Raw genomic sequence first — 89,040 nt, 5'->3', positions numbered from 1 at the left:
ACAGAGTTCAGGGAGTCGTTGTTCAAAAGGGCGGGCATTTTAACAGGCTGGTGAGATTCTGCTGCCTTGGATCGACGGTGTGACGTACCACTCGATCTAAATTTGCCGCTTTTGCTACTTTGCCGCAGGATGTGGGGGTATTTGCGACTTTTGTGCGTACTGCTCGTATTTGATAACTTTTATCATTTGTGAATGCTCGACCTGACGTCATAATACTTGCCGCCAACGAAATCTTGCAGAGTCTAGGGAGCTAGCTTGTCCACGCCTGTCGAACCCTTGCGTTTGCTGCTACTGGCCGATACGCCTGAGTGGGCAGCATTGTTGCGCGAGTGCCTGGTGCCGATGGGCGACGGGGCTGTGCTGATCAGCGCGCCCAACTGGGACTCGGTGAGTCGTCTGTTCGATGACGACCACAGCGCCGTGCTGTTGACCACGCCCAACCTGCAACCCGGCCCGGGCCGTTGCAGCTTGCCGTGCGTGTTGTTGCTGGAACAGGAGCCGTTGGTGGCGCCCCTGGGAGTCAGTGACTGGCTGATCCGTCTTGCCATGGACGCCGACACCCTGCGCCGCTGCCTGCGCCATGTGCGCGAACGTGGCGTGCTGGAAAACACCTTGCAGCGCCTGGCCGAACAAGACCCGCTGACCGGTATCGCCAACCGCCAGGGCTTCCAGACCCTGTTGGCCGCACGCCTGGCAGACAACGAAGGGCGCGGCCTGGCCCTGGGCCACCTGGACCTCGACAACTTCCGTCACGCCAACGATGCCCTCGGCCACCAGGCCGGCGACCGGCTGATCCTGCAAGTGGTTTCGCGGCTCAAGAGCCAGCTCGAAGCCGGCGACCAACTGGCGCGCCTGGGCAGCGATGAGTTTGCCTTGCTGATCGACACCCGCCGCGCGCCCCAGCGTGCCGAATGGATGGCCGAGCGCATCACCGAAGCCATGGCCGAACCGTATTGGGTGGATGGCGAGAGCCTGCTGATCGGTTGCAGCCTGGGCGTCGCGCATGCCCGCGCGCGTGCCGGCGCCGACCCGTTGATGTGGCATGCCCATATCGCCATGCAGCAAGCCAAAAGCACCCAGGGCTGCACCTTTCATATCTTCAACGAACGTATCAACCGCAACGCCCGCAGCCTGGCCGACCTGGAAAGCGAATTGCGCCGCGCGCTGCGTCGCGACGAACTGGAACTGCACTACCAGCCGCGCCTCGACCTGGACGACGGCCATATCGTCGGCCTCGAAGCCCTGGTGCGCTGGCGCCATGGCGAGCGCGGCCTGTTGCCGCCCAGCGAATTCGTGCCGCTGGCCGAACAGAGTGGGTTGATCGTACCGCTGGGTTACTGGGTGATCTCCCGGGCCCTGCGCGACATGCAGGACCTGCGCGAACGCGGCCTGCCGCCGCTGCATATGGCGGTCAACCTGTCGTTCCGCCAGTTCCAGGACAGCCAACTGCTCTCAACCCTCAGCCGGCTGATTGTCGAGCGCGGGGTGGATGCGCAATGGCTGGAATTCGAGCTGACCGAAACCGCCGTGATGCGCCGCAGTGACCTGGTCAAGCAGACCATGGACGCCCTCGGTCGCCTCGGTGTGCGCTTTTCCCTCGACGACTTCGGCACCGGCTTCTCATCGTTCGTCCACCTCAACAGCCTGCCGATTGCCTTGTTGAAGATCGACAAGAGTTTCGTCGGCGGCATGGAAGAGCGTGAAGAAAACCGCAAGCTGGTCCACGCCATGATCAACCTGGCCCACAACCTCAACCTGGAAGTGGTGGCCGAAGGCGTGGAAACCGCGGAACAACTGGCGCTGTTACGTTTGTTCGGTTGCGACCAGGCCCAGGGTTACCTGATCAGCAAACCGCTGCCATTGCCGGAGTTGGTGGACTACCTGACGTTCGGCAAGGACCAGCAGGCTTTGTTGGGCTAGCTCATCCTTTTCTTGCCAACCCGCCCCCACATTTCAACCGCGCAAGACTTCTAGTCGGTCTGCGCGGCATGGAATGAGCGTTGAGCGTCTGGCTCCTGCCGAATCATGCGCTTCATCTTCGCCTCGAACGCACAGGTCAGGCTGATCGCCGCACAGGCCAGGCCCAGCGCCAGGCCCCACCACACGCCGGTCGGCCCCCAGCCCAGGGTGAAGGCCATCCACCAGGCCGCTGGCGCACCGATCAGCCAATAGCAACCCAGGCCCACCAGGAAGGTGGTCTTGGCGTCCTTGAGCCCACGGATGCAGCCCATGGCGATGGTCTGCACGCCGTCGAACAGCTCGAACCAGGCCGCCACGGCCAGCAGGCTGACGGCGAGCACGATCACCTCGTGGAATGCTGGGTCGTTATGGTCGAGGAACAGCCCGACCAGCGGATCGGAATACAGCCACAGCACCGCGGCAAATCCCAACATCACCGCCGCGCCAAAGCCGATGCCGACACGCCCCGCCATGCGCGCCTGCAGCAGTTGCCCGGCGCCATAGTGCTGGCCGATACGCATGGTCACCGCGTAGGACATTCCCGCCGGCACCATGAACGCCACCGAGACGATTTGCAGCGCGATCTGATGCGCCGCCAATTGCGTACTGCCCATGGTGCCCATGCACAGCGCGGCGAAGGCAAACAACCCGACTTCCACCGCGTAGGTGCCGCCAATCGGCAGGCCCAGCCGCCACAGCTCGCGCAAGTAGTGGGTGTTCAGACGCAACAGGCCTGCGCTCAGCGGGTAGGCTGAGTACGCGCGGTTGCTGCGGATGTACGCCATCAGTGCCAGCGCCATGCCATTGGCGACGATGGCCGTGACCAGGCCGATGCCCATCAAGCCGAGTTTCGGCAGGCCGAACATGCCCTCGATCAACGCGTGGTTGAGCAGGTAGTTGACCACTGTGCCGCCGAGACTGATCACCATCACCGGTGTGGCTTTGCCGATCGCGCTGGTGAAGCCGCGCAGGGCCATGAAACTCAGGTAGCCGGGCAGGGCGAACGGCAGGATCGTAAGGAATTGCCCCGCCGCGTCCACGTTGGTCTCGGTCTGGCCGAACATCAGCAGCACCGGCTTGAGGTTCCACAGCAGCAGCGCCGCCGCCAAGGCCATCAGCCAGGCGAGCCACAGCCCGGCCTGGGTCAGGCGGGTGGCGCCGTCGATATCGCCCGCGCCGTGGCGGATGGCGACCAGGGTGCCCACGGCAGCAATCACGCCGATGCAGAAAATCGCCACGAACGAGTAGCTCGCCGCGCCCAGGCCACCGCCGGCCAGGGCCTCGGGGCTCAGGCGGGCCATCATCAGGGTGTCGGTCAGCACCATCAGCATGTGCGCCAACTGTGAGGCAATCAACGGCCCTGACAGCCGCAGAATGGCCCAGAGTTCGGTACGTGCCGGATGTTGCATGATCATCACGCTCAAATTTTCGGAGGAGGGGGAGAACGTCGATTCTCGGCGCTCTCAGCTCATTGCACAAAGGGATAAAAGCGATTGGTCGCATGATTAAAACTCATGCCTGATTGATTCTGGTAGGGTTTCAGCATCGTGCTGTCGGAGCTTTCCTTATGTCTCGTCGTCTTCCTCCGCTTTATGCGCTACGGGCTTTTGAGGCCGCCTCCCGACACAATTCCTTCACCCGCGCGGCGCAGGAGCTGTCCATCACCCAAAGTGCGGTGAGCCGGCATATCCGCACCCTCGAAGAGCATTTCGCCTGCCGCCTGTTCCTGCGCAGCGGGCGCAACCTGCAGCTCACCGAGGCCGCACGCTTGTTGCTGCCCGGGGTGCGCGAGGGCTTTGCCGCGCTGGAACGGGCCTGTCATACCTTGAACGCCGAAGATGACATCTTGCGCATGAAGGCACCCTCGACCCTGACCATGCGCTGGCTGTTGGCGCGGCTCAGCCGTTTCCGGCATTTGCAGCCGGGCAACGAAGTGCAGCTCACCAGCGCGTGGATGAGCGTGGATGAAGTCGACTTCAACCAGGAGCCTTTTGACTGCGCGGTGTTGTTGAGCGACGGGCACTTTCCGGCGGATTGGGAAGCCAGTTACCTGTTCCCGGAACTGTTGATTCCAGTCGGCGCACCCAATTTGTTGAGCGACGGCCCATGGGACGTCAATCGCCTGGGCAGCGCCGAGTTGCTGCACCCCACCCCCGACCGCCGCGACTGGCGTAACTGGTTGGAGCGCATGGGGCTGTCCGCCCAGGTGTCGCTCAAGGGCGGGCAGGTGTTCGATACCCTGGAGCTGGGCATGATCGCCGCCGCCCGGGGTTACGGCGTGTCCATGGGCGATCTGCTGATGGTCGCCGAAGACGTGGCCCAGGGGCGCTTGAGCCTGCCGTGGCCGACCGCCGTCGCCAGTGGGGAAAATTATTACCTGGTGTGGCCGAAAACCCGCCCGGGCGGCGAGCGTCTGCGCCGGCTGGCGGAGTTTCTGCAGGGCGAAGTGCAGGCCATGGTGTTGCCTGTCGTCGAGCGTCTCGATTGAATCGCTTCAGCGTGAGAGAGCAATCGTTTGCGTGATACCCCTGCACTTCGCTCAAGTATTGCCCGGCGCCGCCGAAGTAGGGGTGTTGGAACTATCGTGCACCAACGAATCTCACTAGATAATTTGCCGAGCAACGCTATGAGATCAGGATGATCCAGGCCTCGGCCAGGAGCTGTCATGTCTCAACCTCGTGCTCGGATCGCCTCCCAGCTAGGCCTCGCGTTAGCCGTGATTCTGGCTGTCGTCATCAGCGGCAGTACGGTTTTTGCCTTGCGTTCCCTCGACTCCGCCAACCTCGATACCCGGGAAGAACATCTGGCCAGCGAGGCGCGGCTGCTTGCCGATCAACTCAGTACCTTCCACGGCACCTTGCGCGAGAGCACCCAGCGCTTGAGCGGGCTGTTTGAAAAACGCTTCGGCGCCGGCTTGAGCGTGCAGGCGGATCAGCCGGTCGCCGTGGCCGGCGTGCAGACCCCGAGCCTGTACCTGGGCAAGGCGCTGCTGAACAACAACTTCGGTGACGTCGACGAGTTCAAGCAGATATCCGGCGGCGTGGCCACGGTGTTCGTGCGCAGCGGCGACGACTTTATCCGCATCAGCACGTCCTTGACCAAGCAGGACGGCAGCCGTGCCATCGGCACAGTGCTGGATCGCCAGGGGCCGGCCTACTCGCGGGTGGTCGGTGGGCAGACGTACATCGGCCGCGCCGTGCTGTTCGATCGCTCCTACATGACCCAGTACAGCCCGGTGCGCGACGCCAGCGGCAAAGTCATCGCGGTGCTGTTCATCGGCTTCGACTACACCGATGAGCAGAATGCCCAGTTCGACAACCTCAAGCGCTTCCGCATCGGCCAGACCGGTTCGCTGGCGCTGCTGGATGAACAGAAACACTGGCTGGTACCACCGGCCGGGGTGCAGGCGCCGGACCAGGCTGTGCCGGTGATGCTGGACCTGGCCAAGGCGCCCGGCAAGGGCCGCTTCTGGAGCGACAAGCAGGAAGATTTCTACAGCGTCTCGGTGCCGTTTGCCGGCGGCCCCTGGTCGGTGGTGGCGAGCATGCCGAAAGCCGAGATCCGCGCGGTCACGTGGTCGGTGGGCATTCGCCTGGTGATCGGCAGCATGCTGGCGATGCTGCTGGCGGTGGGCGCAACAGTGTGGTTGTTGCGCAGCAAACTGGCGCCGTTGAGCGACTTGGTACGCCAGGCCGAAGCCTTGGGCGGCGGTGATTTGAGCGCGCGCCTGAACGTGTCGAGCCATGACGAGATCGGCCAACTGGCGCGCAGCTTCAACCAGATGGGGGAAGCGCTGTCGACCATGGTGTCGCACATCCGCAGGGCCGCCGAAGAGGTCAACGGCCGGGCGCAGGCGTTGTCCGGTTTGTCCGGCGGTGCCTATGAAGGCATGGAGCAGCAGTCCGGCGAAATCACCAGCATGGCCGGCGCGGTGGAGGAATTCAGCGCCACTTCGCTGAACATCGCCGACAACATGGGCAACACCGAACGCCTGGCCCAGGAAAACGCCCAGCAGACCCGCATCGGCCGCAACTCGATGCAGGAGGCGTCGTCGTCCCTGGAACACATCGCCACCGCCCTGAACAGCACGGCCACGGTGATCAACACCTTGGGCCAGCGTTCCCAGGAAATCGGCGGCATCGTCGGCGTGATCACTTCGATCGCCGAACAGACCAACCTGCTGGCGCTCAATGCCGCCATCGAAGCCGCCCGCGCTGGTGAGCAGGGCCGTGGGTTTGCGGTGGTCGCCGACGAAGTGCGCAACCTGGCCTCGCGCACTCGCCAGGCCACCGATGAGATTTCCGGGATGATCCAAAGCATCCAGCAGGAAACCGGTAACGCCATCAGCACCATGGAACAGGGCAATGCGCTGATGCAGGAAGGCCTGTCACGCAACGCCGACGTGGCGTCGGCCCTGGCACGCATCGATGAGCAGAGCCGCTCGGCCGGGCAGCAATTCGCCGCGATCACCACCGCCACCCAGGAGCAGAGCAGCACGGCGACGTTGCTGAGCAGCAACCTGCAGAGCATTGCGCTGGCCAACAGCGAGCAACGCGAAGTGGTGTCGAACCTGGCGATTACCGCCAAGGAGCTGGAGACGCTGGCGGCAGGCTTGCGCCAAGAGGTCGATCGGTTTCGTTGAAGGCGCGCCTGGAGCGGCTAGCGCGTCTTGAGCGCGTTAGCCAGGCGCTGCATGGCGGTTTCGATTTCATGGGCGGTCAAGGACGAGTAGCCCAATAACCATCCCTGTTGCGTGGCCGCACCGGCATACAACCGGCTGAGGCCGGACAGTTGCACTCCCGCGCTGGCGGCCTGGCGGATGGTTTTTTCTTCCGACCACCCCTCATGCAGCACGCAAGGGATTTGCAGCCCGCCCTGGGGCCGGCATGCCGTGACCACATCGCCGAGGTACTTGCCGATGGCGTCGAGCATGATGGTTTGGCGCCCGGCGTAGAGTTTGCGCATTGCCCGGACATGGGCGTTGTAATGCCCGTCCTCCATGAAGCGCGCCAGCGTCAGTTGCAGGATTTGCGGGGTGTGGCCGTCCATCATGCTGCGCGCATAGGTGAAGGCCTTGACCAGTTCAGGGGGCAGCACCATGTAGCCCATGCGCAGGCCGGGGAACAGGGTCTTGCTGAAGGTGCCGAGGTACAGCGTGCGCTGGTACTTGTCCAGGCCCTGCACGCAGGCCGTGGGTTTGCCTTCGTAGTGGAACTCGCTGTCGTAGTCATCTTCGATGACCCATTTGCCTTTTTCCGCGGCCCAGTTGATCAACTCCAGACGCCGCTCCAGGGTCAGCGTGGCGCCGGTCGGGTATTGATGAGACGGCGTGACATACACGCAATGGGCGCCGCTGCGGTCGGCGTGCAGCAGGTCGGTGCGGATGCCCGCCGCATCGACATCGATGGGCACGACCTTGGCCTCGGCGGTTTCGAAGGCCTTCCTGGCGCCGTAGTAGCCCGGGTTTTCCAGCAGGATCGGTTTGCCGACGTCCACCAGCAGTTGCGCACACAGAAACAGCGCCTGGCGCGTACTGCTCAGCACCAGGACCTGGTCGGGCGAGCACTTCGCCCCACGCTCAAGGTTCAAGTACGTCGCGATGGCTTTGCGTAACGACTCGGCTCCTTGCGGGTCACCGTGCAACAGCACGCTGCTGCGATAGTCCTTCATCACCTGGCGCTGCAGGCGCTCCCACACATCGGTCGGGAACGAGCGGGTTTCGGGCAGGCCCGTGGCGAATGCCTTGATCACCTGTTGATCGTTCACGCCGCCGCTGTCGAGGATCATCCGCCCGCGCAGGCTCAAGCCGGCGCCCGGTGCGGCCTGGCTGGTTTTGACGGCCTGCGCCTTGATGCGGCGGCGCGAGGCACCGCGCAATTCGGTGCCGATGGCCTCGCACACGTAACTGCCGGAGCCCTCGCGCCGCACGATAAAACCATCGCGGTGCAACTGCACGTAGGCGTTCTCCACCGTGTCGCGCGCGACCCCCAACGACGTGGCCAACACCCGCGTCGCCGGCAGCTTCAGGCCCGGCGAGAGTGCGCCGTCGAGGATCAAGGCGCGCAGCGCGCGTTGAATGCGCTGGTGCAGGCCCAACCGCTGGAATTGCGCGTCGTTGAGGCGCATCTGCAGGGTTTCCAGCTCGAAGGATTTCGCCATGCGGTCTGCCTCGTCCTGAAGAATTGGCCGGTAATAGCAGGCCAGTCTATCCGTAGACTTTCACCTGTGCCACTGCCTTCACGCCGGCCAATGACCCATCACGCGAGGCTCAACCCCTCGTCTGGCAAGGAGCAAAGTCCCTATGTCTTCGTCAATATCGCCGTCGCCGCTGCGCCCGCGCGACCTGTTGCACCCCATCGTGGCCGGGCTGATTTCAGTCATCGTCAATTATGGCGGTACGTTCATTCTGGTGTTCCAGGCGGCCAAGGTGGCCGGGCTCAGCCCCGAGCTGACGGCTTCGTGGGTCTGGTCGGTATCGATCGGCGTGGGGGTGACCGGGCTGTTTCTCAGCTGGGTGAGCCGTGAGCCGATCATCACCGCCTGGTCGACCCCTGCTGCGGCGTTTCTGGTGGTCGCGCTGTCTGTCACGCCTTACGCCGAGGCGGTCGGCGCGTACATGGTTTCAGCCGTGGCGTTTGTGCTGCTGGGGCTGTCCGGCTGTTTCGAAAAAGTCATCCGGCTGATTCCGCCGGGCATCGCGGCGGCCATGCTGGCGGGGATTCTGCTGCAGTTCGGCATCGGCGCGTTTGGTGGCATGAGCCTCGACCCGGTGCTGGTCGGCGTGTTGATCGCCGCTTACGTCGGGCTCAAGCGCTTTACTGCGCGCTACGCGGTCGTCGGCATTCTGCTGCTGGGCTTGGGATTCCTGCTGGTGCAGGGGCGGGTGGACTTGTCGGGCCTGTCCCTGCAACTGGCGGCGCCGGTATTCACCCGGCCCGAGTTTTCGCTCAATGCGTTGCTCAGTGTGGCGCTGCCGCTGTTTCTGATCACCCTCACGGGCCAGTACATGCCGGGCATGCTGGTGTTGCGCAACGATGGTTTCAAGACCAGCGCCAACCCGATCCTGACGGTGACCGGGTTGGGGTCGCTGCTGATGGCGCCGTTCGGCTCGCACGCGTTCAACGTCGCGGCCATCACGGCGGCCATCTGCACGGGCAAGGAAGCCTCGGAGGACGCGTCCAAGCGCTGGGTCGCCGGGGTTGCCGCTGGGGTGTTCTACATCCTCGTCGGGGTGTTCGGGGTAACGCTGGCCGCCGTATTCATGGCGTTCCCGCCGGCATTCATCACCACGCTGGCCGGCTTGGCCCTGCTGGGCACCATCGGCGCCAGCCTGGCCAGCGCGATGGCGGACGTCAGGTCGCGTGAAGCCGCGCTGATCACCTTTCTGGCGTGCGCCGCCAACATCAACCTGCTCGGGATCGGCGGCGCGTTTTGGGGGTTGTTGATCGGGTTGGCGGCGTATGCGTTGCTCAACGGCCGCTTGCCACGTCGCCGTGCGCCGGCTTCCGAGGCGGTGGCGGCGGCCAAGGGAGCGGCCCAATGATGCGCGCCGAACCGCCAGCCAGCGCCACCCTGCATGCGCGTCACGGGCGTTACCCGCAGGCCACCAGCGTGGAGGACTTCCGGCGCAATCTGGCGGCCGTACAGCAACGTATCGCCAGTGCCTGTGGGCGGGTCGGACGCGACCCGGCGAGCGTGCGCTTGTTGCCGGTCAGCAAAACCTTTGACGAGGCGCACCTGCGCCTGGCGTATGCGGCGGGCTGTCGGCTGCTGGGTGAGAACAAGGTGCAGGAAGCCCAGCGCAAATGGCAGGCCATGAGCGATCTGGCCGATCTGCAGTGGTCGGTGATTGGCCACCTGCAAACCAACAAAGCCAAGCAGGTCGCGCGCTTTGCCAGTGAGTTCCAGTCGCTGGACAGCCTGCGAGTGGCCGAGGCGCTGGATCGTCGCCTGCAGATCGAAGGGCGCCAACTGGATGTGTTCGTGCAGGTGAATACCTCCGGGGAAGCCAGCAAATACGGCCTGGAGCCGCACGCCGTCGCGGGTTTTCTGCAGGCCCTGCCAGCGTTCCCGGCCTTGCGCGTTCGCGGGCTGATGACGCTGGCGCTGTTTTCGGCCGATGTGGCCCGCGTGCGCCCGTGCTTTGTGCGGCTGCGCGAACTGCGCGAGCGCCTGCGCGATCACGCCCCGGCGGGCGTCAGCCTGGAGGAATTGTCGATGGGCATGTCCGGGGATTTCGAGATTGCCATCGAGGAAGGCGCGACCGTTGTCCGCGTCGGCCAGGCCATCTTCGGCGCCCGCGCCATGCCGGATGACTACTACTGGCCGAGCGCCGATCAACCGTCAACGACCTGACTTTTTCAGCAAGGACCTGTTCATCATGTACGACTCAACATTGACACTTGAAAGCTTCGACCCGCAGCTGTGTGAGGCGATTCATAACGAGGAGCGCCGTCAGGAAGACCATGTCGAGCTGATCGCTTCCGAAAACTACGCCAGCCCGCTGGTCATGAGCCTCCAGAGCACGGTACTGACCAACAAATACGCCGAGGGCTACCCCGGCAAGCGCTACTACAGCGGCTGCGAATACGTCGATGTGGCCGAGCGCCTGGCCATCGAACGGGTCAAGGCTCTGTTCGACTGCGATTACGCCAACGTGCAGCCCCATGCGGGCGCCCAGGCAAACGCCGCGGTGTTCCTGGCCTTGATCAACCCCGGCGATACGGTGATGGGCATGAACCTGGCCCAGGGTGGGCACCTGACCCACGGCAATCCCTCCAACTTCTCGGGCCGGCATTACCACATCGTGCCTTACGGGCTCGACCCGCAGACGGGCTTGCTCGACTACGACGAGATGGAGCGCATCGCTGTGGAAACGCGGCCGAAGATGCTGATCGGCGGGTTTTCGGCCTACTCGCGGTACAAAGACTGGGCGCGCATGCGGGCGATTGCCGACAAGGTCGGTGCGATTTTCTGGGTCGACATGGCTCACGTCGCCGGCTTGGTCGCCGCTGGCGAGTACCCGGACCCGTTGCCGCACGCTCACGTGGTCACCAGCACCACGCACAAGACCTTGCGTGGCCCGCGAGGCGGGTTGATTTTGTCCAAGGGCCAGGACGCAGCGTTTTACAAAAAACTCGATTCGGCGGTGTTCCCGGGTGTTCAGGGTGGGCCGTTGATGCATCAGATTGCCGCCAAGGCGGTGGCCTTCAAGGAAGCCTTGAGGCCCGAGTTCAAAACCTACCAGGCCCAGGTCGTGGTCAATGCCCGGGCCATGGCGGCCGTGTTGCAGCGGCGCGGTTACAGGATTGTCTCGGGTGGCACCGATAACCACATGATGTTGATCGACCTGTCCGACCGGCCTTACACCGGCAAAGACGCCGATGCGGCCTTGAGCAACGCCGGCATCACCGCCAACAAGAATTCGGTGCCCAACGATCCGCGCTCCCCCTTTGTCACCTCGGGGCTGCGCATCGGCACGCCGGCCGTCACCACCCGCGGTTTCGGCGTGTTCGAGTGCGAGCAACTGGCCGCTTGGCTGTGCGATGTCCTGGACGCCCTGCAACGCGGGGAGAGCGATAGCGTTGCGCTGCAGGTGCGTGAACAGGTGATTGCGCTGTGCCGCCGACACCCGGTTTATCGCTGACTTTTCCCTTCTAAACGTTGGCGCTGTCGACCTGACTGGAGGCTGAGGGGCGGTATTGCAGGGCTTCGGCGATGTGGCTGCGGCGGATGCTGTCTGTGTGTTCCAGATCCGCCAGCGTGCGGGCGACCTTGAGCAGGCGGTGGGCCGCGCGAAGGGACAGGGTCAGGCGCTCGCAGGCGCTTTCCAGCCAGGCTTCATCCGGCCTCGACAGCGCGCAATGCTGGCGCAACCCCGGTAGGTCGAGGAACGCATTGGCGCAGCCCTGGCGCTGTTGCTGGCGGTCCCGGGCCTGGGCTACCAGTGCCGAGGCGGTGGACGTGTTGTCGCCGGGCTGCGGGGCCGGGTTCAGCGCGGTGATTTCGCGAGCGACGGTCAGGTGCAGGTCGATCCGGTCCAGCAACGGCCCGGAGAGTTTGTTGCGATAGCGCTGGACCTGCTCCGGCGTACAGCGACAGCGCGCGCTGGGGTCGCCCATGTAACCGCAAGGGCAGGGGTTCATTGCGGCGACCAGTTGAAAGCGCGCCGGGAAACTCACGCGGTCGCGGGCGCGGGAGATCACGATATGCCCCGACTCCAGTGGCTCGCGCAAAACCTCGAGCACCTTGCGATCAAACTCCGGCAGCTCATCCAGGAACAGCACCCCATGGTGGGCCAAGGTGATTTCCCCCGGTTGCGGCTTTGACCCTCCACCCACCAGCGCCGGGCCGGAGGCCGAATGGTGCGGCTGGCGAAACGGCCGATGGGGCCAATGACTCAGGGGCGCCAGGCTGACCACTGATTGAATCGCTGCCACTTCCAGCGCTTCGTGCTCACTCAGCGGCGGCAGCAAACCCGGCAGGCGGCTGGCGAGCAAGGTCTTGCCGGTGCCGGGCGGGCCGCTGAACAACAGGTTATGCGCGCCTGCCGCAGCGATCAGCAATGCGCGTTTGGCGGTGAGTTGGCCCTGGACTTCGCTGAGGTCCGGGTAAGGTTTGTTCAAGTACAGCAAACCGTCAGACTTGAAGGGCTCGATCGGCACATGCCCATTCAGGTGCGCCACCACCTGTAGCAGGTGGTCCACCGCAATCACCTTCAACCCCGATGCCAGGCAGGCCTCTTCGGCATTCGCCCGGGGCACGATCACGCTGCGCCCGGCCTTGCGCGCCGCGAGCGCTGCCGGCAACACACCTTTCACTGCGCGTACCTCGCCCGATAGCGCCAATTCCCCCAGGCATTCCACGTCGTCGAGCATCTGCGTCGGCACCTGCACGCTCGCCGCGAGAATCCCGAGGGCTATCGCCAGGTCAAAACGCCCGCCGTCCTTGGGCAGGTCGGCGGGCGCGAGGTTGAGGGTGATGCGGCGGGACGGGTATTGCAGCGCGGAGTTGAGGATGGCACTGCGCACGCGGTCCTTGCTTTCCTTGACGGCGGTTTCCGGCAAGCCCACCAGGGTGAGCGATGGCAGACCATTGGCCATGTGTACTTCGACGCTGACGGCAGGGGCTTCGACGCCGATCTGGGCGCGACTGTGGACGATGGCGAGGGACATGCTCATTCCTTGAAAGGGCGGGCCGCTTCCTGCGGTTTTTCAAGGGTAGACGAGGTGGGGTGGAGCGGGACGCGGGAGGTTTTACAGAACGTATCCGCAGAGTGACGCAGAACAGGTGGGGGCGCTGGTTTGCGTGCGATAGGGGCGGTCAGGCGTATCAGAGGGACCGAGGTGATTCCATCGCAGGCAAGCCAGCTCCTACATTGGTCGGGGGTTATTCAGAGGCTGCCGGGGTCAACCGTGCTTCCAGCTCCGCCACTTTCGCCTCCAGGCTTTCCAGGCGTGCTCGGGTGCGGGCCAGCACCACCATTTGGCTGTCGAACTCTTCCCGGCTGACCAGGTCGAGCTTGCTGAAGCCGCTTTGCAGCAAGGCCTTGAACTGGCTTTCGATTTCATTGCGGGGCAGCGGGGTCTCGCCGCTGAACAGGCGGGAGGCATGGCCGCTCAGGGCGTCGAGGAGGTCTTTGGGCGCGAGCATGGGAAATATTCCGGAAAACTGTTGGCGGGCAGTGTATCACGCAGCGTCTATAGTCATTTCCACGACCTCGGGCGCACGCTTTTCGCGCAGGGTGTCGGGCGGTAGCGCACCGTTTTCGTGCGCAATCACCCCGCCAAAAAGCCCCGCAGGTGGGCATAAGTGGGCAAGGGACTGATTTCAGTGGTTTTTACGGAGCTGGCAAGGTTTCTGCTTAGACGAACATGACCCATGCACTGATGCAGTCGCTGTGACGAATGCAGTGCGCCGACGGATCAGCGGTACAGGTTTCGTCACCAGTGGTTCGCTGGCGTCGCAATGGCAACTGCTCTTGCGACGACGCGTTACAAAGCCAGGCGCTGCGCTTAGACTTGAGACGGGTTTGTTTTCCTGGGGCAAGTCCACCAATTCGGGAGAGAGTTTTCATGAAGCTAGTCACTGCCATCATCAAGCCGTTCAAGTTGGACGATGTACGCGAGTCGTTGTCCGAAATCGGCGTGCAGGGCATTACCGTTACTGAGGTCAAAGGCTTCGGGCGGCAGAAGGGTCACACCGAGCTGTATCGCGGCGCGGAATACGTGGTTGATTTCCTGCCGAAGGTGAAGATTGATGTCGCCATTGACGACAAGGATCTTGATCGGGTTATCGAGGCGATAACCAAGGCCGCCAACACCGGCAAGATCGGTGACGGCAAGATCTTTGTGGTCAATCTGGAACAGGCTATTCGCATCCGTACCGGCGAAACCGATACCGACGCAATCTAAGCCGCCAAACCCAACGCCCCAGGAGAAAACAATATGACTCTGCGTAAATTCGCAGGGCTCGGAGCCCTGTTGTCCATCGTAATGCCAAGCCTGGCCATGGCGGCAGACGAAGTGGCTGCTCCAGTCCTCAATTCCGGCGACACCGCGTGGATGCTTACATCCACCGCGCTGGTGCTGTTTATGACCATTCCCGGCCTGGCGCTGTTCTACGGCGGTATGGTTCGCTCCAAAAACATTCTGTCGGTGATGATGCAGTGCTTCGCCATCACCGGCTTGATCACCATCCTGTGGTTCGTCTACGGCTACAGCATGGCGTTCGATACCACCGGCATGGAAGCGGGTGTGGTCAACTTCAACTCCTTCGTGGGCGGCTTGTCCAAGCTGTTCCTGTCGGGTGTGACCCCGGCCAGCATTACCGGCCCTGCGGCGCTGTTCCCTGAGGCGGTGTTCGTCACCTACCAGATGACCTTCGCCATCATCACCCCGGCGCTGATTGTCGGTGCTTTCGCCGAGCGTATGAAATTCTCCGCGATGCTGATCTTCATGGGCGTCTGGTTCACCCTGGTCTACGCGCCGATTGCCCACATGGTGTGGGGCGGTCCGGGTTCGTTGCTGGGTGACTGGGGCGTGCTGGACTTCGCCGGCGGTACCGTGGTGCATATCAACGCCGGTGTGGCTGGCCTGGTAGCGTGCCTGGTCCTCGGCAAGCGTAAAGGCTTCCCGACCACGCCAATGGCGCCTCACAACCTGGGTTACACCCTGGTGGGTGCAGCCATGCTGTGGGTCGGCTGGTTCGGCTTCAACGCCGGTTCCGCTGCCGCGGCCAACGGCACTGCCGGTATGGCGATGCTGGTGACCCAGGTCGCTACCGCCGCTGCCGCCCTGGGCTGGATGTTCGCCGAGTGGCTCACCCACGGCAAGCCAAGTGCCCTGGGCATCGCCTCGGGTGTGGTAGCGGGCCTTGTGGCCATTACGCCGGCTGCCGGTACCGTGGGCCCGATGGGCGCGCTGATCATCGGCCTGGCGGCGGGTGTGGTGTGCTTCTTCTGCGCCACGACCCTGAAACGCAAACTGGGCTATGACGACTCCCTGGACGCCTTCGGTGTCCACGGTATCGGCGGTATCCTCGGCGCAATCCTGACCGGTGTGTTTGCAGCACCGGCCCTGGGTGGCTTCGGCACCGTGACTGACGTGGCGGCCCAAGTCTGGATTCAGTGCAAAGGCGTCGGCTTCACTGTGATCTACACCGCCATCGTGACCTTCATCATCCTCAAGGTGCTGGATATGGTCATGGGCCTGCGGGTTACCGACGAAGAAGAGGCTGTCGGCCTCGACCTGGCACAACACAACGAACGCGGCTACAACTTGTAAGTAGGCGAAAAAAACATGCCCGGCTTGCCGGGCATTTTTTTGTCTGGTGTTTGCCCGTCATGACACGGGGGGCCGGTTTTTTGCGTCGCGTGTGTGATGGCGCGCGCACGGCGCTTTTCCGGGTGCGAATGTCTTACAGGCATGTAGGCGTATTCGGCACTTTGTTTTTTCCCTGAGCGCGCTAGAATGCGCGCCGATGGGCGGAGAACTGTATGTGGCAACAGACCCTGATTACCCTGCGGGCCAAGCCCCGGGGCTTTCACCTGGTAACCGACGAGTTGCTTGCCGGCTTGCCTGAATTGAAGGCGTGTCGCGTGGGCCTGTTGCATCTGTGGTTGCAGCATACCTCGGCCTCGTTGACCATCAACGAGAATGCCGATCCGGCGGTTCGTCGTGACTTCGAGCGTTTTTTCAACTCGCTGGTGCCGCAAGGCCGAGCCGGGTTCGAACACAACGACGAAGGCCCGGACGATCTGCCGGCGCACTTCAAGGCCAGTCTCCTGGGTTGCCAGCTGAGTTTGCCGGTCAAGGCCGGCCGCTTGGCGATGGGGACCTGGCAAGGTGTTTATCTGGGCGAGCACCGTGATCATGGCGGTGCTCGTAAAGTCCTCGCCACTTTGCACGGTGATGGGGCATAAGCCACTGGTTATCCGGTGGATGTTGATTTTTTTCCGGCGACCTTCGACAGATGGTGAAGCTGGGCTATAACTAATCTGCTTTTCGCAAGTCATGAGGTAGAACATGAGCGACGATGATCTGGAAAACGACGAACTGGAAGTAGGCGACGAAGACGACACCGAAGAAGGTCTTGAGGCGGCAGCGGAAGACGTTGCTGACGACGACGGTGGCGATGACGTTCCTGTTCCGGCTGCCAAAGGCAAAGCCAAGGCCGCTGTTTCGGTCGATGAGCTGCCAAGTGTTGAAGCCAAGAACAAAGAGCGCGACGCGCTGGCCCGTGCGATGGAGGAATTCCTCGCTAAAGGCGGCAAAGTGCAGGAAGTCGAGGCCAACGTGGTGGCAGATCCACCCAAGAAGCCGGATAACAAGTACGGCAGCCGACCTATCTGAGGTCTGCTTCTGGCTTGCTGGAAAAGCCCGCCGTCGCTGCGGGCTTTTTCATGCCTGAAACAAATTCCTACGGCTCACCGCCTGCCAATATAGGGGAAGCAAGCCCCCTCCCACTTACTGCCAGCTTTTGAGCAGCGGAGGCAGTTCCGTCAGGCTGCGAATCTGCGCATCCGGGAGTTTATCCCCTTCCCAGACCTTGCCTGCCGGGTTGAACCACACGGCACGCAGCCCCGCCTGTTGCGCTCCGGCGATGTCGTCACCGGGGTGATCGCCGATATGCACCGCCGCGCTGGCGTCCACCCCGCCCCGTTGCAGCGCTTCCTGAAACAACCGTGCATCCGGCTTGGCGATGCCGATGTCTTCGGCGCGCAACGCGAAGTGGAAGTAGTCCGCCAACCCGACGCGCTGTACGTCAGCGTTACCGTTGGTGATCACGCCCAGCAGGAAGTGTTTGCGCAGCGCTTGCAGCATCGGCTCGGCTTCGGGGAATACGGTGAGCTGGTGGCGCGCATGAATGAACGCTTCAAAGCACACATCGGCCATTTCCGTCGCTTCAGGTTGTGGATAACCGGCCTCTTCAAACGCGTGCATCAGTACGCGGTGGCGCAGCATGCTGATGCGGTGCTTGAGTTCGGGATGGCGTTCCAGCACCTGCTGGCGAAGGTTGGCGAAATGCTCCAGGGGCAGTTCGCCGACCTTGGCGGCATGGGTGGCCAGCCATTCGCGCATCGACGCTTCGGCGCTGATGATGACGGGGACGTTGTCCCAGAGGGTGTCGTCGAGGTCGAAGGTGATCAGCTTGATACTCATGAGTCGCCGCCCTTGATGCGTTTGGCCCGTGGATGGGCGCTGTCGTACACCGTTGCCAGGTGTTGGAAGTCCAGGTGGGTGTAGATCTGTGTCGTCTTGATATCAGAGTGGCCGAGCAGTTCCTGCACCGCGCGCAGGTCTTGGGACGACTCCAGCAAATGGCTGGCAAACGAGTGCCGCAGCATGTGCGGATGCAGGTTCTGCCCCAGCTCGCGCTCGCCGGCCGCCTTGACCCGCAGTTGAATCGCCCGCGGCCCCAGGCGCCGGCCCTGCTGGCTGACGAATACGGCGTCGTCCGCCGGGTTGGTCAGTGCGCGCAGGGGCAGCCACAGTTGCAGCGCTTCCCGGGCCTTCCTGCCCACCGGCAGCACGCGGGTCTTGCTGCCTTTGCCGAGCACTTGCACCAGGCCGTCGGCGAGGTCGAGCTGATCGAGGTTCAGTCCGGTCAGTTCCGACAGGCGCAGGCCCGAAGAATAGAACAGCTCCAGGATCGCCTGGTCGCGATGGGCCAGGAAGTCGTCCTCGACGGCGCCATCGAGCAATTGCAGGGCGCGGTCGGTGTCGAGGGTCTTGGGCAGCCGCCGCTCGCCCTTGGGCGGGGCCAGCCCATTGGCCGGGTCGTGGTCGCACAGGCCTTCGCGGTTGAGGTAGTGATACAGGCCGCGCACCGCCGACAGCAGGCGCGCCAGGCTGCGCGAGGATTGGCCCTGCTGGTGCAGGCGCGCGATCAGGCTGCGCAGGCCCTGGATGTCCAAGGCCTTCCAGCTGGGGATCTGCTGCTTTTCGCAGTAGGCCAGGACCTTGTTCAAGTCCCGTCGGTAGGCTTCCAGGGTGTGGGGCGACACCTGGCGCTCGCTGCGCAGGTGTGCGCAGTAAGCGTCCAGTTGCCGTTCCATGGTCAGCGCACCGCGCGCAGGGCGGTGGTGAAGCGCGGTAATACGCGGCCCAGCACTTCGGCGATGTAGGTCAGGAACAACGTGCCCACCGAACTTTTGTAGTGCGTAGGATCACGGCTGGCGATGGCCAGTACCCCATGCAGGCCTTGATGGCTGAGGGCGACCACGGCGGTCGAACCGATCTGCTTGCGCTGCTCGGCGCCAAACAAAAAGTCCAGTTCATGCTCGCGCAAGGTGCCGCTGATGGTCTTGCCTTCGGAAAGCAGGCCGCCGATCGCCGTTTGCGCTTCGCCGCCGCTGACCCAGCGCCCGACCGGCATCGGGTTGTCGCTGAACAGGATCAGGCTGACGAAGGGCACCTGGAAGTCCTGGCGCAGGCTGTCTTCCACGGCGATCACCGTTTCTTCCAGGCTGGTGGCGTCCATCAGCGTCAGAATCAGGCGACGGGTCTTGTCGAACAGGCGGTCGTTATCGCGGGCGACGTCCATCAAGTGCGAGAGCCGATGGCGCATTTCGATGTTGCGCTCGCGCAGGATCTTCATCTGCCGCTCCACCAGCGACACGGTGTCGCCACGCTGGTGGGGGATGCGCAGGGCCGGCAGCAGTTCTTCGTGTTCGACGAAGAAGTCCGGGTTAGCCTCAAGGTACGCCGCGACGGCAGCGGCCTCCAGACTTTCGCTCGGGGATGCTTGTGCGGGTACTTGAGGCTTATCGGTCATTTGCTTGGCTCACTCATAGACGGACCTGTCCTTCGTATACGCGCGTGGCCGGCCCGGTCATCATCACCGGGTGGCCGGGGCCTGCCCATTCGATGGACAAACGTCCGCCGGGCAGGTCGATCAGCAGCGGCGAATCCATCCACCCCTGGCTGATCGCGGCCACGGCAGCGGCGCAAGCACCGGTGCCGCAGGCCTGGGTTTCGCCGGCGCCGCGTTCCCATACGCGCAATTGCGCGCGGGAGCGGTCGATCACCTGCAGGAAGCCCACATTGACCCGTGCCGGAAAGCGCGGGTGATGTTCGATCTTCGGCCCCAGCTCGTGCACCGGCGCATTATTGATGTCGTCGACCCGCAGCACCGCATGGGGGTTGCCCATGGACACCGCCGCCAGTTCGACAGCCTGGCCGTCGACATCGACGGTGTAGTGGGTGGCCTGCTCGGTGGCCTGGAACGGAATATCCGTCGGCACCAGACGTGGCGCGCCCATGTTGACGCTGATCTGGCCGTCGCTGCGGACATCCAGCTCGATCACGCCGCTCTTGGTCTCGACGCGAATCTGCCGCTTGGCGGTCAGGCGCTTGTCCAGCACAAAGCGGGCGAAGCAGCGCGCACCGTTGCCGCACTGTTCCACTTCGGAACCGTCGGAGTTGAAGATCCGGTAACGGAAATCCACCTCCGGGTTGCTCGGCGCCTCAACGATCAGCAACTGGTCGAAGCCGATGCCGGTATGACGGTCGCCCCACTGTTTGGCGTGCTTGGGCAGGATGTGCGCGTGCTGGCTGACCAGGTCAAGGACCATGAAGTCATTGCCCAGCCCGTGCATCTTGGTAAAACGCAGCAGCATGGCTTACTCCGGCAGCAGGCTTTCGCCAGCATACAACTCGGCTACCGTCTCGCGGCGACGCACTTCAAACGCTTGATCACCGTCCACCAGCACCTCGGCGGCACGCCCGCGGGTGTTGTAGTTGGAACTCATGACAAACCCGTAGGCACCGGCCGAATGAATGGCCAGCAGGTCGCCTTCTTCCAGGGCCAACTGACGATCCTTGGCCAGGAAGTCGCCGGTTTCGCAGATCGGGCCGACGACGTCATAGGCGCGCGCTGCGCTGTCGCGAGGCGTTACGGCGGTGACATTCATCCAGGCCTGGTACAGCGCCGGGCGGATCAGGTCGTTCATCGCCGCATCGACGATGGCGAAATCCTTGTATTCGGTGTGCTTGAGGTACTCGACCTGGGTCAGCAGCACGCCGGCATTGGCGACGATGTAGCGGCCCGGCTCGAACATCAGCGTCAGGTCGCGGCCTTCCAGGCGTTCGCGCACGGCCTTGATGTAGTCGCCGATCAGCGGTGGCTCTTCATCGCGGTACTGCACGCCCACGCCGCCACCGAGGTCGATGTGCTGCAGGTAGATGCCGCACTCGCCGAGGCGGTCGGTCAGCGCCAGCAGACGGTCGAGGGCATCCAGGAACGGCGGCAGGGTGGTCAGTTGCGAGCCGATATGGCAGTCGACACCCAGCACTTCCAGGTTCGGCAATTGGGCGGCGCGGATGTACACGTCCTCGGCGTCGGCGATGGCGATGCCGAACTTGTTCTCTTTCAGACCGGTGGAAATGTACGGGTGGGTGCCAGCGTCGACGTCCGGGTTGACGCGCAGGGAAATCGGCGCGCGAACGCCCATCTCGGCGGCGACCACTTGCAGGCGCTCCAGCTCGTCGGTGGATTCGACGTTGAAGCAATGCACGCCGACTTCCAGGGCACGGCGCATGTCTTCGCGGCTCTTGCCGACGCCGGAGAAGACGATCTTGTCAGCCTGGCCGCCAGCCGCCAGGACACGTTCCAGCTCGCCGCGGGAGACGATGTCGAAACCGGCGCCCAGACGCGCCAGGACATTGAGCACGCCCAGGTTGGAGTTGGCCTTGACCGCGTAGCACACCAGGTGCGGCACGCCGTTCAACGGGTCGGTGAAAGAGCGATATTGGGCTTCGATATGCGCGCGCGAGTACACATAGGTCGGGGTGCCAAAGCGCTCGGCAATTGCGGACAGCGCCACGCCTTCCGCGAACAGCTCGCCGTTCCGGTAGTTAAAAGCGTCCATGGGGTTCCCTTAGTAAGTGTCGTGCTTATGCGCTTTGGCAGGCTTTTGCGACGATTGCGCCTGTTCATTCGGGTCTTTGCTGTCATCGGGCAGATACAGCGGGCCTTTTTGACCACAGGCACTAACGAGGCAAGCGACCGCGACGAGCGCAGCAAGGGAAGAGATCAGGCGCTTCATGGCGAAATCCTTGAATATGCATTAATTGCGCCCGAGTATACCGACCACCCGCCAGCTTGCCTATGCGCCGGAATACCCGTCCGGCGGGGGTTTGCCGACATAACTGCGAAGCTGGCTACGCTAGTCAGGGATATTTCTTACCGCCATCGGTAATGAACTCGGTATCCTTTGCAATCGGCGGAGCGCGTCCGTATCGTGCGGCGCTTGAGCAAAACCAGACACTTTTGAGGTTGCCGCAATGAGTTTGACCGAAGCCCGTTTTCACGACCTGGTGGATTCGACCCAGAACGCGCTGGAAGATATTTTCGACGACAGCGGCCTGGATGTGGACCTGGAAAGCTCGGCCGGGGTGCTGACCGTCAAGTTCGAGAACGGCACTCAACTGATCTTCAGTCGTCAGGAACCGCTGCGCCAACTGTGGCTGGCGGCACGTTCCGGTGGTTTTCACTTCGATTACAACGAAGAAGACCGCAATTGGCAGTGCGATACCAGCGATGAGCTGCTCAGCGAAATGCTCGCGCGGCTGGTTCAGGAACAAGCCGGTGTCGAGCTCGGCTTCGATGAGCTGAACCCCGACGAGAATTGATGGTGAGCCAGCCTGCAATCGTGCGTCCGCCCAAGCCGTTGTTCAGTAATGTCAGCCCGGCGGTGCCATCACCTTGTATCAGTTTGTGTCGGCTGGACGAGGCAAAAGTCTGCCTTGGCTGCTTTCGCCATGTGGAAGACATCCGTGAATGGCGCTCCGCCGATGATCAGCGGCGACGCGTGATCGTGGCCCAGGCCGAGCGGCGCAAAGTCGGGCCTTGAGCCCGTCTTGTTTATTTGCGGTGCTGTGGTAGTGTCCGGGTACACCTCAACTCATCGAGGTCCGTGAGAACCCCGCCTTTTCCTGGCGGGGTTTTGCTTTTTTGTGCAGAAAAAAGGAGTCTGCCTGAATCATGACCGCACCTTCCATCATTCTTACCCGTCTCGACGTGCAGCGTCTTGAGCAACTGATCGACCGTGTCGGCGAGAATTCGCCAGGTGTAGAAGCCCTGCAGCACGAACTCGACCGCGCCGAAGAAGTGGTTGGCCACGATGAAGTGCCTGCAAGCGTCGTGACCATGAACTCCAGCGTGCATTGCCGCGAGCAAGGCAGCGGCAAGGACTATCACCTGACCCTGGTTTACCCCAAGGATGCGAATGCCGACGCGGGCAAGATTTCGATCCTGGCACCGGTGGGCAGCGCGTTGCTCGGCCTGAAAGTGGGTCAGCACATCGACTGGCCAGCACCCGGCGGCAAGACCCTCAAGCTCGAACTGCTCAGTGTTGAAGGCCAGCCCAAAGACGGCGGCGCCTTTTCGCTTTAAATCTGCTTCAGCGCGTCATTGAGCGCCTGTTCCAGCTCGGCCTTGTAACGCAGGTACAGATTGCTCGGGCTTTGTACGTCGCCGAGCAGGCCCGAGAGATCCAGATCAGTGATATAGCAGCGGTAGCGCTCGGTTTCGCGGCGCTGCCCGACGATCTCCCGGGCGACCACTGCAAACAGCTGGTCGCCAAACTCCAGTTCGGAAAACTCCCGCTGATTGCAGTACAGGGTGATCCCCACCTGGCCCGGCGCCGCCTTGCCGATAATCGCCTGCACGTCATAAAACGGCTTGTTGGCCGGGTTTTGCGGGGCCGGCCGAGGCTCGATACCGCGTGCGCGATTGCTGCCCGACGGCAACAGTTGGTAATACAAGGTTTGCACCGCGCCCAGCGGTTCTTGCGGGTCCAGGGGCGACAGCGCGTCCCGGCGATAGATGATCGACTGCAGAAAACGCTGCAACGGCGCCAGCAGGCTCTGTTCATCATGGAACGGCAAGCGTTGCTGCCAGAGCGCGTTGAACTCATCCAGCACATACAGCTCGGCGAAGCCTTCGTTGACCCGGTAAAACACCTGCACGCATTCGGCCATGCCCATCGGCAGCAGCAGCGCCAGGTCGTGGTCTTCCAGGGCCATGGCGTCCAAGTGCAACGGGCTGTAGCTGGCCAGTTCTTCGCTGAGGTAGGCGATCAGCGCGTCCTGGGTCGCCAGTGAGACGTGGGTGGCCTGGCCGGGCATCAGCTCCATCACGTGATAGTGCTGCTGCACCTGCAGCAAGTAGCGATGGTTGCCCTGGCCCAGCAGCAGGTTCTGCGCGGTGTCGAAGATTTCTTCCACGCGCTGGGCAATGAACTGTGCGCGGTTGTGGCAGAAGCAGCGCACCCGCAGGCGCGGCAGGTGGTCCGACGGCAACTGGTTGAGGTAGTCGCGCAGGCAGTCGAGCAGGGCATGGGGGCCGTCGTAGCGGCTGACCATCACTTCGTTCCAGCTGTTGAGCGTGACCTGGTCGAGGGTCAGCACCAGGTTTTCGCGCACGCCGGCGTAACTCAGGGAGTCGGTGCGCTCGGTGGTCATCAGGATGTTCAGGTCGCGATGGTGCTTGAGCGGGTCGACGCCGACGTTGATCAGCAACAGCACTTCTTCCGGCACCGCCGAGCGCAGCAGGCGCTCTTCATCGACGCTGGCCAGGGGCAGGGCGATGGTCTGTTGCAGGCTGCCCAGCAGGTTGAACAGTTCGAATTCGGTCATGTCGCTGACGCCTGGGTGCAGCGCCAGGCGCGTGCTGCTGTCGATCACGCCGTTGCGGTGGCACCAGGTGAGCATTTCCAGCAGGTCGCGGCTGCGCTTGATCGGCGCGAAGTGCTCCGATTCCAGGGCGGTGAGGTTGCCGTTGTACAGGCCCCAATGATGCTGGCCCGGTTCCTTGCGGTTGGCCGATTGCACCAGGGTCAGGGTGTCTTCGGCCAGGTCCGGGGCGATGCCGGGGTTGATGAATTCGACCTTGCCGGCCTTGCGTTCAAACGCCGCGTACAAGCGACGGCCAAGCACATTGAGGTCGCGCTTGTTGATCAGGCTGACGGTCTGTTCGGTGCGGGCGAACTGGGTCAGGAAGCGATAGCTGTAGTTCAACTCATTGACCAGGGCGCGGCGCTCGGAGGCGACCTGGCGTACTTTCCATTGGCTGCGGCTGTCGAGCAGCGCCAGTTGACGCTGGTCCCAACCCCATTCATGGGCCAGGCGTTCCAGCAACAGGCGCTGCCAGCCGACGGTGCGCTGGCCGGCGCTGAGCTTGCGGTTGACCTTCAAGTACAGCGCGCGCCGTACCAGTTCCAGGCGTTCCGGCTCGTTGCGCGCGTTGAGGTATTCCTCGATGCGCCGGTAGACCACGACGTAAGGGTCCAGCTCGTCCAGGTCCATCCGGTTGGCGAACACCGCCCGTTTGAAGCGCAGGCTCAGGCACTGCACGTTCGGGTGCTCGCTGGCGTAGACCTCGGTCAGCAGCAGCTTGAGCAGCGACTTGTAGGGCGATTCGATGCCCTTGAACAATTGCCACAGCCCGGCGCCAATGAATTCACCGGGCGGGATGCGCGCCAGGTGGCCGAGGTCGAGGGTTTCATCGGCACGGATAAAGCGTTTGGAAATCAGCGTGTGGGTGAACTCGGCGTAGCGCACTTCTTCATACACCGGCACCAGCCACCAGATCGGTGTGCGGCCGGCGAGCCAGATGGCGGTGCGATAGAACTCATCCAGCAACAGATAATGCTGGGTGGTGCCGCAGTCGTCGGAGCTCAGTTGCGTGTCGCGTTCGCCCAAGACAAACCGGCTCGGCTCGATCAGGAAGAAGTGCGCCTCGGCGCCCATGCTCTGGGCCCAGGCCTCCAGTAACTGGCATTTCTTGCGCAGCTCGACCAGTTCGTTGTCGCTCAGGTCGGGGGCGTGGCATACCCACACGTCCATGTCGCTCTGGTCGGCTTGGGCCAGTGTGCCGAGGCTGCCCATCAGGAACAGGCCATGGATCGGCTGCGGCGGGTTGCCGTGGCGTGGTTTGTAGGAGAACGAACGGGTCAGGCGTTGGGCTTCGCTCAGGGCCTGCGCGTCGGGTTCGAAATTCGACAGCCCGGCCGGGGTGCTGCCCGACACGTAACCGGGCAACAGCGGGTGATTGACGTGGAAAAACAGCGGCAGCAGGGTCAATACGCTTTGCTGGCGTGGCGTCAGCCCTTCGAGGGCCCGGGCCATGCGCCCTGCGTTAAGCGCCATGAACCGCGCGCGCAGTTGGGCCAGCACCTTGCGGTCGATGCCTTCATCCAGGTCGGGGCGGATCTCATGGGTGCGGGTCATGTCGAACTCGGCGGCGCGCAAGGCCCGACATGGGCGGCCGTGTAGGAGTTTACATTCAGAAGCGTAGGAGGTTTAGAGGGGAAACGGTTTTTGGCGTCAGAATTTTATCCGGTTCGCGGCAATGCCCTCGGAATCCGCCGCGGCGGACTCCATGGGCAGTATCCGGAATCAGGCAGCTTCTTTGGTTGCGGCGGTGGTCAGGATGGTCAGCAGGGTTTGGGCTTGTTCTGCAGCGTCCCGGCCAAGGCTGGTCAGGTAACCGCCGTCCGGTTGGTCGATCAGTTTTTTCTCGAACAGGCGTTTGGCGGCGGCGATAGCAGTCGGTGCGGCAGTCTGATGGACTTTCAGACCTTCCTGGGAGCTGTCCAGGTTGAAGAGTGCAAGGATTTCCAGTTCGGCAACCAACTCAGGGGTATACGACATAGGGACTCCAGACTTTCTAAGAATTTGTTAGAGGCTAGCAGGCCCTAAGGTGAACGTACTTTGGCGGGCTGTCCAGTGGGAAACTCGCGGCTGTTGATATGGCGCAGTGTTGTGGCGAGGAAGCAGGCTTCCCGGCCACACGGGCGCTCGCTTCAGGCGTTTTCAGGCGGCAGCTCGGGCAGTGCGCGCAAGGCGGATTCATACCATTGGGTATCGAAGGCGCGGTCTTCGTCGAGCATCTTGTCGATTTCCACCGCCAGCACATGGGCCATCATGTTCAAAATCTCTTCGCGCTCGTAACCCACCAGCGTCAGCTTGTTGAACGTGGCCTTGGCGGCGGGCGGATTGTCGCTTTCGATCTGGTTTTCGATGGCCTGGGTCAGCGTGCTTTCGGTGAACGCTTCTTCGTCGTTGTCGATATCGGTCGGCTCGCTCATGGCAGGCTCCTCAAGAAAAGGGCGCCAGTCTACCCCCATTCAGGCAGGTGATGCTGCTAGCCAGGTTGGTCGGGCGGATCTATAACTCATGCAGCCAACCCCGCACATGGCCTGGAGGCTTTGCGATGCTCAAGCTCTACGGATTTTCGGTCAGCAATTACTACAACATGGTCAAGCTGGCGCTCTTGGAGAAAGGCCTGGCATTCGAAGAGGTGCCTTTTTTTGCCGGGCAAACACCCGCCGCCCTGGCGATCAGCCCGCGGGGCAAGGTGCCGGTGCTGGGTGTCAAACAGGGCTTTATCAACGAAACCAGCGTGATCCTCGAATACATCGAGCAAACCCAGGAGGGCCCCTCGCTGTTGCCGGCCGAACCGTTTCAGCGCGCTCAGGTGCTGACATTGTGCAGGGAAATCGAGCTGTACATCGAGCTGCCCGCCCGTGCGTGTTTCGCCGAAGCGTATTTCGGCATGCCGGTGCCGGAGGCGATCAAGGACAAAGCCCGGGCCGAGTTGCTGCTGGGGGTGGGGACGTTAGGTCGGCACGGCAAGTTCGCGCCTTACGTTGCGGGGGAGAGCTTTACGATTGCCGATCTGTATTTCATGTACAGCCTGAACCTCGCCTGCGGCGTGGCCGAGAAGCTGTTCGGCCTGGACCTGTTGGCTGAATTGCCGACGGCCAAGGCATTGCTGGAGCGTTTGCACGCCATGCCTAACGCCCTGAAGGTGGCGGCGGACAGGGAAGCGGCGATGCCGGCGTTCATGGCGATGGTGGCGGCGAAGAAGTGATCAATGTGGGAGGGAGCAAGCCCCCTCCCACATTTTCGACCTAGCGGCTGGCGAGCAGGACCTGACCGCGCACGACGGCGGCCTTGACCTGGGCCGGCGCGGTACCGCCCACGTGGTTGCGCGCATTCACCGAACCTTCCAGGGTCAGCACGGCAAACACGTCCTGCTCGATCTGGTCGCTGAACTGGCGCAGTTCTTCCAGGCTCATTTCCGCCAGGTCCTTGCCGCTTTCCACGCCGTACTTCACGGCATGGCCGACGATTTCGTGGCAGTCGCGGAACGGCAGGCCACGACGCACAAGGTAATCCGCCAGGTCGGTCGCGGTGGAGAACCCACGTAGCGCCGCTTCACGCATGATCGCGTGCTTGGGCTTGATCGCCGGGATCATGTCGGCAAAGGCACGCAGCGAATCGCGCAGGGTGTCGGCGGCGTCGAACAGCGGTTCCTTGTCTTCCTGGTTGTCCTTGTTGTAGGCCAGGGGTTGGCCTTTCATCAGGGTCAGCAGGCCCATCAGCGCGCCGAATACGCGGCCGCTCTTGCCACGTACCAGCTCCGGCACGTCGGGGTTTTTCTTTTGCGGCATGATCGAGCTGCCGGTGCAGAAGCGGTCGGGCAGGTCGATGAACTGGAATTGCGCGCTGGTCCACAGCACCAGTTCTTCGGAGAAGCGCGACAGGTGCATCATCGCGATACTGGCGGCGGCGCAGAATTCGATGGCGAAGTCGCGGTCCGACACGCCGTCCAGGGAGTTGCCGCCCACGGCGTCAAAACCCAGCAGTTGTGCGGTGTACTCGCGGTCGATCGGGTAGGTGGTGCCCGCCAGCGCGGCGCTGCCCAACGGCATGCGGTTGGCGCGCTTGCGGCAGTCCACCAGGCGCTCGTAGTCGCGGCTGAGCATTTCGAACCAGGCCAGCAGGTGGTGGCCGAAGGTTACCGGCTGTGCGGTCTGCAGGTGGGTGAAGCCGGGCATGATGGTGTCCGATTCACGCTCGGCCTGTTCCAGCAAACCTTTTTGCAGGCGGGTGATTTCGGCCAGGATCAGGTCGATTTCGTCACGCAGCCACAGGCGGATATCGGTGGCCACCTGGTCGTTACGGCTGCGCCCGGTGTGCAGTTTCTTGCCGGTCACGCCGATGCGATCGGTGAGGCGGGCTTCGATGTTCATGTGCACGTCTTCCAGGTCGACGCGCCAGTCGAACGTGCCGGCTTCGATCTCACCGCGGATGGTGGTCAGGCCGTCGATGATGCTGTCGCGCTCGGCGTCGGTCAGCACGCCGACCTTGGCCAGCATCGTGGCGTGGGCGATCGAGCCCATGATGTCGTGGCGGTACAGGCGCTGGTCGAAGGTGACGGAGGCGGTGAAGCGGGCGACGAAGGCGTCGACGGGTTCACTGAAGCGGCCGCCCCAGGACTGGTTGGTCTTGTCGGTGCTCATGGATTCGCTCGTGATCTGCTTAAAAGAGGCGTGGAGGTGTGCCGACGATAATAACAGGGTTGCCCGTGGAGGCGGTGCTGCGGGTGGTCGGCATTTTATTTGTGCCAAGCATGGCTAAGTGCCTTGCCGCCGACCGCGTCCGGGAAGAGACTGGGCAGAGGTGCTTATTGAAACGATATTTGACGAATGAGCAATGTCGTCTCGGCGAGCGTCTACAGTTGGACTGAGTAGTGTGTGAATGCACCAAAGTCAGGTGATGCGGTCATAACCCTGACTACCATTAAACAAGGGGGGTATTCGGATTGTGTATCAGCAAACCCTACGACGATGCCCAAGGACGGCAGGTTTTGGGCGCTATTGAACAGGTCCGGATAAATATGAGTGCCACTCTCAGGGCACTTTTTGCCGCTCGCGCTAGTCTTAGCGTGGATCGCTGTGACGCAAGTCACCGCACCTGTCTACGCTATCCTTGTGCGAGACTCACGCAGGAATCCAGCGCAATATGAATGTCCTGATCGTTGATGACGAACCCCAAGCCCGCGAGCGACTGAGCCGTCTGCTCAGCGAACTCGAGGGTTATACAGTCCTTGAACCGAGCGCCAGCACGGGTGAGGAGGCGTTGACGTTGATCGACAGCCTCAAGCCGGATGTGGTGCTGCTCGACATCCGCATGCCGGGCCTGGATGGCCTGCAAGTCGCCGCCCGCCTGAGCGAGCGCGAATCGCCGCCGGCCGTGGTGTTGTGTGCCGCCGAGGAAGAATTCCCTGCCGAAACCCTGGAAGCCAGCGGTGTCAGCTTCCTGGCCAAGCCGGTGACTGCCGAGGTGTTGCTCAAGGCGTTGAAAAAAGCCGAGCGCCCCAATCGCGTCCAGCTCGCCGCCCTGACCCAGCCCGCCGCCCAGAGCGGTAACGGGCCGCGCAGCCATATCAGCGCGCGCACCCGTAAGGGTATCGAACTGATCCCGCTGAGCCAGGTGATCTACTTCATCGCCGATCACAAGTACGTGACCCTGCGTCACGAGTCTGGCGAAGTGCTGCTCGATGAGCCGCTCAAGGCCCTTGAGGATGAATTCGGCGACCGTTTCGTGCGTATCCACCGCAACGCGCTGGTGGCCCGCGAGCGCATCGAGCGCCTGCAACGCACGCCTCTGGGGCACTTTCAGTTGTTCCTGAAAGGGCTTAACGGCGATGCTTTGATCGTCAGCCGCCGCCATGTCGCCGGCGTGCGCAAGATGATGCAGCAGCTTTAGTCCAAGGGCTGCAGCGCGCTTTATCGTCGTGATCCCGGTGCGCTGTGGCCAGGGAGGCCCCGCACTTGCTGATTCAAATCAAAGCGAATTTGCCTGAGCTGTTATTATCTGCCGTATCTATTCAGTACGGATTGATCCATGTCCTCTCGCGAAATCCGCATCGCCACCCGTAAAAGCGCCCTGGCCTTGTGGCAGGCCGAATACGTCAAAGCACGTCTCGAGCAGGCCCACCCTGGGCTCCAGGTATCCCTGGTGCCCATGGTCAGTCGCGGCGACAAGCTGCTCGACTCGCCGCTGTCGAAGATCGGCGGCAAGGGTCTGTTCGTCAAGGAACTGGAAACCGCGCTGCTGGAAAACGAAGCCGACATCGCCGTGCATTCGATGAAAGACGTGCCCATGGACTTCCCCGAAGGCCTGGGCCTGTTTTGCATCTGCGAGCGCGAAGACCCGCGCGATGCCTTTGTGTCCAATACCTACGCGTCCCTGGATGAGCTGCCGTTGGGCAGCATCGTCGGCACTTCCAGCCTGCGTCGTCAGGCCCAGTTGCTGACGCGTCGCCCGGATCTGCAGATCCGCTTCCTGCGCGGCAACGTCAACACGCGTCTGGCCAAGCTCGATGCCGGTGAATATGACGCGATCATCCTCGCGGCGGCCGGTTTGATCCGGCTCGGCTTCGAAGACCGCATCACCTCGGTCATCAGCGTCGAAGACAGTTTGCCCGCTGGCGGGCAGGGCGCAGTGGGCATCGAATGTCGCACCGCCGACAGTGAAATCCACGCCTTGCTCAAACCGCTCGACCACCACGACACCGACGTCCGTGTCACCGCCGAACGCGCCCTGAACAAACACCTCAATGGTGGCTGCCAGGTGCCGATCGCCTGCTACGCCGTGCTCGAAGGCGAAAACCTGTGGCTGCGTGGCCTGGTGGGCGACCCGGAAGGCGGCAACTTGATCACCGCGCAAGTGCGCGGGCCGCAGCGTGATGCGACGGCGCTGGGGATCCAGGTCGCCGAAGAGCTGCTGGACCAGGGCGCCGGTGCCATCCTGCAAAAAGTCTACGGCGAGGCCGGCCCGCAGTGACCGATTGGCGTGTGCTGCTGACGCGGCCTGCCGAGGAGTCTGCGCTGTTGGCGGCGTCGTTGTCGGATGTCGGGATTTTCAGCAGCAGCCTGCCGTTGCTGGAGATCGAAGCCTTGCCGGTCACGCCTGAGCAGCAGGCGGTCTGGGCTGACCTGGGCCGCTATTGCGCGGTAATTGTGGTCAGCAAGCCGGCGGCGCGCCTTGGCGTGCAACGCCTGGAGCGACACTGGCCGCGGTTGCCGTGGTTCAGCGTGGGTGCCGCCACCGCCCAGGTACTGGCCGATCACGGCCTGGACGTTCATTATCCGCCCAGCGGCGACGACAGCGAGGCCTTGCTGGCCTTGCCCGCCTTGCGCGAGGCCATTGCGCGCACCGATGCGCGGGTGCTGATCCTGCGCGGCGAGGGCGGGCGAGAGCTGCTGGCGGAGCGTTTGCGCGAGCAAGGTGCTAGTGTCGACTATCTGGAGTTGTATCGCCGTTTCCTTCCGGCCTACGACCCGGGTGTACTGATGCAGCGCATCCAGTTGGAACGCTTGAACGGCCTGGTGGTCAGCAGTGGGCAGGGTTTTTTGCACCTGCAGGCCCTGGCCGGTTCGGATTGGCCACAGGTGGCCCGGCTGCCGTTGTTCGTGCCCAGCCCGCGAGTCTATGAGATGGCGCGGGCGGCTGGCGCAGAAAAAGTTGTGGATTGTCGCGGCGCGAGTGCCGCGGCTTTGTTAGTGGCGTTACGGAGCCATTCCGTTCCCACTCTCTGATACGCAAAGGATGGATACGTGAGCGAAACAGCCTTGCCTAAAGATGAAGCTCAGCCCGCGCTCGATGCGCCGGGCCAGACACCGGTCACTGCGCCGCGCCGTGGCAATGGCCTGGCAATCGTCGCCTTGCTGCTGGGTGCTGCGGGCGTTGCCGCCGGCGGGTGGGGGATCTGGCAGGTCCGCACCCTGCAAGCCAGCAACCAGCAACAGCTGAGCCAGGTAAAGAGCCTCGACGACCAGTCCCAGACCCTCAAGCAAAGCCAGCAACAGTTGGCTGCACGCCTGGCGCAATTGCCGGGCGCGGACGAGCTGGAGGAGCGCCGCCGCTTGCTGGCCCAGTTGCAGGGCGACCAGCAGCGTTTGGGCCAGCGCCTGGAAACCGTGCTCGGGGCCAGCCGCAAGGACTGGCGCCTGGCAGAAGCCGAACACTTGATTCGTCTGGCGAGCCTGCGCTTGTCTGCCCTGCAGGACATCAACAGTGCGCAGTCGCTGGTCCAGGGCGCCGACGAGATTCTTCGCGAGCAGAGCGATCCGGGTTCCTACGCCGCGCGCGAGCAATTGGCCAAGAGCCTTGCCGCGTTGCGCAGTACCGAACAACCGGACCGTACCGGGCTCTACCTGCAATTGGCGGCCTTGCGCGATCAAGTCGTGCAACTGGCGGCGATTGCGCCGGAGTACCAGCTTCAGGAGCCGACATCCCATGGGCGTCCGACCACCGATACGGAAAACCGCTTGAGCCAATGGTGGGAGCAGCTCTCGCGTTACTTCCGCATCGACTTCAACCCCGATGACAACATTCGCCCACTGCTCGCCGGCCAAGGCCTGAACCAGGTTCGCCTGGCCCTGAGCCTGGCCCTCGAGCAGGCGCAATGGGCTGCGCTCAATGGCGAGGCGGCGGTGTACAGCCGTTCGCTGGGTGAAGCGCGCAGCGTGTTGCAGGACAACTTCAACCAGGACAACCCGCAGAGCAAAGCGATGCTCGCGCGTATCGCCGAGCTTGAGCCCAAGGCCGTCTCGGTCGTGACTCCGGACCTGGCCGCCAGCCTGGCCGCCGTGCAGGCATACCTTGAACGTCGTCACTTGCCTGCCGAAGAAGCCAAAGCTTCGGCCGGCACGCCGGCGAGCCAGGAGTAGAGCCGATGAAGCGTTTCTATGTGATCCTGGTGCTGGCGATTGCGGTCGCCCTGGCGCTGGCCGTGGGCATTTCGAAACACACCGGCTACGTGTTGATTACCTATCCCCATCTGCTGCATTACGAGTCGAGCCTGTGGGCTACCCTGGTGGCGGTATTTGTCATCGGCCTGGCGATCTACCTGATTCGTGTGCTGTTGAGCCTGTTGAGCACCTCGGGCGGCGTGGTCAACCCATGGTCGCGGCGTAACCGCAGCCGTCGCGTGCAGATCGCGATCGAGCACGGCCAGATGGACCTCGCCGAAGGCCGCTGGGCCAGTGCCGAACGCCACCTGCATCGTGCCGCCGAAGCCGAACGCCAGCCGCTGCTGTATTACCTTGGCGCGGCCCGGGCGGCAAACGAGCAAGGGCGATATGAAGAGTGCGACGGACTGCTGGAGCGCGCCCTCGAGCGACAGCCCCAGGCCGAACTGGCGATTGCCTTGAGCCATGCGCAATTGCAGACGGACCGTGGCGACACCGACGGCGCGCTGACCACCTTGCAGGCCATGCACGAGCGTCATCCGCATAACGCCCAGGTGCTGCGCCAGTTGCAACGCTTGCATCAGCAGCGGGGCGATTGGTCGTCGGTGATTCGTCTGTTGCCTGAGCTGCGCAAGGACAAAGTATTGCCGGCCGGCGAATTGGCCGAGCTGGAGCGCCGCGCCTGGGGTGAAAACCTGAGCCTGGCCGCCCAGCGTGAAGAGCAGGGCGAAGCGGGGTTGCAGGCGCTTGAGCGCGCCTGGCAGCAACTGACGTCCGCCCAGCGCCAGGAGCCGCCGTTGGTGCTGGCCTACGCCGAGCAACTGCGCCAGCTGGGCGCCGATGCCAAGGCCGAAGAGGTGCTGCGCGGCGCGCTCAAGCGTGCGTATGACAGCCACCTGATCCGCCTGTATGGCCTGTTGCGCGGCAGTGACCCGGCCCGTCAGTTGAAGTTTGCCGAAGGCTGGCTCAAGGATCATCCCGGTGATGCCAGCTTGCTGTTGACCCTCGGGCGCCTGTGCCTGCAAAACAGTCTGTGGGGCAAGGCGCGGGACTATCTGGAAAGCAGCCTGCAGGTGCAGCGTAACCCCGAGGCGTGTGCCGAACTGGCACGCCTGCTGGCCCAGTTGGGTGACACCGAGCGCAGCAACCAGCTGTTCCAGGAAGGCCTGGGCCTGCTGGACAACCGTCTGCTCGCCTCACCGTTGCCCGCGCCGGTGCGGGGTTGAAGCAGGAACAGGTACGAGGGTTGGCTCGGATGCATCCGACAGCCAACCCTTGGGTTCTGTGTAAAGACTCGATTTAACTGGGTTCGTAATACATTCCTACGTTGCGTCAGGTTATGTCCTCCAAGCTCTGGCGGGATGTCCCTACGTTTTAACGGAATCGTCTGCTCTAACGCGTATTGAAAGGGGTCAGGCCTTTCCTCTACCGTAACGGCCTATCTCTCGCGGTACGGATAAACAATGTCTTTGGCCCCCTCACGCTCCTTGTTTTTCCTGGCGTTCATGGCCGGTGCGCTGACGTTGGGTGCGTCTTTCTACCTGGAATATGGCGCGCTGCTGCGGCCCTGCTTTCTGTGCCAGGTTCAGCGGTTATTCCTCGCCACCTTTACGTTGATCAACCTGGTCGCGGCTGTTCATAACCCCAAGCGCTACGGCATCTATGGGTACGGGTTGGTGAGCATGGGCTGTGCCGCGCTAGGCGCAATTACCGCAGTGCGCCAGGTGTTGCTGCAGAACACTGCGTCTGATCAGGCTGGCGATTGTTGGCCCAGTTTGCAGTACATGCTCGAAAACCTGTCGTTCTCGCAGGCGCTGCGCTCGATCTTCAACGGTACCGTCGACTGCGTGGAAATCACCTGGACCCTGTTCGATTTGAGCCTCCCGGAGTGGAGTCTGTTGTTTTTCGTGGCGATGTTGATCCTGGGTTTCATGCAGTTTTCACGGCTGATATTCAGCCAACGCTTGCGCCTGTCGACACGCTGAAAAGTGGTCGCAAGTTGTAGGACGGGATTAAACACTTGTATGAACTTTCTCTCCTGCGTACCTTGAAGCCATAGTCATGCGGGCATAATCTGGCCCGCATGCGTTATTGAAACCGTTGTCAGATGCGGCTTTGTCCGGCTGCCGCTTTATCTTTGAAGTATTGCGCGGGCACACAGCGGCAGCGCCCCCTATAGGGAAGAGAGATCATCATGCTGGAAAGTTGTCAGAATGCTCAGGAACGCTGGGGTGGGGTGCACAAGCTGATCGACAGCTGGTTGAAGGCACGCCACGAACTGGTTCGGGCGTTTGATGCTCTCGGCGAGAAGCCCGAAGCATTAGCGATGAATCGCAAGCCGCTGCAGGCGTTTTGCGGTGTCTTGGTGGACTACGTGTCTGCCGGTCATTTCGGCGTCTACGAACAGTTGACCAAGGAGGCGGAAGCCTTCGACGATCAGCGTGGTCTTGAATTGGCCGAGACCCTCTACCCACGCATCGATGTGATCACCGAGAAGCTGCTGGCGTTCAATGACCTGTGTGATGCCGGCAAGTGTGTTGCCGAGAAATTCAAAGAGCTGGGCGGCCTGCTCCATGAGCGTTTCGAGTTGGAGGATTGCCTGATCGAAGTGCTGCACAATGCTCACCGGGATGTGGCTGTCGCCCCGGCCTGACCGTTGCTGATGAGATAAAAAAACGGTGCGTATGACGCGCCGTTTTTTATTGGATCAATGTCGGGTGCCGAGCAATTCGATCTCGAATACCAGAGGCGTGTAAGGCGGGATCAACGTGCCAGCACCGTCGGCGCCATAGGCCTGTGCCGATGGAATCACCAGGCGCCACTTCGCGCCCACCGGCATCTGTTGCAGCGCACTGCTCCAGCCGCTGATCACACTGTCCAGACGAAACCATTGCGCCTGGGTGCTTTGATCGAACACCGTCCCATCGGGCAATCGCCCCACGTATTTCACCTGAACCTCATCACTGGCCAACGGCTTGTTGCCGCTGCCGGGCGTGAGTTCCGTGAGCAGAACGCCATCGGCCAATTCGCGCACGCCGCTCGCGGCTTTTTCCTGGGTCAAAAACTGCTGTTCGGCCGTCAGTGCTTTTTCACTTTGCGGTACCTGAGCATCGGCTTCGTCCTGCGCTTCATGCTGCGCCAGGAGTTGTTCGATGCGCGCGTTATCCAGTGCCAGCGGTTTACCTTGATAGGCTTGCTTGAGACCCTCGATCAACGCCTGGATCTGCAGGTCGGGGACTTCCTGGCGCAGCCGCTCACCGAGGCTGGCGCCCAGGCTGTACGCGAGGTCGTGCGCGTCCGGGGCAGTGGTTTTGGATGACGCTGGCTCGCTTGCATTGGCCACGGAAATCGCCAAACCAAGCGCAAGAAAAAGGTAACGCGACATGGGTCTTCTCCAGCCGAAAGTGCGACGGATTATGCCAGTGTGAGAGGGTAAAAAGTGGCGTGGTTTTTCGTTATATCGATAAGATTTTTCGCACGGTGCAACGCAAGGCAAACGATACTGTCAACATGCCCTAGCGGCGGTAAGAGCAGAGGGCTAGTATGAGCCGCACCCACGTCAGCCAGGAGGTAAACCATGTCGGCCAAACAGAAGCCTGTAAATACCCCGTTGCACTTACTCCAACAACTCTCGGGCAGTCTGCTCGAACATTTGGAAAGCGCGTGTTCCCAAGCCTTGGCTGATGCAGAAAAACTGCTCGCCAAGTTGGAAAAACAACGCGGTAAAGCGCAAGAAAAACTGCATAAGTCCCGCACCAAATTGCAAGACGCCGCCACTGCCGGCAAAGCCAAGGCTCAAGCCAAAGCCAAAGACGCAGTCAAAGAACTTGAGGACCTGCTGGACGCCCTCAAGGATCGCCAAGCCGAAACCCGCACCTACATTTCCCAACTCAAAAAAGATGCTCAAGAAAGCCTGAAACTGGCCCAGGGCGTTGGTCGTGTGAAGGAAGCTGTATCGAAAGTGCTGGGCGCTCGTACACCGGCAAAAGCCGTTGCCGCCAAAGCGCCGGCTAAGGCCGCCGCCAAGCCAGCTGCCAAGACTGTTGCTGCAAAACCAGCTGCCAAGCCAGTTGCCAAGACCGCTGCTGCAAAACCGGCCGCCAAGCCAGCTGCCAAAACGGCTGCTGCAAAACCAGCCGCCAAGCCAGTGGCTAAAGCCGTTGCTGCCAAACCAGCCGCCAAGCCAGCCGCTAAAGCCGCTGCTGTAAAACCGGCTGCCAAGCCAGTTGCCAAAACGGCCGCTGCCAAACCAGCCGCCAAGCCAGTGGCTAAAGCCGCTGCTGCAAAACCCGCTGCCAAACCAGTGGCTAAAGCCGCTGCTGCAAAACCGGCCGCCAAGCCAGTGGCTAAAGCCGCTGCTGCCAAACCAGCTGCCAAGCCAGTGGTTAAAGCCGCTGCTGCCAAACCAGCTGCCAAGCCAGTGGTTAAAGCCGCTGCTGCAAAACCAGCCGCCAAGCCAGTGGTTAAAGCCGCTGCCGCGAAACCAGCGGCCAAGCCAGTGGCTAAAGCTGCTGCTGCAAAACCAGCACCGGCCAAGCCAGCCACCCCGGCAGCATCGGTTGCTACCCCAGCAGCGCCAAGCGCATCGACCAGCACCCCTGCGTCGGTCGCGCCAAGCAACAGCACTCCAACCAGCGCTTCCTAAGTGCCGGTGACTGCGACGCGCAGCTGCTGCAGCGCGTCGTGGTCAAGGTTGGCGGCTCCCTCAGCCGCCAGGCCTTCCAACCATCGTTGACCCATCGCCTCGCCTGTCAGCCATGTCGTTGCCAGCGTTTCCAGGCGCGCCAGCAACTCGCGTTCCGCGTCCAGCTCCAGGGCTTTGACCCGCTCCCGTAACGCCGCCAAGGGCGCATCCTGCTGCGCCACGGCCCGCCATTGCCGGCGTACCTGTCGCAACGGTTCAACCACCTGCGATTGCCAGGGCTCGGCGATATGCCTCAGCGCCAGCGCGCGTTCACGCGTCAGCGCCACGCCCCGCTGTTCCAGCCACGCCCCGCAGAGCAACAGGCACACATCCGCGCCTTGTTCCTGCACTCGCAGGCACGCAGCCTCGACGCCCGGGCGGGCGTAAGTCGAGAGGGCAAAGCTCCACAGGTCAGCGCACATATTCACACCCAAGCCAGCGGCCAACGAAGCTGGTAGACTCCGCCGCCATTATGATCCGACTTCAAAGCCTAACATTACAGCGTGGCCCGCAACGTCTTCTCGAAGACGCCGAGCTGACCCTGCACGCCGGTCACAAAGCCGGCCTGATCGGTGCCAACGGCGCCGGCAAATCCACGTTGTTCGCCCTGTTGCTGGGTGAGCTGACCCCGGACTCCGGGGACTGCTTGCTGCCGGCCGACTGGCGCATCGCCCATATGCGCCAGGAGATCGACACCCTGGACCGCATCGCGATCGACTACGTGCTCGATGGCGACCTGCGTCTGCGCCAGGTGCAACACGACCTGGCCGCGGCCGAGAAAGCCCAGGACGGCGCCGCTCAAGCCCGCCTGCACGCGGAACTGGACAGCGCTGACGGCTACACCGCCGACGCCCGTGCGCGCAAGATGCTCGCCGGCCTTGGCTTTACCAACGAACAGATGGACCGCCCGGTCGCCGACTTCTCCGGCGGCTGGCGCATGCGCCTGAACCTGGCCCAGGCACTGATGTGCCCCTCGGACCTGTTGCTGCTCGACGAACCGACCAACCACTTGGACCTCGATGCGATCCTGTGGCTGGAGGATTTCCTCAAGAGCTACCAGGGCACCTTGCTGCTGATTTCCCACGACCGGGATTTCCTCGACGCCGTGGTCGACAACATCGCCCACGTCGAACAGAAGAAAATCACCCTCTACCGTGGCGGCTACACCGCGTTCGAACGCGCCCGCGCCGAACGCCTGGCCCAGCAACAGCAGGCGTTCGAGAAGCAGCAGGCGCAGCGCGCGCACATGGAAAGCTACATCGCCCGGTTCAAGGCCCAGGCCACCAAGGCCCGCCAGGCCCAGAGCCGGATCAAGGCGCTGGAGCGCATGGAAGAACTGTCGGCGGCCCACGTCGATTCGCCTTTCGATTTCGTGTTCCGCGAGTCGGTGAAGATCTCCAGCCCGTTGCTCGACCTGTCCGATGCCCGCCTGGGCTATGGCGAGAAAACCATCCTCGAGAAGGTCAAGCTGCAACTCACGCCGGGTGCGCGCATTGGCCTGCTCGGGCCGAACGGCGCGGGCAAGTCGACGCTGATCAAGAACCTGTCGGGCGAGCTGCAACCCCTGGCCGGGCGCCTGACCCGTGGCGAGAACCTGGTGGTCGGCTACTTCGCCCAGCATCAGTTGGACTCCCTGGACGCCAAGGCCAGCCCGTTGCTGCACCTGCAGCGCCTGGCGCCGACCGAACGCGAGCAGCCATTGCGCGACTTCCTCGGCGGCTTCGACTTCCGTGGCGCGCGCATCGATGAGCCGGTGCTGAATTTCTCCGGCGGCGAAAAAGCCCGCCTGGCCCTGGCGTTGATCGCCTGGGACCGGCCGAACCTGTTGCTGCTCGACGAGCCGACCAACCACCTCGACCTGGAAATGCGCCTGGCGCTGACCATGGCCTTGCAGGAGTTCAGCGGTGCGGTACTGGTGGTGTCTCACGATCGCCACTTGCTCAAGAGCACCACCGACAACTTCCTGCTGGTGGCCGACGGCAAAGTCGAAGAGTTCGACGGTGACCTCGACGACTACGCGCGCTGGCTGACGGAATACCGCCTGCGCAACGCGCCGACCAGCAACACCCCGGTCAACCCGGACAAAACCGACAAGAAGGCCCAGCGCCAGGCCGCTGCCGCCCTGCGTCAGCAGTTGGCGCCGCACAAGCGCGAAGCCGACAAGCTGGAAGCCGAGTTGGGCAAGGTCCACGAGCGCCTGGCCAAGATCGAAACCAGCCTGGGCGACAGTGCCGTGTACGAAGCCGCGCGCAAGGATGAACTGCGCGATCTGCTGGCCGAGCAGGCCAAGCTCAAGGTCCGTGAAGGGCAGTTGGAGGAAAGCTGGATGGAAGCCCTCGAACTGCTCGAAAGCCTGCAAGCGGAGCTGGAGGCGCTGTCCTGATGGACGCGCTGCAACTGCCGCTGCCGGCGCAATGGGTCGCCCCCGTGTGGATCGGCGTGCAAATCCTGCTGATCCTGCTGGCCGGCTACCTGACCCAGCGGTTTGTCGCCAAAGGCCTGACCCGCCTCGGCGAGCACTACCCCTTCCCGCCGCAGCTGTTGATGCCGCTGCGTGGCGGCTTGCGCTGGCTGATCATGGGCAGTGCGCTGATCTTCGTGCTGGAGCGCCTGGGCGTGTCCGCCACGGTGTTGTGGACCGCGTTGTCGGGGTTTGTCGCGGTGGCGGCGGTGGCGTTTTTCGCCATGTGGTCGGTGTTGTCCAACCTGTTGTGCGCGATCCTGATCTTCACCGTCGGGCCGTTCCGCCTCGGTGATGTGGTCGAGCTGGTGGACACCGTCGACAAGCCCGGCGTCAAAGGCCGGGTAGTGGCGATCAACCTGCTTTACACCACGCTGATCGAAGTGGAAGAGGCGGGGACCGGCGGCGTGACGGTGCAGGTGCCCAATAGCCTGTTCTTCCAACGCTCGGTGCGCCGCTGGCGCGACAGTGCTGTCCTCCCGGGCCAGCGCTAGCGTTCACATCTTGCAAAAAACTATAGCCAGCCTTCGGTCGGCAGCGTTAGCTTAAGGCACAACCGCAAACTCGCTGCTGAGGTGTGCAATGGCACTCGACACATGGCTGGCTTTTTTCCTCGCTAGTTGGATCATTTCCCTTTCTCCTGGCGCAGGCGCCATCGCCTCGATGTCCAGTGGCCTGCAATACGGTTTCCTGCGCGGCTACTGGAACGCCATCGGCCTGCAAATCGGCCTGGCGATGCAGATCGCCGTGGTCGCGGGCGGCTTGGGAGCCATTCTGGCGGCGTCGTCCACCGCGTTCTATGCGATCAAATGGTTTGGCGTGGCGTACCTGGTGTACCTGGCCGTCAAGCAATGGCGCGCGCTGCCCATGGACATGACCGATGACGCCGCAGTACGGCCGATCGGCAAGCCGATGGCGATGATGTTCCGTGGCTTTCTGGTCAACGCCAGCAACCCCAAGGCGTTGGTGTTCATGCTCGCGGTGCTGCCGCAGTTCGTGAACCCGCAGGCGCCGCTGCTGATCCAATACCTGATCCTCGGCGCGACGATGATCAGCGTCGATATGATCGTGATGGCGGGCTATACCGGCCTGGCGTCGAAAGTCTTGCGCCTGTTGCGCACGCCCAAGCAGCAAAAACGCATGAACCGCACGTTTGCCGGGTTGTTCGTGGGGGCTGCGGGCTTCCTCGCCAGCTTGCATCGCGCGACGGCTTGAACCCGGACCGGGCTGAAGAAACCGAATCGACAATGTGGGAGCGGGCTTGCTCGCGATAGTGGAGTGTCAGTCACCGAGTCAGTCGGCTGACCCACTGCTATCGCGAGCAAGCCCGCTCCCACATTGTTTTTGCGTTGCCTGTGCGCGTTGGGGGCAGCGCAGAATCGTCGGGCGTGGCGTCATTGCTACAGCTCAATCTGCTCTGTTACTCAAAATACAAATCACTTACACCTTGAGTCAAATCTCATAAAGCTCAACAATGTGTTACTTCGTATTTCCCTTTGAGATTCGTTCATGACTGCCCCCTTCCGTTTTCTCGCCTGGCTGCTATTGCCGGCGTTGATGTCGTGCAGCTTCAATCTGTTGGCCGCGCCTGCCGAGGGCGCCACGAAAGCCCTGCATTTGCTGGACTACATCGGCGCGGACTATCCGCCGACGGTAGCGGCGGGCAAGGTCGTCGATGAATCGGAATACCGTGAGCAGGTGGAATTTCTGGGGGTATTGCAGGGCCTGGTGGCTGAGCTGCCGTCCAAGCCCGAGCGCGCGGAATTGGTCAAAGGGGTCGATGAATTGGTCGCGGCCGTGACCGCTCGTCAGGATGGTGCCAGCGTGGCCCGCCAGTCCCGGCAGTTGGGCGCCAAGCTGGCGGCGGCGTATGAAGTCAGCCAGGCCCCGGCGATTACGCCCGACCCGACCCGCGGCGCACCACTGTATGCCCAGCACTGCTCGGTCTGCCACGGCACGGCCGGCGCCGGTGATGGCCCGGCGGGCGTCGGCATGACGCCGCCGCCAGCGAACCTGCAGAACGCGGAGCGCCTGGACCGCCTGAGCCTCTATGCGATCTACAACACGCTGGGCCTGGGTGTCGAAGGCACGGACATGCCGTCCTTCGCCGACCAACTGGACGACCGCCAGCGCTGGGACCTGGCCACCTACATCGCCGGCTTCACGGCCGACCCGGCTGCCGCGAAAAGCGCGCAACCGTTCAACCTCGCCGACCTGGCCCGCCAGACCCCCAATGAAGTGTTGGCCGCCAACGGCCCGGCCGCTGCTGCGACGTTCCGCGCCCAGCGTGCTCAGCCGCCGCAGGTCAAGCGCGGCCCGGCGCAGTTGCTCGACTACACCGCCGCGACCCTCGACAAGAGCCTTGCGGCGTTCCGCAGCGGTGACCATGAGCAAGCCTACGACCTGTCGGTAGCGGCGTATCTGGAAGGGTTCGAGCTGGTGGAAAGCTCCCTGGACAACGTCAACGCCAACGTGCGCAAAGACACCGAGAAGGCCCTGATGGCCTATCGGCAGTCGTTGCAGGACGGCTTGCCGCTCGAACAGGTGCAGCAGCGTCTGGATGCCGCCAAGGGCAAGCTCACCGAATCTGCCGGCTTGTTGGGTGGCGATGGCCTGAGCTGGTCGTTGAGCTTTATCTCAGGCTTGCTGATCCTGCTGCGCGAAGGTCTGGAAGCGATCCTGGTGCTGGCGGCGGTCCTCGCCTTCCTGCGTAACACCGGCCAGGAATCGGCGGTGCGCGGCGTCCATGTCGGCTGGGGCCTGGCCTTGTTGGCCGGCTTGGCCACCTGGGCGTTGGCGGCCTATGTGATCGATGTGAGCGGCGCCCAGCGCGAATTGCTCGAAGGTTGCACGGCGTTGTTTGCCAGTGTGATGGTGCTGTGGCTCGGCGTGTGGATGCATGACCGGCGCCACGCAGCGGCCTGGCAGGACTACATCAAGAGCAGCCTGGTGGGCGGCGGTGGCCGTTTCGGCTTCGCGCTGCTGGCGTTCTTCTCGGTGTACCGCGAGCTGTTTGAAGTGATCCTGTTCTACGAAACCCTGTGGTTGCAAGCCGGCCCGGCCGGGCACAACGCCGTGCTGGGGGGTGGCGCCACGGCGCTGGTGCTGTTGGTGGGCCTGGCGTGGGTGATCCTGCGCGGTTCGGCGAAGCTGCCATTGGCGCTGTTCTTCGGGATCAACGCGGCGCTGCTGTGTGCGTTGTCGGTGGTATTCGCCGGGCACGGCGTGAAGGCGTTGCAGGAAGCCGGTATCTTCGGCACGCGGCCGGTGGCGTTCTTTGACTTCGACTGGCTGGGTATCCACGCCGATGCCTACTCGCTGAGTGCGCAGGTGGTGGCGATCCTGGCGATTATGGTGATGTATGGCCGCAGTCGGATCGCCGACAAGCGCCGGCTGGCGGCATAAGCATGCGCGTGTGGATCGACGCCGATGCCTGCCCGCGCGCGGCCAAGGACCAGGTGGTGAAGTTCGCCCTCAAGCGTCAGTTCGAGGTGGTGCTGGTGGCCGGGCAGAGCCAGATCAAGCCGGCCTTCGCCTGCGTTAAGCTGATCGTGGTGCCCAGCGGCCCGGACGCGGCGGATGACTACCTGGTGGAGCACGCGGTGCCCGGTGAGCTGGTGATCTGCAGCGACGTGCCCCTGGCTGACCGCCTGGTGAAGAACGGCGTGACGGCTCTCGACCCGCGCGGCAAGGAATTCAGCCCGCAGAACATGAGTGAGCGGCTGGCGGTGCGTAACCTGTTCACCGATCTGCGCGAGCAAGGCCAGATGGGCGGTGGTCCACCGCCCCATGGGGAAAAGGACAAGCAAGCGTTCGCCAACGCACTCGACCGCCTGCTCACACGCTTGATGCGGGCCGGTTAATCGTTTTCGTGGGTCAGTTCCAGCACCCGATCCACCAGCTTGTTGATGCCTGACGCAACTTCGCTGATGTTCTTGCCGAGCATATAGGCGGGAGTGCTGACCAGCTTGCGCGCGGTGTCTTCCACGATATCTTCCACCGCGCATGCCTGGTGGTGGGCGCCCATCTTGTCCAGCGCGGCGGCGGTGTCGGCATCGTTGCCGATGGTGCAGGTCACCCCCGGGCCATAGATCTTCGCGGCCAGGGCCGGCGAGATGCAGATCAGTCCCAGCGGCTTGCCCGCTTCGACAAAGGCTTCGGCCAGCGCCAATACCTGCGGGTTGAGGCTGCAACCGGCGCCTTCGCTGGCAAAGTTCGACAGGTTCTTCGCCGCGCCAAACCCGCCAGGCACGATCAGCGCGTCGAAATCCTCGGCGTTGGCTTCACGAATGTCTTTCACGTCGCCCCGGGCAATGCGGGCGGATTCCACCAGCACATTGCGCGACTCGGGCATTTCTTCGCCCGTGAGGTGGTTGATCACGTGCAACTGCGCGATGTCGGGTGCAAAGCATTGGACCTGAGCGCCGCGCTGATCCAGGCGCAGCAGGGTGATCACGCTTTCGTGGATTTCTGCACCGTCGTACACGCCACAGCCGGAAAGGATCACTGCAATCTTTTTGCTCATGGGCATTTCTCCTGATTCATGGCGTTAAATGTCTACTAATTTGTCATCTGTTGCCAATGGGAACTCTCGCCGCAGCCCCTAATCTTGATGCAATAAAAACAGACCGGACTAGCCCATGGACTTCGTGCCTTACGCGGTACCGTTTTTCATCGCCTTGATCGTGGTTGAACTGCTCGTCGACCGTTGGCGCGGCGCGCGCAATTATCGGGTGGCGGATGCCATCAACAGCCTCAGCACTGGCGTGCTGTCCACCACCACCGGGCTGCTGACCAAGGGCGTGGGATTGCTGACCTACGCATTCGCCCTCAAGCACCTGGCGCTGATCGAGCTGTCGGCCGAGAGCGTCTGGACCTGGGTGTTCGCCTTTGTGTTCTACGACTTCTGCTATTACTGGCTGCATCGCTGCGGTCACGAGCGCAATATCCTGTGGGCCGCGCATTCGGTGCATCACCAGAGCGAGGACTACAACCTCACCACCGCCTTGCGCCAGACCAGCACCGGCTTTCTGCTGAGCTGGATCTTCTATCTGCCTCTGGCCGTGCTCGGCGTGCCGCTGGTGGTGTTCATCAGCGTCGCTTCGCTCAACCTGCTGTATCAATTCTGGGTCCACACCCGCCATGTGCCCAAGCTCGGCTGGTTCGAGTGGCTCTTCGTCACCCCGTCCAATCATCGGGCCCACCATGCACAGAACGCTCTCTACATGGATCGCAACTACGGCGGGGTGTTCATTATTTGGGACCGGCTGTTTGGCTCGTTTCAGGAAGAAGACGAAAACGAGCCGGTGATCTTTGGCGTCACCACCCCCTTGGCCAGTTGGAACCCGCTGTGGGCCAACCTGCAGTTCTATGCGCAGTTGTGGAGTGACGCGCGGCACACGCAAAGCCGTTGGGACAAGCTGCGCATCTGGTTCATGCGTACCGGCTGGCGGCCGGCCGACGTGAAGGCCAACTACCCGTTGACCAAGCCGGACTTGAGCCAGTTCCGCAAATTTGAGGTGCCGCTGGATACGCGGCAACAGGTGTACGTCGCCCTGCAATTCGCGGTGTATGTGGGGTTTGGCAGTTATCTGATGAACGTCGGCGAAGGGCTGCCCACGGCGGCGTTGGTGCTGGGCTGGAGTGCAATGGCGTTGGGCCTGTTCAGCCTGGGCGTCGCCCTGGAGAACCGCCCGTGGGCGTTGAAGGCGGAACTGGTGCGCCTGGGCCTGAATGTGCCGTTGGTATGGCTGGCGCCGCTGGTCGGGCTTTGGCCGGCCAGCCACCTGGGCTGGCCGGGCCTGTTGAGCTACAGCTTGTTGAGCCTGATTGGCCTCTACTGCTGCCGAGGCCGGCTTACTCGACTGGCGTCTTAGGCGGCTCGGCCGGGCTGGTCTCACTCAGTTGTGCGGCCGCCAGTCGGGCCTTGGCGTCGGCACAGGCTTGACGGGCGATGCGCGCGTTCTTGAACCGCCGCCGCAGCCAGAGAACCAGGCCCAGCAGTAACAACGCACCCAGCACCCACAGCTCGTACTTCTTGATGCTGCCCAGCATGCCTTCCAGCACCGCGCCGAAATGGTACGCCGCCGCGCCGAGCGCCGCCGCCCAGACCGCCGCGCCAATGCCGTTGAGTAACAGGTAGCGCAAGGGCGGATAGCCGGACAGGCCAATCGCCACGGGCATCACCGTGCGCAATCCGTAGACAAAGCGGAAGCTCAACACCCAGATATCCGGGTGCTTGCGGATATGTTCCAGGGCTTTGTCGCCCATCAATTGCCAGCGCGGTTTACGTGCCAACAGTTTGCGGCCGTGCTTGCGCCCCATGTAATACCAAAGCTGGTCGCCGGCGTAGCTGCCAAAAAAAGCAACGACCACCACCAGGTTGATATCCATGTACCCACGGAACGCCAGGAAGCCTGCGAGAACGAGTATGGTCTCGCCTTCGAAGAACGTCCCGAGGAAGAGGGCAAAGTAGCCGAAGTCATGCAGAAATTGTTGAAGCATGGTCTGGGTGCTGGCGAAATGAACGCGCAGCCTACGCCTTCGCGATCATTCGTGAAAGTATCGAGATGTGTCACGAAGTGAACAATTCCTACAGAAACGCCGAATGCGACTACAGGTCGCATCGTTAAGCACAACTGTCATACCTTCGTCATAATGGCCGCTTATAACTGCAACACTCGCCCGTAAACGCGGGCTCAGGAGTCTGTCGTGAGCTTTACCCCTGCCAATCGCCTGTTTCCCGCGACCCGTCTGCGTCGCAACCGTCGTGATGATTTTTCTCGCCGTCTGGTCCGTGAAAACGTACTGACCACGAATGATCTGATCCTGCCGGTCTTTGTGCTGGACGGGGAAAACCGTCGGGAAGCCGTGGCGTCGATGCCGGGTGTCGAGCGCTTGACCATTGATTTGCTGCTGGAAGAGGCGGCGAACTGGGTCGAGTTGGGGATTCCGGCGCTGGCGCTGTTCCCCGTTACGCCTGCTGAACTCAAGTCCCTCGATGCCGCCGAAGCCTGGAACCCGCAAGGGATCGCCCAGCGCGCCACCCGTGCGTTGCGTGAGCGCTTCCCGGAATTGGGGGTGATCACCGATGTGGCCCTGGACCCGTTCACCACCCACGGGCAGGATGGCATCCTGGATGAAGACGGCTACGTGCAGAACGACATCACCGTCGACGCGCTGGTCAAGCAAGCCTTGTCTCATGCCGCCGCCGGGGCCCAGGTGGTCGCGCCGTCGGACATGATGGACGGCCGCATCCAGGCGATCCGCGAAGCCCTGGAGCTGGCCGGTCACGTCAATGTGCGGATCATGGCCTACTCGGCCAAATACGCCAGTGCCTACTATGGTCCGTTCCGCGATGCGGTGGGCTCGGCCCTGAACCTGGGCAAGGCCAACAAAGCCTCGTACCAGATGGACCCGGCCAACAGCCATGAAGCCCTGCACGAAGTGGCCGCCGACCTGGCCGAAGGCGCCGACATGGTGATGGTCAAGCCCGGGATGCCTTACCTGGACATCCTTTATCGGGTCAAAGAGGAATTCAAGGTGCCGACCTTTGTCTATCAGGTCAGCGGTGAATACGCCATGCACATGGCCGCGATCCAGAATGGTTGGTTGAGTGAAGGGGTGATCCTCGAATCCCTGACAGCCTTTAAACGTGCTGGCGCTGATGGCATTCTGACCTACTTCGCCGCCCGCGCTGCCCAATTGCTTAGAGAGCAACAATAGCCCTCACAGGAACACTCGATGAATACCGAAGGACTCTCAGAAGTTGCCGTAAAAGACGCCCACCCGGTGGTCGAATCCGTCGCCGAGACCCCGCCGGTGCCGGAGCCGGCGCCGCCAGTGGTGGTCGCCGAAGCGCCGGCCCCGGCGCCAGCGCCTGCCGTGGTGACCAACCTGGATGACAGCAGCCTGTACATCCACCGTGAGTTGTCACAACTGCAATTCAACATCCGCGTGCTGGAACAGGCGCTGGATGAGTCCTATCCGTTGCTGGAACGCCTGAAATTCCTGCTGATTTTCTCCAGCAACCTGGATGAGTTCTTCGAGATCCGCGTCGCCGGCCTCAAGAAGCAGATCACCTTCGCCCGTGAACAAGCCGGCGCCGATGGCCTGCAACCGCATCAAGCCCTGGCGCGCATCAGCGAACTGGTACACGGGCATGTGGATCGCCAATACGCGATCCTCAACGACATCCTGCTGCCGGAACTGGAAAAACATCAGGTCCGCTTCATCCGTCGTCGCCACTGGACCACCAAGATCAAGACCTGGGTGCGTCGCTACTTCCGCGACGAGATCGCGCCGATCATCACGCCGATCGGTCTCGACCCGACTCACCCGTTCCCGTTGCTGGTCAACAAGAGCCTGAACTTCATCGTTGAGCTTGAAGGTATCGACGCCTTCGGTCGCGATTCCGGCCTGGCGATCATCCCGGCACCGCGTCTGCTGCCACGGATCATCAAGGTACCGGAAGAGGTGGGGGGCGCTGGCGATAACTATGTATTCCTGTCGTCGATGATCCACGCGCACGCCGATGACCTGTTCCAGGGCATGAAGGTCAAGGGCTGCTACCAGTTCCGCCTGACCCGTAACGCCGACCTGGCGCTGGACTCCGAAGACGTCGAAGACTTGGCCCGCGCCCTGCGCGGCGAGCTGTTCTCGCGGCGCTACGGCGATGCGGTGCGTCTGGAAGTGGCCGACACCTGCCCGAAACATCTGTCGGACTACCTGCTCAAGCAGTTCAACCTCGGCGAGAGCGAGCTGTACCAGGTCAACGGCCCGGTCAACTTGACGCGTCTGTTCAGCATCACCGGCCTGGACAGCCACCCGGAGCTGCAATACACGCCGTTCACGCCGCAGATCCCGAAACTGCTGCAAAACAGCGAAAACATTTTCAGCGTGGTCAGCAAGCAGGACATCCTGTTGCTGCACCCGTTCGAGTCCTTCACCCCGGTGGTCGACCTGTTGCGCCAGGCCGCCAAGGACCCGCATGTACTCGCCGTGCGCCAGACCCTGTACCGCAGCGGCGCCAACTCGGAGATCGTCGACGCCCTGGTGGACGCTGCGCGTAACGGCAAGGAAGTCACCGCGGTGATCGAACTGCGCGCGCGCTTCGACGAAGAGTCCAACCTGCAACTGGCCAGTCGCCTGCAAGCGGCCGGCGCGGTGGTGATCTACGGTGTGGTCGGGTTCAAGACCCACGCCAAGATGATGCTGATCCTGCGCCGCGAAGCCGGTGAGATCGTGCGTTACGCGCACTTGGGCACCGGCAACTATCACGCCGGTAACGCCAAGCTCTACACCGACTACAGCCTGCTGACCTCCGACGACGCCTTGTGTGAAGACGTCGGCAAGTTGTTCAGCCAGTTGATCGGCATGGGTAAGACGTTGCGCATGAAGAAGCTGCTGCATGCGCCGTTCACCCTGAAGAAGGGCATGCTCGACATGATCGCCCGCGAGACCCAGTTCGCGCTCGACGGCAAACCGGCGCACATCATCGCCAAGTTCAACTCGCTGACCGATCCGAAGATCATCCGCGCGCTGTACAAGGCCAGCCAGTCCGGCGTGCGTATCGACCTGGTGGTACGCGGCATGTGCTGCCTGCGGCCGGGCATCGCCGGGGTCTCGCACAACATCCATGTGCGCTCGATCATCGGGCGGTTCCTGGAGCACACGCGGGTGTTCTACTTCCTCAACGGCGGGGAGGAGCAGATGTACCTCTCCAGCGCCGACTGGATGGAGCGCAACCTCGACAAGCGCGTGGAGACGTGTTTCCCGGTGGAAGGCAAGAAGCTGATCATGCGGGTCAAGAAAGAGCTGGAAAGTTATCTCACCGATAACACCCACAGCTGGAGCCTGCAGTCGGACGGCCGCTACGTGCGCAACACGCCGACCGGCAACCAGAACCCGCGCAGCGCCCAGGCCACCTTGCTGGAAAGGCTGGGTAGCCCGATTCTCGCGGTGAATTAACCGACCTAATGTGGGAGGGGCGGTGCGACGATTCGACTTGCCCCCGATGGCGGCAGTTCAGTCAAAGTACCAAGTGACTGACACACCGCCATCGGGGGCAAGTCGAATCGTCGCACCGCCCCTCCCACATGTATTTTCGGTGTTCTTTAGCGCACGTTCAGGCTGAAGCCCACCCGCGTCAGCCACTCCGCTTCCTGGGCGAAGTCCGCCTGGGTCAGCTGGTTTTCCTCCAGCCAGCCTTCCGGGAACACCACGTCGAGGCTGTCGCCGCTGGCGCGCAGGGTCACCTGGGGCATTTCCTGGGTGCCACGGATGTGGTGGAACAGGATCGCAAAGCGCAGCAGCACGCACAGGCGGATCAGCTTGATGCCTTCGTCACCGAATTCGGCGAACTTGTCCTTGGGGATATTGCGGCGATGGCCGCGTACCAGCAGCGCGAGCATCTGCTGGTCTTCCCGGGAGAAACCAGCCAGGTCGGAGTGCTCGATCAGGTAGGCGCCGTGCTTGTGGTAATGGTAGTGGGCGATATCCAGGCCCACTTCATGCACCTTGGCCGCCCAGCCCAGCAGTTCGCGCCATACACCGTCTTCCAGGTCCCAGTCCGCGGCCACCTGGTCGAAGGCATGCAGGGCTTTGCGTTCCACGCGGGCCGCTTGTTCCAGATCGGCGTGATAGCGCTCCATCAACGAGCTGAGGGTGCGCTCACGCACGTCCTCATGGTGATGACGGCCGAGCAGGTCGTAAAGCACGCCTTCGCGCAGGGCGCCGTCGCAGTGGTCCATGCGTTGCAGTTCGAGGGCGTCGAAGATCGCTTCGAGAATCGCCAGGCCCGCCGGGAAAATCGTGCGGCGGTCGGGCTTGATACCATCGAAGTCGATTTTTTCGGCATCTCCCAGCTTGAACAGCTTGCGCTTGAGCCACGCCAGGCCTTCGGCGTTGACCTCGCCGGTGCCATGGCCGCCGGCTTTCAAGGCCAGGCCGATGGCGCGGATGGTGCCGGACGAGCCGATCGCTTCATCCCACGACAGGCGATGCAGGGCGTGCTCGATGCTCATGATCTCCAGCCGCGCCGCCGTGTAGGCCTGGGCATAACGCGCCGGGGTGATCTTGCCGTCCTTGAAATAACGCTGGGTATAGCTGACGCAGCCCATCTGCAGGCTTTCGCGCAGCAGCGGCTCGAAGCGCTGGCCGATGATGAATTCGGTACTGCCGCCGCCGATGTCCGCCACCAGGCGCTTGCCGGGGGTGTCGGCCAGGGTGTGGGACACGCCGAGGTAGATCAGGCGCGCTTCTTCGCGTCCGGAGATGACTTCCACCGGGTGCCCGAGGATCTCCTCGGCGCGGCGGATGAATTCGCCCCGGTTACGGGCTTCGCGCAACGCGTTGGTGCCGACGATTCGCACAGCACCCGGGGGCATGCCGTTGATCAACTGGGCAAACCGCTTGAGGCAATCGAGCCCGCGCTGCATGGATTCTTCATTGAGCTGGCGCGCGTCGTCGATTCCGGCAGCCAGTTGGACTTTTTCGCCTAGCCGCTCAAGGATGCGGATTTCGCCGTTCTGGGCCTTGGCCACGACCATATGAAAGCTGTTGGAGCCCAGGTCGATGGCGGCGATCAGGGACAGATTCTTGGCTTGGGATTGCGGCATGGTTAGAGGGTCTCGGTCGATAACCTGACCATCGTGCCACGATCGACCGCTGGAGCCAACGCGTAGCGCTCCGGTAATTTTCCTAAGGGTGTCTGCGAGGAATTCTTGTGGGAAATGTAGGGTGGGTTTCTAAATATCCAATGAATGGGGTTTTAGTTTTGTAGGAGTTTTTAACTAGTTGTTGTTGTAAAGCTTTTTATGATTTTCCCTACAGAGTGCTTGTTGATGTTCCTTTGGTTTTTTTGTTTAGGACTACCTCGCGGTCGGGTAAAGGCGACTCTTTGTTTTTACGGCTCCCACACTAACTGATGTGTTATCTGATTCTTTAATGAAGTGCCAAAGCGACAGACTGTCATCCGGCAATATTGCCTGGGTGTTATTTATTTATAGTCGTGCAGGTCCGGAGAAATAAGCCGTTTGGCGCTGGACTTGCCGAGAGATAAATAAAGAACGCCTGATAACTTTCAGTGACAGGTCGAATATGAAAAAAATTGTTGGATTGACTCTCGGTCTCGCTTGCCTGGCTGCGGCCATCAGTGCTAACGCATCCACCAGTGCCGAACTGGTCGTCAGGGGCACGATCAAACCCGCTGCCTGCAACCTGAGCATGACTGGCGGCGGCATTATCAATTACGGCGATATTCCTTCGGGCCAACTCTCCCAGACGGCGTTCAACCCGCTTCGGGAAATGACCACGCCCCTGTCCGTCAATTGCGGCACCGGCAGCGCTCCGTTCGGGCTGACATTCACCGACCTGCAGGCCGGCAGCAGGGTAACGGGCATCCTCAGTGCCCTTGGCGCAGGCTATACCGAGGTGCATAACTTCGGCTTGGGTTCGGTCGCTGGCAAAAATACCGGTGGCTATGCGGTTACGCTCAGGGACCTCAGGTCGCCGAGCAAAACGCTGACGGCTATTACACGTGTCGGCGAAGGCGCGGCCTGGCAGAGCAGTGATGGCAAAGTCGCGAAATCGCCTAACCAATCTTCGTGGCGCAGTGGCACTTCGCTCATTCCGGCCGAACTCTCTCAACTGACCGGGACTATCGCAGTACGGGCCGTGATCAACAAAGGCCAAGACTTGAACCTGGCTCGCGACGTTACTCTTGATGGTCGCGCAACGCTTACTTTGGTTTACCTCTAAGCGGCTGAAATACAGCCGATCAAAGAACGCACGCGTTCTGATCGGCTGTTTTCATGTGGGTGCTTGGCTATCAATTGCCAACTTCATGGTCTGCGGGGAACACTGAGTGCGTAGTCTTTCAGTAATAAATAATCTGCTGTTGTTGTGTGCAAGTGTGTGTCTGTGTTTTACCGGCATGGTATTGGCGGACGGAATGTTGCCGGAAACCTCGGTTGTGGTTCTTTATGAGGAACAAGGCGAGGCCACGATAAATATCAAGAACACCGATTCGGGGCCGGCGCTGCTTCATTCAGTCGTACTGAACGTGCCCGAAGACGTAGAGCCCCTATTGATTGTCACGCCGCCTATTGCGCGTGTGGAACCCGGTGAAACCCAGTTGGTGCGTTTCATCAGCACCTTGGAAGCACCGCTGAAGACCCAGCGCTTGAAGCGTGTGTCCTTCGAGGGTATTCCGCAGGCGCGTGCCGCAGGGGGTGCGACCATCGGTATCACCCTTCGGCAGAATCTGCCGCTGATCCTGCACCCCAAAGGCTTGCCTCAACATCACACGCCCTGGGAGCTGCTGAAGTGGCGGCGGGCAGGAGAGAGGCTCGCTGTTCACAACGACAGTGCTTATGTGGTGCGCCTGGCGCCGGAGGTGCAGTTGCTGCCCCAACGGGTTCTGGCGACGTTGCCGCGTGCTTACATTTTGCCGGGGGAGGCGTTGACGGCGAAGGTTGACGGAACATTGGACGGCTTGGCCGAAGTCGAGATCCAGCCCGCCACGGTCTATGGGTTTTCGGTGGACAGCTACCGCGCCCCGATCAGTACCGATGGGGGTTGAGCGGCTTATGAAAAACCTGTCGAGTAATACGCCTGCGGTTTCCATCCGGTCTCGCCGCCCCACGCTGCTCATCGGGTTTGCGACCCTGTGGAGCTTGCCCGGCCTGGCTCCAGCTCTGGAGTTGGGCGAGGGTTTCGACCTCGCGGCACTGACCACCCACGGTATTGACCCGAAGGTCTCCGACTACTTCCGCAGTGCGGCGCGTTTTCGCGAAGGCGTCCAGGTGGTGGGGCTGCGGGTCAACGGGAACCCGCTCGGGTCAGTCGATGCGCGGTTCGACGCACAGGGGCAATTGTGTTTCACCCCGGGCTTGCTCGAGAAAGCCGGGTTGGTGCAGCCCCGCGCCGTTGTCCGCAAAGGCGTGTCACCGGACCAGGCCTGCCATGACTTTCTGGGCGCCTTCCCGACGACGATGGTTCGGCTCCGGCCCGGCATCGATGAGGTGGCACTGGTGGTGCCGACCCAGTCATTGCGTGAACCCCAGTGGGAGGCCGGGGACTTTGCCCAGGGTGGCGCAGCGGCGATGTTCAACTATGACGTGCTGGGTTTCGACAACCGTTCGCGCAGTGAGTCCAGCCGGTTCGTGTCGGCCTACACCGAAGCAGGCTTCAACCTGGGCGACTGGATTGTCCGCAGCCGCCAATTCTATGTGTCCGACAATGGCGACGCGCGCACCGAACACCTGTACGCCTTCGCCCAGCGGGATCTGGCCGCGCTGCGATCGACGTTCCAGGTGGGCCAGCTCTCCAGCAACAATCCGCTGTTTGGCGGCATCCAGTTGTCCGGTGTGCAGTTTTCCCCCGATGGCCAGTCGCGGGTGCCGGCGGGCGGCAATAATGCGGTGGTCGAGGGGCTGGCCCAGAGTCAGTCGCGGATTGAAGTGCGCCAGTCTGGCGTGCTGATCCATAGCACGCTGGTGCCCGAAGGCCCCTTCCGGCTGACCGGGTTGCCTTTGCTCAATGGCACCAGCGACCTCGAAGTCAGCGTGATCGATGTACGCGGCGCCAAGCGCAGTTTCGTGGTGCCGGCGGCTTCGTTCGCGGGGGCAGCCCCGGCGGTGCCTGGCTATTATTTTTCGCTCGGCAAGGTGCGCGAAAACAACGACGCGCAGGCGCCGTCGCCGGTGGTCGCCATGGGCAGCGGCACCTGGGGCCTGGGGCGTGATTCGTCGGCGGGGTTTGGCTTATTGAGCACCGATGAATACTGGTCGGCAGGCGGCACCCTGAGCAGCGTCTTTTTCCAACGGGTTGCGGTTGGCGCTCGCCACAATGTGTCCCGAGACGGCCGTAACGCGGTGTCGGGTTCGCGTAGCAGCGTGTCCGCGAGCAGCCCGGTCTACGCCAATATAGACGTCAACTTCAGCGCCACCACCCAGACCCGGGGGTATCGCGAGGTGCTTGAAGCGGGCCGCTCGTTCAAGGCCGACGAGTTGGGTTCGCGCTTCAAGAACCAGTACACGGCGGGCATGAGCTGGGCCGATCCAACCTTGGGCGTGTTCTCCCTGGGTTATTCGCGCAGCGCGCAATTTGACCGGCAAACGGCCGAGCACGTATTTGCTTCGTGGAACAAGTCGTTCAGTCACGTCGATGTCGCTTTGATCGCCGACTCGCAGGTGGGCGGCACGCGGCCACGGCGTGACGCCAGCGTTGCCGCCGGCCGGCGCGATAGCACGGTGGACAATGATCTGTCGGTACGGTTGCAGATCAGCGTGCCGCTGGGCGGTGATCGTCGTGTGAACAGCTACGTCAGCCGGCGTGGTCACCAGTCCCGCGCTGGCACGGCACTCAGCGAACGGGTCAATGACTATGTGAATTACGAGGTGGGTGTCGAGCGCGACCTCAGCGCCCGCGAACAAGCGGTTCGCGGCCATGTGGACCTGCTGCCGCGCTACACCCGCGTCGGCCTGGGCGTCAGCCGAGATGCCCAGGGCACCGGTTATACGGGGCAACTGCAAGGCGGCATCGTCGCGCACGAAAACGGCCTGACCTTCTCGCCCTATCCCGTGCAGGACACGTTCGGCATCGTCTCCGTGGGGGATATCGGCTCCGCGAAAGTCGAAACCCCCCAGGGGCCGGTGTGGACCGACTTCACCGGGCAGGCCGTGATTGCCGGCTTGCCCGCGTATGCCAACAGCCGCGTCGAAGTGCAGACGCAGTCGTTGCCCAGGCGGGTTGACCTGAAGAACGGCACCCAGGTGCTCGCCGCCGGTCGCGGGTCCTTCAATACCGTCGCGTTCGATGTGGTGACAGTGCGCCGCGTGTTGCTCACCGCCAGCGATCAGCACGGTCAGCCGTTGCCCCAGGGCGCGTCGGTGTTCGGCCAGGATGGCCGCTTCCTCACCAGCGTGGTGGGCGAAGGCATGATTTTCCTGAATGACGTCAATGAGTCGCAAAGCCTGCGGGTTTCGTTGCCGGACTCTTCCACCTGCCAACTGAGCCTTGACCCCGGAACCCAGCCTGACCATGACAAGTTCTATGAGACCACGACGGCGGTGTGCCATGGCCGCTAAGTGGAGAAGCGCGGGCGTCGTCCTGTTCTGCGCGCTGTTGATGGCCCAGGGCGTGCGCGCTGAAAACTGCCGGTTGTCCGTGAGCCAGCCGCGCCTCGACTATGGCGTCATTCGCAGGGAGGCCGTTGTCCAAAGTACCTCCGTGGTCCTCGGCACCCGCACGCTGCACCTGAACGTCGTGTGTACGCAGCCTTCGATGATAGCGTTGCGCTTCATCGGTGCGGTGGATGGGCAAGGTTTCCGGTTTGACCGCCAGGGGCGTATGCGCCTGAGTCTCAAGCATGCCCAGGTCGATGGGCGCGCCGTCGAGTGGGGGGTGGCGCACTTGCCCGGTGAAACCGTCAGCGGGGCGTTGTTGCCGGGGCAGGTCCTGGTGGCACGCGCAGCAGGTCAAGCGCTGGTCGGCCAGCGCCTGACGGCCCAGGTCGATGTCGATATCGACCTGCCTTCCGATGCCCTGCAGGTCCGCGATGAAACGCGGCTGGAGGGGCGGGGCACCTTCGAGCTGGTCAGCCCGGCTGCCCCACCGAGCCGATGAAGTTGGCCAGTTCGGGGGTGCGGGGGTTGGCGAACAGCGCCTGGGGCGGGCCCACTTCATGCACCTTGCCCTGGTGCATGAACACCAGTTTGTCCCCGACTTCGCGGGCGAAACGCATTTCGTGGGTCACCATGATCAGGGTCATGCCGTCCTTGGCCAGTTGGCGCACCACGCTAAGCACTTCATTGACCAGTTCCGGGTCCAGCGCCGAGGTGATCTCGTCGCACAGCAGCACCTTGGGCGACATGGCCAGGGCGCGGGCTATCGCGACGCGTTGTTGCTGGCCACCGGACAGGCGATCAGGGAAGGCGTCGAACTTCTCGCCCAGGCCGACCCGCTCCAGCATCTGCCGCGCCAACTGGGCGGCCTTGGCCTTGGGCACTTTCTGCACCACCTGCGGCGCGAGCATGACGTTTTCGCCCACCGTCAGGTGCGGGAACAGGTTGAACTGCTGGAACACCATGCCGACTTTCTGCCGCAGGCTGCGCAGGTCGGCGCGGGCGGCGTCGAGGTATTCGCCGTCGACTTCGATCACGCCGTCGTTGATCGACTCCAGGCCATTGAGGGTGCGCAGCAAGGTCGATTTGCCCGAGCCGCTGCGGCCGATGATCGCGACGACCTGGCCTTCTTCAACGGTCAAGTCGATGCCCTTGAGCACATGGTGATCGCCGTAATACTTATGCAGGGCGGAAATTCTAAGCAGAGGCATGCAGTCTCCTTTCCAGGTAGCGCGCACTGAGGGACAAGGGGTAGCAGAGCAGGAAGTAACCGAGGGCCACCAGGCCGTAGACCATAAAGGGCTCGAACGTGGCGTTGGCGAGCATGCCGCCGGTCTTGGTCAGTTCGGTGAAGCCGATGATCGAGGTCACCGCGGTGCCTTTGACCACTTGCACCGAGAACCCCACGGTAGGCGCCACGGCAATCCGCAGGGCCTGGGGCAGGATCACGTAGCGCAGCTGTTCCAGCGGGCTCAGGGCCAGGCTGGCCGAGGCTTCCCACTGCCCGTGGGCGATGGAGTCGACGCAGCCGCGCCAGATCTCGGCGAGGTAGGCGCTGGTAAACAAGGTCAAGGCAATCGCCGCCGCCAGCCAGGGCGAGATATCCACCCCGAGCAGGGCGACGCCGAAAAACACCAGGAACAGCTGCATCAACAGCGGCGTGCCCTGGAACAGTTCGATATAGGTGCGGGCGACATTGCGCGGGAAGGCTTTGCGGCTGATACGCATCGTCATCACCAGCAGGCCGATCAGGCCACCGCCCACAAACGCCACCAGCGACAGCAACAGTGTCCATTGCAGGCCGACGAGCAGGTTGCGCACGATGTCCCAGAAGGAAAAATCACTCATCGGCTGTTCCTCATCACAAACCGGCGGCCGATCCAGTTGAGCAACTGGCGAATCATCAACGCCATGCACAGGTACACCAGGGTGGTCAGGGCATAGGTCTCAAAGGCGCGGAAGTTGCGCGACTGGATGAAGTTGGCGGCAAAACTCAGCTCTTCGGTGGCGATCTGCGAACACACCGCCGAGCCGAGCATCACAATGATGATCTGGCTGCTCAGGGCCGGCCACACCTTGCCCAGCGCCGGCAGCAGCACCACATGGCGGAACGCCTCGAAGCGCGTCATCGCCAGGGCGGCGGCAGCCTCCAGCTGACCACTGGGGATCGCCTGGATGCCGGCGCGGATGATCTCGGTGGAATAGGCGCCCAGGTTGATCACCATCGCCAATACCGCCGCTTGCCACTCGGTGATTTTCAGCCCCAGGGAGGGCAGGCCGAAGAAGATGAAAAACAACTGCACCAGAAATGGCGTGTTGCGGATCAACTCGACATACACCCCGAAGAACCAGGCGAACGGCTGGATTTTCCACGCCCGCACCACTGCGCCGACGGTGCCCAGGGCCACCCCCAGGATTGCGCCGATCGCCGTCAGTTCAAGGGTGAACAGGGCGCCGCGCAACAGCAGGTCGGTATTGGCCAGCACCGGCACAAAGTCGAATTGATAGGCCATGAATCAGCTCCGTCGCGGGCTTCAGAGATCAGCAGGCAGAGGTTCTTTCAGCCACTGCATTGCATTCTTTTCCAGGCTGCCGTCAGCCTTGGCCGCCACCAGGATCTGGTTGACCTTCTCCAGCAGCGCCGGCTCGTTCTTGTTCACGCCCACGTACACCGGCGAATCCTTGAGCTTCACTTTCAGCGCTGGCACGCGTTTCGGGCTGCGCTCGCTGATCGCAACCATCACCACGTTGCCGCTGGCGATCAGGTCGACCTGGCCGGCCAGGTAGGCGGCGATGGTCGAATTGTTGTCTTCGAAGCGCTTGATCGTGGCTTCCTTGGGCGCGACGGCCGTCAGCTCGATGTCTTCGATGGCGCCGCGGGTCACGCTGATGGTCTTGCCCTTGAGGTCGTCGGTGCTGCTGATGGCGGCGTCAGGCGGGCCGAACACGGCCAGGTAGAACGGCGCGTAGGCCTTGGAGAAGTCGATGACCTTTTCCCGCTCGGGGTTCTTGCCCAGGCTGGAAATCACCAGGTCGACCTTGCCGGTCGTGAGGAACGGGATGCGGTTGGTGCTGTTGACCGGGGTCAGCTCCAGTTTGACCTTGAGCTGGTCGGCCAGCAGCTTGGCGGTGTCGATGTCCAGGCCGCGTGGTTTCATGTCGGGGCCGACCGAGCCGAACGGCGGGAAGTCCTGGGGCACGGCGACCTTCAAGGTGCCGCGGGCAACGATATCGTCCAGACCGTTGGCCTGGGCGGGTGCCTGGCTCAGCATCAGGCTGGCAAACAGGGCGGTGAGCAGGGCGCTGTAGCGCTTGGTCATGGGAACTCTCCGAGAAGGGCGAAGGGGCATTCTGTTTTTGCCCAGTGCACAGCCCATGCCATCCCGGCTCGGTTCGTCTGCAAGGCCGGGATTTGTTGAGCTTCGGTGGTCTTACTGGTCTGAACAGTGAGCGCGGGTTTCGCACCTTTTTCGAGCGCCGCCCAAAGCGCGCGAGCCCCTTTGGGGCGTGGCTTGCCGCCGGGCGCGAATAGCTTTACAACTAGCCGCTCAGTTGTCTGGAACCTTGAGTTTTTTATGAATTCCATCGCCCAAGCGGTACCGGAAGCGGCCTTGCAGGCCATCCGCAAACTGATCAAGGAGCAAGGCTTCGGGCCGGGCGACGCACTGCCGTCCCAGCGCGACCTGGCGCTGCAGTTGGGCGTGAGCCGGGCGTCATTGCGCGAAGCGTTGTCGTCCCTGAGTGCCTTGGGGGTGGTCAGCGTGCAGCCGGGCAAAGGCGTGTTCGTGCAAGAGGCACAGGAGCCGCCGGGGTTTGCGTGGCCCTTCGCGGCCCAGGCGACGCCGCTGGATATCTTCCAGTTGCGCTATGCCCTGGAAGGGTTTGCGGCAGGGTTGGCGGCCGTCACGCTGACCATTGATGAACTGGATAGCCTGGAAGAGAATGTCGAAGCCATGCGCAAGGTGCTCAAGGCCGGCGACTTCGAAGCGGCCGCGCGGCTGGACTTCGAATTCCACCAGCGCATCCTCCTCGCCAGCGGCAACCAGGCGATGGTCAGCATCCTGAGTGCCAGCGCCGAGGTGTTCCTGGAGAGCCAGAAGCTACCGTTCATCCGGCCAGAGCGGGCCATGGAAACCTGGCAGGAGCACCGCAGAGTCTTGCGCGCCCTGGCCCGGCGCGCGAGCGCGGCGGCGCAGAAAACCATGCAGGAACATGTACGTAATGCGGCGTTGCGCACCGGGATTGCTTTCGTGACTCCCGTAGCGCCGTGAGCGAGGCGATACCCAAACTCATGCGCCACCATAGCAAGACTCAATCAGAGGCGGCTTCCTGAACGAGGGAAGGGCAGCTATGATGGGCCACGTTTTTTTTGCTTACAATCCGGAGACATCCATGAGCAACGATCTTATCAAGCACGTCACCGACGCGACCTTTGAGGCCGAAGTACTCAAGGCTGCTGGCCCGGTGCTGGTTGACTACTGGGCTGAATGGTGTGGCCCTTGCAAAATGATCGCTCCGGTTCTGGACGACATTGCAACCGAGTACGACGGCAAATTGACCATTGCCAAGCTGAACATCGACGAAAACCAGGAAACCCCGGCCAAGCATGGCGTGCGTGGTATTCCGACCCTGATGCTGTTCAAGGACGGCGAAGTCGCAGCGACCAAAGTGGGCGCGCTGTCGAAGTCCCAACTGGCTGCATTCATCGACGTGAACCTCTAAGCGCCGTCAAAAAAGCCCCGCAAATTGCGGGGCTTTTTCGTGAAACAGGGCTAGACGCTCCGAAACTCAGGTGGTACATTCGGCCCCGCACTGGTTTCTCCACTGCCCCCTGCAAGCCGTCGCCGACGCATTCCTTTTCGATTAGTACGCGATCCTGTCGCCTTCTCTGCGGCGCGGCCTCATTAAGCCAAAAGCTTAATTTCCCCCCTCCATAAATGATTACGTCATTCCTATATGAATCTGACTGAACTCAAGCAAAAGCCGATTACCGAACTGCTCGAATTGGCCGAACAGATGGGCATAGAAAATATGGCCCGTTCGCGCAAGCAGGACGTGATTTTCTCCTTGCTCAAAAAGCACGCGAAAAGCGGCGAGGAAATCTCCGGTGATGGCGTGCTGGAGATTCTCCAGGACGGCTTCGGCTTCCTCCGCTCTGCAGACGCTTCCTATCTCGCCGGCCCAGACGATATCTACGTCTCGCCGAGCCAGATCCGCCGCTTCAACTTGCGCACCGGTGACACCATCGTTGGCAAGATCCGTCCTCCGAAGGAAGGCGAGCGTTATTTCGCCCTGCTCAAGGTCGACACGATCAACTTCGATCGTCCAGAGAACGCGAAAAACAAGATTCTCTTCGAGAACCTGACCCCGCTGTTCCCGACCGTGCGAATGAAGATGGAAGCCGGCAACGGTTCCACCGAAGACTTGACCGGTCGTGTGATCGACCTGTGCGCCCCGATCGGCAAGGGCCAGCGCGGCCTGATCGTCGCACCGCCGAAAGCCGGTAAGACCATCATGCTGCAGAACATTGCAGCGAACATCGCACGTAACAACCCTGAAGTTCACCTGATCGTGCTGCTGATCGATGAACGTCCGGAAGAAGTGACCGAAATGCAGCGCACCGTGCGCGGCGAAGTGGTTGCCTCGACGTTCGATGAGCCGCCAACCCGCCACGTGCAGGTTGCCGAAATGGTGATCGAGAAGGCCAAGCGCCTGGTCGAACACAAGAAAGACGTGGTGATCCTGCTCGACTCCATCACCCGTCTGGCCCGTGCCTACAACACCGTGATCCCGAGCTCCGGCAAGGTATTGACCGGTGGTGTCGATGCCCACGCCCTGGAGAAACCGAAACGTTTCTTCGGCGCCGCGCGGAATATCGAAGAAGGCGGCTCGCTGACCATCATCGCCACCGCGCTGGTTGAAACCGGCTCGAAGATGGATGAAGTGATCTACGAAGAGTTCAAGGGTACCGGCAACATGGAACTGCCCCTGGACCGTCGCATCGCTGAAAAGCGCGTGTTCCCGGCGATCAACATCAACCGCTCCGGCACCCGCCGTGAAGAGTTGCTGACAGCCGACGACGAACTGCAGCGCATGTGGATTCTGCGCAAGCTGCTGCACCCGATGGATGAAGTCGCGGCCATCGAGTTCCTGATCGACAAGCTGAAAACCACCAAGACCAACGACGAGTTCTTCCTGTCGATGAAGCGTAAGTAATACGACGTTTCAGGTCAAAAAAAATGGCGCCCTCAGGGTCGCCATTTTTTTTGCGTCGAAATTGAGTGGGTTTTATGTCATAAGTATCCGTTAAGTAACAAAAAGTATGCGCGCGCCTGTTTTCGCCTCCATTCGTAACATATTGACCACAATTCTTATGACCACTCTTGCTTACCGAAGAGACATCGACGGCCTGCGTGCCGTTGCTGTCCTTGCTGTCGTGCTGTTCCACTTTGGCGTTCCTGGGATCACTGGCGGCTTCGTCGGTGTGGATGTGTTCTTCGTGATTTCCGGCTTCCTGATTACCTCGATCATCTGGCGCGAACGCCAGGCCGGGCGTTTCAGTTTCGTGGAGTTCTGGGCACGCCGTGCGCGGCGCATCTTGCCGGCGCTGTTTGTGATGATGGCGGCGACGCTGGCGGTGGGCTGGTTTCTGCTGATGCCCAAGGACTATGAGGCGTTGGGCCGCTCGGCGCACTATCAGGTGACCTTTACCTCGAACCTCCTGTTTTCCCGCCAGCACAGTTATTTCGACACGGCCTCCGACATCAAGCCCTTGCTGCACACCTGGTCGCTGGCAGTGGAGGAGCAGTTCTACATCCTGTTCCCGCTGCTGCTGGCCCTGCTTTCAAGCCGTTTGAAACATTGGCGCCTGGTGTTGTTCGCGGTGCTGCTGGTGTCGTTTGGCATGAGTGTCTGGGCGGTTTCCCATCAGCCGCAGAAAGCCTTCTACCTGCTGCATATGCGTGCCTGGGAATTGCTGGCCGGCGCCATGCTGGCGGTCATGCCGAAGGTTGAGTGGCGCGCCTCGCCGCCCCTGGCGCAAGCGGTCAGCCTGGCTTCTCTGGCATTGATCCTGGCCGCCATATTCGGTTTCGACCGGCATACACCGTTCCCTGGCGCGGCCGCTTTGCTGCCGGTGCTGGGCGTGGTCGGGTTGATCTGGGCCAATGGGCAGCAAGCCACCTGGGTCGGGCGGCTGCTGAGTTCGCGGCTGATGGTGGGCCTGGGGCTTATTTCTTATTCCTGGTACCTGTGGCACTGGCCGGTGTTCGTGTACGCCAACTACGCAGCGGTTGATGGCTTGAGCGTGGCTGAATTGGCCGGGTTGATGCTGCTGAGCCTGGTGCTGGGTTATTTGTCCTGGCGCTTCGTGGAGGCGCCATTCCGGGAAAAACGTCTGCTGGCCGGGCGCAAGGCGATCCTGGCTGGCGCCGCGGCCGGTATTTTGTGTCTCGGCCTTACTGGCCTGGCATTGCGGGAAGCCGATGGCGTGCCGTGGCGCCTGTCCGAACAGGCATTGCGTTATGCCCAGGCGAAGAAGTGGAGCCCGGAGCTGACGGCCTGCCTGGCGGACAAGAACACCCCGGATGAGCGGCTGTTCTGCCATTTCGGCCCACAAAGCCACTCGGTGTCCGCGCTGGTCTGGGGCGACAGCCACGCCACCGCATTGATTCCGGCGCTGAAGGATGCGGCCAAACGGCACGATATCAGTCTGGTCCAGGCCAGTTTCGCCGGTTGCGTACCGTTGGATGGGCTGGAGGATATTGCCCAGTGCGCGCATTTCAACCAGCGCGTCGAGCAGGCCCTGGCCGCACAGTCGTTCAGCGATGTGGTGCTGGCGGCGCGCTGGAGCCTGTACCTCTATGGGCAGATATCGGGCGACAAGGAACATGCGCTCAAAGACCCGGGCACCGGCAAGTACGTGCGTGCCGTGGCCGAGCAGCGTTTCGAACAGGGCCTGCGTGAACGCATCCAGGGGCTGCGCGCCGCCGGGCACCATGTGTGGCTGATCAAGGAAGCACCGCTGCAGGAAATCATCGTGCCGTACCGCCTCAGTCGCCTGGCCATGATGCACCGGCCGGTGGACGGCGAAGGGCTCCCCGTGGCGGAGCACGAGAAGCGCCAGGCCTTTATCACTCGACTGTTTGACGAGCTGGCCGCCGCCGACAGTGGTGTCTCCGTGCTGGACCCCGCGCCCCTGCTGTGCGGCGCCGACGGCCTGTGCCGGGTCGAGCTCGACGGCCGCGCGCTGTACACCGACGATAACCACCTCTCCGACGTCGGCGCGCGACATGTCCAGGCGTTCCTGGAACCGCTGTTCCGTTCGCTGCAATCACGGGGGCTGACGGCCAATTAAGCTGCCAGCCGTCCTCAGAGCAGGTAGGATGTACGCCTATTTTACGGGTGGCATGGTTAATGAAATTCAAGGATCTTCGGGATTTCGTGCAGCAACTTGAGCAGCGCGGAGAGTTGAAACGCATCCACGTGCCGGTTTCGCCGGTGCTGGAAATGACTGAGATTTGCGACCGTACCCTGCGCAACAAGGGCCCGGCGCTGCTGTTCGAGAACCCGACCGGTTTTGATATCCCGGTGCTCGGCAACCTGTTCGGCACCCCCGATCGCGTGGCCTTTGGCATGGGCGCCGAGTCGGTCAGCGAATTGCGCGAGATCGGCAAGTTGCTGGCGTTCCTCAAGGAGCCCGAGCCACCCAAGGGCTTGAAGGACGCCTGGTCGAAGCTGCCGATCTTCCGCAAGATCATTGCCATGGCGCCCAAGGTGGTCAAGGACGCGGTGTGCCAGGAAGTGGTCATCGAAGGTGATGACGTCGACCTGGGCATGCTGCCGGTGCAGACCTGCTGGCCCGGCGATGTCGGCCCGCTGATCACCTGGGGCCTGACCGTCACCAAGGGCCCGAACAAGGATCGCCAGAACCTCGGCATCTACCGTCAGCAAGTGATCGGCCGCAACAAGGTGATCATGCGTTGGCTGAGCCACCGCGGCGGCGCGCTGGACTTCCGTGAATGGTGCGAAAAGCACCCCGGCAAGCCGTTCCCGGTCTCTGTGGCCCTGGGCGCCGACCCGGCCACCATCCTCGGCGCCGTGACCCCGGTGCCGGACAGCCTGTCCGAATACGCCTTCGCCGGCCTGCTGCGCGGCAACCGCACCGAGCTGGTGAAGTGCCGTGGCAACGACCTGCAAGTGCCGGCCACCGCGGAAATCATCCTCGAAGGCGTGATCCACCCCGGCGAAATGGCCGACGAAGGCCCCTACGGCGACCACACCGGCTACTACAACGAAGTCGACAGCTTCCCGGTGTTCACCGTCGAGCGCATCACTCATCGGATCAAGCCGATCTACCACAGTACCTACACCGGCCGTCCGCCGGATGAGCCGGCGATTCTCGGTGTGGCGCTGAACGAAGTGTTCGTGCCGATCCTGCAGAAGCAGTTCCCGGAAATCACCGACTTCTACCTGCCGCCGGAAGGCTGTTCGTACCGCATGGCCATCGTGACCATGAAGAAGTCGTACCCAGGCCATGCCAAGCGGGTCATGCTCGGCGTGTGGTCGTTTTTGCGACAGTTCATGTACACCAAGTTCGTTATCGTCACCGACGACGACATCAACGCCCGCGACTGGAACGACGTGATCTGGGCCATCACCACGCGCATGGACCCCAAGCGCGACACGGTGATGATCGACAACACGCCGATCGACTACCTCGACTTCGCCTCGCCGGTCTCGGGCCTGGGCTCGAAGATGGGCCTGGATGCCACGCACAAATGGCCGGGTGAGACCACCCGCGAGTGGGGCAGGGTGATCGTCAAGGACGAAGCCGTGACGGCGCGTGTCGATGCGATCTGGAAAGAGTTGGGAATAGATTGATGCGTGTGACCCTGCAACCTTCCGGCGCCGTATTGGAGCTGGTCCCCGGTGAGCGAATCCTCGAAGGTGCGCGCCGCCTGGGCTACGAATGCCCGCAAGCCTGTCGCAATGGCGTGTGCCACGTGTGCGCGGCGCTGTTGGTGGACGGCCGGGTGCGGCAGTCCGGTGAAATACGCGACCACGGTGAGTTCTACACCTGCATCGCCGAGCCGCTGGAGGATTGTGTGGTGTTGTGGGATGGCGTGCTGGCGCCGGGAGAGTTGCCGTTGCGCAAGTTGTCGTGCCAAGTGAGTGAATGCGTGCAAGTCGGTGGCGATGTATGGCGCGTGCGCTTGCTCGCCCCGGCCGGCAAGGCCGTGCGTTACCACGCCGGGCAATACCTGATGATTGAACGGGATAACGGCGAGAAGTCGGCGTTTTCCCTGGCTTCGGCGCCCCACGCCGGACGCGAACTGGAACTGCACGTGCTGGCCCGCGAGGACAGCGCGCGCAATCTGATCGAGCAATTGCAGCGCAACCGGATGGCCCGCATTGAGCTGCCGTTTGGCGATACCCACCTGGCCGAGCTGCCCGATGGGCCGTTGGTGCTGATCGCTGCGGGCACCGGCATGGCGCAGATGCACAGCCTGATCGAGCACTGCCGCGCCACCGGCTTCAAACACCCGGTGCATCTGTATTGGGGCGTGCGGCGTCCGGAAGATTTCTACGAGATCGAGCATTGGGATCAATGGCTGCAGCTGCCCAACCTGTTCTTGCACAAAGTGGTCAGTGACCTGTGCGGCTGGGAAGGACGCTGTGGGCTGTTGCATGAAGCGGTGTGCGAAGACATCCACGACCTCAAAGGCGTGCATGTCTACGCCAGCGGTTCACCGGCGATGATCTACGGCACATTGGATGCGCTGGTGGCTGCGGGCATGGATGCACACCAGATGCGCGCCGACGTATTCGCCTACGCCCCGCGGCCCTGAAACCTGCGCCGGCTCTGGTGGAGGAGCTGGCGTCGCTGTCAGAAACGCACGCCGGTCGTGATCATCGCCGCATTGAACCCCAGCAGCACCAACTCCGCCGCCACCGGCCCGTAATGGGTGCCCACGGACGGTATGATCACCGGCGCCACGCCGAAACGGTTCAACGGGATTTTGTCGCGGTACTTGCCGCGATAGCCCTGGATCGCCCCGCCGGTCAGTTTCAGATACACCGGATAGTCGGTCATGTCATAGCGTTTGCCCGCGTAGACGTAGTACGAGCGTTGGCTGAACGAGTTACGGAACGTCGCCGCCCCATACACCAAACCTGACGCTTCATTGCGCTCCAGGCCAAGCAAATCCTGGTTGTTGTTGTGGTCCGGGTCGGGGGAGAAGTGCCGGGTGTAGACGCTGGTCTGTGCATACCAGAAGCCCTTGTCATCGTCGACGGGCGGGGTTTCGACAGCGAGAGCGGTGGTGGCCTGGGCCAGGAGCAGCAGGCCCGGCAATCGTAATTTTTTCATAGGTGCGACCTCGAGTAATCGGTGTGAGGGGTGACCGACTGAGTCGTGCCAGCTGCGCTATTTTGACGGTCAAGCGCTTTGCCGGGCTGAACCGGAGCTGAAAATACTGGGATTGCTTCTGGAGAATGCGGTGGTCGTTCAGCCTATTGTACTTTTTTGCCGTATGGTCACAGCAGCGCGTTTTATTACGGTAGAGTTGCTAACAATTGGTAACACATAGGAGGCGAGCCACTTTTCGCCATGACCGCCATCGAATCCGATCTTTTGCAATTGGCTTACCCTCCGCGGCTCGATCTGGGACCGCAACTCACGCACGAACAGTTGATGAACTCGATGCAGGCCACCATGGCCCGGCATAAGGGCGGGCCGGTCTGGCTATTCGCTTACGGTTCGCTGATCTGGCGGCCGGAATGTTCATCGACCGAGCGGGTTCGGGCGCGGGTCCATGGCTATCACCGTGGTTTGTACCTGTGGTCCCACGAGCATCGGGGTACGCCGGAGTTGCCCGGGTTGGTGTTCGGCCTGGATCGTGGCGGCTCGTGCAGCGGGTTTGCCTACCGCCTGCCGGAAGATCAGTTAGAAGCCTCGCTGTACGCCTTGTGGCAGCGCGAAATGCCTTACCCCTCCTATCGGCCGCACTGGCTCAGTTGCCGTCTGGAAGATGGCAGTCGGGTGCAGGCATTGGGGTTTGTATTGGAGCGGCACCTGCCGAGCTACGCTGGCAATCTGCCCGACATCGTGCTCAGCCACGTGCTGCAAAGCGCTTGCGGGCGTTACGGCACGACGCGCGATTATGTCGAGCAGACCGTCAACGCCCTGCGCAGCCACGCCATGCCAGACAAAAACCTGGAGGCGCGGCTCAAGCGTTGTGCCAAGGATTGCTCAGGCGATTAACGCGCCAAACGCAGGAAATATGAGCCAATGCATGTTCTCTACGAACATGTCGCGAATAGACAGGTGATGGTCGAGGACACCGCCCCTCCCACATTCAAGCGCATTTCACCTCGGCAGGCGGGTTTGCACGACCACCTTACCCACCGCCTTGCGCTGCCCCAGGTCATTGATCGCCTGGGCCGCCTGTTCCAGCGGATACACCTGCGACACCAGCGGTTTCAACTTGCCCTCGGCATACCAACCAAACAGCTGCTGGAAGTTTGCCGCATTGTCCTGCGGCTGGCGCTGGGCGAACGCGCCCCAGAACACTCCGACCACGGCCGCGCCCTTGAGCAGCGCCAGGTTCACCGGCAGCTCCGGAATGCGCCCGCTGGCAAAACCCACCACCAACAGGCGGCCGTTCCAGGCGATGGCGCGGATGGCCTGGTCAAACAAGTCGCCGCCCACCGGGTCGTAGATCACGTCGGCGCCGTTCCCGTCGGTCAGGCGCTTGACCTCATCTTTCAGGCTGGCTTCGCTGTAGTTGATCAGCTCATCGGCGCCGGCAGCCTTGGCCACCGCCAGTTTGTCGGCGCTGCTGGCGGCGGCGATGACCCGGGCGCCCATGGCCTTGCCGATTTCCACGGCAGCGAGGCCCACGCCGCCGGAGGCGCCGAGGACCAGCAAGGTTTCGCCGGGCTGCAGGTTGGCCCGTTGCTTCAGCGCATGCATCGAGGTGCCGTAGGTCATGCTGAACGCGGCGGCGGTGTTGAAGCCCATGCTGGGCGGGATCGGCAGCACGTTATAGCCGGGCACCGCGACCTGCTCGGCAAAACTGCCCCAGCCGGTCAGGGCCATCACGCGGTCTCCAACCTTCAGGTGGCTGACCTTTTCCCCCACTTCACTGACCACGCCCGCCGCTTCGCCACCCGGCGAGAACGGGAACGGCGGCTTGAATTGGTACTTGCCCTCGATGATCAGCGTGTCCGGGAAGTTGACCCCGGCGGCATGCACGTCCAACAGGATTTCGTTCTTCTTGATCGCCGGGCTGGCGATGTCTTCCAGCACCAGGGTTTCGGCGGGGCCGAAGGCTTTGCACAGCACAGCTTTCATCGGACTATTCCTTTTGGTGTCGTGGCCGATAAGTGTAGGAGGGTATGCCCGTGGGTCAACGAGCATGCCCGGGCCTGATAAGTCGCCATAAGCTTGTGCTCTGCCTTGCTAGCGTTATGCTACTGGGCTACCGAATGTGAGGAATGAACTGTGAAAGCGTGGATTCTGTTGATGCTGGCCCTGACCTTGCCAATGGCGGCCCAGGCGCAAGAGGCGAAAGAAGGCGAGGCGCCGAAGGTCAGCTATATCAGCCTGGCCCCGCCGTTCGTGGGCAACTATGGCTTGGACGGTACGTCCAAGCTCAAGGTGTACAAGGCCGATATCGCTCTGCGTGTGACCGGCACCGAAGCGGCCGCCGCCATCAAAGCCAACGATGCGTTGATTCGTAATCAACTGGTGGCGCTGTTCACCCAGCAAACCAACGAGACCATGAGCACGGTTGAGGGTAAGGAAAAACTGCGCCAGGAAGCCCTGAAGCAGACCCAGCAAGTGATGAACGACGAAACCGGCAAGCCGGTGGTGGAAGACCTGTTGTTCAACAACCTGATCATCCAATAGTCACGGCGCGACGATCGCAAGCAAGCCCGCTCCCACAAGGGAATGCGTTCCACCTGTGAGAGCAGGCTTGCCTGCGATAGCGGCCGGGCAGGCACCTCAAGACGCCAGGCTCTTGCGGAACCGCGCCAGCGCCACCAAAAAGAACAGCAAGCCAATTCCCGCCAGCGCCAGCATGTCCGGCCACACCACGCTCATGCCCGCATCGCGGAACAGGATCGCCGCGCTCAGGCTCACAAAGTGCGTCGACGGCGAGGCCTGCATCACCCACTGCAACCATTCGGGCATGCTGTCCAGCGGCGTGCTGCCGCCGGAGAGCAACAGCATCGGGATGATCACTGGGATTGCCAGCAAGCCGAACTGCGGCGTCGAGCGGGCGAGGGTGGCGAGGAAGATCCCCAGGGCGGTGCTGGCAAACAGGTACAGCGCGGTCACGAACAGAAACAGGCTCAGCGACCCGGCCAGCGGCACGCCGAGCATGCCCTTGACCACCACTTCCAGTGACACCCAGGTACACAGCACCACCACCAGCAGGTTGCTCCAGATTTTCGCCAGCATGATTTCCAGTGCCGTCAGCGGCAGCACCAGCAAATGGTCGAGGGTGCCATGTTCGCGCTCGCGCAGCAGCGCGGTGCCGGTGAGCACGATGGCGAGGATGGTGATGTTGTTGACGATCTGGATGACTGCGAGGAACCAGCCGCCCTCCAGGTTGGTATTGAACAGCGCCCGCGTTGTCAGCAGCGCCGGCGCTTTGCTGGCGGAGTCGGCCTGGCCGCTGTAGGTCAGCAGCTCGCGTTGGAAAATCCGTGAGATGTAGCCGGCGCCCATGAACGCCTGGCTCATCGCCGTGGCATCGACGTTCACCTGCACATCGGGCTCGCGACCGGCTAACAGGTCGGCCTGGAAATTCGCCGGTACGTTGATCACGAACGTGTACTGGCCGCTGTCCATGACCTTATCCAACTGGTCATACGCCAACGGCACGGGTGACTGGAACTCGGGCGGCTGCAACGCCTCGGCCATCTGCCGCGAGATCGCGCTGTGGTCCTCGTCGACAAACGCTACGCTGGCGTTGTGTACGCCAATCACCGAGCCGGCCGCGGGCATGTAGATCGCGACCGTGAAGGCGTAGAACAGAAACAGCAGCAGCACGCTGTCGTGGCGCAGGCTGGTCAGTTCCTTGATCCCCAGGCGCAGGATGTGCGCGAACTTATGCATCAAGCCTCCTGCTTCTTCAGCATGATCAGGCTAAGCCCGGTAAACCCGAGGAAAAACCCGAACAGCGCCAGGCACTGCGGCCACAGTTGCCGCAGGTCGAGGGCCTTGGTGAACGTGCCCACCGCAATATCGAGAAAGTGCCCCGCCGGAAACAGCGTGCCCATCACCGCCGCCGCACCTTCCAGGGACGAACGCGGCACGATCAGCCCGGAGAACTGGATGGTCGGCAGGCTGGTGATGATCATGGTGCCGAGGATCGCGGCGATCTGGGTGCGGGTGAACGCGGAAATCAGCAGGCCCATGCTGGTGGTGGCGAGCACGTACAGCAGGCCGCCGAACGCCAGGGTCAGGCCGCTGCCCTTGAATGGCACGCCGAACAGCCAGCGGTTCATCGCGACCAGCACCGCCAGGTTGATCAGGCTCACGGCCAGGTACGGCGTCTGTTTGCCCAGCAGGAATTCCAGGCGGGTCAGGGGCGTGGCGTAGAAGTTGGTGATCGAACCCAGCTCCTTTTCGCGCACGATGCCCAGGGCGGTGAGCATCGCCGGGATGAAGGCGAGGATCAGTGCCATCACGCCTGGGCCGATGGCGTTCACACTGACCACATCCTGGTTGTAGCGAAAGCGGGTTTCGAGCTTGGCCGCACCTTGGCTGTTCTGCGGCTGGCTGCTCAGCTCGGCCAGTTGCTGCAGGTTGGCCTGGTGGACCGCTTCTACATAGTTCCGGCTGGTTTCCGCGCGAAACGGCATGCCGCCGTCGAGCCAGGCCGCCACGCTGGGTTGGCGGCCGGCGTAGAGGTCACGACCAAAACCGGGCGGGATTTCCAGGGCCAGTTTGATTTCCGAACGTTGCAGGCGCCGGTGCAGCTCGTTGGCATCCTGGATCGGCGTTTGTTCGGCGAAATAGCGTGAGCCGCGAAACGCCTCCAGGTAGGCGCGGCTTTGCGGGGTCTGGTCCTGGTCGTAGACGGCGAAGGCGAGGTTTTCCACGTCCAGGGAAATGCCGTAGCCGAAGATCACCATCATGAACATCGCCCCGAGCAGGGCGAAGGCCATACGCACCTTGTCGCGCAGCAGTTCCTTGCCTTCACGGCTGGCCACGGCCAGCAGGCGCGACAGGCTGAAGCCGCGCTTGCTCACCGGCGGCGTGCTGGTTTCGCTGACGGTGGCGGTGGGCGCGGTAGGTTCGGCCTCGCCCTGGGCTTGCTCCAGGCACGTGACGAACGCGGCTTCGAGGGTGTCGCCGTGGAATTGCTGCTGCAGCGCGTCGGGCGTGTCGCAGGCGAGCACCTTGCCGGCGTGCATCAGGGAGATGCGGTCGCAACGCTGGGCTTCGTTCATGAAGTGGGTGGACAGAAAGATCGTCACCCCTTGTTCGCGCGACAGTTCGATCAGCAGCCGCCAGAAGTCATCCCGCGCCGCCGGGTCGACGCCCGAGGTCGGCTCATCGAGGATCAGCACTTCAGGACGATGCAGCACCGCCACGGCCAACGACAAGCGCTGACGCAAGCCGAGGGGCAGTTCGCCCGACGGCTGCTCGGCCACCTCGCTGAGGTCGAAACGCTGGATCAGCTCGTCGATCCGCTTGCCGCTGTCGACTTTGGGCAAATCGAACAACTGCGCGTGCAGCACCAGGTTCTGAAGCACGCTGAGTTCGCCATACAGCGAAAAGCTCTGCGACATGAAACCCACACGCTTGCGGGTGGCCAGGTCCTTGGCGTTCACCGGGTTGCCCAGCAACGTGGCACTGCCCTCGGTGGCCGGCATCAGGCCGGTGAGGACTTTCATGGTGGTGGTCTTGCCGCAGCCGTTGGAGCCGAGAAAACCGAAGATCTCGCCCCGGCCGATGGCGAAGCTGACTTTATCGACGGCGGTGAAGTCGCCAAAGCGCAGGGTCAGGTCGTGGGCTTCGATGGCGATATCGGTGTTGTTGCCTGCGCGCGGCGGGATGACCAGCGGCTGGTTGTCGTGGGCGCTGTCGCCCTGGAAGTGGGTGAAGGCTTCGTCCAGTTTGCCGCTGGGGGTCACTGCCGCCAGCTCACTGCTCAAACCGTCGGCGATCAGTTTGCCGCGGTCGAGCATCAGGCAATGTTCAAACTGCTCGGCCTCTTCCATGTAGGCCGTGGCCACCAGCAGCGTCAGTTGCGGACGCTCGCTGCGCACGGTTTCGACCAGTTCCCAGAAGCGCCGACGGGACAGCGGGTCGACCCCGGTGGTGGGCTCGTCGAGGATCAGCAGGTCCGGATCGTGGATCAGCGCGCAGCACAGGCCGAGTTTCTGCTTCATCCCGCCGGAGAGTTTGCCGGCCGGCCGTTCGGCGAAGCGTTCGAGGTCGGTGGCCAGCAGCAGGTTGTGCATGCGCTGGTCGCAATCGGCTTTGGACAGGCCGAACAGCGTCGCAAAGAAGCGGATGTTTTCGCGGATGGACAGTTCGGGGTACAGGTTGCCGCCCAGGCCTTGAGGCATGAAGGCGATGCGCGGGTACAGGCTGTTGCGGTGGCGGCGGTTGGCGATGGAGCCGCCGAGCACCTCCAGTTGGCCGTCTTGGAGTTTTTTAACCCCGGCGATCAAGCCCAGCAGGCTCGACTTGCCGGCGCCATCCGGGCCGATCAGCCCGCAGCGCGTGCCCGCGGGCAGGCTGAAGGCGATATCGACCAGCGCCTGTTGTTTGCCGTAGCGGTGCTGGATGCCGGTGGCGTGCAGCGCCAGATCGGTCATTGCAGGTTGGCCGGCCATGGGATGTCAGCCGTGCGAATGTAGCCGGCGCCGGGCATGCCCGGTTTGGCCTGCGGCACGGCGCTGGGTTGGGTCAGGCGCAATTTGACGCGGAATACCAGTTTCTGGCGTTCATCGCGGGTCTCCACCTCTTTGGGGGTGAACTGCGATTTGGCCGCGACGAAGCTGATTTTGGCCGGCAGCGATTGGCCGGGGAGCGCGTCGAGGAGGATGCGCGCATCGCTGCCGACGGTCAGGGCGCCGGTCACCGAGGCGGGCAGGTAGAGGTTCATGTACTGATCCTCGGGGTCGATCAGCAGCAATACGCGCCCGCCGGCGCCGAGCACTTCGCCCGGCTCGGCCAGGCGCAGTTGGATAATGCCGTCGATGGGCGCGCGCAGGCTGCTGTCGTCGATTTCGCTGGTGAGCTGCGCCACCTGGGCCTGGGCGGCGCCGATCGCGGCCTTGGCCGAATTGACCTGGGCCTGGGCGGCGACCACGGCCGCATTCCCGGTGTTCTGGCGCGACTGTTGTTGGTCGATCAGTTGGCCACTGGCGAAGCCGCGTTTGTACAGCTCCTGGGTCCGCTGGAGTTCCTGGTGGGCAAGCAGTTGTTCGCTCTGACGCAATTGCACATTGGCCTCGGCGGCGGCGAGGTTTTCCCTGGCCCGCAGCACTTCGGCTTCGGCCTGGGCGCGCTGGGCTTCCAGGGTGCGGGTGTCCATGCGCGCGAGCAGTTGGCCCTTGAGTACCTTGTCGCCTTCATCCACCCGCACTTCTTCCAGACGCCCGGGGATCTTGGCGGCGATCTGCACTTCGGTGGATTCCAGGCGGCCATTACCCATGCTCAAGCCTTCGGGCAGACGGTCCTGGGTGGATTTCCAGTAACCGAAACCGCCGGCGGCGAGCAGCAACACAATCAGGAGGGTGGCAAACAGCTGGGAGGTGCGGTGGTTCGTGGACATAGATGCTTCCTGCGGTGTTAGCGTCCTAGTCTGACGGGTTCGGCCCGAGGGCGCTTGATGCGGGTCAAATGAAGCGCAAGCCTAACCCGGTTGCGCTGCAGATGCATGCGTCGGGCGCGTGACTGCAAGGTTCTGCGGTTCAGCCCAGCGCGAGGACCGCCGACCATTGCTCGGCGGTCACCGGCATCACTGACAGACGGCTGCCTTTTTGCACCAGGGGCAGTTCGGCCAGGGCGATTTGCTGCTTCAGATAGCCCAGGCCGAGCACCTTGGGAAACGTCTGGACGTGGGCCACGTCGATCGCGCTCCACGGGTTTTTGTCCGGGCTGGCCTTGGCGTCGAAATAGTGGCTGGAAGGTTCCAGCGCGGTGGGGTCGGGATACGCCGCCACGACGATTTTGCCGATGCCGGCAATGCCAGGCTCGGGGCAGCTGGAGTGGTAGAAGAAAAACTCATCGCCCACCGCCATCGCACGCAGAAAGTTGCGCGCCTGATAGTTGCGAACCCCGTCCCATCGCGCTTCGCCGAGGTGTTCCAGGCCGGTGATGGAGAGTTCGTCGGGCTCGGATTTCATCAGCCAGTAGGCCATTGGGGGGCTCCTGAAAAAGGCGTTGGACAGGTTGTGGGGCAATTGCATGACAAACCGACGGTCGGTTGGCGTCAAGGTTTGCGTGTTGGTTCACGTTAACGCAGAATGCCGGGATTTTAAGCTTGACGCAGCTGCAACGGACTACTTTGGAACGTTGTTGTCATCGTGTACGAGGTGCCTGAAGGGGGGCAATCGATGCAACGCAAACCGGATTTACTATGGATACTGGTTATTTTGTTTGGTCTGGGCGTCGTGACCACCGGGTATGCGCAAAGCTTATGGTCGAACAAGACCGATGCGCCCGTTGAACTGACCCAGCAGCCGCTACAACCGTTCAAGCGTTAACCCTTCTTCAGGGCGTCGCGGGTTCCAGCGACGCCTGTGCGATATACCACTGCTTATCGGTGACGGTGCCCGCCAACGGCACATCCCAACTCGCCTGCACCAGCTGTTCGACTTTCTGGCATTCATGGGCCAGGCCCAGCAGCGTCGGCTTGCGCCAGTGCTGGCGGCGCGCCAGGTAAGCCAGGCTGCGGTCATAAAAACCGCCACCCATGCCCAGCCGTCCCCCCGCGTCATCGAACCCCACCAACGGCAATAGCACCAGGTCCAGCGCCAAGACCTTGCGCTGGCGGCGGACATTCACTCGTGGTTCAAGTATGCGAAAGCGATTGGGCTGCAACTTCTCCCCGGGGCGAACGCGCTGGAACACCATCTTGGTCCGTGGCCAGGCGCTGAGCACCGGCAGGTAAGTGGCCTTGCCCCGCCGCTGAGCCGCACGCAGCAGCAAGCGCGGATCGATTTCACCGTCCGTCGGCAGATACAGGGAAATATGCTTGGCCCGGCGAAACAGCGGGTGCTGTGCCAGTTGCCGATACACGCCTTGGGCGGCTTTTCGCTGCTCGCTTGGCGTGAGTGCGCGGCGGGCGTTGCGCAACATGCGTCGAAGTTGCGGACGGGAAAGCGGCGCAGGTTCGGTCATGGTTTTTCGGCTCATAAAACAATGCCAGTCCTGGGACTGGCATTGAGTTTGGGATTCAGGCTCCCCGACAGAACCGCTGTCGACTAAGCCCTTGAACCCGAAAGTTCAAGGTGGAAGAAGCAGTAGGCTTTAAGGCTTTCCGTCTAGCGGACATGCACACCAGCCAAACGTGCAACTTCCAGGGTAGTGCGAATCGGCTCCGGGACATCGCCGACTGGCAAGCACGCCAGGGAGTGGGGCGAGTATACCTTAAACAGATGCGGCAATCAGCCCTTGGATGTGTCGGAATCGTTGGACAGTGCCAGGTCCACACGCTCCAGCAGGTCACGTACCTGCTCGCGCGTCGAGCCGCTGGCCTGCACGTCCGGGCGCTCCTGCTTATGCAGCAGATCGTGGGTGATATTCAACGCGGCCATCACGGCGATGCGGTCGGCGCCGATCACTTTGCCGCTGCTGCGGATTTCACGCATCTTGCCGTCCAGGTAGCGGGCGGCGCTCACCAGGTTGCTGCGCTCTTCCTGGGGGCAGATGATCGAATATTCTTTGTCGAGAATCTGCACGGTGACGCTATTGCTTGAACTCATGAGTCTTGCTCCAGGGCCTTCAGGCGCGAAATCATCGACTCGACCTTACGCCGGGCGATTTCGTTTTTTTCAATGAGGTGAGCGCGTTCCTCGCGCCAGGTCTTTTCCTGAGCTAATAGGAGTCCGTTTTGCCTCTTTAGTTGCTCGACCCGATCAATTAGCAATTCGAGTCTGGCCATCAGCGCTTGCAGGTCGGTGTCTTCCATTGGGTTCCACTGGATTTGTCTGATGAATGGCAACTGCAGGATAAACGATCTGACGCCCTTGATAGTCTGGTGCGTCTGCCGGTGCTAGGATACAGCGCTTCATTCTAGACATTGCGCCGTCTGGCGCCTAGCTCACCATGCCCATTCAGAACTCCCCGTACGATGCTTTTACCAAACTGCTGAGCTCCAGCGGTCATCCTTGCTCGCCCGCCGAACTGCACGGCGTGTTGCTGGGCCGCAGTTGCACCGGTGTTGGCTTTGACGCCGACAACTGGCTGGCCGATGTGGCTGAACTGCTGGAAACCGAGCCCTCCGAGAACGTGCGTAACGCGCTGATCGGCCTGCAGGAAATGGTCAAGGGCGAGCTGACCGGTGATGACGTCACCGTGGTCCTGCTGCTGCCGACCGACGATGCACCGCTCACCGAACGTGCTGCCGCGCTGGGCCAATGGTGCCAGGGCTTCCTCCATGGCTTTGGCGTGAATGCCGGCGGCCTGGAGCTGAGCACCGACGCCAAGGAAGTGCTGCAGGACCTGGCGGCCATCTCCCAGGTGCAAGATGCCCTGGAAGAATCCGAAGACGGCGAAGGCGACTACATGGAAGTCATGGAATACCTGCGCGTCGCGCCGCTGCTGCTGTTCACCGAGACCAAGAAGTCCGCTGAACCGGCCACCCCCAAGCCGTCGCTGCACTGAGAAAGGAAGCCCGTCTGCCCATGATCCATATCCCGAAAGCGGAATACACCCGTCGCCGCAAGGCGCTCATGGCGCAGATGGAACCCAACAGTATCGCGATCCTGCCGGCCGCCGCGGTGGCCATCCGCAATCGCGATGTCGAACATGTCTACCGCCAGGACAGCGATTTCCAGTACCTGAGCGGCTTCCCCGAGCCCGAAGCGGTGATCGTGCTGATGCCCGGTCGCCCGCACGGCGAGTACGTGCTGTTCTGTCGCGAACGCAATGCCGAGCGCGAACTGTGGGACGGCTTGCGTGCCGGTACCGAAGGCGCGATCCGTGATTTCGGCGCCGACGATGCCTTCCCCATCACCGATATCCACGACATCCTGCCCGGCCTGATCGAAGGCCGCGACCGGGTGTATTCGGCGATGGGCAGCAATGCCGAGTTCGACCGGCACCTGATGGAGTGGATCAACATCATCCGCTCCAAAGCGCACCTGGGCGCCCAGCCGCCGAACGAATTCGTTGCCCTGGATCATCTGCTCCACGATATGCGCCTGTATAAATCGGCAGCGGAAGTGAAGGTGATGCGCGAAGCTGCGCGGATTTCCTGCGCCGCCCACGTGCGGGCCATGCAGGCCAGCCGCGCCGGCTTGCGCGAGTTCAGCCTCGAAGCCGAGCTGGATTACGAGTTCCGCAAAGGCGGCGCGAAGATGCCGGCCTATGGCTCCATCGTCGCCGCCGGGCGCAACAGTTGCATCCTGCATTACCAGCAGAATGACGCGCTGCTCAAGGACGGCGACCTGGTGCTGATCGACGCCGGTTGCGAGATCGACTGCTACGCCAGCGACATCACCCGCACCTGGCCGGTCAACGGCAAGTTTTCGCCCGAGCAACAGGCGATCTATGAAGTCGTGCTGGCCGCCCAGGAAGCCGCCTTCGCCGAGATTGCACCGAACAAGCATTGGAACCAGGCCCATGAGGCCACCGTGCAGGTCATCACTGCCGGGCTGGTGAGGCTGGGGTTGCTGCAAGGGGACGTTGACGAACTGATCGCCGGCGAAGCCTACAAACCGTTCTACATGCACCGCGCCGGCCATTGGCTGGGGATGGATGTGCATGATGTCGGCGAGTACAAAGTGGGCGGTGAATGGCGTGTGCTGGAGGTCGGCATGACGTTGACCGTGGAGCCGGGGATCTATATTTCGCCGGACAACCAGAGCGTGGCAAAGAAATGGCGTGGCATCGGCGTACGCATCGAGGACGACGTGGTAGTGACCAAGCAAGGCTGTGACATTCTGACCGGCGGCGTGCCCAAGACCGTCGCCGACATCGAAGCGTTGATGGCGGCCGCCCGATGAGCCGGGTCAACCTGGCCATTATCGGCGGCGGCCTGGTGGGCGCGAGCCTGGCGTTGGCGCTGCAGGACGGGGCCAAGGCGCGGGGCTGGAAGATCCTGCTGATCGAACCCTTCGCACCGGGCGACAGCTACCAGCCGAGCTACGACGCACGCTCTTCGGCGCTGTCCTATGGCGCGCGGCAGATCTATCAGCGTCTGGGTCTGTGGCAGGCCATCTCCCGCCGCGCCGAGCCGATCAAGCAGATCCATGTGTCGGACCGCGGGCGCTTCTCCACCGCGCGCTTATCCGCCATGGAAGAGGGCGTGCCGGCCCTCGGCTACGTGGTGGAGAATGCCTGGCTCGGCCAATGCCTGTGGCAAGGCCTGGATAAGGACGTGGTCAGTTGGCGTTGCCCGGCCGAAGTCACGCGCATGGAGCCGGTGCCCGATGGCTATCGCCTGACCCTCAACGACGAAACCGTGCTGGAGTGCGACCTGGCGGTGCTGGCCGACGGCGGTCGCTCCGGCCTGCGCGAGCAACTGGGGATCGGCGTGAAATCCCGCCCGTACAACCAGAGCGCGCTGATCGCCAATATCACCCCGAGCGAAGCCCACAACGGCGAAGCCTTCGAGCGCTTCACCGATGAAGGCCCGATGGCCCTGCTGCCGCTGCCGGACAACCGCTGCGCGCTGGTCTGGACCCGTGCCGGCATGGACGCCCAGCGCCTGGCCAACCTGGATGAGCGCAGTTTCCTCAGTGAATTGCAGGGCGTGTTCGGCTACCGCCTGGGCACCTTGAAGCAGGTCGGTGCGCGGCATCTGTACCCGCTGACCCTGGTGGAAGCCGAAGAACAAGTGCGCTCGCACCTGGCGATCCTCGGCAATGCCGCCCACAGCCTGCACCCGATTGCCGGGCAGGGCTTCAACCTGTCCCTGCGCGATGCGAATGCCTTGGCCGAGGCCTTGCTGGCCGGGCCGGCGGTGCCGGGTGACCTGGCGACCTTGCAGGCATATCGCGAGCGGCAGCGCATGGATCAAACGCTGACCGTGGGTTTCTCCGATCAGGTCACGCGCCTGTTCGGCAGCGCCCAGCCGCTGGTCGCACTGGGGCGCAACATGGGCCTGCTGGGCCTCGACCTGCTGCCGCCGGCGAAACGCTGGTTCGCCCGTCAAGCCATGGGCCTGGGCACGCGTCCCGATGCGTAGCCGCGACTACATCGTTCGGGACGGGATGAGATTAACCCTTTACGTGCGGCGCAAGCCGCCAGCGAGACAGGCTTAAAGCATGGATATGCGCGCAGATGTGCTGATTGTCGGGGCCGGAATGGTCGGGAGCGCCCTGGCGCTGGCGTTGCAGGGCAGTGGCCTGCAGGTGCTGCTGCTCGACGGCAGCCCGCTGAGCGTCAAGCCGTTCGAGCCTGACGCGGCTTTCGAGCCGCGGGTGAGCGCCTTGTCGGCCGCCAGCCAGCGCATCCTTGAGCGCCTTGGCGTGTGGGATGGCATCGTCGCACGGCGCGCCAGCCCGTATGGCGAGATGCAGGTGTGGGACGGCAGCGGCACCGGGCAGATCCATTTTTCGGCGGCCAGCGTGCATGCCGAAGTGCTCGGGCATATCGTCGAAAACCGCGTGGTCCAGGATGCCTTGCTCGATCGCCTGCACGACTGCGACCTGGGCCTGCTGGCCAATGCGCGCCTGGAACAGATGCGCCGCTCCGGCGATGACTGGCTGCTGACCCTGGCCGACGGCCGCACACTGCGTGCGCCGCTGGTGGTCGCCGCCGATGGCGCCAACTCCGCGGTGCGCCGTCTGACCGGCACCGCGACCCGCGAATGGGATTACTTGCACAACGCTATCGTCACCAGCGTGCGCAGCAGCCAACCGCACCGGCGCACCGCCTGGCAACGCTTTACCGACACCGGCCCGCTGGCGTTTTTGCCGCTGGTGCGGGATGGGCAGGAGGACTGGTGTTCGATCGTCTGGTCGACCACGCCGGCTGAGTCCGCGCGCCTGATGGCGTTGGATGAGGAAAACTTCTGCCGTGAGCTGGAGCGTGCCTTCGAAGGGCGCCTGGGCACGGTGCTCAGCGCCGACCCGCGTGTGTGTGTGCCCCTGCGCCAGCGCCACGCCAAACGTTATGTGGCCGAAGGCCTGGCGTTGATCGGCGATGCGGCCCACGTGATCCATCCGTTGGCGGGGCAGGGGGTGAACCTCGGTTTTCTCGATGCGGCCGTGCTGGCCGAGGTGCTGTTATCGGCGAGCGAGCGCGGCGAACGCCTGGCGGATGTGAAAGTGCTGAGCCGTTACGAGCGTCGACGCATGCCGCACAACCTGGCGCTGATGGCAGCGATGGAAGGTTTCGAGCGCTTGTTCCAGGCCGACCAGCTGCCGTTGCGTTGGCTGCGCAATGCCGGCTTGAAGGTGGTCGACCAGATGCCGGAAGCCAAGGCGATCTTCGTGCGCCAGGCCCTTGGCTTGAGCGGGGATCTGCCGGAACTGGCCAGGCCCTGACACACCCTGCAGCCCGGGCCTGCCCGCGATGAGGCGATACGTCGCACTGCCGAACGCGGCTTTGCAACATCTCGTAACGCCTCACTCGAGTGAGTGATTGAGATGCTAAATGTGAGTCCTTATCATTTGTACTCTTTTGTTCACGAGAGACCGCACCCATGTCGGCACCCAAGCGCCTCCTGACTGCCCTGGCACTCACCCTCATCGGCAGCACCACCGTGCAGGCGGCCGACGAAGTCGTGGTCTACTCCTCGCGCATCGACGAACTGATCAAGCCGGTGTTCGATGCCTACACCCAGAAAACCGGGGTGCAGGTGAAGTTCATCACCGACAAGGAAGCCCCGCTGATGCAGCGCATCAAGGCCGAGGGCGAGAACGCCACCGCCGACCTGCTGCTCACCGTCGACGCCGGCAACCTCTGGCAGGCCGAGCAGATGGGCATCCTGCAACCGTTCACCTCCAAGCTGATCGACGCCAATATTCCGCTGCAATACCGCTCGTCCACCCACGCCTGGACCGGTTTGAGCCTGCGTGCGCGGACCCTCGCCTATTCCACCGACCGGGTGAAGCCAGGCGAGCTGACCACCTACGAAGCCCTGGCCGACAAACAATGGGAAGGCCGCCTGTGCCTGCGCACGGCGAAAAAGGTCTACAACCAGTCGCTGACCGCCACCCTGATCGAAACCCATGGCGCGGCCAAGACCGAAGAAATCGTCAAGGGCTGGGTGAATAACCTGTCCACCGATGTGTTCTCCGACGACATCGCCGTGCTCGAAGCGATCAACGCCGGGCAGTGCGACGTGGGCATCGTCAACACTTACTACTACGGCCGCCTGCACAAGCAGAAGCCGAACCTGGCGGTGAAGCTGTTCTGGCCGAACCAGGGCGACCGTGGCGTGCATGTGAACCTGTCCGGCATCGGCCTGACCAAATACGCGCCGCACCCGGAAGCAGCCAAGGCGCTGGTGGAGTGGATGACCACGCCTGAGGCGCAGAAGATCTTTGCCGACGTGAATCAGGAGTTCCCGGCCAACCCGACGGTGGCACCGTCGGCTGAAGTGGCCAGTTGGGGCAAGTTCGTGGCGGACACCTTGCCGGTGGAAGTGGCGGGCAAGCGCCAGGCCGAGGCGATTCGCCTGATGGATCGGGCCGGCTGGAACTGAATGTGTAGGTGGGAGGGGGCTTGCTCCCTCCCACACTGTTTTGTGTCTGTCTGTAGATCATCCATTCCCAGGGAATTTGCTCTTGGCCCACCCCGCCCAACGCCGCTGGTACCTGCCGGTCTTCAGCGTCGCCGCCCTGGTGTTGCTGCCGCTGAGCGTGCTGTTGCTGTCCTGGCAAAGCATCGACGCGCAGATCTGGTCCCATCTGTGGGAAACCCAGATGCCGCGCCTGCTGGGCAATACCTTGACCCTGGTGCTCGGCGTCGGCGTCGGCGTGACCTTGCTGGGTGTGAGCCTGGCATGGCTGACCAGCCTCTGCGAATTTCCCGGGCGGCGCTGGCTCGACTGGGCGCTGATGCTGCCGTTCGCGATCCCGGCGTATGTGCTGGCGTTTGTGTTTGTCGGCCTGCTGGACTTCTCGGGGCCGGTGCAAACCCTGCTGCGTGACGCGTTCGGCAGCGGCGTGCGCCTGCCCCGCGTGCGCTCCACCGGTGGGGTGGTCATTGTGCTGGTGCTGGTGTTCTATCCCTACGTCTACCTGCTGGCGCGCACGGCGTTCCTGGCCCAGGGCAAGGGCTTGATGGAAGCGGCGCGCGTGCTGGGGCAATCGCCCTGGCAAGCCTTCTGGCGCGTGGCCCTGCCCATGGCGCGGCCGGCGATTGGCGCCGGCGTGGCCCTGGCGCTGATGGAGACCCTGGCGGATTTCGGTGCGGTCTCGGTGTTCAACTTCGATACCTTCACCACCGCGATCTACAAGACCTGGTACGGCTTTTTCAGCCTGTCCAGCGCGGCCCAGCTGGCCAGCCTGTTGCTGCTGGTGGTGATGCTGGTGCTCTACGGCGAGCGTCGTGCCCGCGGTGCCAGTCGGCCGAGCAATGAGCGGCCGCGCGGCAAGGCGCTGTATCACCTGCGCGGCTGGAAGGCGGCGGCGGCCAGTGGTTGGTGCGGCCTGGTGTTTGCCTGTGCCTTTGTCATTCCGATGCTGCAACTGCTCGCCTGGTTCTGGCAGCGCGGCCGTTTCGATCTGGACGAGCGCTATACCGGCCTGATCGTCCACACCCTGTACCTGGGCGGTATCGCGGCGCTGGTCACGGTCAGCGTGGCCCTGATACTGGCCTTCGCCAACCGCCTGGCGCCGACCCGGGCAATTCGTTCCGGCATCAGCCTGGCCAGTGTCGGGTATGCGTTGCCGGGCTCGGTACTGGCGGTGTCGATCATGTTGGCGTTCAGCTACCTGGACCGTGAGCTGGTGGTGCCGTTGTCGGGCTGGCTCGGTGGCGCGGGCAAGCCCTTGTTGCTGGGCAGCTTGGCGGCATTGGTGCTGGCGTATCTGGTGCGTTTCCTGGCGGTGGCTTACGGGCCGCTGGAAAACAGCCTGGCGCGTATCCGTCCATCGTTGCCCGAAGCGGCGCGCAGTCTTGGGGTGAGCGGTCCACGACTGTTTTGCAAAGTGTATCTTCCGCTGTTGCTGCCGGGCACCCTGAGCGCAGCGTTGCTGGTGTTCGTCGATGTACTCAAGGAAATGCCGGCGACCCTGCTGATGCGCCCGTTTGGCTGGGACACCCTGGCGGTGCGGATCTTTGAGATGACCAGTGAAGGGGAGTGGGCGCGGGCGTCATTGCCGGCCTTGACCTTGGTGCTGGTGGGCCTGTTGCCGGTGGTCGGGCTGATACGACGTTCCGCTCGGCAAATCGGTTAGGTGCCAGTCCTACGGCTTGAGGCTACAATGCGCGGCATTCGGTACGCTCCGTGTTTCGGACCGGCTCGTCGGATGTGGCTGTAAGCCCTTTGATTCAAGGGGTTAAGCCCATCCTGCAGCCCTGCGTACCTTCGCCAAGCCCGGAAGGAGAAACCCATGGGACAGCGCACGCCTTTGTATGACCTGCATCTCGCCCTCGGCGCGAAAATGGTCGATTTTGGCGGTTGGGATATGCCTCTGCACTATGGCTCGCAAGTTGAAGAACACCATCAGGTGCGACGCGACTGCGGGGTGTTCGATGTATCTCATATGACCGTGATCGATGTCACCGGCCCCCAGGCCAAGGAATGGCTCCAGTACCTGCTGGCCAATGACGTCGACCGTTTGCACGGCTGCGGCCGTGCGTTGTACAGCGCCATGCTCAACGAGCACGGCGGGGTGGTGGACGACATGATCGTCTACCGTACCGAAGCCGGTTATCGGCTGGTGGTCAACGCCGCCACCCGTGACCAGGACATGGCCTGGATGCAGGCGCAGTTGGGCTCTTACCCGGTGCAACTGCACGAGCGCTCCGAACTGGCCATGCTCGCTATCCAAGGCCCCCACGCCCGGCAGAAAATCGCCGAACTGGTGACCCAGTCGCGTGGCACCCTGATCCACCAGCTCAAGCCCTTCGAAGGCCAGGCCGATGGCGACTGGTTTATCGCCCGCACCGGCTACACCGGCGAAGACGGCCTGGAAATTGTCCTGCCGGCCGATCAGGCCCCGGGTTTTTTCAACGACCTGGTGGGCGCGGGGATTTCCCCCATCGGCCTCGGCGCCCGCGACACCCTGCGCCTGGAAGCCGGCATGAACCTGTATGGCCAGGATATCCACCAGGACGTTTCGCCCCTGGCGGCCAACATGGCCTGGAGCATTGCCTGGGAACCGGCCGAGCGCCGTTTCATCGGCCGCGCCGCGCTGGAAGCCGAACTGGCGGCCGGGGTGCAGACCAAATTGGTCGGTTTGGTACTGGAAGAACGTGGGGTTTTACGTGCTCACCAGGTGGTTCGTATCGCCAATGTTGGCGAAGGGGAGATCACCAGTGGTAGTTTCTCTCCTACGCTGAGTAAATCCATTGCTTTGGCGCGTGTACCGACGGCGACTGCCGATCGGGCCGAAGTGGAGATCCGCGGCAAGTGGTATCCGGTTCGAGTGGTCAAACCGACCTTCGTGCGCCATGGTAAAACCTTGATCTAACTATTCCGGCAGGCCAGTGGCCGCTGACATTTCTTCTTGAGGACATAGACTATGAGCGATATCCCTGCCGGCCTGCGTTATGCCGAAAGTCACGAATGGGCCCGTTTGGAAGCTGACGGCACTGTGACCGTCGGCATCTCCGACCATGCCCAGGAAGCCTTGGGTGATGTGGTGTTTGTTGATTTGGCCGGAATCGGCAAAGCGTTTGCGGCGGGGCAAGAGGCGGGTGTCGTGGAGTCGGTTAAAGCGGCTTCGGACATCTACTCGCCAGTTGCTGGCGAAGTGATTGCTGTTAACGAGGAACTGAGCGGCAGCCCTGAGTTGTTGAACAGCGACCCTTACGGCGCCTGGATCTTCAAGCTCAAGCCCAGCAACCCGGCCGACCTGGAAAAACTGCTCGATGCCGCCGGCTACAAAGCCGCCATCGGCGAGTGATCCCGCTGCAGGAGCCGGTCATCCGGCTCCTGCAACAGCCTTTCAGCGCTTCAGCACGGCCTTCACCGCCGCTACCGAGCGTTCCACATCTGCCTCTGTCATTGCTGTGAACATCGGCAACGACACGATCAAACGCCCAACACGTTCTGCTACAGGGAACATGCCTTCCTTGAACCCGCGTGCCCGATACAGGCTCAACAGGTGGATTGGCGGGTAGTGATAGCCAATGCCGACGCCGTGGGCCTGCATCTGCTCCATGAACGTGGCGCGGGCCGGCAGCCCGTCCTGGCGCTCCGGCAGGACCAGTTGGAACAGGTGCCAGTTGCTGTTTTCGAAATCCGCCGGTGGCAGTTGCGCACCGTATTGCTCTTCAAAATCACTGCCGAAGCACTTGAAGTAGTGCCGCGCCAGGTTCTGGCGATGGGCGGTGATCTCCTGGATATGGGCAAATTGCCCCAGGCCGATGGCGGCGGCGATGTCGGTCATGTTGAACTTGCCGCCCAGCACATCCACGTCGAGGCCGTCGAAGCCGGTGCGGGTCACGCCCTGCAAGCGGTACTTCTCTGCCAGGCGTGCTTCGTCGGCGTTGTTCAGCACCAGGCAGCCGCCCTCGGAAGAGGTGATGTTCTTGTTCGCCTGGAAGCTGAACGACACGAAGTCGCCGGTGGCGCCGATCCGCTCACCGTCCCAGCTCGAACCCAGGGCCTGGGCGGCATCTTCAACGATACGCAGGTTGTACTTGTTGGCCAGTGCGTAAAGCATCGGCATATCCAGCGGCAGGCCGGCCAGGTATACCGGGATGATCGCCTTGGTGCGCGGGGTGATGGCCGCTTCGACCTGGGCCAGGTCGATATTGCGGGTTACCGGGTCGATATCGGCAAACACCGGCGTAGCGCCGACTTCCAGAATCACGTTGGCCGTGGCAACCCAGGAGATCGGCGTGGTGATGACTTCATCGCCCGGCCCGATACCGGCGATGCGCAAGGCAATCTCCATGGTGCAGGTGCCCGAGTTGAAGGTGCGTACCGGTCGCCCGCCAAAGTATTCCGACAGTTGCGCTTCGAATGCCTGCACTTTCGGCCCGCTGGTGATCCAGCCCGAACGCAGTACATCACCGACCGCCGAGATGGTGGCTTCATCAATGGTAGGTTTGGAAAATGGCAGAAAGGGCTGTTGGCTCATGACGACGAAGGCATCCGTTTCAGATAGACGATGAGAGAAGGCATATCAGTACCGGCATGGTTGCACGGCGTGACTGAATATAGCCTGTCTTCTGTGAACGAAACGTCACCCAAACGATGAAAAATGCCGCATCGAGCGCGGCATTTTCTGCTGCGAGTCAGAAGGACACGCGCGCTTCCAGAAACATATTCTGCTCTTTGAGCTTGCCTTTGAGCTGCTCATCCCGTGCGTTCACGCGGTTGGCGAAGGTGTTGTAGCCGGTTTCCACATCGCCCATGGCGGTGTAACGGTAACCCGCGCCGAGGGTGAGTTGTTCGCTGACCTTGGCCTCCAGCCCCATGCCGACGCTGTAGGCGAAATTGTGCTGGCGATGGCTGGCAAAGCGCCGGGTCTCGTTGGTCTGGTAGCCCTCGGCGTCGATCCGCGCCACCCCCACGCCGGCCATGCCGTAAAACGACAGCCAATCATTGAGTGGGATGTCCTTGTAGCCATTGAGCATCAAGCGCTGGCTGTGGACCTGTTGGCTGTTGACGTTGGCATTGAAGGGCGCCCAGTAGGATTTGAAGGTCGAATGCTTCGGCATGGTGTATTCCCCTTCCAGGCGCCAGCCATCGGCAAACGCATAACCCACGGCGAAAGAGGCGACGATTGACTTGCTGCTGTCGGGCGCCTCCACCCGTTCGGTGACGCGTGGGCTGGTCAGCAGGGCGCTGGAGAGGTTCTGACGGGCGTGGTTGAGCTTCAACGATCCGTACCCGTTTTCTGCATGGGCATGGGGGGTAAAGAACACAGAGAACAGCAGCGCGTAGGCGAGTTTTTGCATGGAAGGGATTCGCTCGATGGAAAAGGAATCCTTAGCTTGTTGCCTGGCTCTTGAGGGCTCGACAGGACTTCTCTGCCCGCGGCTGGAAAAAATAGACTATCTGCGTAGTGCCCGGGGGCGATGACTGTAGGAAATGATCAAAAAAAATGCCGCTGGGAAGCGGCATTCTTTATGGGGCGAGGATTACTCGGTGACAGCGTTTTTCGCGAGGATGGCGTTGGCCAATTCCATGTCCGTGGCCTGGAGGCCAGGGTTATCGGCGCGGACTTTCTGCATGGCGGCTTCCAGGTACGGGCCACGGATGCCGCCGTCGCTGGCAACGAAGCTGCCTGCGTCGTCTTGGGCGGCAACCACCAGCTTGTGGTCCTTGAAGGTCAGGTACGTCGAGCCGGTCGTGGCGCCCGATGAGATGACATTACGCCAGAAGCTGTCGGCCATGGCTGAGCCGACAGGTAGGGAAAGCACAGCGAGGGTGGCGACAGCATATTTGAGACGCATGGCGGGTGACTCCGGGTGGGT

Annotated in this window: 86 protein-coding genes and 1 other RNA gene; 51 read left to right on the top strand and 36 right to left on the bottom strand. The window is 62.6% G+C overall.

Going from position 1 to position 89,040, the window contains the following annotated elements:
* Positions 1-255: 255 nt before the first annotated feature.
* A complete protein-coding gene (locus LQ249_RS30335) occupies positions 256-1,920 on the top strand; it encodes a putative bifunctional diguanylate cyclase/phosphodiesterase (protein ID WP_017846030.1) in 1,665 nt (554 codons plus the stop codon).
* A 50-nt stretch (positions 1,921-1,970) separates the two neighbouring features.
* Here LQ249_RS30335 and LQ249_RS30330 read toward each other — a convergent pair whose 3' ends face one another.
* Positions 1,971-3,374 (bottom strand): NorM family multidrug efflux MATE transporter, encoded by a 1,404-nt coding sequence (locus LQ249_RS30330; protein ID WP_017846029.1) that lies wholly within the window; start codon positions 3,372-3,374, stop codon positions 1,971-1,973.
* 152 nt (positions 3,375-3,526) lie between these two features.
* Between LQ249_RS30330 and LQ249_RS30325 the strand changes: the two genes are divergently transcribed.
* The gene (locus LQ249_RS30325) at positions 3,527-4,447 is read left to right on the top strand and encodes a LysR substrate-binding domain-containing protein (RefSeq protein WP_232566095.1); all 921 of its coding nucleotides are present in this window, start codon (positions 3,527-3,529) and stop codon (positions 4,445-4,447) included.
* Between the two features lie 177 nt (positions 4,448-4,624).
* Positions 4,625-6,601 (top strand): methyl-accepting chemotaxis protein, encoded by a 1,977-nt coding sequence (locus tag LQ249_RS30320; protein WP_046381657.1) that lies wholly within the window; start codon positions 4,625-4,627, stop codon positions 6,599-6,601.
* Positions 6,602-6,618: 17 nt separating this feature from the next.
* Here the strand turns inward: LQ249_RS30320 and pdxR are convergent, their stop codons facing one another.
* Entirely contained in the window at positions 6,619-8,118 is a 1,500-nt protein-coding gene (gene pdxR, locus LQ249_RS30315) for a MocR-like pyridoxine biosynthesis transcription factor PdxR (RefSeq protein WP_232566094.1), read from the bottom strand.
* Positions 8,119-8,260: 142 nt separating this feature from the next.
* Between pdxR and LQ249_RS30310 the strand changes: the two genes are divergently transcribed.
* From LQ249_RS30310 to glyA, 3 genes are read left to right on the top strand one after another with little or no spacing between them, the layout of a single operon-like run.
* On the top strand, positions 8,261-9,502 hold the full coding sequence (locus tag LQ249_RS30310) for a benzoate/H(+) symporter BenE family transporter (RefSeq protein ID WP_232566093.1): 1,242 nt from the start codon (positions 8,261-8,263) through the stop codon (positions 9,500-9,502).
* Positions 9,499-10,314, top strand: coding sequence for a YggS family pyridoxal phosphate-dependent enzyme (locus LQ249_RS30305; protein ID WP_232566092.1), 816 nt, complete (start codon positions 9,499-9,501; stop codon positions 10,312-10,314). The genes LQ249_RS30310 and LQ249_RS30305 overlap by 4 nt, the downstream gene beginning before the upstream one ends.
* A gap of 25 nt (positions 10,315-10,339) precedes the next feature.
* Positions 10,340-11,605 carry a serine hydroxymethyltransferase gene (gene glyA / locus LQ249_RS30300; RefSeq protein WP_046381661.1) on the top strand — a complete coding sequence of 422 codons (1,266 nt, stop codon included), beginning with the start codon at positions 10,340-10,342 and terminating at the stop codon, positions 11,603-11,605.
* Positions 11,606-11,615: 10 nt separating this feature from the next.
* Here glyA and LQ249_RS30295 read toward each other — a convergent pair whose 3' ends face one another.
* Together LQ249_RS30295 and LQ249_RS30290 are read right to left on the bottom strand one after the other, a co-directional pair.
* Positions 11,616-13,133 (bottom strand): YifB family Mg chelatase-like AAA ATPase, encoded by a 1,518-nt coding sequence (locus tag LQ249_RS30295; protein ID WP_232566091.1) that lies wholly within the window; start codon positions 13,131-13,133, stop codon positions 11,616-11,618.
* 214 nt (positions 13,134-13,347) lie between these two features.
* Positions 13,348-13,611 (bottom strand): accessory factor UbiK family protein, encoded by a 264-nt coding sequence (locus LQ249_RS30290; protein WP_017845178.1) that lies wholly within the window; start codon positions 13,609-13,611, stop codon positions 13,348-13,350.
* Positions 13,612-14,033: 422 nt separating this feature from the next.
* Here LQ249_RS30290 and glnK point away from each other — a divergent pair, with 422 nt between their 5' ends.
* The 4 genes from glnK to sutA all read left to right on the top strand — a co-directional run bounded on the left by glnK (position 14,034) and on the right by sutA (position 16,811).
* Positions 14,034-14,372, top strand: a complete 339-nt coding sequence (glnK, locus tag LQ249_RS30285) for a P-II family nitrogen regulator (RefSeq protein WP_002555808.1) — start codon at positions 14,034-14,036, stop codon at positions 14,370-14,372.
* A 33-nt stretch (positions 14,373-14,405) separates the two neighbouring features.
* Positions 14,406-15,743, top strand: coding sequence for an ammonium transporter (locus tag LQ249_RS30280; protein ID WP_057004005.1), 1,338 nt, complete (start codon positions 14,406-14,408; stop codon positions 15,741-15,743).
* A 212-nt stretch (positions 15,744-15,955) separates the two neighbouring features.
* Positions 15,956-16,381, top strand: coding sequence for a secondary thiamine-phosphate synthase enzyme YjbQ (locus LQ249_RS30275; protein ID WP_017845176.1), 426 nt, complete (start codon positions 15,956-15,958; stop codon positions 16,379-16,381).
* A 103-nt stretch (positions 16,382-16,484) separates the two neighbouring features.
* On the top strand, positions 16,485-16,811 hold the full coding sequence (sutA, locus tag LQ249_RS30270; protein WP_017845175.1) for a transcriptional regulator SutA: 327 nt from the start codon (positions 16,485-16,487) through the stop codon (positions 16,809-16,811).
* 114 nt (positions 16,812-16,925) lie between these two features.
* On the opposite strand, the gene LQ249_RS30265 is transcribed toward sutA, so the two are convergent.
* From LQ249_RS30265 to lptM, 6 genes are read right to left on the bottom strand one after another with little or no spacing between them, the layout of a single operon-like run.
* Positions 16,926-17,621, bottom strand: coding sequence for an HAD family hydrolase (locus tag LQ249_RS30265; RefSeq protein ID WP_232566090.1), 696 nt, complete (start codon positions 17,619-17,621; stop codon positions 16,926-16,928).
* Positions 17,618-18,517: a tyrosine recombinase XerC gene (gene xerC, locus LQ249_RS30260; protein ID WP_046381665.1), complete on the bottom strand. Its 900-nt coding sequence runs from the start codon at positions 18,515-18,517 to the stop codon at positions 17,618-17,620. Before xerC ends, LQ249_RS30265 begins: the two co-directional genes overlap by 4 nt.
* Before the next feature lie 2 nt (positions 18,518-18,519).
* Positions 18,520-19,236: a DUF484 family protein gene (locus LQ249_RS30255; protein ID WP_232566089.1), complete on the bottom strand. Its 717-nt coding sequence runs from the start codon at positions 19,234-19,236 to the stop codon at positions 18,520-18,522.
* Between the two features lie 13 nt (positions 19,237-19,249).
* The gene (gene dapF, locus LQ249_RS30250) at positions 19,250-20,080 is read right to left on the bottom strand and encodes a diaminopimelate epimerase (protein WP_046381666.1); all 831 of its coding nucleotides are present in this window, start codon (positions 20,078-20,080) and stop codon (positions 19,250-19,252) included.
* Positions 20,081-20,083: 3 nt separating this feature from the next.
* Positions 20,084-21,331 carry a diaminopimelate decarboxylase gene (gene lysA, locus LQ249_RS30245; protein WP_017845170.1) on the bottom strand — a complete coding sequence of 416 codons (1,248 nt, stop codon included), beginning with the start codon at positions 21,329-21,331 and terminating at the stop codon, positions 20,084-20,086.
* A 9-nt stretch (positions 21,332-21,340) separates the two neighbouring features.
* Positions 21,341-21,508: an LPS translocon maturation chaperone LptM gene (gene lptM / locus LQ249_RS30240; RefSeq protein ID WP_017845169.1), complete on the bottom strand. Its 168-nt coding sequence runs from the start codon at positions 21,506-21,508 to the stop codon at positions 21,341-21,343.
* A 238-nt stretch (positions 21,509-21,746) separates the two neighbouring features.
* Here lptM and cyaY point away from each other — a divergent pair, with 238 nt between their 5' ends.
* The 3 genes from cyaY (at position 21,747) to rnk (ending at position 22,857) form a co-directional block, all read left to right on the top strand.
* Positions 21,747-22,094 carry an iron donor protein CyaY gene (cyaY, locus tag LQ249_RS30235; RefSeq protein WP_017845168.1) on the top strand — a complete coding sequence of 116 codons (348 nt, stop codon included), beginning with the start codon at positions 21,747-21,749 and terminating at the stop codon, positions 22,092-22,094.
* 2 nt (positions 22,095-22,096) lie between these two features.
* Positions 22,097-22,315 carry a DUF1289 domain-containing protein gene (locus tag LQ249_RS30230; protein WP_026139803.1) on the top strand — a complete coding sequence of 73 codons (219 nt, stop codon included), beginning with the start codon at positions 22,097-22,099 and terminating at the stop codon, positions 22,313-22,315.
* A gap of 131 nt (positions 22,316-22,446) precedes the next feature.
* Positions 22,447-22,857: a nucleoside diphosphate kinase regulator gene (gene rnk, locus LQ249_RS30225; protein ID WP_017845167.1), complete on the top strand. Its 411-nt coding sequence runs from the start codon at positions 22,447-22,449 to the stop codon at positions 22,855-22,857.
* On the opposite strand, the gene LQ249_RS30220 is transcribed toward rnk, so the two are convergent.
* From LQ249_RS30220 to LQ249_RS30210, 3 genes are all read right to left on the bottom strand, one after another.
* The gene (locus tag LQ249_RS30220) at positions 22,854-25,694 is read right to left on the bottom strand and encodes a class I adenylate cyclase (RefSeq protein ID WP_046385150.1); all 2,841 of its coding nucleotides are present in this window, start codon (positions 25,692-25,694) and stop codon (positions 22,854-22,856) included. The genes rnk and LQ249_RS30220 overlap by 4 nt on opposite strands.
* A gap of 168 nt (positions 25,695-25,862) precedes the next feature.
* Entirely contained in the window at positions 25,863-26,117 is a 255-nt protein-coding gene (locus LQ249_RS30215) for a TIGR02647 family protein (RefSeq protein ID WP_017845165.1), read from the bottom strand.
* Positions 26,118-26,269: 152 nt separating this feature from the next.
* The gene (locus tag LQ249_RS30210) at positions 26,270-26,554 is read right to left on the bottom strand and encodes a hypothetical protein (RefSeq protein WP_017845164.1); all 285 of its coding nucleotides are present in this window, start codon (positions 26,552-26,554) and stop codon (positions 26,270-26,272) included.
* A gap of 125 nt (positions 26,555-26,679) precedes the next feature.
* Between LQ249_RS30210 and LQ249_RS30205 the strand changes: the two genes are divergently transcribed.
* Positions 26,680-27,339, top strand: a complete 660-nt coding sequence (locus tag LQ249_RS30205; RefSeq protein ID WP_046381668.1) for a glutathione S-transferase family protein — start codon at positions 26,680-26,682, stop codon at positions 27,337-27,339.
* A 40-nt stretch (positions 27,340-27,379) separates the two neighbouring features.
* On the opposite strand, the gene argH is transcribed toward LQ249_RS30205, so the two are convergent.
* Positions 27,380-28,774 (bottom strand): argininosuccinate lyase, encoded by a 1,395-nt coding sequence (argH, locus tag LQ249_RS30200; protein WP_046381669.1) that lies wholly within the window; start codon positions 28,772-28,774, stop codon positions 27,380-27,382.
* Positions 28,775-29,276: 502 nt separating this feature from the next.
* Here argH and LQ249_RS30195 point away from each other — a divergent pair.
* From LQ249_RS30195 to LQ249_RS30165, 7 genes are all read left to right on the top strand, one after another.
* Positions 29,277-30,023, top strand: coding sequence for a LytR/AlgR family response regulator transcription factor (locus LQ249_RS30195; protein ID WP_046381670.1), 747 nt, complete (start codon positions 29,277-29,279; stop codon positions 30,021-30,023).
* Positions 30,024-30,161: 138 nt separating this feature from the next.
* Positions 30,162-31,103, top strand: a complete 942-nt coding sequence (hemC, locus tag LQ249_RS30190) for a hydroxymethylbilane synthase (RefSeq protein ID WP_017845160.1) — start codon at positions 30,162-30,164, stop codon at positions 31,101-31,103.
* The gene (locus LQ249_RS30185; RefSeq protein WP_046488891.1) at positions 31,100-31,858 is read left to right on the top strand and encodes a uroporphyrinogen-III synthase; all 759 of its coding nucleotides are present in this window, start codon (positions 31,100-31,102) and stop codon (positions 31,856-31,858) included. Before hemC ends, LQ249_RS30185 begins: the two co-directional genes overlap by 4 nt.
* 18 nt (positions 31,859-31,876) lie before the next feature.
* Positions 31,877-32,992 (top strand): uroporphyrinogen-III C-methyltransferase, encoded by a 1,116-nt coding sequence (locus LQ249_RS30180; RefSeq protein ID WP_046381672.1) that lies wholly within the window; start codon positions 31,877-31,879, stop codon positions 32,990-32,992.
* A 5-nt stretch (positions 32,993-32,997) separates the two neighbouring features.
* Positions 32,998-34,239, top strand: a complete 1,242-nt coding sequence (locus LQ249_RS30175; protein WP_017845157.1) for a heme biosynthesis protein HemY — start codon at positions 32,998-33,000, stop codon at positions 34,237-34,239.
* A 237-nt stretch (positions 34,240-34,476) separates the two neighbouring features.
* A complete protein-coding gene (locus tag LQ249_RS30170) occupies positions 34,477-34,998 on the top strand; it encodes a disulfide bond formation protein B (RefSeq protein WP_046381673.1) in 522 nt (173 codons plus the stop codon).
* Between the two features lie 209 nt (positions 34,999-35,207).
* Positions 35,208-35,666: an Rsd/AlgQ family anti-sigma factor gene (locus LQ249_RS30165; RefSeq protein WP_017845155.1), complete on the top strand. Its 459-nt coding sequence runs from the start codon at positions 35,208-35,210 to the stop codon at positions 35,664-35,666.
* 54 nt (positions 35,667-35,720) lie between these two features.
* Here LQ249_RS30165 and LQ249_RS30160 read toward each other — a convergent pair whose 3' ends face one another.
* A complete protein-coding gene (locus LQ249_RS30160; protein ID WP_046381674.1) occupies positions 35,721-36,398 on the bottom strand; it encodes an FKBP-type peptidyl-prolyl cis-trans isomerase in 678 nt (225 codons plus the stop codon).
* 192 nt (positions 36,399-36,590) lie between these two features.
* On the opposite strand from LQ249_RS30160, the gene LQ249_RS30155 reads away from it, so the two are divergent.
* Positions 36,591-37,658: an AlgP family protein gene (locus tag LQ249_RS30155; protein WP_079444915.1), complete on the top strand. Its 1,068-nt coding sequence runs from the start codon at positions 36,591-36,593 to the stop codon at positions 37,656-37,658.
* Here LQ249_RS30155 and LQ249_RS30150 read toward each other — a convergent pair.
* Positions 37,655-38,119, bottom strand: coding sequence for a TIGR02444 family protein (locus LQ249_RS30150; RefSeq protein ID WP_104904263.1), 465 nt, complete (start codon positions 38,117-38,119; stop codon positions 37,655-37,657). The genes LQ249_RS30155 and LQ249_RS30150 overlap by 4 nt on opposite strands.
* 50 nt (positions 38,120-38,169) lie before the next feature.
* Between LQ249_RS30150 and LQ249_RS30145 the strand changes: the two genes are divergently transcribed.
* The 5 genes from LQ249_RS30145 (at position 38,170) to LQ249_RS30125 (ending at position 44,021) form a co-directional block, all read left to right on the top strand.
* A complete protein-coding gene (locus LQ249_RS30145; RefSeq protein WP_017845151.1) occupies positions 38,170-40,080 on the top strand; it encodes an ATP-binding cassette domain-containing protein in 1,911 nt (636 codons plus the stop codon).
* On the top strand, positions 40,080-40,652 hold the full coding sequence (locus LQ249_RS30140; RefSeq protein WP_046381676.1) for a mechanosensitive ion channel family protein: 573 nt from the start codon (positions 40,080-40,082) through the stop codon (positions 40,650-40,652). Before LQ249_RS30145 ends, LQ249_RS30140 begins: the two co-directional genes overlap by 1 nt.
* Before the next feature lie 88 nt (positions 40,653-40,740).
* Entirely contained in the window at positions 40,741-41,373 is a 633-nt protein-coding gene (locus tag LQ249_RS30135; protein ID WP_026139801.1) for a LysE family transporter, read from the top strand.
* Positions 41,374-41,667: 294 nt separating this feature from the next.
* On the top strand, positions 41,668-43,563 hold the full coding sequence (locus tag LQ249_RS30130; protein WP_046381677.1) for an FTR1 family protein: 1,896 nt from the start codon (positions 41,668-41,670) through the stop codon (positions 43,561-43,563).
* Between the two features lie 2 nt (positions 43,564-43,565).
* Positions 43,566-44,021 carry a YaiI/YqxD family protein gene (locus LQ249_RS30125; protein ID WP_017845147.1) on the top strand — a complete coding sequence of 152 codons (456 nt, stop codon included), beginning with the start codon at positions 43,566-43,568 and terminating at the stop codon, positions 44,019-44,021.
* Here the strand turns inward: LQ249_RS30125 and elbB are convergent.
* Entirely contained in the window at positions 44,018-44,683 is a 666-nt protein-coding gene (gene elbB, locus LQ249_RS30120; protein ID WP_057004000.1) for an isoprenoid biosynthesis glyoxalase ElbB, read from the bottom strand. The two genes, LQ249_RS30125 and elbB, sit on opposite strands and share 4 nt — an antisense overlap.
* A gap of 115 nt (positions 44,684-44,798) precedes the next feature.
* Here elbB and LQ249_RS30115 point away from each other — a divergent pair, with 115 nt between their 5' ends.
* A complete protein-coding gene (locus tag LQ249_RS30115) occupies positions 44,799-46,034 on the top strand; it encodes a sterol desaturase family protein (RefSeq protein WP_232566088.1) in 1,236 nt (411 codons plus the stop codon).
* Here LQ249_RS30115 and LQ249_RS30110 read toward each other — a convergent pair.
* Entirely contained in the window at positions 46,015-46,662 is a 648-nt protein-coding gene (locus tag LQ249_RS30110; protein WP_017845144.1) for a DedA family protein, read from the bottom strand. The genes LQ249_RS30115 and LQ249_RS30110 overlap by 20 nt on opposite strands.
* Positions 46,663-46,869: 207 nt before the next feature.
* Between LQ249_RS30110 and hemB the strand changes: the two genes are divergently transcribed.
* Both hemB and ppk1 read left to right on the top strand, forming a co-directional pair.
* On the top strand, positions 46,870-47,883 hold the full coding sequence (gene hemB, locus LQ249_RS30105) for a porphobilinogen synthase (protein WP_057003998.1): 1,014 nt from the start codon (positions 46,870-46,872) through the stop codon (positions 47,881-47,883).
* An 18-nt stretch (positions 47,884-47,901) separates the two neighbouring features.
* A complete protein-coding gene (ppk1, locus tag LQ249_RS30100) occupies positions 47,902-50,127 on the top strand; it encodes a polyphosphate kinase 1 (protein ID WP_046381681.1) in 2,226 nt (741 codons plus the stop codon).
* A 146-nt stretch (positions 50,128-50,273) separates the two neighbouring features.
* Here ppk1 and ppx read toward each other — a convergent pair whose 3' ends face one another.
* Complete coding sequence (gene ppx / locus LQ249_RS30095; RefSeq protein ID WP_017845141.1) at positions 50,274-51,776, bottom strand: exopolyphosphatase; 1,503 nt, start codon at positions 51,774-51,776, stop codon at positions 50,274-50,276.
* Between the two features lie 481 nt (positions 51,777-52,257).
* Between ppx and LQ249_RS30090 the strand changes: the two genes are divergently transcribed.
* The 4 genes from LQ249_RS30090 (at position 52,258) to LQ249_RS30075 (ending at position 56,787) form a co-directional block, all read left to right on the top strand.
* Positions 52,258-52,917 carry a DUF1120 domain-containing protein gene (locus LQ249_RS30090; protein WP_046381682.1) on the top strand — a complete coding sequence of 220 codons (660 nt, stop codon included), beginning with the start codon at positions 52,258-52,260 and terminating at the stop codon, positions 52,915-52,917.
* A gap of 106 nt (positions 52,918-53,023) precedes the next feature.
* The gene (locus tag LQ249_RS30085; RefSeq protein WP_206614658.1) at positions 53,024-53,740 is read left to right on the top strand and encodes a fimbria/pilus chaperone family protein; all 717 of its coding nucleotides are present in this window, start codon (positions 53,024-53,026) and stop codon (positions 53,738-53,740) included.
* Positions 53,741-53,747: 7 nt separating this feature from the next.
* Positions 53,748-56,249 carry a fimbria/pilus outer membrane usher protein gene (locus LQ249_RS30080; RefSeq protein WP_206614657.1) on the top strand — a complete coding sequence of 834 codons (2,502 nt, stop codon included), beginning with the start codon at positions 53,748-53,750 and terminating at the stop codon, positions 56,247-56,249.
* Entirely contained in the window at positions 56,239-56,787 is a 549-nt protein-coding gene (locus tag LQ249_RS30075; protein WP_128192380.1) for a hypothetical protein, read from the top strand. Before LQ249_RS30080 ends, LQ249_RS30075 begins: the two co-directional genes overlap by 11 nt.
* Here LQ249_RS30075 and LQ249_RS30070 read toward each other — a convergent pair.
* The 4 genes from LQ249_RS30070 to LQ249_RS30055 are packed head-to-tail and all read right to left on the bottom strand — an operon-like array spanning position 56,759 to position 59,605.
* Positions 56,759-57,496, bottom strand: coding sequence for an amino acid ABC transporter ATP-binding protein (locus LQ249_RS30070; protein ID WP_017845136.1), 738 nt, complete (start codon positions 57,494-57,496; stop codon positions 56,759-56,761). The two genes, LQ249_RS30075 and LQ249_RS30070, sit on opposite strands and share 29 nt — an antisense overlap.
* Positions 57,483-58,133, bottom strand: coding sequence for an amino acid ABC transporter permease (locus LQ249_RS30065; RefSeq protein ID WP_046381686.1), 651 nt, complete (start codon positions 58,131-58,133; stop codon positions 57,483-57,485). The genes LQ249_RS30070 and LQ249_RS30065 overlap by 14 nt, the downstream gene beginning before the upstream one ends.
* Entirely contained in the window at positions 58,130-58,798 is a 669-nt protein-coding gene (locus tag LQ249_RS30060; RefSeq protein ID WP_046381687.1) for an amino acid ABC transporter permease, read from the bottom strand. Before LQ249_RS30060 ends, LQ249_RS30065 begins: the two co-directional genes overlap by 4 nt.
* A gap of 21 nt (positions 58,799-58,819) precedes the next feature.
* Positions 58,820-59,605 carry a transporter substrate-binding domain-containing protein gene (locus LQ249_RS30055; RefSeq protein WP_046381688.1) on the bottom strand — a complete coding sequence of 262 codons (786 nt, stop codon included), beginning with the start codon at positions 59,603-59,605 and terminating at the stop codon, positions 58,820-58,822.
* A gap of 255 nt (positions 59,606-59,860) precedes the next feature.
* On the opposite strand from LQ249_RS30055, the gene LQ249_RS30050 reads away from it, so the two are divergent.
* From LQ249_RS30050 to LQ249_RS30025, 6 genes are all read left to right on the top strand, one after another.
* Positions 59,861-60,556 (top strand): FadR/GntR family transcriptional regulator, encoded by a 696-nt coding sequence (locus LQ249_RS30050; RefSeq protein WP_017845132.1) that lies wholly within the window; start codon positions 59,861-59,863, stop codon positions 60,554-60,556.
* 121 nt (positions 60,557-60,677) lie between these two features.
* A complete protein-coding gene (gene trxA, locus LQ249_RS30045) occupies positions 60,678-61,007 on the top strand; it encodes a thioredoxin TrxA (protein WP_046381690.1) in 330 nt (109 codons plus the stop codon).
* Between the two features lie 234 nt (positions 61,008-61,241).
* Positions 61,242-62,501 carry a transcription termination factor Rho gene (gene rho / locus LQ249_RS30040; protein WP_017845130.1) on the top strand — a complete coding sequence of 420 codons (1,260 nt, stop codon included), beginning with the start codon at positions 61,242-61,244 and terminating at the stop codon, positions 62,499-62,501.
* Positions 62,502-62,658: 157 nt separating this feature from the next.
* Complete coding sequence (locus LQ249_RS30035) at positions 62,659-64,641, top strand: acyltransferase family protein (protein ID WP_232566087.1); 1,983 nt, start codon at positions 62,659-62,661, stop codon at positions 64,639-64,641.
* Positions 64,642-64,700: 59 nt separating this feature from the next.
* Positions 64,701-66,167 (top strand): 4-hydroxy-3-polyprenylbenzoate decarboxylase, encoded by a 1,467-nt coding sequence (gene ubiD, locus LQ249_RS30030; RefSeq protein WP_046381692.1) that lies wholly within the window; start codon positions 64,701-64,703, stop codon positions 66,165-66,167.
* Entirely contained in the window at positions 66,167-67,135 is a 969-nt protein-coding gene (locus LQ249_RS30025; protein WP_017845123.1) for a CDP-6-deoxy-delta-3,4-glucoseen reductase, read from the top strand. The genes ubiD and LQ249_RS30025 overlap by 1 nt, the downstream gene beginning before the upstream one ends.
* Before the next feature lie 38 nt (positions 67,136-67,173).
* On the opposite strand, the gene LQ249_RS30020 is transcribed toward LQ249_RS30025, so the two are convergent.
* Positions 67,174-67,656, bottom strand: a complete 483-nt coding sequence (locus tag LQ249_RS30020) for a hypothetical protein (protein WP_017845122.1) — start codon at positions 67,654-67,656, stop codon at positions 67,174-67,176.
* Positions 67,657-67,896: 240 nt separating this feature from the next.
* Between LQ249_RS30020 and LQ249_RS30015 the strand changes: the two genes are divergently transcribed.
* Positions 67,897-68,550, top strand: coding sequence for a gamma-glutamylcyclotransferase (locus tag LQ249_RS30015; protein ID WP_017845121.1), 654 nt, complete (start codon positions 67,897-67,899; stop codon positions 68,548-68,550).
* Between the two features lie 105 nt (positions 68,551-68,655).
* Here LQ249_RS30015 and LQ249_RS30010 read toward each other — a convergent pair whose 3' ends face one another.
* The gene (locus LQ249_RS30010) at positions 68,656-69,642 is read right to left on the bottom strand and encodes an NADPH:quinone oxidoreductase family protein (RefSeq protein ID WP_017845120.1); all 987 of its coding nucleotides are present in this window, start codon (positions 69,640-69,642) and stop codon (positions 68,656-68,658) included.
* 150 nt (positions 69,643-69,792) lie between these two features.
* On the opposite strand from LQ249_RS30010, the gene LQ249_RS30005 reads away from it, so the two are divergent.
* A complete protein-coding gene (locus tag LQ249_RS30005; protein ID WP_046488859.1) occupies positions 69,793-70,200 on the top strand; it encodes a flagellar basal body-associated protein FliL in 408 nt (135 codons plus the stop codon).
* Positions 70,201-70,296: 96 nt separating this feature from the next.
* Here the strand turns inward: LQ249_RS30005 and LQ249_RS30000 are convergent, their stop codons facing one another.
* From LQ249_RS30000 to LQ249_RS29985, 4 genes are all read right to left on the bottom strand, one after another.
* Positions 70,297-71,415: an ABC transporter permease gene (locus LQ249_RS30000; protein ID WP_057003992.1), complete on the bottom strand. Its 1,119-nt coding sequence runs from the start codon at positions 71,413-71,415 to the stop codon at positions 70,297-70,299.
* Entirely contained in the window at positions 71,415-74,132 is a 2,718-nt protein-coding gene (gene rbbA / locus LQ249_RS29995; protein WP_057004028.1) for a ribosome-associated ATPase/putative transporter RbbA, read from the bottom strand. The genes LQ249_RS30000 and rbbA overlap by 1 nt, the downstream gene beginning before the upstream one ends.
* Entirely contained in the window at positions 74,129-75,094 is a 966-nt protein-coding gene (locus LQ249_RS29990) for an HlyD family secretion protein (RefSeq protein ID WP_057003991.1), read from the bottom strand. Before LQ249_RS29990 ends, rbbA begins: the two co-directional genes overlap by 4 nt.
* A 139-nt stretch (positions 75,095-75,233) precedes the next feature.
* Positions 75,234-75,683, bottom strand: a complete 450-nt coding sequence (locus LQ249_RS29985) for an EVE domain-containing protein (protein ID WP_057003990.1) — start codon at positions 75,681-75,683, stop codon at positions 75,234-75,236.
* Between the two features lie 195 nt (positions 75,684-75,878).
* Here LQ249_RS29985 and LQ249_RS29980 point away from each other — a divergent pair, with 195 nt between their 5' ends.
* Positions 75,879-76,028, top strand: coding sequence for a hypothetical protein (locus tag LQ249_RS29980; RefSeq protein ID WP_090234720.1), 150 nt, complete (start codon positions 75,879-75,881; stop codon positions 76,026-76,028).
* Positions 76,029-76,035: 7 nt separating this feature from the next.
* On the opposite strand, the gene LQ249_RS29975 is transcribed toward LQ249_RS29980, so the two are convergent.
* The 4 genes from LQ249_RS29975 to LQ249_RS29960 form a co-directional block, all read right to left on the bottom strand.
* The gene (locus LQ249_RS29975; RefSeq protein ID WP_057003989.1) at positions 76,036-76,665 is read right to left on the bottom strand and encodes a 5-formyltetrahydrofolate cyclo-ligase; all 630 of its coding nucleotides are present in this window, start codon (positions 76,663-76,665) and stop codon (positions 76,036-76,038) included.
* Between the two features lie 57 nt (positions 76,666-76,722).
* Positions 76,723-76,901, bottom strand: a non-coding RNA gene (gene ssrS / locus LQ249_RS29970) — 6S RNA.
* Positions 76,902-76,931: 30 nt separating this feature from the next.
* Positions 76,932-77,249 (bottom strand): cell division protein ZapA, encoded by a 318-nt coding sequence (locus LQ249_RS29965; RefSeq protein WP_017845112.1) that lies wholly within the window; start codon positions 77,247-77,249, stop codon positions 76,932-76,934.
* Positions 77,246-77,455, bottom strand: a complete 210-nt coding sequence (locus LQ249_RS29960; protein WP_017845111.1) for a TIGR02449 family protein — start codon at positions 77,453-77,455, stop codon at positions 77,246-77,248. Before LQ249_RS29960 ends, LQ249_RS29965 begins: the two co-directional genes overlap by 4 nt.
* A 137-nt stretch (positions 77,456-77,592) precedes the next feature.
* On the opposite strand from LQ249_RS29960, the gene LQ249_RS29955 reads away from it, so the two are divergent.
* The 8 genes from LQ249_RS29955 (at position 77,593) to gcvH (ending at position 86,516) form a co-directional block, all read left to right on the top strand.
* Complete coding sequence (locus LQ249_RS29955) at positions 77,593-78,150, top strand: YecA/YgfB family protein (protein WP_017845110.1); 558 nt, start codon at positions 77,593-77,595, stop codon at positions 78,148-78,150.
* Positions 78,151-78,170: 20 nt separating this feature from the next.
* Positions 78,171-79,493, top strand: a complete 1,323-nt coding sequence (pepP, locus tag LQ249_RS29950) for a Xaa-Pro aminopeptidase (RefSeq protein WP_046381697.1) — start codon at positions 78,171-78,173, stop codon at positions 79,491-79,493.
* Positions 79,490-80,677, top strand: coding sequence for a 2-octaprenyl-6-methoxyphenyl hydroxylase (gene ubiH / locus LQ249_RS29945; RefSeq protein ID WP_232566086.1), 1,188 nt, complete (start codon positions 79,490-79,492; stop codon positions 80,675-80,677). Before pepP ends, ubiH begins: the two co-directional genes overlap by 4 nt.
* Positions 80,678-80,762: 85 nt before the next feature.
* A complete protein-coding gene (locus LQ249_RS29940) occupies positions 80,763-81,980 on the top strand; it encodes a 2-octaprenyl-3-methyl-6-methoxy-1,4-benzoquinol hydroxylase (RefSeq protein WP_164887041.1) in 1,218 nt (405 codons plus the stop codon).
* 158 nt (positions 81,981-82,138) lie between these two features.
* Positions 82,139-83,143, top strand: coding sequence for an extracellular solute-binding protein (locus LQ249_RS29935; protein ID WP_057003988.1), 1,005 nt, complete (start codon positions 82,139-82,141; stop codon positions 83,141-83,143).
* Positions 83,144-83,225: 82 nt separating this feature from the next.
* A complete protein-coding gene (locus LQ249_RS29930; protein WP_017845105.1) occupies positions 83,226-84,842 on the top strand; it encodes an ABC transporter permease in 1,617 nt (538 codons plus the stop codon).
* A gap of 156 nt (positions 84,843-84,998) precedes the next feature.
* Positions 84,999-86,081, top strand: coding sequence for a glycine cleavage system aminomethyltransferase GcvT (gene gcvT, locus LQ249_RS29925; protein WP_046381701.1), 1,083 nt, complete (start codon positions 84,999-85,001; stop codon positions 86,079-86,081).
* A 51-nt stretch (positions 86,082-86,132) separates the two neighbouring features.
* On the top strand, positions 86,133-86,516 hold the full coding sequence (gcvH, locus tag LQ249_RS29920) for a glycine cleavage system protein GcvH (protein WP_232566085.1): 384 nt from the start codon (positions 86,133-86,135) through the stop codon (positions 86,514-86,516).
* A gap of 42 nt (positions 86,517-86,558) precedes the next feature.
* Here the strand turns inward: gcvH and LQ249_RS29915 are convergent, their stop codons facing one another.
* The 3 genes from LQ249_RS29915 to LQ249_RS29905 all read right to left on the bottom strand — a co-directional run bounded on the left by LQ249_RS29915 (position 86,559) and on the right by LQ249_RS29905 (position 89,019).
* Positions 86,559-87,698 (bottom strand): DegT/DnrJ/EryC1/StrS family aminotransferase, encoded by a 1,140-nt coding sequence (locus tag LQ249_RS29915; RefSeq protein WP_017845102.1) that lies wholly within the window; start codon positions 87,696-87,698, stop codon positions 86,559-86,561.
* Between the two features lie 157 nt (positions 87,699-87,855).
* Positions 87,856-88,521 (bottom strand): outer membrane protein, encoded by a 666-nt coding sequence (locus tag LQ249_RS29910; protein ID WP_046381703.1) that lies wholly within the window; start codon positions 88,519-88,521, stop codon positions 87,856-87,858.
* A 183-nt stretch (positions 88,522-88,704) separates the two neighbouring features.
* Positions 88,705-89,019: a DUF2388 domain-containing protein gene (locus LQ249_RS29905; protein ID WP_003176799.1), complete on the bottom strand. Its 315-nt coding sequence runs from the start codon at positions 89,017-89,019 to the stop codon at positions 88,705-88,707.
* Between the last annotated feature and the right edge of the window lie 21 nt (positions 89,020-89,040).

Source organism: Pseudomonas sp. 7-41 (genome assembly GCF_021233075.1).
GTDB lineage: Bacteria > Pseudomonadota > Gammaproteobacteria > Pseudomonadales > Pseudomonadaceae > Aquipseudomonas > Aquipseudomonas veronii.
The sequence above is the reverse complement of the archived record's forward strand: the minus strand, read 5'-3'. Positions and strand labels throughout refer to the sequence as shown.

Coding starts and splice junctions, on each gene's coding strand:
- LQ249_RS30330 (WP_017846029.1), bottom strand. CDS start 3,374: ATGATCATGCAACATCCGGCACGTACCGAACTCTGGGCCATTCTGCGG.
- LQ249_RS30325 (WP_232566095.1), top strand. CDS start 3,527: ATGTCTCGTCGTCTTCCTCCGCTTTATGCGCTACGGGCTTTTGAGGCC.
- LQ249_RS30320 (WP_046381657.1), top strand. CDS start 4,625: ATGTCTCAACCTCGTGCTCGGATCGCCTCCCAGCTAGGCCTCGCGTTA.
- pdxR (WP_232566094.1), bottom strand. CDS start 8,118: ATGGCGAAATCCTTCGAGCTGGAAACCCTGCAGATGCGCCTCAACGAC.
- LQ249_RS30310 (WP_232566093.1), top strand. CDS start 8,261: ATGTCTTCGTCAATATCGCCGTCGCCGCTGCGCCCGCGCGACCTGTTG.
- LQ249_RS30305 (WP_232566092.1), top strand. CDS start 9,499: ATGATGCGCGCCGAACCGCCAGCCAGCGCCACCCTGCATGCGCGTCAC.
- glyA (WP_046381661.1), top strand. CDS start 10,340: ATGTACGACTCAACATTGACACTTGAAAGCTTCGACCCGCAGCTGTGT.
- LQ249_RS30295 (WP_232566091.1), bottom strand. CDS start 13,133: ATGTCCCTCGCCATCGTCCACAGTCGCGCCCAGATCGGCGTCGAAGCC.
- LQ249_RS30290 (WP_017845178.1), bottom strand. CDS start 13,611: ATGCTCGCGCCCAAAGACCTCCTCGACGCCCTGAGCGGCCATGCCTCC.
- glnK (WP_002555808.1), top strand. CDS start 14,034: ATGAAGCTAGTCACTGCCATCATCAAGCCGTTCAAGTTGGACGATGTA.
- LQ249_RS30280 (WP_057004005.1), top strand. CDS start 14,406: ATGACTCTGCGTAAATTCGCAGGGCTCGGAGCCCTGTTGTCCATCGTA.
- LQ249_RS30275 (WP_017845176.1), top strand. CDS start 15,956: ATGTGGCAACAGACCCTGATTACCCTGCGGGCCAAGCCCCGGGGCTTT.
- sutA (WP_017845175.1), top strand. CDS start 16,485: ATGAGCGACGATGATCTGGAAAACGACGAACTGGAAGTAGGCGACGAA.
- LQ249_RS30265 (WP_232566090.1), bottom strand. CDS start 17,621: ATGAGTATCAAGCTGATCACCTTCGACCTCGACGACACCCTCTGGGAC.
- xerC (WP_046381665.1), bottom strand. CDS start 18,517: ATGGAACGGCAACTGGACGCTTACTGCGCACACCTGCGCAGCGAGCGC.
- LQ249_RS30255 (WP_232566089.1), bottom strand. CDS start 19,236: ATGACCGATAAGCCTCAAGTACCCGCACAAGCATCCCCGAGCGAAAGT.
- dapF (WP_046381666.1), bottom strand. CDS start 20,080: ATGCTGCTGCGTTTTACCAAGATGCACGGGCTGGGCAATGACTTCATG.
- lysA (WP_017845170.1), bottom strand. CDS start 21,331: ATGGACGCTTTTAACTACCGGAACGGCGAGCTGTTCGCGGAAGGCGTG.
- lptM (WP_017845169.1), bottom strand. CDS start 21,508: ATGAAGCGCCTGATCTCTTCCCTTGCTGCGCTCGTCGCGGTCGCTTGC.
- cyaY (WP_017845168.1), top strand. CDS start 21,747: ATGAGTTTGACCGAAGCCCGTTTTCACGACCTGGTGGATTCGACCCAG.
- rnk (WP_017845167.1), top strand. CDS start 22,447: ATGACCGCACCTTCCATCATTCTTACCCGTCTCGACGTGCAGCGTCTT.
- LQ249_RS30220 (WP_046385150.1), bottom strand. CDS start 25,694: ATGACCCGCACCCATGAGATCCGCCCCGACCTGGATGAAGGCATCGAC.
- LQ249_RS30215 (WP_017845165.1), bottom strand. CDS start 26,117: ATGTCGTATACCCCTGAGTTGGTTGCCGAACTGGAAATCCTTGCACTC.
- LQ249_RS30210 (WP_017845164.1), bottom strand. CDS start 26,554: ATGAGCGAGCCGACCGATATCGACAACGACGAAGAAGCGTTCACCGAA.
- LQ249_RS30205 (WP_046381668.1), top strand. CDS start 26,680: ATGCTCAAGCTCTACGGATTTTCGGTCAGCAATTACTACAACATGGTC.
- argH (WP_046381669.1), bottom strand. CDS start 28,774: ATGAGCACCGACAAGACCAACCAGTCCTGGGGCGGCCGCTTCAGTGAA.
- LQ249_RS30195 (WP_046381670.1), top strand. CDS start 29,277: ATGAATGTCCTGATCGTTGATGACGAACCCCAAGCCCGCGAGCGACTG.
- hemC (WP_017845160.1), top strand. CDS start 30,162: ATGTCCTCTCGCGAAATCCGCATCGCCACCCGTAAAAGCGCCCTGGCC.
- LQ249_RS30175 (WP_017845157.1), top strand. CDS start 32,998: ATGAAGCGTTTCTATGTGATCCTGGTGCTGGCGATTGCGGTCGCCCTG.
- LQ249_RS30170 (WP_046381673.1), top strand. CDS start 34,477: ATGTCTTTGGCCCCCTCACGCTCCTTGTTTTTCCTGGCGTTCATGGCC.
- LQ249_RS30165 (WP_017845155.1), top strand. CDS start 35,208: ATGCTGGAAAGTTGTCAGAATGCTCAGGAACGCTGGGGTGGGGTGCAC.
- LQ249_RS30160 (WP_046381674.1), bottom strand. CDS start 36,398: ATGTCGCGTTACCTTTTTCTTGCGCTTGGTTTGGCGATTTCCGTGGCC.
- LQ249_RS30155 (WP_079444915.1), top strand. CDS start 36,591: ATGTCGGCCAAACAGAAGCCTGTAAATACCCCGTTGCACTTACTCCAA.
- LQ249_RS30150 (WP_104904263.1), bottom strand. CDS start 38,119: ATGTGCGCTGACCTGTGGAGCTTTGCCCTCTCGACTTACGCCCGCCCG.
- LQ249_RS30145 (WP_017845151.1), top strand. CDS start 38,170: ATGATCCGACTTCAAAGCCTAACATTACAGCGTGGCCCGCAACGTCTT.
- LQ249_RS30140 (WP_046381676.1), top strand. CDS start 40,080: ATGGACGCGCTGCAACTGCCGCTGCCGGCGCAATGGGTCGCCCCCGTG.
- LQ249_RS30135 (WP_026139801.1), top strand. CDS start 40,741: ATGGCACTCGACACATGGCTGGCTTTTTTCCTCGCTAGTTGGATCATT.
- LQ249_RS30130 (WP_046381677.1), top strand. CDS start 41,668: ATGACTGCCCCCTTCCGTTTTCTCGCCTGGCTGCTATTGCCGGCGTTG.
- LQ249_RS30125 (WP_017845147.1), top strand. CDS start 43,566: ATGCGCGTGTGGATCGACGCCGATGCCTGCCCGCGCGCGGCCAAGGAC.
- elbB (WP_057004000.1), bottom strand. CDS start 44,683: ATGAGCAAAAAGATTGCAGTGATCCTTTCCGGCTGTGGCGTGTACGAC.
- LQ249_RS30115 (WP_232566088.1), top strand. CDS start 44,799: ATGGACTTCGTGCCTTACGCGGTACCGTTTTTCATCGCCTTGATCGTG.
- LQ249_RS30110 (WP_017845144.1), bottom strand. CDS start 46,662: ATGCTTCAACAATTTCTGCATGACTTCGGCTACTTTGCCCTCTTCCTC.
- ppk1 (WP_046381681.1), top strand. CDS start 47,902: ATGAATACCGAAGGACTCTCAGAAGTTGCCGTAAAAGACGCCCACCCG.
- ppx (WP_017845141.1), bottom strand. CDS start 51,776: ATGCCGCAATCCCAAGCCAAGAATCTGTCCCTGATCGCCGCCATCGAC.
- LQ249_RS30090 (WP_046381682.1), top strand. CDS start 52,258: ATGAAAAAAATTGTTGGATTGACTCTCGGTCTCGCTTGCCTGGCTGCG.
- LQ249_RS30080 (WP_206614657.1), top strand. CDS start 53,748: ATGAAAAACCTGTCGAGTAATACGCCTGCGGTTTCCATCCGGTCTCGC.
- LQ249_RS30075 (WP_128192380.1), top strand. CDS start 56,239: ATGGCCGCTAAGTGGAGAAGCGCGGGCGTCGTCCTGTTCTGCGCGCTG.
- LQ249_RS30070 (WP_017845136.1), bottom strand. CDS start 57,496: ATGCCTCTGCTTAGAATTTCCGCCCTGCATAAGTATTACGGCGATCAC.
- LQ249_RS30065 (WP_046381686.1), bottom strand. CDS start 58,133: ATGAGTGATTTTTCCTTCTGGGACATCGTGCGCAACCTGCTCGTCGGC.
- LQ249_RS30060 (WP_046381687.1), bottom strand. CDS start 58,798: ATGGCCTATCAATTCGACTTTGTGCCGGTGCTGGCCAATACCGACCTG.
- LQ249_RS30055 (WP_046381688.1), bottom strand. CDS start 59,605: ATGACCAAGCGCTACAGCGCCCTGCTCACCGCCCTGTTTGCCAGCCTG.
- LQ249_RS30050 (WP_017845132.1), top strand. CDS start 59,861: ATGAATTCCATCGCCCAAGCGGTACCGGAAGCGGCCTTGCAGGCCATC.
- trxA (WP_046381690.1), top strand. CDS start 60,678: ATGAGCAACGATCTTATCAAGCACGTCACCGACGCGACCTTTGAGGCC.
- rho (WP_017845130.1), top strand. CDS start 61,242: ATGAATCTGACTGAACTCAAGCAAAAGCCGATTACCGAACTGCTCGAA.
- LQ249_RS30035 (WP_232566087.1), top strand. CDS start 62,659: ATGACCACTCTTGCTTACCGAAGAGACATCGACGGCCTGCGTGCCGTT.
- ubiD (WP_046381692.1), top strand. CDS start 64,701: ATGAAATTCAAGGATCTTCGGGATTTCGTGCAGCAACTTGAGCAGCGC.
- LQ249_RS30025 (WP_017845123.1), top strand. CDS start 66,167: ATGCGTGTGACCCTGCAACCTTCCGGCGCCGTATTGGAGCTGGTCCCC.
- LQ249_RS30020 (WP_017845122.1), bottom strand. CDS start 67,656: ATGAAAAAATTACGATTGCCGGGCCTGCTGCTCCTGGCCCAGGCCACC.
- LQ249_RS30015 (WP_017845121.1), top strand. CDS start 67,897: ATGACCGCCATCGAATCCGATCTTTTGCAATTGGCTTACCCTCCGCGG.
- LQ249_RS30010 (WP_017845120.1), bottom strand. CDS start 69,642: ATGAAAGCTGTGCTGTGCAAAGCCTTCGGCCCCGCCGAAACCCTGGTG.
- LQ249_RS30000 (WP_057003992.1), bottom strand. CDS start 71,415: ATGCATAAGTTCGCGCACATCCTGCGCCTGGGGATCAAGGAACTGACC.
- rbbA (WP_057004028.1), bottom strand. CDS start 74,132: ATGACCGATCTGGCGCTGCACGCCACCGGCATCCAGCACCGCTACGGC.
- LQ249_RS29990 (WP_057003991.1), bottom strand. CDS start 75,094: ATGTCCACGAACCACCGCACCTCCCAGCTGTTTGCCACCCTCCTGATT.
- LQ249_RS29985 (WP_057003990.1), bottom strand. CDS start 75,683: ATGGCCTACTGGCTGATGAAATCCGAGCCCGACGAACTCTCCATCACC.
- LQ249_RS29980 (WP_090234720.1), top strand. CDS start 75,879: ATGCAACGCAAACCGGATTTACTATGGATACTGGTTATTTTGTTTGGT.
- LQ249_RS29975 (WP_057003989.1), bottom strand. CDS start 76,665: ATGACCGAACCTGCGCCGCTTTCCCGTCCGCAACTTCGACGCATGTTG.
- LQ249_RS29965 (WP_017845112.1), bottom strand. CDS start 77,249: ATGAGTTCAAGCAATAGCGTCACCGTGCAGATTCTCGACAAAGAATAT.
- LQ249_RS29960 (WP_017845111.1), bottom strand. CDS start 77,455: ATGGAAGACACCGACCTGCAAGCGCTGATGGCCAGACTCGAATTGCTA.
- LQ249_RS29955 (WP_017845110.1), top strand. CDS start 77,593: ATGCCCATTCAGAACTCCCCGTACGATGCTTTTACCAAACTGCTGAGC.
- pepP (WP_046381697.1), top strand. CDS start 78,171: ATGATCCATATCCCGAAAGCGGAATACACCCGTCGCCGCAAGGCGCTC.
- ubiH (WP_232566086.1), top strand. CDS start 79,490: ATGAGCCGGGTCAACCTGGCCATTATCGGCGGCGGCCTGGTGGGCGCG.
- LQ249_RS29940 (WP_164887041.1), top strand. CDS start 80,763: ATGCGCGCAGATGTGCTGATTGTCGGGGCCGGAATGGTCGGGAGCGCC.
- LQ249_RS29935 (WP_057003988.1), top strand. CDS start 82,139: ATGTCGGCACCCAAGCGCCTCCTGACTGCCCTGGCACTCACCCTCATC.
- gcvT (WP_046381701.1), top strand. CDS start 84,999: ATGGGACAGCGCACGCCTTTGTATGACCTGCATCTCGCCCTCGGCGCG.
- gcvH (WP_232566085.1), top strand. CDS start 86,133: ATGAGCGATATCCCTGCCGGCCTGCGTTATGCCGAAAGTCACGAATGG.
- LQ249_RS29915 (WP_017845102.1), bottom strand. CDS start 87,698: ATGAGCCAACAGCCCTTTCTGCCATTTTCCAAACCTACCATTGATGAA.
- LQ249_RS29910 (WP_046381703.1), bottom strand. CDS start 88,521: ATGCAAAAACTCGCCTACGCGCTGCTGTTCTCTGTGTTCTTTACCCCC.
- LQ249_RS29905 (WP_003176799.1), bottom strand. CDS start 89,019: ATGCGTCTCAAATATGCTGTCGCCACCCTCGCTGTGCTTTCCCTACCT.